101 protein-coding genes, 1 tRNA gene and 1 other RNA gene (1 of these 103 cut by a window edge) are annotated in these 115,343 nt (G+C 57.5%); 63 read left to right on the top strand and 40 right to left on the bottom strand.

Translation table 11 applies throughout. From position 1 onward, the window contains the following. Positions 1-122: 122 nt before the first annotated feature. Complete coding sequence (locus RAL88_RS14735; protein WP_306264565.1) at positions 123-1,679, bottom strand: tetratricopeptide repeat-containing sulfotransferase family protein; 1,557 nt, start codon at positions 1,677-1,679, stop codon at positions 123-125. 448 nt (positions 1,680-2,127) lie between these two features. Here RAL88_RS14735 and RAL88_RS14730 point away from each other — a divergent pair, with 448 nt between their 5' ends. Continuing rightward, the gene (locus RAL88_RS14730; protein ID WP_306264564.1) at positions 2,128-4,023 is read left to right on the top strand and encodes an outer membrane protein; all 1,896 of its coding nucleotides are present in this window, start codon (positions 2,128-2,130) and stop codon (positions 4,021-4,023) included. Positions 4,024-4,219: 196 nt separating this feature from the next. Here RAL88_RS14730 and RAL88_RS14725 read toward each other — a convergent pair whose 3' ends face one another. After that, positions 4,220-6,082, bottom strand: a complete 1,863-nt coding sequence (locus RAL88_RS14725) for a heavy metal translocating P-type ATPase (RefSeq protein WP_306264563.1) — start codon at positions 6,080-6,082, stop codon at positions 4,220-4,222. A gap of 771 nt (positions 6,083-6,853) precedes the next feature. Between RAL88_RS14725 and RAL88_RS14720 the strand changes: the two genes are divergently transcribed. After that, complete coding sequence (locus RAL88_RS14720) at positions 6,854-8,419, top strand: reverse transcriptase domain-containing protein (RefSeq protein ID WP_306264561.1); 1,566 nt, start codon at positions 6,854-6,856, stop codon at positions 8,417-8,419. A gap of 411 nt (positions 8,420-8,830) precedes the next feature. Further along, positions 8,831-9,328 (top strand): hypothetical protein, encoded by a 498-nt coding sequence (locus RAL88_RS14715; RefSeq protein ID WP_306264559.1) that lies wholly within the window; start codon positions 8,831-8,833, stop codon positions 9,326-9,328. A gap of 67 nt (positions 9,329-9,395) precedes the next feature. Here the strand turns inward: RAL88_RS14715 and RAL88_RS14710 are convergent. The 4 genes from RAL88_RS14710 to RAL88_RS14695 all read right to left on the bottom strand — a co-directional run bounded on the left by RAL88_RS14710 (position 9,396) and on the right by RAL88_RS14695 (position 12,135). Further along, positions 9,396-9,472, bottom strand: a tRNA-Arg gene (locus RAL88_RS14710). Between the two features lie 105 nt (positions 9,473-9,577). Further along, positions 9,578-11,053 (bottom strand): HAMP domain-containing sensor histidine kinase, encoded by a 1,476-nt coding sequence (locus RAL88_RS14705; RefSeq protein WP_306264558.1) that lies wholly within the window; start codon positions 11,051-11,053, stop codon positions 9,578-9,580. A gap of 78 nt (positions 11,054-11,131) precedes the next feature. Then, a complete protein-coding gene (locus RAL88_RS14700; protein WP_306264557.1) occupies positions 11,132-11,290 on the bottom strand; it encodes a hypothetical protein in 159 nt (52 codons plus the stop codon). A gap of 83 nt (positions 11,291-11,373) precedes the next feature. Beyond that, complete coding sequence (locus tag RAL88_RS14695; protein ID WP_306264556.1) at positions 11,374-12,135, bottom strand: cytochrome c family protein; 762 nt, start codon at positions 12,133-12,135, stop codon at positions 11,374-11,376. A 192-nt stretch (positions 12,136-12,327) separates the two neighbouring features. Here RAL88_RS14695 and RAL88_RS14690 point away from each other — a divergent pair, with 192 nt between their 5' ends. Beyond that, the gene (locus tag RAL88_RS14690; RefSeq protein WP_306264555.1) at positions 12,328-13,062 is read left to right on the top strand and encodes a 3-deoxy-manno-octulosonate cytidylyltransferase; all 735 of its coding nucleotides are present in this window, start codon (positions 12,328-12,330) and stop codon (positions 13,060-13,062) included. Between the two features lie 9 nt (positions 13,063-13,071). Next, entirely contained in the window at positions 13,072-14,001 is a 930-nt protein-coding gene (locus RAL88_RS14685; RefSeq protein WP_306264554.1) for a prephenate dehydratase, read from the top strand. Here the strand turns inward: RAL88_RS14685 and nudC are convergent. Next, on the bottom strand, positions 13,983-14,951 hold the full coding sequence (gene nudC / locus RAL88_RS14680; protein ID WP_306264553.1) for an NAD(+) diphosphatase: 969 nt from the start codon (positions 14,949-14,951) through the stop codon (positions 13,983-13,985). The two genes, RAL88_RS14685 and nudC, sit on opposite strands and share 19 nt — an antisense overlap. Beyond that, positions 14,929-15,348, bottom strand: coding sequence for an HIT domain-containing protein (locus tag RAL88_RS14675; protein WP_306264552.1), 420 nt, complete (start codon positions 15,346-15,348; stop codon positions 14,929-14,931). The genes nudC and RAL88_RS14675 overlap by 23 nt, the downstream gene beginning before the upstream one ends. Positions 15,349-15,608: 260 nt before the next feature. Here RAL88_RS14675 and dapD point away from each other — a divergent pair, with 260 nt between their 5' ends. Beyond that, a complete protein-coding gene (gene dapD / locus RAL88_RS14670; protein ID WP_306264551.1) occupies positions 15,609-16,457 on the top strand; it encodes a 2,3,4,5-tetrahydropyridine-2,6-dicarboxylate N-succinyltransferase in 849 nt (282 codons plus the stop codon). A gap of 79 nt (positions 16,458-16,536) precedes the next feature. Here the strand turns inward: dapD and RAL88_RS14665 are convergent, their stop codons facing one another. Together RAL88_RS14665 and RAL88_RS14660 are read right to left on the bottom strand one after the other, a co-directional pair. Then, positions 16,537-17,568, bottom strand: coding sequence for an aspartate-semialdehyde dehydrogenase (locus RAL88_RS14665; protein WP_306264550.1), 1,032 nt, complete (start codon positions 17,566-17,568; stop codon positions 16,537-16,539). 102 nt (positions 17,569-17,670) lie between these two features. Further along, positions 17,671-18,129 carry a hypothetical protein gene (locus RAL88_RS14660; protein WP_306264548.1) on the bottom strand — a complete coding sequence of 153 codons (459 nt, stop codon included), beginning with the start codon at positions 18,127-18,129 and terminating at the stop codon, positions 17,671-17,673. Here RAL88_RS14660 and RAL88_RS14655 point away from each other — a divergent pair, their 5' ends adjacent. The 9 genes from RAL88_RS14655 to coaA all read left to right on the top strand — a co-directional run bounded on the left by RAL88_RS14655 (position 18,130) and on the right by coaA (position 25,820). Further along, the gene (locus tag RAL88_RS14655; RefSeq protein ID WP_306264547.1) at positions 18,130-18,885 is read left to right on the top strand and encodes a hypothetical protein; all 756 of its coding nucleotides are present in this window, start codon (positions 18,130-18,132) and stop codon (positions 18,883-18,885) included. Positions 18,886-19,081: 196 nt separating this feature from the next. Then, the gene (locus RAL88_RS14650) at positions 19,082-21,004 is read left to right on the top strand and encodes an ABC transporter ATP-binding protein (protein WP_306264545.1); all 1,923 of its coding nucleotides are present in this window, start codon (positions 19,082-19,084) and stop codon (positions 21,002-21,004) included. Positions 21,005-21,123: 119 nt separating this feature from the next. Continuing rightward, the gene (gene hisB, locus RAL88_RS14645; protein WP_306264543.1) at positions 21,124-21,717 is read left to right on the top strand and encodes an imidazoleglycerol-phosphate dehydratase HisB; all 594 of its coding nucleotides are present in this window, start codon (positions 21,124-21,126) and stop codon (positions 21,715-21,717) included. A gap of 11 nt (positions 21,718-21,728) precedes the next feature. Continuing rightward, positions 21,729-22,205: a DUF2628 domain-containing protein gene (locus RAL88_RS14640; protein WP_306264541.1), complete on the top strand. Its 477-nt coding sequence runs from the start codon at positions 21,729-21,731 to the stop codon at positions 22,203-22,205. Between the two features lie 11 nt (positions 22,206-22,216). Then, the gene (gene hisH, locus RAL88_RS14635) at positions 22,217-22,909 is read left to right on the top strand and encodes an imidazole glycerol phosphate synthase subunit HisH (RefSeq protein WP_306264539.1); all 693 of its coding nucleotides are present in this window, start codon (positions 22,217-22,219) and stop codon (positions 22,907-22,909) included. Between the two features lie 47 nt (positions 22,910-22,956). Next, positions 22,957-23,694 (top strand): 1-(5-phosphoribosyl)-5-[(5-phosphoribosylamino)methylideneamino]imidazole-4-carboxamide isomerase, encoded by a 738-nt coding sequence (hisA, locus tag RAL88_RS14630; protein ID WP_306269709.1) that lies wholly within the window; start codon positions 22,957-22,959, stop codon positions 23,692-23,694. Continuing rightward, positions 23,688-24,461: an imidazole glycerol phosphate synthase subunit HisF gene (hisF, locus tag RAL88_RS14625; RefSeq protein ID WP_306264537.1), complete on the top strand. Its 774-nt coding sequence runs from the start codon at positions 23,688-23,690 to the stop codon at positions 24,459-24,461. The genes hisA and hisF overlap by 7 nt, the downstream gene beginning before the upstream one ends. 13 nt (positions 24,462-24,474) lie before the next feature. Beyond that, positions 24,475-24,801 (top strand): phosphoribosyl-ATP diphosphatase, encoded by a 327-nt coding sequence (locus RAL88_RS14620; RefSeq protein WP_306264535.1) that lies wholly within the window; start codon positions 24,475-24,477, stop codon positions 24,799-24,801. A gap of 11 nt (positions 24,802-24,812) precedes the next feature. Then, positions 24,813-25,820, top strand: a complete 1,008-nt coding sequence (gene coaA / locus RAL88_RS14615) for a type I pantothenate kinase (RefSeq protein WP_306264533.1) — start codon at positions 24,813-24,815, stop codon at positions 25,818-25,820. A gap of 38 nt (positions 25,821-25,858) precedes the next feature. Here the strand turns inward: coaA and RAL88_RS14610 are convergent, their stop codons facing one another. Continuing rightward, positions 25,859-26,857 (bottom strand): D-glycerate dehydrogenase, encoded by a 999-nt coding sequence (locus RAL88_RS14610; protein WP_306264531.1) that lies wholly within the window; start codon positions 26,855-26,857, stop codon positions 25,859-25,861. A gap of 245 nt (positions 26,858-27,102) precedes the next feature. Between RAL88_RS14610 and RAL88_RS14605 the strand changes: the two genes are divergently transcribed. After that, positions 27,103-27,780: an SH3 domain-containing protein gene (locus RAL88_RS14605; protein ID WP_306264529.1), complete on the top strand. Its 678-nt coding sequence runs from the start codon at positions 27,103-27,105 to the stop codon at positions 27,778-27,780. A gap of 46 nt (positions 27,781-27,826) precedes the next feature. Here the strand turns inward: RAL88_RS14605 and RAL88_RS14600 are convergent, their stop codons facing one another. Then, positions 27,827-28,252: a helix-turn-helix domain-containing protein gene (locus RAL88_RS14600; protein WP_306264527.1), complete on the bottom strand. Its 426-nt coding sequence runs from the start codon at positions 28,250-28,252 to the stop codon at positions 27,827-27,829. Positions 28,253-28,323: 71 nt separating this feature from the next. On the opposite strand from RAL88_RS14600, the gene RAL88_RS14595 reads away from it, so the two are divergent. Genes RAL88_RS14595 through RAL88_RS14575 form a run of 5 tightly spaced genes read left to right on the top strand, consistent with a single transcriptional unit; the run spans position 28,324 to position 32,289 of the window. Then, positions 28,324-28,731: a mercuric transporter MerT family protein gene (locus RAL88_RS14595; RefSeq protein ID WP_306264525.1), complete on the top strand. Its 408-nt coding sequence runs from the start codon at positions 28,324-28,326 to the stop codon at positions 28,729-28,731. Positions 28,732-28,746: 15 nt separating this feature from the next. Continuing rightward, positions 28,747-29,052 (top strand): hypothetical protein, encoded by a 306-nt coding sequence (locus tag RAL88_RS14590; RefSeq protein ID WP_306264523.1) that lies wholly within the window; start codon positions 28,747-28,749, stop codon positions 29,050-29,052. Positions 29,053-29,074: 22 nt separating this feature from the next. Then, positions 29,075-29,464: a mercury resistance system transport protein MerF gene (gene merF / locus RAL88_RS14585; RefSeq protein WP_306264521.1), complete on the top strand. Its 390-nt coding sequence runs from the start codon at positions 29,075-29,077 to the stop codon at positions 29,462-29,464. Positions 29,465-29,488: 24 nt separating this feature from the next. Further along, positions 29,489-30,916, top strand: a complete 1,428-nt coding sequence (gene merA, locus RAL88_RS14580) for a mercury(II) reductase (RefSeq protein ID WP_306264519.1) — start codon at positions 29,489-29,491, stop codon at positions 30,914-30,916. Positions 30,917-30,924: 8 nt separating this feature from the next. Beyond that, positions 30,925-32,289: an NAD(P)/FAD-dependent oxidoreductase gene (locus RAL88_RS14575; protein ID WP_306264517.1), complete on the top strand. Its 1,365-nt coding sequence runs from the start codon at positions 30,925-30,927 to the stop codon at positions 32,287-32,289. 18 nt (positions 32,290-32,307) lie between these two features. Here the strand turns inward: RAL88_RS14575 and moeB are convergent, their stop codons facing one another. Together moeB and mutS are read right to left on the bottom strand one after the other, a co-directional pair. Then, the gene (gene moeB, locus RAL88_RS14570; RefSeq protein ID WP_306264515.1) at positions 32,308-33,066 is read right to left on the bottom strand and encodes a molybdopterin-synthase adenylyltransferase MoeB; all 759 of its coding nucleotides are present in this window, start codon (positions 33,064-33,066) and stop codon (positions 32,308-32,310) included. Next, positions 33,063-35,804 carry a DNA mismatch repair protein MutS gene (gene mutS / locus RAL88_RS14565; RefSeq protein WP_371932101.1) on the bottom strand — a complete coding sequence of 914 codons (2,742 nt, stop codon included), beginning with the start codon at positions 35,802-35,804 and terminating at the stop codon, positions 33,063-33,065. The genes moeB and mutS overlap by 4 nt, the downstream gene beginning before the upstream one ends. Positions 35,805-36,172: 368 nt before the next feature. Here mutS and RAL88_RS14560 point away from each other — a divergent pair, with 368 nt between their 5' ends. From RAL88_RS14560 to RAL88_RS14520, 9 genes are all read left to right on the top strand, one after another. Then, positions 36,173-36,352, top strand: coding sequence for a hypothetical protein (locus tag RAL88_RS14560; RefSeq protein ID WP_306264513.1), 180 nt, complete (start codon positions 36,173-36,175; stop codon positions 36,350-36,352). A 27-nt stretch (positions 36,353-36,379) separates the two neighbouring features. After that, positions 36,380-36,934, top strand: coding sequence for a hypothetical protein (locus tag RAL88_RS14555; RefSeq protein WP_306264512.1), 555 nt, complete (start codon positions 36,380-36,382; stop codon positions 36,932-36,934). A gap of 16 nt (positions 36,935-36,950) precedes the next feature. Then, entirely contained in the window at positions 36,951-38,681 is a 1,731-nt protein-coding gene (locus RAL88_RS14550; RefSeq protein WP_306264511.1) for a cbb3-type cytochrome c oxidase subunit I, read from the top strand. Between the two features lie 20 nt (positions 38,682-38,701). After that, entirely contained in the window at positions 38,702-39,598 is an 897-nt protein-coding gene (gene cyoE / locus RAL88_RS14545; RefSeq protein ID WP_306264510.1) for a heme o synthase, read from the top strand. Then, a complete protein-coding gene (locus RAL88_RS14540) occupies positions 39,586-40,440 on the top strand; it encodes an SCO family protein (RefSeq protein WP_306264509.1) in 855 nt (284 codons plus the stop codon). Before cyoE ends, RAL88_RS14540 begins: the two co-directional genes overlap by 13 nt. Before the next feature lie 4 nt (positions 40,441-40,444). Then, positions 40,445-42,031: a cytochrome b N-terminal domain-containing protein gene (locus RAL88_RS14535; protein WP_306264507.1), complete on the top strand. Its 1,587-nt coding sequence runs from the start codon at positions 40,445-40,447 to the stop codon at positions 42,029-42,031. After that, on the top strand, positions 42,028-42,531 hold the full coding sequence (locus RAL88_RS14530) for a hypothetical protein (RefSeq protein WP_306264505.1): 504 nt from the start codon (positions 42,028-42,030) through the stop codon (positions 42,529-42,531). Before RAL88_RS14535 ends, RAL88_RS14530 begins: the two co-directional genes overlap by 4 nt. Positions 42,532-42,549: 18 nt before the next feature. After that, positions 42,550-42,957, top strand: coding sequence for a bacteriohemerythrin (locus tag RAL88_RS14525; RefSeq protein ID WP_306264503.1), 408 nt, complete (start codon positions 42,550-42,552; stop codon positions 42,955-42,957). Between the two features lie 278 nt (positions 42,958-43,235). Continuing rightward, positions 43,236-45,518 carry an NADP-dependent malic enzyme gene (locus RAL88_RS14520; RefSeq protein ID WP_306264501.1) on the top strand — a complete coding sequence of 761 codons (2,283 nt, stop codon included), beginning with the start codon at positions 43,236-43,238 and terminating at the stop codon, positions 45,516-45,518. 257 nt (positions 45,519-45,775) lie between these two features. Here RAL88_RS14520 and RAL88_RS14515 read toward each other — a convergent pair whose 3' ends face one another. The 3 genes from RAL88_RS14515 to RAL88_RS14505 form a co-directional block, all read right to left on the bottom strand. Then, the gene (locus tag RAL88_RS14515) at positions 45,776-46,771 is read right to left on the bottom strand and encodes an Hsp33 family molecular chaperone (RefSeq protein WP_306264499.1); all 996 of its coding nucleotides are present in this window, start codon (positions 46,769-46,771) and stop codon (positions 45,776-45,778) included. 64 nt (positions 46,772-46,835) lie between these two features. After that, on the bottom strand, positions 46,836-47,756 hold the full coding sequence (gene argF, locus RAL88_RS14510; protein ID WP_306264497.1) for an ornithine carbamoyltransferase: 921 nt from the start codon (positions 47,754-47,756) through the stop codon (positions 46,836-46,838). A gap of 37 nt (positions 47,757-47,793) precedes the next feature. Continuing rightward, a complete protein-coding gene (locus RAL88_RS14505; protein ID WP_306264495.1) occupies positions 47,794-49,002 on the bottom strand; it encodes an aspartate aminotransferase family protein in 1,209 nt (402 codons plus the stop codon). Positions 49,003-49,431: 429 nt separating this feature from the next. Between RAL88_RS14505 and RAL88_RS14500 the strand changes: the two genes are divergently transcribed. Then, positions 49,432-49,956 carry a GcrA family cell cycle regulator gene (locus tag RAL88_RS14500; RefSeq protein WP_306264493.1) on the top strand — a complete coding sequence of 175 codons (525 nt, stop codon included), beginning with the start codon at positions 49,432-49,434 and terminating at the stop codon, positions 49,954-49,956. Here RAL88_RS14500 and addA read toward each other — a convergent pair whose 3' ends face one another. The 11 genes from addA to RAL88_RS14445 all read right to left on the bottom strand — a co-directional run bounded on the left by addA (position 49,957) and on the right by RAL88_RS14445 (position 67,515). Beyond that, positions 49,957-53,484 (bottom strand): double-strand break repair helicase AddA, encoded by a 3,528-nt coding sequence (addA, locus tag RAL88_RS14495; RefSeq protein WP_306264491.1) that lies wholly within the window; start codon positions 53,482-53,484, stop codon positions 49,957-49,959. Beyond that, a complete protein-coding gene (gene addB / locus RAL88_RS14490) occupies positions 53,481-56,702 on the bottom strand; it encodes a double-strand break repair protein AddB (protein ID WP_306264489.1) in 3,222 nt (1,073 codons plus the stop codon). Before addB ends, addA begins: the two co-directional genes overlap by 4 nt. An 8-nt stretch (positions 56,703-56,710) precedes the next feature. Beyond that, positions 56,711-57,502 (bottom strand): nucleotidyltransferase family protein, encoded by a 792-nt coding sequence (locus tag RAL88_RS14485; RefSeq protein ID WP_306264487.1) that lies wholly within the window; start codon positions 57,500-57,502, stop codon positions 56,711-56,713. Between the two features lie 63 nt (positions 57,503-57,565). Beyond that, complete coding sequence (gene tsaE / locus RAL88_RS14480; RefSeq protein ID WP_306264485.1) at positions 57,566-59,083, bottom strand: tRNA (adenosine(37)-N6)-threonylcarbamoyltransferase complex ATPase subunit type 1 TsaE; 1,518 nt, start codon at positions 59,081-59,083, stop codon at positions 57,566-57,568. Between the two features lie 11 nt (positions 59,084-59,094). Further along, a complete protein-coding gene (locus tag RAL88_RS14475; protein ID WP_306264483.1) occupies positions 59,095-61,557 on the bottom strand; it encodes a PAS-domain containing protein in 2,463 nt (820 codons plus the stop codon). A 395-nt stretch (positions 61,558-61,952) separates the two neighbouring features. Continuing rightward, entirely contained in the window at positions 61,953-63,344 is a 1,392-nt protein-coding gene (gene ahcY, locus RAL88_RS14470; RefSeq protein WP_306264482.1) for an adenosylhomocysteinase, read from the bottom strand. Between the two features lie 129 nt (positions 63,345-63,473). Next, positions 63,474-63,752 carry an HPr family phosphocarrier protein gene (locus tag RAL88_RS14465; RefSeq protein WP_306264481.1) on the bottom strand — a complete coding sequence of 93 codons (279 nt, stop codon included), beginning with the start codon at positions 63,750-63,752 and terminating at the stop codon, positions 63,474-63,476. Between the two features lie 26 nt (positions 63,753-63,778). Continuing rightward, positions 63,779-64,198: a PTS sugar transporter subunit IIA gene (locus tag RAL88_RS14460; protein ID WP_306264480.1), complete on the bottom strand. Its 420-nt coding sequence runs from the start codon at positions 64,196-64,198 to the stop codon at positions 63,779-63,781. Positions 64,199-64,266: 68 nt separating this feature from the next. Then, a complete protein-coding gene (locus RAL88_RS14455) occupies positions 64,267-64,749 on the bottom strand; it encodes an HPr kinase/phosphorylase (RefSeq protein WP_306264478.1) in 483 nt (160 codons plus the stop codon). A gap of 35 nt (positions 64,750-64,784) precedes the next feature. After that, the gene (locus tag RAL88_RS14450; RefSeq protein WP_371932184.1) at positions 64,785-66,614 is read right to left on the bottom strand and encodes a stimulus-sensing domain-containing protein; all 1,830 of its coding nucleotides are present in this window, start codon (positions 66,612-66,614) and stop codon (positions 64,785-64,787) included. 202 nt (positions 66,615-66,816) lie between these two features. After that, positions 66,817-67,515, bottom strand: a complete 699-nt coding sequence (locus RAL88_RS14445) for a response regulator transcription factor (protein ID WP_306264474.1) — start codon at positions 67,513-67,515, stop codon at positions 66,817-66,819. A gap of 380 nt (positions 67,516-67,895) precedes the next feature. Between RAL88_RS14445 and RAL88_RS14440 the strand changes: the two genes are divergently transcribed. Both RAL88_RS14440 and RAL88_RS14435 read left to right on the top strand, forming a co-directional pair. Next, the gene (locus tag RAL88_RS14440) at positions 67,896-69,512 is read left to right on the top strand and encodes a phosphoenolpyruvate carboxykinase (RefSeq protein ID WP_306264472.1); all 1,617 of its coding nucleotides are present in this window, start codon (positions 67,896-67,898) and stop codon (positions 69,510-69,512) included. A gap of 25 nt (positions 69,513-69,537) precedes the next feature. After that, entirely contained in the window at positions 69,538-71,085 is a 1,548-nt protein-coding gene (locus RAL88_RS14435; protein ID WP_306264470.1) for a gamma-glutamyltransferase, read from the top strand. Positions 71,086-71,141: 56 nt separating this feature from the next. Here the strand turns inward: RAL88_RS14435 and recR are convergent, their stop codons facing one another. The 8 genes from recR to argB all read right to left on the bottom strand — a co-directional run bounded on the left by recR (position 71,142) and on the right by argB (position 78,476). Next, positions 71,142-71,735, bottom strand: a complete 594-nt coding sequence (gene recR, locus RAL88_RS14430) for a recombination mediator RecR (protein WP_306264469.1) — start codon at positions 71,733-71,735, stop codon at positions 71,142-71,144. A 12-nt stretch (positions 71,736-71,747) separates the two neighbouring features. Further along, positions 71,748-72,071, bottom strand: a complete 324-nt coding sequence (locus RAL88_RS14425) for a YbaB/EbfC family nucleoid-associated protein (protein ID WP_306264467.1) — start codon at positions 72,069-72,071, stop codon at positions 71,748-71,750. 3 nt (positions 72,072-72,074) lie between these two features. Continuing rightward, entirely contained in the window at positions 72,075-73,901 is a 1,827-nt protein-coding gene (locus RAL88_RS14420; protein WP_306264465.1) for a DNA polymerase III subunit gamma/tau, read from the bottom strand. Between the two features lie 72 nt (positions 73,902-73,973). Continuing rightward, an RNA gene (gene ffs / locus RAL88_RS14415) (signal recognition particle sRNA small type) lies at positions 73,974-74,073 on the bottom strand. Between the two features lie 53 nt (positions 74,074-74,126). Further along, positions 74,127-74,552, bottom strand: coding sequence for a DUF2852 domain-containing protein (locus tag RAL88_RS14410; RefSeq protein WP_306264463.1), 426 nt, complete (start codon positions 74,550-74,552; stop codon positions 74,127-74,129). Positions 74,553-74,794: 242 nt separating this feature from the next. Continuing rightward, on the bottom strand, positions 74,795-76,690 hold the full coding sequence (locus tag RAL88_RS14405; protein WP_306264462.1) for an HWE histidine kinase domain-containing protein: 1,896 nt from the start codon (positions 76,688-76,690) through the stop codon (positions 74,795-74,797). Positions 76,691-76,744: 54 nt separating this feature from the next. After that, on the bottom strand, positions 76,745-77,473 hold the full coding sequence (locus RAL88_RS14400) for a pyrimidine 5'-nucleotidase (RefSeq protein WP_306264460.1): 729 nt from the start codon (positions 77,471-77,473) through the stop codon (positions 76,745-76,747). 97 nt (positions 77,474-77,570) lie between these two features. Further along, entirely contained in the window at positions 77,571-78,476 is a 906-nt protein-coding gene (gene argB / locus RAL88_RS14395; RefSeq protein WP_306264458.1) for an acetylglutamate kinase, read from the bottom strand. Positions 78,477-78,700: 224 nt separating this feature from the next. Here argB and RAL88_RS14390 point away from each other — a divergent pair, with 224 nt between their 5' ends. From RAL88_RS14390 to RAL88_RS14370, 5 genes are all read left to right on the top strand, one after another. Beyond that, a complete protein-coding gene (locus RAL88_RS14390) occupies positions 78,701-78,982 on the top strand; it encodes a hypothetical protein (protein WP_306264456.1) in 282 nt (93 codons plus the stop codon). Then, a complete protein-coding gene (locus RAL88_RS14385) occupies positions 78,982-79,953 on the top strand; it encodes an adenosine deaminase (RefSeq protein ID WP_306264454.1) in 972 nt (323 codons plus the stop codon). The genes RAL88_RS14390 and RAL88_RS14385 overlap by 1 nt, the downstream gene beginning before the upstream one ends. A 138-nt stretch (positions 79,954-80,091) precedes the next feature. Then, positions 80,092-80,724, top strand: coding sequence for a uracil phosphoribosyltransferase (gene upp / locus RAL88_RS14380; protein ID WP_306269705.1), 633 nt, complete (start codon positions 80,092-80,094; stop codon positions 80,722-80,724). Positions 80,725-80,730: 6 nt separating this feature from the next. Then, positions 80,731-81,489 carry an SDR family NAD(P)-dependent oxidoreductase gene (locus RAL88_RS14375; protein WP_306264452.1) on the top strand — a complete coding sequence of 253 codons (759 nt, stop codon included), beginning with the start codon at positions 80,731-80,733 and terminating at the stop codon, positions 81,487-81,489. A 144-nt stretch (positions 81,490-81,633) separates the two neighbouring features. After that, positions 81,634-82,647 carry an aldose epimerase family protein gene (locus RAL88_RS14370; protein ID WP_306264450.1) on the top strand — a complete coding sequence of 338 codons (1,014 nt, stop codon included), beginning with the start codon at positions 81,634-81,636 and terminating at the stop codon, positions 82,645-82,647. A gap of 32 nt (positions 82,648-82,679) precedes the next feature. Here the strand turns inward: RAL88_RS14370 and RAL88_RS14365 are convergent, their stop codons facing one another. Both RAL88_RS14365 and RAL88_RS14360 read right to left on the bottom strand, forming a co-directional pair. Beyond that, complete coding sequence (locus RAL88_RS14365; protein WP_306264448.1) at positions 82,680-85,028, bottom strand: non-lysosomal glucosylceramidase; 2,349 nt, start codon at positions 85,026-85,028, stop codon at positions 82,680-82,682. Continuing rightward, positions 85,025-85,936: a DMT family transporter gene (locus tag RAL88_RS14360; protein ID WP_306264446.1), complete on the bottom strand. Its 912-nt coding sequence runs from the start codon at positions 85,934-85,936 to the stop codon at positions 85,025-85,027. The genes RAL88_RS14365 and RAL88_RS14360 overlap by 4 nt, the downstream gene beginning before the upstream one ends. Positions 85,937-86,076: 140 nt before the next feature. Here RAL88_RS14360 and RAL88_RS14355 point away from each other — a divergent pair, with 140 nt between their 5' ends. The 3 genes from RAL88_RS14355 (at position 86,077) to dctP (ending at position 89,138) form a co-directional block, all read left to right on the top strand. Continuing rightward, complete coding sequence (locus RAL88_RS14355) at positions 86,077-86,628, top strand: TRAP transporter small permease (protein ID WP_306264444.1); 552 nt, start codon at positions 86,077-86,079, stop codon at positions 86,626-86,628. 5 nt (positions 86,629-86,633) lie between these two features. Further along, a complete protein-coding gene (locus RAL88_RS14350; RefSeq protein ID WP_306264442.1) occupies positions 86,634-87,971 on the top strand; it encodes a TRAP transporter large permease in 1,338 nt (445 codons plus the stop codon). A 78-nt stretch (positions 87,972-88,049) separates the two neighbouring features. Further along, on the top strand, positions 88,050-89,138 hold the full coding sequence (gene dctP, locus RAL88_RS14345; protein WP_306264440.1) for a TRAP transporter substrate-binding protein DctP: 1,089 nt from the start codon (positions 88,050-88,052) through the stop codon (positions 89,136-89,138). A gap of 109 nt (positions 89,139-89,247) precedes the next feature. Here dctP and RAL88_RS14340 read toward each other — a convergent pair whose 3' ends face one another. Continuing rightward, on the bottom strand, positions 89,248-89,766 hold the full coding sequence (locus tag RAL88_RS14340) for a tetratricopeptide repeat protein (RefSeq protein WP_306264439.1): 519 nt from the start codon (positions 89,764-89,766) through the stop codon (positions 89,248-89,250). Between the two features lie 250 nt (positions 89,767-90,016). Between RAL88_RS14340 and RAL88_RS14335 the strand changes: the two genes are divergently transcribed. The 5 genes from RAL88_RS14335 (at position 90,017) to RAL88_RS14315 (ending at position 96,716) form a co-directional block, all read left to right on the top strand. After that, complete coding sequence (locus RAL88_RS14335) at positions 90,017-90,943, top strand: PfkB family carbohydrate kinase (RefSeq protein WP_306264437.1); 927 nt, start codon at positions 90,017-90,019, stop codon at positions 90,941-90,943. Further along, positions 90,940-91,995, top strand: coding sequence for a tagatose 1,6-diphosphate aldolase (locus RAL88_RS14330; RefSeq protein ID WP_306264436.1), 1,056 nt, complete (start codon positions 90,940-90,942; stop codon positions 91,993-91,995). Before RAL88_RS14335 ends, RAL88_RS14330 begins: the two co-directional genes overlap by 4 nt. 11 nt (positions 91,996-92,006) lie before the next feature. Then, positions 92,007-93,392 carry an L-fucose/L-arabinose isomerase family protein gene (locus RAL88_RS14325; RefSeq protein ID WP_306264434.1) on the top strand — a complete coding sequence of 462 codons (1,386 nt, stop codon included), beginning with the start codon at positions 92,007-92,009 and terminating at the stop codon, positions 93,390-93,392. An 11-nt stretch (positions 93,393-93,403) separates the two neighbouring features. Beyond that, entirely contained in the window at positions 93,404-95,509 is a 2,106-nt protein-coding gene (locus RAL88_RS14320; protein WP_306264432.1) for a TIM-barrel domain-containing protein, read from the top strand. A 190-nt stretch (positions 95,510-95,699) separates the two neighbouring features. Then, positions 95,700-96,716, top strand: a complete 1,017-nt coding sequence (locus RAL88_RS14315) for a PhnD/SsuA/transferrin family substrate-binding protein (RefSeq protein WP_306264430.1) — start codon at positions 95,700-95,702, stop codon at positions 96,714-96,716. A gap of 40 nt (positions 96,717-96,756) precedes the next feature. Here the strand turns inward: RAL88_RS14315 and RAL88_RS14310 are convergent, their stop codons facing one another. Continuing rightward, positions 96,757-98,553 (bottom strand): hypothetical protein, encoded by a 1,797-nt coding sequence (locus tag RAL88_RS14310; RefSeq protein ID WP_306264428.1) that lies wholly within the window; start codon positions 98,551-98,553, stop codon positions 96,757-96,759. Positions 98,554-98,716: 163 nt separating this feature from the next. Between RAL88_RS14310 and RAL88_RS14305 the strand changes: the two genes are divergently transcribed. The 17 genes from RAL88_RS14305 to miaB all read left to right on the top strand — a co-directional run. Next, positions 98,717-100,156, top strand: coding sequence for a M17 family metallopeptidase (locus RAL88_RS14305; RefSeq protein ID WP_306264426.1), 1,440 nt, complete (start codon positions 98,717-98,719; stop codon positions 100,154-100,156). A 51-nt stretch (positions 100,157-100,207) separates the two neighbouring features. Beyond that, positions 100,208-100,558: a MarR family transcriptional regulator gene (locus RAL88_RS14300; protein ID WP_306264425.1), complete on the top strand. Its 351-nt coding sequence runs from the start codon at positions 100,208-100,210 to the stop codon at positions 100,556-100,558. Continuing rightward, the gene (locus RAL88_RS14295) at positions 100,555-101,442 is read left to right on the top strand and encodes an NlpC/P60 family protein (protein WP_306264423.1); all 888 of its coding nucleotides are present in this window, start codon (positions 100,555-100,557) and stop codon (positions 101,440-101,442) included. Before RAL88_RS14300 ends, RAL88_RS14295 begins: the two co-directional genes overlap by 4 nt. Before the next feature lie 85 nt (positions 101,443-101,527). Beyond that, positions 101,528-102,085, top strand: a complete 558-nt coding sequence (hslV, locus tag RAL88_RS14290) for an ATP-dependent protease subunit HslV (RefSeq protein ID WP_306264421.1) — start codon at positions 101,528-101,530, stop codon at positions 102,083-102,085. Between the two features lie 11 nt (positions 102,086-102,096). Next, entirely contained in the window at positions 102,097-103,257 is a 1,161-nt protein-coding gene (locus RAL88_RS14285) for a hypothetical protein (RefSeq protein WP_306264419.1), read from the top strand. Between the two features lie 11 nt (positions 103,258-103,268). Continuing rightward, on the top strand, positions 103,269-103,793 hold the full coding sequence (locus RAL88_RS14280; RefSeq protein ID WP_306264417.1) for a GNAT family N-acetyltransferase: 525 nt from the start codon (positions 103,269-103,271) through the stop codon (positions 103,791-103,793). Continuing rightward, entirely contained in the window at positions 103,790-105,097 is a 1,308-nt protein-coding gene (gene hslU / locus RAL88_RS14275; RefSeq protein ID WP_306264415.1) for an ATP-dependent protease ATPase subunit HslU, read from the top strand. Before RAL88_RS14280 ends, hslU begins: the two co-directional genes overlap by 4 nt. Positions 105,098-105,214: 117 nt before the next feature. Further along, entirely contained in the window at positions 105,215-108,073 is a 2,859-nt protein-coding gene (locus RAL88_RS14270; protein ID WP_306264413.1) for a [protein-PII] uridylyltransferase, read from the top strand. Continuing rightward, complete coding sequence (murJ, locus tag RAL88_RS14265) at positions 108,070-109,647, top strand: murein biosynthesis integral membrane protein MurJ (RefSeq protein ID WP_306264411.1); 1,578 nt, start codon at positions 108,070-108,072, stop codon at positions 109,645-109,647. The genes RAL88_RS14270 and murJ overlap by 4 nt, the downstream gene beginning before the upstream one ends. 67 nt (positions 109,648-109,714) lie before the next feature. Further along, positions 109,715-110,773 (top strand): tryptophan--tRNA ligase, encoded by a 1,059-nt coding sequence (gene trpS, locus RAL88_RS14260; RefSeq protein ID WP_306264409.1) that lies wholly within the window; start codon positions 109,715-109,717, stop codon positions 110,771-110,773. Positions 110,774-110,816: 43 nt separating this feature from the next. Further along, entirely contained in the window at positions 110,817-111,311 is a 495-nt protein-coding gene (locus RAL88_RS14255) for a universal stress protein (RefSeq protein WP_306264407.1), read from the top strand. A 179-nt stretch (positions 111,312-111,490) separates the two neighbouring features. Beyond that, a complete protein-coding gene (locus RAL88_RS14250; RefSeq protein ID WP_306264405.1) occupies positions 111,491-112,054 on the top strand; it encodes a NifU family protein in 564 nt (187 codons plus the stop codon). Between the two features lie 141 nt (positions 112,055-112,195). Continuing rightward, positions 112,196-112,924 (top strand): tRNA (adenosine(37)-N6)-threonylcarbamoyltransferase complex dimerization subunit type 1 TsaB, encoded by a 729-nt coding sequence (gene tsaB / locus RAL88_RS14245; RefSeq protein ID WP_306264403.1) that lies wholly within the window; start codon positions 112,196-112,198, stop codon positions 112,922-112,924. Further along, positions 112,921-113,436 (top strand): N-acetyltransferase, encoded by a 516-nt coding sequence (locus RAL88_RS14240; RefSeq protein WP_306264401.1) that lies wholly within the window; start codon positions 112,921-112,923, stop codon positions 113,434-113,436. The genes tsaB and RAL88_RS14240 overlap by 4 nt, the downstream gene beginning before the upstream one ends. Before the next feature lie 51 nt (positions 113,437-113,487). Continuing rightward, complete coding sequence (locus RAL88_RS14235; protein ID WP_306269704.1) at positions 113,488-113,934, top strand: Fur family transcriptional regulator; 447 nt, start codon at positions 113,488-113,490, stop codon at positions 113,932-113,934. Between the two features lie 9 nt (positions 113,935-113,943). After that, a complete protein-coding gene (locus RAL88_RS14230; protein ID WP_306264399.1) occupies positions 113,944-114,765 on the top strand; it encodes a 1-acyl-sn-glycerol-3-phosphate acyltransferase in 822 nt (273 codons plus the stop codon). Between the two features lie 115 nt (positions 114,766-114,880). Continuing rightward, positions 114,881-115,343: the 5' end (the start) of a tRNA (N6-isopentenyl adenosine(37)-C2)-methylthiotransferase MiaB gene (gene miaB, locus RAL88_RS14225; protein ID WP_306264398.1), read on the top strand. 965 nt of this gene lie beyond the right edge of the window; only the first 463 of its 1,428 coding nucleotides appear in the window; the start codon lies at positions 114,881-114,883; its stop codon lies off the right edge, out of view.

Genomic DNA, 115,343 nt, shown 5'->3' with positions numbered 1-115,343 from the left:
TTATAGGGCGCGGCGGCGATAACGGCTCTTCACGAGTGGAGTGCGCCGCTGCTGCGGGCTTCGTCCGGGAGGCCTGCGGAAACGGCACCAGCGCGGTGCCGTTTCCGCACTCGTTCAATGTCTCAGAGTGAAGCGATCATGTCCTTGTAAGGCTTGGCGCAGCCGCGATCATCTCCCACCGCCGGAACGGCTCCTTCGGGCATTGCAATGCCGCACAAATCAGCGGCAACTTTCAGCGCACGCGCCGGATCAGTGACCATATCTTCATAGTGAACGATGCGGGCATGATCCGGGTTCTTCTCGACCATCAGATCCATCATCTCGTGGTACCAGTCGATGTGTTCGCGGACCATATCCATGTCATAGGCATAGCTGTTGTCGCTCTGGTAATGGCGCATGAAAATGCGCAGCGCGACATCTTCCGGATCGCGCTTGATAAACAGGAATTTTGTCTTGGGAAAAACGATCGACATCAGCGCGGCGTCACTCATCCGCGAGGGATGGGTGTTAGTGAAAACTTTGGCGCCGCCGGCGCGGTGGTGCAGTTCTTCAAGATAGATTGTTCGGCATTGCGGATAAAGCTGTGGCGGCAGCACTTCAAAATAGCGGTTGGTGAGCAGGCCCGCACCCTGAAAGGTCTGGCGTATTGCGGTATCGACAAAGCGATTTTCATAGCCGCGTTTGACGCCATCCAGGCTGGCAACCAGAGCTTCCATTGAGGTCTTCCCGGAACGGGACGGACCGAGGATAAACAAAGTGGTGGGGGTATTGTCACCGGCTGCATCACCGGCTGTATCGCTGGCCGGTTTTACCGGGTTTGCCCGCAGCAGATCGAGGGTCCTGTTCTGGCGTTCGCGAATGCGTTCGGCCTGCTCTTTGACAGTTTTGAGTACTGCTTTATTGGCCGGAACCATGGCGTCCCAGGCTTCCTGATAGCGCTCATCCTTGTCCAACGCGGCGGCGCGTATGAAGGCAATCATGGTCGGGTCGGAATCCGATTGATCCGGCCCCTTCAAATAGGCGTCCATTTCATCCAGCAGATCAACATGAAGCAGTGGCGCTGGCAGGGCAGCGAGAGCAGAAAGCGGTTCAAAGCGTTTGTAGCCGCCGCTGAGCAATTTCTCGAAAACGGCAACCGCCTCTTCGTTTTCTCCCAGCGAAGAACAGGCCCAGGCATAGCCGGCAGAAGCGGGAACCAGATCCGGCTGGAGGGCCCGGGCTTCGGCAAACACCAGTTTGGCCTGCTCATATTCCATTTCAGCGCGATAAATCTCGCCCAGCGTGACCAGGACATTGACGTCCTTCGGATCAATCGCTCTGGCCTGCTCCAGCGTATAGGCCGCGGTTTCGGGCGCATCGAGTTCCAGATAGACGCCGCTCAGCGCTGTCAGGGTGGCTATGCTGCGGGGGTTCTGCATCGCCGCGCGCACCAGACAATTGAGCGCCTGCTCATAATTCGACATGCCGGCATAGATCAGGCCAAGCGTGTGCAGCGCTGCCATATAATTGGGGTGTTCCTTGAGTAGCGCCAAGCAGGTTTTCTGCGCCTGCTGGAACTTGCCGGCCTGGCGCAGCCGTTCCGACTGTTCCAGTCTGATGAAAGCATCCTGAAGCGGATTGACCGGTGTGATTTTCTCATTACCCGGCAGTGTTGCGGTTTTGAATTGTTTTTTGGACACCCGAGGCCTCGGCAGTTGAGCAACACTTCCCTGCCCGGCCCGCAGACCGGGCTGAAGGCTGGCCAGATGCTGCTGGTTGCGGTTTCGCCGACAAACTATTCGCAGCGCCGCTGACAAGTCAATTCTCCTGCCGCTTTCGAGCTGCAGTCCGGCTCTGAACGATGCTGTGGACTGTTGCACCATAGATGTTGCGATGGGGATCGCCGCCCGAATTCTGTCACATTTTCGCCACAGTTCCCGAAAAAGTACACGCCGGATGCCATTTTGCACGCTGAAATTCGCCTGCAGGTTTACACGCCGCGAAAACCTGCCCCTAATCAGATGATTCCACTCGCGCGATTCCCGCGGCGTGGTGCTTTGTATGTGACCATCAAGCCTTGTGTTTGACCATCAAGAGAGCCCGTCGGGATCAGCAGGAAGACATATTGATTTTTAAAGGGGCTTTAAATTGAGAATTCATAGAAAACTGATGTGCAGTGTGGCACCTGCAGCGCTACTGCTGGTTGCTTCAATGGTTGTGGCGGAAGCTGCTGATCCGATCAGCATTCCGGTTGCCGCCGGCACGCCGTTCACCGGCTTTTATATCGGCGCTCATACCGGGTATGGCAGTGCGGATTACGAAGGCTCCTGGGAAGATGACGGCGATCCCTATAACGGCATGAAAAATCGTGGTGCCTTGTTCGGCATGCAGGCGGGTTACAATTGGGAAGTCATGCAGAACGTGCTTCTGGGTATTGAAGGCGACATCACTGTTGCGCCCTGGAATGCGGCCTATTCAGAAGATTCTACAAACTCGGTCTTCGGACATCTGTCGGGAATGGCCTCGCTGCGCGCGCGGCTTGGCTATGTGCTTGACGAAACTCTGATCTACGCCACGGGCGGTGTTGCCTTTGCCAGTTCCAATGCTGGAGCCGGCGCAACAATCCAGCACAACCGTAGAGCCGAGATCGTCACTGGGGCGGTTGTCGGTGCCGGTGTTGAATGGCTGCTGTCACCTTCTGTCGCATTGCGGGCGGAAGGCCTGTATTACTGGTTCGACCAGAAGGACAGCGCCCCCGGCGAAAGCGGCTTTGGTGGCATTCAGGACACCTGGGTGGCGCGGGTCGGAGCCAGCTGGTATTTCAACGGCTCGCGTCCAGTTGACGATATGTATGGCGCGCTGGCAGGAAACGCCTTTTCCGGTTTCTATGTTGGTGGACACACCGGCTATGGCAGTGCCGACTATAAAGGTGATCCCGATGACAGCGGCACCGAATTCACTGTCAAGAATGAAGGCTTTCTGGTTGGCGCCCAGGCCGGTTACAACTGGAAAACGGCTTCAAATCTGGTGCTCGGCATTGAAGGCGACATCACTGTCGCGCCATGGAATGTCTCCATGCCAAATAGCGCCGGCAGTTCGTCATTTGTTGGTGGGCATCTGAGTGGCATCGCTTCACTGCGGGCACGTCTTGGCTATCAGATTGACCGGACACTGATCTATGCAACCGGCGGTGTCGCCTTTGCCAGCTCCAACGCCTCGGGCGGGATCACGATGGAGTATAACAGGAAAGCCGAAATCGTGACTGGTGCCGTGGCCGGTGCCGGACTTGAGTGGATGGTGTCGGACAAGGTCAGCCTGCGGGCGGAAGGTCTGTATTACTGGTTTGACCAGAAACAGGGCGGAAATCAAGGCTCTGGCTATGGCGGTATTCAGGACACCTGGCTGGCGCGTGTCGGAGCGAGTTATTACTTCAATCCAGGCTCCAGCGATGACGCAGAACCATTTGATGCAGATTTCAGCGGTGCCTATGTCGGCGGTTTCACCGGCTATGGCGGAGCCCTTTACGACGGTACATCTGACCTCAGCGGAGATTCATCGGACGAGGGATCTGGTCAGTTCGCCGGGTTCCTGATCGGCGGTCATGCCGGGTACAACTGGCAGGTTGCTGATATGGTGATTGCCGGGGTTGAAGCCGATGTCGGTGTGAACCCATGGGTTGGCGGTATTACCACCTCGGATGTCTCCGATCTGGTATCCGGACAATTGTCAGGTATTGCATCCCTGCGCGGACGCCTGGGAATGACACTGGACCGCAGCCTGATCTATGCAACGGGCGGTATTGCCTTTGCCAGTTCAACTGGTTCCGGCGGCTCGATTATTCAGATCAACAAAAAAGCCGAAATAATTGCCGGGCCGGTTGCAGGACTTGGAATTGAGTGGATGGCAACTGAAAAGGTCAGTCTGCGTGCCGAAGGTATGCATTACTGGTTCGACCAGCAGCAAGGTGGCAATGGTGCAACCGGTGAAGCCGGAATTCAGAATACATGGGCGGCACGAGTAGGTGCAAGCTGGCACTTCAACTAAGTCCCGTAGCGACGTCTTATAAAGCCCCGGTTATGCCGGGGCTTTTTTTTGCCCTGTTTTCACGCTGCCTTAGAGCGCTTCCTAACATCAAGGACCTGATGCTCCAACTATAGCGGGTTTTCTGCAGCTCTCTTCCAGAGCATATGGATTTCGGAGCGCATGAGACCACTCATGTCGTATATCCACTCAATTGACGTTATGCGGCCCGCAAAGCCATGGGATCACGGGGTGTAATGCGCAGAGCGCGCAGCGCATTGAGGATGACGGCGACGTCGATCACCTCCTGAAGCAGCGCTCCTTCAACTGGCGTCAGGTATCCGAAAGCCGCCGCGATCATGCCGGCCACAGATAATCCGATCCCGGCGACAACGCTTTCGACAGCTATGCGCCGCGAGCGGCGGGCGATCTCGATTCCCGGTCCGAGCCGGTCAATCCGGTCGACCAGAAGCACTACGTCCGCCGCTTCCGCAGAAGCCGCCGCACCGCGGGCACCCATGGCCACGCCGACATCCGCCGCCGCCAGTGCCGGCGCGTCGTTGACGCCATCCCCGACCATCATCACGGGGCCGTTGTTCCGCTCAGCCAGGACAAGACTGACTTTCTGATCCGGCGTCAGCCCGGCATGAAGCCCGTCAAGGCCAAGGCCTTTTGTGACGCGCTCGGCAACTTCGGCCCGATCGCCGGTTGCAAGCAGGATGCGCGCAATCCCTTCGCGGCGCAGCCCGGCAAGCATCGCGCCTGCCCCTTTTCGTAACGGATCGGCCATCACAAGATGCCCTGCCATAACACCGTCCAGCGCCACTGCGACAAGGACGGAGCCCTGCATGAGAGCCAACGGGCCGCCCGAAATTCTGCCAACACGTTGCGCCACGAATGTGTCGCCGCCGACAATGACCATGTGGCCCTCTACCCTTCCGGTCACACCCTCGCCCGCAATTTCTGTAACCTGCGAAGGCACAGGCAGCACAAGATCGCGCTGCTTCGCAGCGGCGACGATAGCCTGCGCGACCGGATGTTTTGACGCCTGATCGAGGCTTGCTGCGAGCCGCAGAATGTCGTCCTCGTCCCTGCCGCCATATGTGTCGATCGAAACAATTTGCGGGCGCCCGTCGGTGAGGGTTCCGGTCTTGTCGAGGATCAGTGTTCGAATGCGCGCCATCGCCTCAAGAGGAGCCGCCCCCTTGATCAGGACGCCGAAATGCGCGGCGCGCGACAGGCCGGCAACAAGCGCCACCGGCACGGCCAGAATCAGCGGGCAAGGCGTTGCAACCACCAACACGGCGACGGCGCGGATCGGGTCGCCCGTGAACCACCATGCCGCAAAGGCGATGGTAACAGTGAGCGCCAGAAATCCCAGCGACCAGCGATCCGCCAGCCGCGCCATTGGCGCCTTGGAGCGCTGTGCTTCCTCCACCAGACGCACAATCCCGGCATAGGTGCTGTCTTGCGCAAGGTGCGTCGCGGACAGATCGAAAGGTGCGCCCGCATTGGTGGAGCCACTCATCGCCGTTGCCCCTTGCGACAGGCGGGTGGGCAGGGATTCACCAGTGAGGGCGGAAGTATCGAGGAAAGCTGCCTGTGACACGACGAACCCATCCACCGGGACGACATCGCCCTGACGGATCAGCAGCAGGTCTCCCGGTTTGATCGCATCAAGCGGCACATCTTCGAGGCTGCCGTTTTTGTGCCGCGTCGCGGCGCGCGGAACGCGTGACAGCAGAGCGTGCATCTCACGTCGCGCGCGGCCCTCGGCGAAACTTTCAAGAAAGGTTCCCCCGGAATACATCACGGCCACAACAGCCGCTGCCAGCGTTTCGTCAAATAACAGAGCTGCCGTCATCGACAGGGCAGCGACGATGTCGAGCCCGACCTCGCCTCGCCACAGGCTGTGCAGAATATCCAGCAGCAGAGCTAAAAGAACAGGGAGCACCCCGACGAACCAGGCAATGGTGGCCAGACTGGAATTGCCGGCGAAGTAAAATGCAATTCCCGCCAGAAGCCCCGTCAGGGCAAACAGCAGGAGTGCAGTCTTGACCCGCCCGGTGCCTGTGTATTCCATACGGCTCAATCCCTCCGGGCCGAGGCGATTGCCGCTGGTTCATTCGCAACACAACCCTCAAATTCCAGCACCCGGTACGCCCGCATCATCCTCGCGCACCAGAAAACAGGCGTCAAGCCGGGGACGCTGCCAGAGTGGCGCAGTTGCACGTGCATCGGGAATCATGGGCGCAGTTGCCGGTGGTGAAGTGTGACTTGGGTCACCGATTCCGGGTCGGACATTTGGGGAAATGGTGCACCGGCGGGGATGATGGTGGGAACATGTTTGTGGTAGTGATTTCATTCTGAATATTGCGACGGGTTAACAATATTCCCGCCACGAGGAGAATTCTGCGGTTTTTGCGATCGGTGAAATTTGAAATGCGTTAGGCTTATTCTATAAGCATGTCAGTCTTCACATATTGGCGGTTGAAGAATGGCGGATCAAATCAACTCTGTCGGATTTTGATATAGTAAACAAGAAGCAGGCCTGCCTTACAGATACCTAGTTGTAGCTTTTGACCGGAAATAGCTGAAATTCATCTAAACCGCGTTAGGTCCTATGCCTTCACAGTTCTAAGTTGACTCTCGCAAACAAATTTGCCTTTTAATAGATGATGGCGTGGAGCCTAGGTGGGGCGCGACCTACCCGGCCCTTATGGGGTTGAAGACGTCCTTTTTGGGAAACTGATTTGGCGACAGTGGGTCGAAAGACTTACTGGATGGTATCGGGGACCTTGAGTCGCCGTATCCCCTTACTCTATGCGCCCCACCGATTTTTGAATGAGATATTATGCGCAATGAATTACGACAAGAAATCAAACGCTTGAGCAAAAAGGCCTTTCAAAAAGAACGAACCAAGGCTGAGAAAGAAGCGAAATACCGCGAAAAGTTCAAGCGCCGCACGGGAGTTGAAGCTGCGCTTCCTTCCAATAAATCTCGAACGTTTTTGCATCGGCACTTTGATCCGCGACATTGCAAACGAAATGCAAATGTTATTGCTACAGCAATTTGGCACAAAGTCCTTCGCTACGAATACGATCCTGAGCCCGCGCTTAGATTTCTAATACCTAAGCCAGATGGGTCAAATCGGGAAATTACCGCGTTTGGAATTCCTGATGCAGCACTAGCAAACGTAATTTTCCGAAGAACATTAAACAGAAATAAGAAGCGACTCTCACCACACTCGTATGCCTATCATCCTGACAAGAACGTGTTTGATGCGATTTTGGCGCTAAGAGACTTCGATAAAGATGGTAAGCTATTTGCTGTTCAAATTGACTTTGAAAGGTACTTTGACAACATACCAGCAAATTACTTGAAAAAGAAAATTGCCGATCGCTCCACGGTTAGCCTTACACCTCATGAGCGACATATCTTTGAAGCATTCCTTCATCACCGCTTGGGTGATGCAGAGGCACACAGGACTTCGATGTTTAAACGCAAGGTCAAGGGAACGCCTCAAGGTTCTTCAGCATCTTTGGTACTGGCCAACCTTGCAAATCATGATCTTGACCGAAAACTATCTGTCGAGGCTGGCAAGTTTGTCAGATTTGCGGATGACGTGGTTGCAATCTGCGGAAGTTATGAAGACGCACAGCGGCTTGAGCGATGTTTCGACCGCCACTGCTCTGAAAGCGGTCTAATCGTCAATCGAAAAAAGTCGCCGGGGATTTCTGTAATTTCAGACTACCAGCATGAAATTCGCACAATAAACGACTTCACTTATTTGGGCTACGGATTCAAAGACGCTGGGCTTACGCTACCAGAAAAGACCAAGAAAAAACTTGAACAAAAGGTTTCTCGGCTGGCCAATATCTATTTGATAAATTCCCTGAAACACGGATTTGATCGGAGCAGAGCCAATAGGCGGCACGGCTACGATTGGGATTTGTTAGGGCTGATCTATGAGCTTCGCAGGGGGTTTTATGGTGGGCTTAAAGAACAAGATATTCAGGAATTTTTATACCATGGCGGGCGGCTCAAGAAAATGCGCGGTCTTATGGGCTTTTACTGTCTGATCGAAGACCCATCTGTTCTTAAGGCGCTCGACGGCTGGACAGTAAACATGGTGCGGCGGGCTTCTGTGGCACGCAGGCGAATTTTACGAGACAGGTATCGACGCAATTGCCCAACACCATCAAACCAACAACTAATTCTAGGAAACTGGATTGCGCCATCTGCTTGGCGTGAAGAAGATAGTGCAGATAGTGCCGTAGAGGTAGTTTTTCCTAGTTTAGTTCGCGGCTGGCGCGCAGCGAGAAAGCACTTTTTTACGTTTGGTCTCGAAGGTGTTCAAGCGCCGGGCTACGATTCCTCATTCGACATATCAATTCTCTTTGACGCTTTTGACTATTAATTTTGTTGAGAAAACCTAGAATCGCAACTCCATATTTGAAGGCTGCAATTGCGAGGGTCAGATCCTTGAAGTAAACTTCTCATTGTCATCAGGACGTCAGGTGCAAACATTGAACTAGGTAATCATTTGGCGCGGCAAGCCTAATTCTATCAGTGCTACGTTTCTGGTAGGGGTGACACAGCGTTGGATTGGGTTGATATAAATCCGCCTAGCACGCTCCAGATGCTCTCAAGCAGAGGTGGCCAAACAATCAGGAAATTACACTGAACGTTGCCAAGACCAGCGTCAACATCGCCGGTCGATCCGGCGAGCAGAATGCCGTTTATGAGCATCCCAAACATTGAGTGAACCAGCAGGCTGTAAAAAATCATGTCTTGCCCTATCGGTGTAATTATCTCCAAACACTTATTCATGTCTGTCAAACATTTTCCCGTCATTTTGGTCCCTGATGGCGACGATGCCGCACTCTCTAAAATGATACGGCAATTCCATCATTGGACCGCGCTTGATTTTCTTCGCACGGATGGTCCCAAAGCCACAGGTACTGGTGTCAGTCGTGTCTACGATGAGGATGAGTTTTACAAAGCCGTTATTCTGGAAGAGCTGGTTCGCTTGGGCGTTCCGGCTGTATTTCTAGAAGATATAGGCTTTGGTGATTGGCTTGAGACCAACAAGGATCTTGAGCACTGGCAGATAGTCAAGGAAGGTGCGCGAGACGTCTATCTCAATGTCGCTTCTAACGCAGATGAGGGCACTATCCTCAATATGTCCGATGATCCCAGACGGCTATTGTCCCTTCTTGGCTTTGTTGACACTAACGAGGAAGTTAAAAGCAACCCACACTCCGAGCGCTATTCCTCAATGATTGTCGTCAATGTCACAACCTTGTTTGATCGGGTGCCCGAATGATGGCTGCAGCCAGCCTGAAGGACCAATCAAAGATGGTACCTATCTCTCCGGGTCGGACATGGGGAAATGGTGCACCGGGAAGGATTCGAACCCTCGGCCCCCAGATTCGTAGTCTGGTGCTCTATCCAGCTGAGCTACCGGTGCCAATGCCTGGCCCCGTTGGGGTGGCAAGGTGGGTATCCCTAATGCGATGGCGGGCAGAATGCAAGCAGTAATTCCCGACAAGACTCAGGGTGTGGAAACGGGCATTCAGGCGCCGTGGCCGGTGTCGGATTTGACCACCCGCAACGTTGCCTGAGTAGCGGTTTCCGCAGCAATTGGATCGCGTATGTCGCGTCTCACCGGCAGGCGCACGGTGAAGCTTGCGCCCTGGCCTGTTTGATCCAGCGTGAGGCTGCCATCATGGGCGCGCACCAGTTCCGCGGCAATGGCCAGGCCAAGACCGGTGCCGCCGGGGCCAGAGGAGGACTGAAAGGCTTTGAACAGGGTGGCGCGCAATTCGTCCGGCACGCCCGGGCCGGTGTCGGATACAGTTATGCAATCACTGCGATCTTCGCTCCAGGCCCTGATGGTGAGACAATTGACAACACTGTCGGCCATTTCCGTGCCGTTGGTCTTCATTGCCTCCAGCGCGTTGCGCGACAGGTTCAGCAGAACGCGGAACAATTGATCCGGGTCAGCGTCGACCGTGAAGTCACGGCCGACATGACTTTCAAACCGGACCGCCTGTTCGCTGTCGAGGCCCAGCGCGTCGGACACTTCCAGCACCAGGGTCTGCAATTGCACAACCCGGATTGCTGGCGGCGCTTCGCGGGCACGGCCGTAGGACAGGGTCGACTGGCAGTAGTCTATGGCGCGGTCAAGGGCGCGCACAAGCTTGGGCGTAAAGCGCTGCACCACCGGATCGTCAATCGCCTGCAGGCGGTCGGAAAACAGCACTGCGGAGGCGAGGATATTGCGCAGATCATGATTGATCTTCGAGACCGCCAGACCGAGATCCGCCAATGTGCGTTTTTCCCCCAGCATGGTCTGAAGTTCGGTCTGCATTTCGGCCAGTTGATTCTGGGCAATGCCGATCTCATCGCCACGCCGGCTTTTGGCAATTACCCGCGCCGGATCTTCCGGATCTTCCGAAAAATGCACCATATTCCGAGTGACCCGCCGGAACGGGCGGACAAACAGGGCACGCAGCGACAGGAACACCAGGGATGCGGTGATAATGGAAATCACCAGCGATAATTGAAGTATATTGATGGAATGAGCCAGCATGGCTGCATGCAGCTTGTCTTCTTTCAGGACAATTTCGATTTCAACCGGTTTCCCGTCCGGGCCTGTCAGCCCCTTCGCCTGCCCGACCACTCTCGTGGTGCGGCTGTTGCCGAAGAGCAGCGATTGCATCGCCTCCATGATTGCATTTACAGGCTCAAGAATCGCAGTGTTGAATTCCGATGTGACCATCGCCGGCATATCCGACATGGCAATCAACCGGCGGCTGCCCTCGTTCTGAATTGCGATGGTCTGGATACCCAGCTCCTCCAGAATATCCTGGGCTGTGCTGTCCGACAGCATATCGAAATTGCCCGACCCCTCGGACACTCGCAGGGCAATGGATGCCCGCTCCAGGCGATCAATCAGCCAGGTGTTGCGGAAATAGGCCAGAGACGGAACATAGATGAACACCTCACTGATCATGACAAACACGATGGTCAGCAACAACAGCTTCATTGACAATCCGCCCACCGAATGCCGGCGCGGAGGTGGCTCTTGGTCAGCAGGAAGTTTTTGTTGAAGGCGAGTGTTCATTCAAATGATCCAACGCACATCCGGGCCGTTCAATTCCAGACAATGCAGCACGCATTGCCTGGCCAGCACGGCAGGGTTCTGCTGCTTTATCGGCCCGTTGGTAAAAATTTGCAAATAAACCAAGAGTGAACGCACTGTGAGCGGTTCAGAGCGTGCCACCCAAGAATCCGCGGCTCCATTGCGACAAAAAACCCTCCGGGCGGCGCCGGAAGGTCTCAGAGCGTTTCATGAAAAACAAACAATCAGTTGGCGGTCGTCCCACTGTTCTGGTCCAATGCCGGTGCTGCCGGTTCGACCGGGTCAGCTGCCGGCGCTTCATCCGCCGGTGTTTCCACGATCGGGGCGTCTGGCGACAGGCGTTCCTCCGGGACGGCATTGACGGCAGGCTCGCCTTCCGGCTCTTCAGGTGTGGCGGCTTCGCTGTCCATGATTTCTGCCGGCATGTCTGCAGCGGCCGGCTCGGCCTCGGGCAAGACTGCCGGAGAATCAGACAGCGACCGCAGATAGGCGATCATATCGGCCCGGTCTTCAGCTTTTTTCAAACCGGCAAAGCCCATCGCCGTGCCATCGATATATTTTTTTGGTGCCAGCAGAAAGCCGTTCAGATTTTCGTAATTCCAGACATTGTCAGCTGCAAAGGCCTGCATCGCAGAAGAATATTTGAAGCCATCATGTGAAGCCGGTGTGGCATTGACAATGTTCCACAGATTCGGGCCTACCTTGTTGGCACCACCTTGTTCAAAGGTATGGCAGGCCGCACATTTTTTCGAAATAGACTGCCCACCCTCGACCGTGGCGCTGGCCAGCAACACTGTAATCGGCTCTTCAGCCGGGGCTTGCGCCGTCTCAACAGTGGCGTCCGCTTCAGGGACATCGACCACATATCCGGGTGTCTCAAGCTCACCGCTTTCAAAAATGAAGTCTGCTACGATTCCCAGTCCCATCGCCAGGAGCAGAGTGCCGAGAATAGCACCTGCAATCTTGTTAAACTCAAAGGAATTCATTCGCTTATCTTTCCTGCAATCCGGTGTTGCGCCGTGTCGCCAGTGGCGATACGCCATCTGGGATATGTTCGCAAACTAAAAACTTTCCTATGCGCATGCAACACGTATAAGCATAGTTCTTTGTGGCGATATGCCCTGAATTCAGCCTGTTTTGCAAAAAAACAGAAATTTTACAGTAACAGAGAACTCTTTATGGCTTGCGCAGCGCCATTAGTGCTTATTCCATCCAGACTGGCCGCGACCAGACTGCCGAACAAACCGCTGGCCGATATTTCCGGCGAACCGATGATTGTCCATGTCTGGCGCCGGGCCATGGAGGCCGGCATTGGGGATGTGGTTGTGGCGACCGATTCTGATCTGGTCGCAAATGCCATTTCAGGCGCAGGCGGACGCGCGGTGCTGACGCGCGCCGACCATCCGTCTGGTTCGGACCGGATTTTCGAGGCGCTGCAACTGTGTGACCCGGAGCAGAGCTATCAGAGTGTTGTCAATCTGCAGGGCGATCTGCCGACTCTCGACCCGGCCTCGATTCATGCCTGTCTGGAGCCGCTGGAGGATGAGCAGGTGGATATCGCTACCCTTGGAGTGATCATCAGCGACGAGGCGGAAAAAACCAATCCCAGCGTGGTCAAGATCATCGGCAGTCCGGTGTCGGAAAGCCGCCTGCGCGGATTGTATTTCACCCGTGCAACAGCACCCTATGGCGAGGGTCCGCTGTATCATCATATCGGGATTTATGCCTATCGGCGGACGGCTCTGGAGCGGTTTGTATCACTGCCGCCCTCCACTCTTGAAAAGCGTGAAAAGCTGGAACAATTACGCGCCATTGAAGCCGGGATGCGGATTGACGCCAGGATTGTCGACACCGTTCCACTTGGCGTCGACACACCACATGATCTGGAACTTGCACGCCAAGCATTATATTGAGGATACAGCATGACTGCGGAAACTGCCGCCCGTCTGGCCAAGACAATTCATCCCACCAAAGTGGTGTTTCAGGGCGAACCTGGAGCCAACTCCCATATCGCCTGCAGCGAGGTCTTTCCGCAAGCCGAAGCGGTTGCCACGGCCACATTCGAGGATTGTTTCGCCGCCATGGAAGGCGGGGAAGCTGATCTGGGGATCATTCCGATTGAAAATTCAGTGGCCGGGCGGGTCGCCGATATTCATCATCTGCTGCCAACTTCGTCGCTTAGCATCATCGGCGAGTATTTCCTGCCGATCCACCACCAGCTTCTCGGGCTGACGGGATCTTCGATCCAGTCCATCGGTTCGGTACAAAGTCATATCATGGCCCTTGGCCAGTGCCGCAAAATGATTCGCAGGCTGGGTCTGAAACCGGTCATCGGAGCGGACACAGCCGGTTCGGCGCGCCAGATTGCGGAACGCGGCGACCCGTCCATCGCTGCAATTGCCTCTGGTCTGGCGGCCGAGATTTACGGCCTGCAGATTCTGGAAACCAATGTCGAGGATGAAGACCACAACACCACGCGCTTTATCATTCTGGCGCGCGAGGCGCTGAAGGCGGAGGCCGGCAACGGGCCGGTGATGACCAGTTTTGTGTTTCGTGTGCGCAACGTCCCGGCCGCGCTCTACAAGGCGATGGGCGGGTTTGCCACCAATGGCGTCAATATGACGAAACTGGAATCCTACCAGTTGGAAGGCACTTTCTTCGCCTCGCAGTTCTATGCAGAGATTGAAGGGCATCCCGATGATCCCAGTGTTACGCTCGCGCTCGAAGAACTGGGATTTTTCTGCGCCGAGTTGAAAATTCTCGGTGTCTATCCGGCGAGTCCGTTCCGGGCCAACATAACAGAGCCGGAAATCAACCGTGCGCTGCGTCCGGCTCAGCCGGACAAATCGTAATATGCTCTGATCAACTGATGGGCGATGGCCATGGGCGGCGGCGTTTTCAACTCGCCGCTGCCGGTGAGCATGGCACCGACTTCTTCCCGGCTGAACCAGCGGCAATCTTCCAGTTCAGCGGCGTCCATTGTGATGGCCGTGCTTTCCGCTTTGGCAAAACAGCCGATCATCAAGGTGTGGGGGAAAGGCCAGGGCTGGGTGGAATGGTAGCGCACCGCCGATATCTCGATGGCAGCCTCTTCCATGACTTCACGGCGCACGGCATTTTCAAGTGTTTCACCCGGTTCGATAAAGCCCGCCAGGCAGGAATACATGCCCGGTTGAAACCGGGGCTGGCGGCCCAGCAGACAGTTGCTGCCATCAACTACCAGCATGATCGAGACAGGATCGAGCCTTGGAAAATGCTCGCGCTCGCAAGCCGGGCATTGGCGCCGGTAACCGGCCTGGGTTTTTTCGCACGCCTGACCGCAATGCGCACAAAAGCGGTTGTTGGCGTGCCAGCTTAACAGCGACCAGCCATGGGCAATTGATGCCACATCTTCGGCGGCGACACTGCCAGTAATGACCAGGGATCGCATATCCAGCGTAGTATATGGTGCCGGCAAATCGTCTGAAGAGACAATCGTCGCGGCGAGATAAGGCACGCCGTCCCTGTCGCCAAGATAAATCCCGGCAGCCGCATCATAATTCAGCTTTGCGGTTTGCTGCAGGGTAAAGGCGGCAACAGCGCCGCTCGCATCGGTTCTGAGAACTGGATCACCATTGTGGAACAGATGGATGAGCGCGTGCGGGTTACGCCAGGCGCGCGCCAGATCTTCAGCACCAAGATGCTCGCTGTTGCGGACCAGGCGGTTGGCAGAAAAGGCATTCCCTGCCGAAGCCTCGGGGAAAGCCGTGCCATCGAACAATGCATTCACGTAACGGGCCTCAAAATCTTGATCTGATATCATTGACAATCGCCCTGGCGGCGATGGCGTCATAAGCTTCAGCAGTTCCGCTGCCCCATACCGGGCCTGGCCAGGCGGCATCGGCTGCATAACGCCCGATAATGTGCACATGCAATTGCCGGACCATATTGCCAAGCGCACCGATGTTGAGTTTTTCACAACTGGTCAACTGGCGCAGGATTCGGGAGGCTGTGTCAACATCATGCCACAAGGTGTCGCGCTGTGCGGCATCCAGATCCACGATCTCGGTTGCGCCCGAAATGGCAGGCACCAGAATCAGCCAGGGAAAACGACTGTCATTCATCAACAGGACCTCGCACAGGGTGAGCCGGGCGATAAAATGAGTATCGGCTTCAAGACGCGGATCGAGCGCAAAATCGGCGGGAGGATGTGGGTTCATATGCAACGCCTAATCCGGTTTTCCGCCCATTGCAAGATCAACGTCCGGAAGCCTTTTCTGCCGATAAGGTATCTCATGTGCGACTTTGTATTTTGCCGGTCATGTCGATTTTGCGCAGGGACTGTCATGGCCACAAGCGGTGTGTGACGCGTTGGGCGGGGGTGCGGACCCGTCCGCAAGACCCGACATTGATAAAAAGTCATCCAGCGCCTATTGTCCGCCAGATTTTTCCGGCCACCCCCTATTTCTTTGGAGACAGAATGACAGACCTTGCTGCCCTGGAAACCACTATCGAAGCCGCATTTGATGCCCGCGATTCGATAAACACCCGCACCAAAGGCGAAATTCGCGACGCTGTGGAAAAATCGCTGAACCTGCTGGACAGGGGCGAAGTCCGTGTCGCGCAGCGCCAGGCTGACGGCGCATGGACCGTCAATCAATGGCTGAAGAAAGCGGTGCTGCTGTCGTTCCGGCTGAACGCCATGGAAATCATCAAAGGCGGCCCGGGCGAATCGGTCTGGTGGGACAAGGTGCCTTCGAAATTCGATGGCTGGGGAAGCCTGGAATTTGAACGGGCCGGATTTCGTGCTGTACCGAATTGCACCGTGCGCCGCTCGGCCTATATTGCTCCCGGCGTGGTGCTGATGCCCTCCTTTGTCAATCTGGGGGCCTATGTCGATGAAGGCACCATGGTTGATGGTTGGGCGACCGTCGGCTCCTGTGCGCAGATCGGCAAAAATGTCCATCTATCCGGCGGTGTCGGCATTGGTGGCGTGCTGGAGCCGCTTCAGGCCGGACCGACCATCATCGAAGACAATTGCTTCATCGGCGCGCGTTCGGAAGTGGTGGAGGGCTGCATCGTGCGCGAGGGTGCGGTTCTGGGGATGGGGGTCTATATCGGCAAATCCACCAAGATCGTCGACCGGGCCACTGGCGAAATCCATATGGGGGAAGTGCCGGCCTATTCTGTCGTAGTGGCCGGTGCCCTGCCCGGCAAACCGATACCGGGGCAGAACTGGGGCCCGAGCCTGTATTGCGCAGTGATTGTCAAGAAAGTCGATGCACAGACCCGGTCGAAGACCTCGATCAACGAGCTGCTGCGCGACTGAGCTGCGCTGAAAACAAAACTGCCCTGACACGACGCTGTCGTATCAGGGCAGGCTATCCAGCCAGTTTCGGGCCGGGTTATCAGGCTGCTGACTGGGCTTTCAGCAATCCGCGATTGACCAGCAATTCAGCGATCTGAACCGCATTGAGCGCCGCGCCCTTGCGCAGATTGTCGGAAACAACCCAGATGTTCAGACCGTTTTCTACGGTGCTGTCCTCGCGAATGCGGGAGATGAATGTCGCATCCTCGCCAGCGCATTCATAAGGTGTGACGTAGCCGCCATCTTCCCGCTTGTCGACGACCAGACAGCCCGGTGCTTCACGCAGAATTTCGCGGGCCTCATCGGCGGTGATCTCGTTTTCAAATTCGATATTGACCGCTTCGGCATGGCCGACAAACACCGGCACGCGAACAGCCGTGGCGGTCAGCTTGATGGATTTGTCGAGGATTTTCTTGGTCTCTGCGACCATCTTCCATTCTTCCTTGGTGGAGCCATCGTCGAGAAACACATCGATATGCGGGATGACATTGAAGGCAATGCGCTTGGTGAATTTGTTGGTCTCCAGCGGATCGGACACAAAGACGGCGCGCGTCTGGGTGAACAACTCGTCAGCGCCTTCTTTGCCGGCCCCGGAAACCGACTGGTAGGTGGACACAACGACACGCTTGATGCGGGCCTTGTCATGCAAAGGTTTCAGCGCCACCACAAGTTGCGCGGTGGAGCAATTGGGATTGGCAATGATGTTCTTTTTGGTAAAGCCGGTTATGGCGTCCGGATTAACCTCGGGCACGATCAGGGGCACATCGGGATCATATCGCCAGGCCGATGAATTATCGATCACGACGCAGCCCTTCGCCGCGATTTTCGGTGCCAGCGTTTTTGAGATTTCGCCCCCGGCTGACATGATGGCAATGTCAGTTCCGGCAAAATCGTAATTGTCCAGCGCCTTCACGCGCAACGTCTTGTCGCCGAACGACACTTCCGTTCCCTGGCTGCGGCGTGACGCCAGGGCGATCACCTCGTCAGCGGGAAATCCGCGTTCCTGCAAGATGGACAGAACCTCGCGACCGACATTGCCTGTGGCCCCGACTACGGCAACTTTGTAACCCATTGAAATATCCTTTCATCACTCTCCCGCCTGCTGGACCCGACACGCAGCCGGGCTTTTCTCCCTCATAATACCGGCGAGAGAGAATGCGGCATATAAGGGAAATCAGGTGGTTTTGCAGGTTTTGGTGGTGGTTCCGGCCGTCAGCATGATTTCTGTCGCGCCATCAGGATGCGCAGACAACTTCAATTCCCACACTGGTTTCAAACCGTTTGACATTCGGACCCTGTGACAGGTGACGTTACAAGAATTGCCGGTTCTATGAGGGCAAATCACAAAAGAGTCAATGCGGTGCGATTTTGCCATATTGCAATCATACTTGACTGTCATCAGGCTTGCTAACAGACCCTGCCAGGAGATTCGGGAAGCTCGCCAGTCTCCGCTTTGAAAGTTCGCCGTTTGATGTTCGCCCCTTTGATCATAATTGCAGCCGCGCTGGCCCTTGCGCCAGTTGCCAGCCAGTCCGCTTTTGCAGATGATATTGGTCCTTCGGAGAACCCATTTGAGAGCGCAATCGGCGCGGCCGCCATCCTTGATTTGCCAAGCGGTGAAACGCGAATTCATATGGGTCCTGATTCCCGCGCCCAAATTGCTCTCGATGAAGACATGTCTCTGGTTCTGATGCGCAGCGGCAACCACATTGAGGCGAGCGTGCAGGTGCGCAATTCCCCATCTGTCGCGCCGCTGTTCGATCTGGTTGTGGCGACCCTGCCCCATCAGACGCTGGAAGCCCGCCTGAGCGATGTCAATTTCGATGGCATTCGAGATTTACTGGTGGAAACTCAGGTTGGATATGGCGGCGTTAATGTATTCTTTGACCTTTATCTGGGAACCCCGACCGGCTTTGAACCTGACACTGCCGAACAGGGCCTGTCCAACCCTGAAATTGATCAAGGCCGCAAACAGATCTCGACGATGATGCGCAGCGGGCCGACCTGGTACCGCGATATCTATCTGATTTCGAATTGGCGGCCCTACCGCTTCATGACCACCACTGCAGCAGGTCGCGGCATCTCCTATGCCCGGTTTCTCAGCGATGACGGCCAGCTCCAGCAGGAGATGATCACCGACGCCGTACAGGAAGATCCGCGCGACTGGCAGCCAGTGCAACTGATCCTGCCAGGAGGGGCCCCCTATCCACTGCGCGGTGAACCTGATGATGCCAGCGCAACGACCGGCGCGCTGCCTGATGGCAGTACAATTCTTCTGCGCCGCTTCAGCGAAGATCGCAGGTTTGCTCTGGTTGAACACGCGAACAACCGGATGACCGGCTGGCTGAAAACCGATTGGCTGCCGATGCCAGACGGCGTGCGTTTCTAGATCGGTCTTGAGTACGCTGCCTGTTTGGTGGCCCGACCGCCGCGAAGTCTGGATTACCGCAGGCGCTCCAGCGATATCGATTTGACGCAACGTGTCGCTTTTCGGTGACAGGTCCTTTCCGGCTTTTTTGATAATCTGACAGGCTGTACTGCAACTGAAGGTAGCGATAGCGCTGAAACTGTTTGGAAAATTGAAAATGCTTGCCGCACTTTACGACTGGTTTGAAAGACGGGTTGAACCCTTTCCCGCTGCCGATCCCAGGCACCCGCCAGATACACTGATGGCCTTCCTGTGGCACTATGCAAAACCCGTGCGTGCGCCTCTTCTGCTGATGTCACTGGTGACCGCCATGATCGCCATCATGGAAGTTCTGATGTTCGGCTTTCTCGGCTCGCTGGTAGACCGGCTGAATGCCAGCAACCCGGAGACCTTCTGGGCGGATAATGGCATGCCGCTGAGCCTGATGGCGGTGATGATCCTGGTTTTGTTGCCGCTGACGGTTTTCGTCGGCGCGATGCTTATTCACCAGACATTGCTGGGAAATTTCCCGATGATCATCCGCTGGCAGGCGCATCGCTATCTGCTTGGCCAGTCGATGAGTTTCTTTCAGGATGAGTTTGCCGGACGGATTGCCACCAAAGTCATGCAGACCTCTCTGGCGGTGCGCGAAGCGGTGATGAAAGTTCTCGACGTTCTGGTGTTTGTCAGCGTCTATTTCAGCGGCGCGATTGTGCTTGTCGCGCTGGCGGACTGGCGTCTGGCGCTGCCGTTACTGGTTTGGCTTGCCGGCTATGTCCTGTTGATGCGCCGCTTCATTCCTCGGCTGCGCCGGATTTCAGAGCGTCAGGCCGATGCCCGCTCTTTGATGACCGGCCAGGTGGTCGACAGCTACACCAATATTCTGACGGTCAAACTATTTTCGCAGCGCACCCGCGAGCAGGATTATGCCCGCCAGGGCATGAATGGCTTTCTGCAGACCGTGCACCAGCAAATGCGCCAGGTTACGGGTCTGCAATCGCTGCTGTATCTGATGAATTGCCTGTTGATTTTCTCGGTCAGCGCAACTGCAATCGGATTGTGGCTCGGTGCGGATATTTCAACGGGCGCGATCGCGGTTGCCATCGGGCTGGCATTGCGGCTCAACGGCATGTCACAGTGGATCATGTGGGAATTGTCCGCCCTGTTTGAAAATATCGGCACGGTGGAAGACGGCATCACCACTCTTGCCACTGACCGGGATATTCACGACGCGCCTTCGGCCCCTTCTTTGCCGCCGGTGGCCGGAGCGGTCTGCTTTGATCATGTCGGTTTTCACTATGGCAAGTTCGGCCCTGCCGGCAGCAATCCTGATAAGGCTGATGGACCGAATGAGAACCGTCGCTGGACCAAGGGCATTTTGCACGACATCACTTTGAGCATTGCACCAGGCGAGAAAATCGGTCTGGTCGGACGTTCCGGTGCCGGCAAGTCGACCCTCGTCAATCTGCTGCTGCGGCTTTACGATGTGGAAAGCGGCCGCATCACCATTGACGGGCATGATATTGCAAAGGTCACCCAGAACTCGCTGCGCGGCCAGATTTCCATGGTGACACAGGACACCTCGCTACTGCACCGCTCGGTGCGCGACAATATTCTCTATGGCCGGCCCGATGCCAGCGAGGCGGATATGATCCGCGCCGCGCGTCAGGCCGAGGCAATGGAGTTCATCGCCGAATTGACCGACCCCAGAGGCCGCCATGGCTTTGATGCCCATGTCGGCGAGCGCGGGGTGAAACTATCCGGCGGCCAGCGCCAGCGCGTCGCCATAGCGCGGGTGCTTTTGAAAGATGCACCGATCCTGATTCTCGACGAGGCAACCTCGGCGCTGGATTCAGAAGTTGAGGCGGCGATCCAGGAGCAATTGTTCAATCTGATGAAAGACAAGACGGTGATTGCCATTGCCCACCGCCTGTCAACGATTGCCACCATGGATCGTCTGGTGGTGATGGATGACGGGCATATCGTCGAGACCGGACCGCATGAGGAACTGATTGCCAAGGGCGGGCTTTATGCCAGCCTGTGGCAGCGCCAGTCCGGCGGCTTTCTGGGTGGCATCGATCAGGAAGAGGCCGCTGAATAAACTGACAGGCCACCGTGCTTTCGCATGGGCGCAGCCAAGCCAATGCAAATGCTGGTATTTGAACACTTTGCCTGATAAAAGGCCCACGCATTGGCTGAAGAGACAAAAGAGTTCGTCCCATGAGTATCCGCGCTGCCAACCGCTCGAGAACAACCACTGAAACGGAGATCAATGTCTCCGTGACGGTGGATGGCTCGGGGCATTATGATGTTGAAACCGGCATCGGGTTTTTTGACCATATGCTGGAGCAGCTGGCACGGCACAGCGGCATGGACCTGAAAGTGCGGGCCAAGGGCGATCTGCATATTGATGACCATCACACGGTCGAGGATGTGGGAATTGCGCTTGGCATGGCGCTGAATGAGGCACTGGCCGACCGCGCCGGCATCAACCGCTACGGCTCGGCCGAGCTGCCCATGGATGAAGCCCTGTCACGGGCAGCGATAGACGTTTCCGGCCGACCATTTCTGGTCTGGAGGCTGGCGTTCAACGCTGCCAAGATCGGCAGTTTTGATACTGAACTGGTGCGCGAGTTTTTTCAGGCATTTGCCATGAACGGCCGGCTGACGCTGCATGTCGAGGGTGTTTACGGTGACAATAATCATCATATTGCGGAAAGCGCCTTCAAGGCGGTGGCGCGCGCTCTGCGCGTGGCAATTGCCCTGGACAGCCGTGAAAGCGGCAAGATCCCGTCGACCAAAGGCACACTTTAACGAGGTTCCGCATGAGATCCTTTACCGTCCACCTTCCGCCGCTGGTCTCTGAAGAAGAGCGTCTGGCACAAGCCGTCTTTGTCAGAGACGGATTTCACGCCGTCGCCCTGCTTGCACCGCCCCTGTGGCTGCTGTGGTACCGGCAATGGCTGGGGCTGGCGCTGTATATTGTGGCCATGCTTGTTCTGGATTTCAGCGCAGAATATGTCTCTGTCTGGGCCATTCTGATCGTCAATCTGCTGTTCGGTATCGGACTGGCGCTGGAAGCCAGCACGCTGCGGCGCTGGCGGCTGGACGCTCGCGGCTGGCAGATGGCGGCAGCCCTGTCGGCGCATGATCTTGAAGATGCGGAGTTGCGGTTTTTCAGCGGCCTCGCCCAGGGCAATCGCAGGCCGGTCCAACCTGTCCCAGCCATATTGCAAAACGGCCTTTCCTCGACCCGGCCATCAACTGGTGCGGCAACACCGTCGATCATCGGATATCAGTGATGAAGCGGTCGATGCGTGTTGCTATACTGGATTACGGCTCGGGCAATCTGCGATCCGCCGAAAAATCCTTTCAGCGGGCCGCGCGCGAGCGCGATCTTGAGGCGGAGATTGCGGTCACCAATGATCCCGATTATGTCGCGCGGGCCGACAGGATCGTGCTGCCTGGTGTCGGGGCCTTTGCCGACTGCCGGGCAGGATTGTTTGCCATTGACGGGCTGGTGGAAGCATTGCGGCACAGCGTGGAACAGCGTGCCGTTCCGTTTTTCGGCATCTGTGTCGGCATGCAATTGATGGCGAGAAGCGGGCTGGAAAAGAAAATCTCCAGCGGTCTTGGCTGGATTCCGGGCGACGTTGTTGCGATAACGCCTTCAGATCCCGCCCTGAAAATTCCGCAGATGGGCTGGAATACGCTGACGCCGCTGCGCCCGCACCCTGTCTGTGACGGTATTGCACTGGGGCCGGGAGGTCTGAATGCCTATTTCGTGCATTCCTACCAGCTTGTGCCGGACAATCCCGACCATGTTGTAGCGATCACCGACCATGGCGGTCCGGTGACGGCAATGGTGGCGCGGGACAATCTGGTCGGCACCCAGTTTCATCCGGAAAAAAGCCAGATGCTCGGTCTGTCTCTGATCGGTAATTTTCTGACATGGTGGCCGGAAAGAACCCGGGCGCAGATCGATGCCGTGGCGGCGAATGCCTGACCTGACTGTAATTAAGACATGACTGTAATTAAAAAGACAAAATGACCATGATCCTGTTTCCCGCAATCGATTTGAAGGATGGCCAGTGCGTGCGCCTGAAACTGGGTGATATGGAGCAGGCCACAGTGTTCAATGACAGCCCGGCAGCGCAGGCCAAAGCCTTTGAAGATCAGGGCTTTGAATGGCTGCATGTGGTTGATCTGAATGGTGCCTTCGCCGGAGAAAGCCGCAATGGCGCGGCGGTCGATGCGATATTGGCGGCAACGCGAAATCCGGTCCAGCTGGGCGGTGGTATCCGCACGCTGGACCATATTGAAGCCTGGCTGGACAAGGGCCTCGCCCGCGTCATTCTCGGCACTGTCGCTGTGCGTGATCCCGGCCTTGTGCGCCGCGCCTGTGCCGAATTTCCCGGCAGGATCGCGGTCGGCATTGATGCCCGCTCCGGGCATGTGGCGGTTGAAGGCTGGGCCGAAACGTCTGATCTGACAGTGCTCGACATGGCAAAACGCTTTGAAGATGCCGGGGTCGCCGCCATCATCTATACCGATATTGACCGCGATGGCGTGTTGAGCGGCATCAACTGGGACAGCACGCTGGAGCTGGCAAATCATGTTGATATTCCGGTGATCGCATCCGGCGGCCTGGCCTCCATGGACGATATCCACAGAATGACCCTGCCGGACGCGCAAATTCTGGCAGGTGCGATTTCCGGACGGGCGCTTTATGATGGCCGGATTGACCCTGCGCAGGCCCTGGCCGTTCTGAAGAAAGCCGCACCATGCTGAAAGTCCGTGTCATTCCCTGTCTCGACGTCAAGGAAGGGCGTGTCGTCAAAGGCGTCAATTTCGTCGATCTGATCGATGCCGGCGATCCGGTTCAGGCCGCAATTGCCTATGATGCCGCCGGAGCCGATGAGTTGTGTTTTCTCGACATTACCGCCAGCCATGAAGATCGCGGCATTCTGCTGGAGGTGGTGCGGGAAACCGCCGAACACTGTTTCATGCCACTGACAGTGGGCGGCGGTGTGCGGGAAATTGCCGATATCCGCAATCTGCTGCTGGCCGGCGCCGATAAGGTGTCGATCAACACGGCTGCGGTCAGGCGACCGGAATTTGTCCGCGAAGCGGCCGATAAATTCGGCAATCAGTGCATTGTCGTGGCGATTGACGCGAAACGCGTTTCGGCAGCCGATGAGCCGGAGCGGTTTGAGATATTCACCCATGGCGGGCGTGAAGCGACCGGCATTGATGCGGTGGCGTTTGCCCGCCAGGTGGTGGCACTGGGGGCCGGTGAGATATTGCTGACCAGCATGGATCGGGACGGAACCAAAATCGGTTATAATCTGCCGCTGACCAGGGCTATTGCCGATGCGGTGCCGGTGCCGGTCATTGCATCGGGTGGTGTCGGCAATCTCGATCATCTTGTCGAAGGCGTCAAACAGGGCCATGCCAGTGCGGTTCTGGCCGCCTCGATTTTTCATTTCGGTACCTATACTGTGGCCGAAGCCAAGGCCCATATGGCCAGGGCCGGTCTGGCCATGCGGCTTATCTGAAAACGGATCTGTTATGAGCAATTTTTCGCTGAGTGATCTGCAAACCATCATAGAAGAACGCAGCACTGCGGGCGTAGAGGCCTCCTATACGGCGCGGCTGCTCGACAAGGGCGTGCTGAAATGTGCCGAGAAATTTGGCGAAGAGGCTGTTGAACTGGCTCTGGCAGCAGTGGCACAGGAGCAGGCGGATGTGGCCAATGAAGCGGCAGATGTGCTGTATCATCTGATGGTGGTGCTGCGCGCACGCGGTGTGGAACTGGCGCAAATCATGGCTATTCTGGAGCAACGCACCGCTCAATCCGGTCTTGCGGAGAAAGCGGGGCGCAGTGCACCCGAATAAGGGAACCCGATATGACCCCGGCTGAGGCAGCAACACAGATCGGACTAATCGCCAGCAAAGCCGCTGACACGGCGCCGCAGGAAGGTTCCCTGTCGCCCTACCGGATCTATGATGTTGAGCACTGGGCGAAGCTGCGGGCCGATACGCCGATGACGCTGTCGATCAATGAAATCCGCAGAATGCAGGGCCTCAATGACCCGATTTCGGTCGAGGAAGTGGAACTCGTCTATCTGCCGCTGGCGCGATTGTTGTTTCACTACGTCAAGGCAACACAGACTCTGTTTCAGGCAACGGCACAGTTTCTCGATCTGAAAGACAGCAAGGTGCCGTTCATCATCGGGCTGGCCGGGTCGGTCTCGGCCGGCAAATCCACAACGGCACGGGTGCTGCAGGCCCTGCTGGCGCGCTGGCCATCAATGCCAAAGGTCGATCTGATTACCACGGATGGTTTTCTCTACCCCAATGCGGTGTTGCAGGCAGAAGGCCTGATGGAGCGCAAGGGTTTTCCGGAAAGCTATGATGTCGGGGCGCTGCTGCGCTTTCTGACCGACATCAAGGCGGGCCGCAAATCGACCACCGCACCGCTCTATTCACACCTGATCTATGATGTGGTTCCCAATGAAACCATAACGATTTCCAACCCGGATATCCTGATTCTGGAAGGGCTGAATGTGTTGCAGGTTCGTGATCTGCCGCCGGGCGGAGACAGCGTGCCATTCGTGTCGGACTTTTTCGACTTTTCGATTTACCTGGATGCCGATGAAGCCTTTGTCCAGCAATGGTATCGCGAGCGTTTCCTGCGGCTCCGCGAAACCGCGTTCCGCGACCCGAAAAGTTTTTTCAGAACATTTGCCGAATTGTCCGAACAGGACGCGCTGGCCAAGGCCGATGATATCTGGGCGCGCATCAACCGGCCTAACCTTCTGGAAAATATCCTGCCGACGCGGCAGCGCGCCGATCTGATCCTGCGCAAAGGTGCCGATCACAGAATTGACCAGGTCGCATTGCGCCGGCTTTAGACTTTTTCCGCCCGGCCCGGCCACACCATGCTGGCCGGTCAGACCATGCTGGGAAGAATCCGGTCCGGAACTGCATGGCCGTCGAGCAGGGATCTGATGTTGACGATCACCTTGTCACCCATATCGATGCGGCCCTCGATCGTCGCCGATCCCATATGCGGCAAAAGCACAACCTTGTTGGCACGGGCAAGCTTCAGCAATTTGGGATTGACGGCCGGTTCATGCTCGAACACATCCAGACCGGCGCCAGCGAGTTTCTTGTCTTCCAGCATGGTGATGAGGGCGTTCTCGTCGATGATTTCGCCGCGCGCCGTGTTGACCACATAGGCTTCCGGCCGCATCAAATGCAGCCTTCTGGCTGACAGCAGGTGATAGGTTCCGGGCGTGTGCGGGCAATTGACGGAAATGATATCCATGCGCGCCAGCATCTGGTCGAGACTGTCCCAATAGGTTGCCTCCAGACCTTCTTCAATGTCAGAGGGCAGCGGCCGGCGGTTGTGATAGTGAATGGCAAGTCCGAACGCTCTTGCACGGCGGGCCACGGCCTGACCGATCCGGCCCATGCCGACAATGCCCAGACGCTTGCCTGAAATGCGGCGGCCCGTCATCCACGTCGGAGACCAGCCCGACCAGGGCTCTCCGCCCGGCAATATGGCCGCCCCTTCGGCGAGCCGGCGCGGTACGGCCAGAATCAGCGCCATCGTCATATCGGCCGTATCTTCGGTCAGCACATTGGGCGTATTCGTCACCACAATGCCCTTGTCATGGGCAACGCCGACATCGATATTGTCGACGCCATTGCCAAAATTGGCGATGATCTTCAATTGCGGGCCGGCCTGGTTGAGCACGGCAGCGTCGATTCGATCGGTCACAGTGGGAACCAGCACTTCCGCCGTTTTCACTGCCTCCACCAGTTCTGCCTGAGTCATGGCATGATCGTCCAGATTAAGGCGGGCATTGAACAGCTCGCGCATGCGGGTTTCGACCTGTTCAGGCAGTTTCCGGGTGACAATAACCAGAGTTTTCGATCTCGACATATCGCGCTTGCCCATTGTTGTTGAGAGCTCTTTAACCATATCGGTTCAAAACTTGTATATGAGTTGAACAGGCAATGCCCAACCCGGATCTACAGCCGTTCCTGCAGACACTATCAGATAGGACTGCAAACACAATTTGAATGGCTTGGTATAATGTGTCAGGAGAGCGAATGCCAAGCCTCCTGTGACACGGAAGGCAAGTTTGAAATTGAGATGCGCGAATTGAGCTTATGGATGCGCAGAAAATGAGTTTGAAAGTGATGCAATTGCGCCAGACGCTGCATAAGCAGTTTCGGCAGAAAATTCTCGGAGGATTTCAGCAAGCGCTGCCCGGATGCCTGCCCAAATGGCTACCAAGGTGCCTGCTACGCGGTGTGTGGCTAATTGCTGCTCTGCTGGCGCTGAGCGCTGCGGGATTTGTGCAGCAGCCGGCCTTTGCCCAGTCCATTGGTGAGCGCGGAATTCGCGTCGGACCTTCGGGCCTTGCCCTGCCCCGCTTTGTCAGCCTCAAATCCAATCAGGTGAATGTCCGGGTCGGACCCGGCCGGGAATATGATATTGCCTGGATTTTCGTCAAGGGCGGGCTTCCGGTGGAGGTGTTTCAGGAATCCGATAATTGGCGCCGCATCCGTGATGCTTCCGGAAATTCCGGCTGGGTGTTTCACAGTCTTTTATCGGGACGCAGAACCGCGCTGGTCACGCCATGGGCCAGCGCCGCCGAACCCCTGCCGCTCTACCGCGAACGCAGCCCGGGCGCAAAGTTGAATGCCCGGCTGGAAACCGGCGTGCTGCTGAGCATTGATGAGTGCGACGGCGTATGGTGCCGCGCAGATCTGCGGGACAGCAGCAATCAGAGCTTTCGCGGCTATGTGCAGCAGAACAAATTGTGGGGCGTCTACCCCAATGAGGAATTTGAGGATTAGAGCACGGCTATGAATCCCGGTCACTGACCGGCATTATGCCGCTTCGTCATGCAGCTTCGTCATTCAGGGCATCAATCACCGCGCATTTTGGAATATCCCTGCCGCTGCATTGTGCGACCGTTTCGGAAAGTACGCTCTCGATACGCTGAAGATCAGCGATCTTCTGGTGGATCGCGGTCAAATGCGACAGCGCGACATCCTGAACCTCGGCACAGGTCTGGATGCCGCCGTCGACCAAAGCAAGAAGGCCGCGCACTTCGTTCAGCGAGAAGCCCAGATCCCGCGCCCGAATGACGAATTTCAACCGCTGAACATGCCCGGCATCATAGCTTCGGTAATTCTTCGCCGTTCGCGGCGGCTCGGGCATGACACCAATGGTTTCATAGTATCGGATCGTTTCCAGATTGCAGCCGGTTTTCCGCGCCAGATCAGAGCGCCTCAAATGCTTCACAACAGTGTTACCATTCTTCACAGAAAAATCCTTGACCCTGTACTTACTACAGACACTAATTTGTCTTCCAGGTTAAGGCAAGGATGATTTGAATGAGCGAATTGACGACCGGTAACAGCCTGACAGAATTGACCGACAACCCTGAAACCGACCGAAAAGGGTGGACGGCTACCGGCTTCAGCGGTCTTGGTGCTTTGGCCATGACATCATGCTGCATCCTGCCTCTGGTTCTGGTCAGCTTTGGTGTCGGCGGCGTCTGGATCGCTCAGTTGACGGCACTTTATGCCTATAAGTGGTACACATTCGCCATCAGCGTGGCGTTTCTGTCTTACGGGTTCTGGAAGGCCTACCGGCCGGTTGAGGCGCTGGACTGCCAGGATGGCAGTTGCGCAAAACCATTAAACCGGACGCTGATGCGCGCGATTTTGTGGTCTGCCGCGTTCATTGTCGCTGTCGCAATGATCTTTCCCTACCTCACCCCCTACATTTTGAGTTATTAGAGAGGACTTCCGAAAATGAAATATTTTTACGCAACAGTCCTGGGCTGTTTTCTGACCACCGGTGCGGCCTGGGCCGCCGAGCAGCAGACCCGTATCGAAGTCAGCGAGTTATTCTGCCCGTCCTGCCCCTACATCGCTGCGGACGCGGTCAAGTCCATTGAAAGCGTCAAAATCGTCGAGGCGGATTTTGATCAGGCAGCAGAAAAAATCGTGTTTCTGATTACCTATGATGATGCCGTGACCACGCCGGATGCAATTGCCGAAGCATCCATGCAATTTGGCTACCCAGGCCGCGTTCTGCTGCCGGCATCCGGTTCGTAGCGCGACAGATCAAGGACCCACAATGAATGACAGAACTCTCCTGCGCAGCGGCCTGACCGGCGCTGTCATTGCTGCAATTTGCTGTTTCACGCCACTTCTGGTGCTGCTGGTGGCAGGGGCCGGACTGTCAGCCCTTGTCGGATGGCTCGACTATGTGCTGTTCCCGTTGCTGTTTGCCTCACTCGGCGTGGTTGCACAAGCGCTGTGGCTGCAAACTGGCAAGCCGGGGCGCAGTCCGAAAACCCTGATTATCGTGGCTGTTGTGGTGTTGTCGGCACTGCTGTTCTGGCTTGAATTTCGCTTTGCCTTGCGCCTCTCGGTCGCGGCGGCGCTGGCAGTGGTGGTTTATGCGCTCTGGCTGCGGCGGTCGCGGGCAACCGCAGCCGCACAGGTCACTTCCAAACATATTTGATGAAATGCATTGAAAGGCACAGACATGAATGACGCCAGCGGAACGCCGAAAATCAGCCTTTACGATCTGATCGTGGTCGGCGCGGGATCGGCCGGGTTTTCGGCCTCGATCACGGCCGCCGATGCAGGCAAGCGCGTGGCTCTGATTGGTCACGGCACCATTGGCGGCACCTGCGTCAACGTTGGATGTGTGCCGTCCAAGGCGATGATCCGGGCCGGTGAGGCTATCCATGCCGCACATGCGGCATCGCGCTTTCCCGGTGTGAGCGGTCAGGCAAAGCTCCATGACTGGGCGGCGCTTGTTGCTGCCAAGGATGAGCTGGTGCAAACTCTGCGGCAAAAGAAATATGCCGATCTGCTGCCGTCTTACGAGCTTGTCGACTACTTCGACGAGGGCGCCGCACAACTGGTTGAAGGCGGTGTTAAAATCGGCAGTCGTGTCATCAAGGCGCCGAAGATCATCATTGCAACGGGCGGGCGTCCCACCCTGCCGCCGATCAAGGGCATCGAACAGGTGCCCACGCTGGACAGCACCAGTCTGCTTGAGTTGAAGGAAAAGCCCAGGAGCCTGATCTTTATTGGCGGCGGTTATATCGGCGCGGAACTTGCCCAAATGATGCGCCGGATGGGCGTCGAAGTGACTGTAGTGTGCCGCTCACGGCTCCTGCCCGGCGCTGAACCCGAAGTTTCAGATGCGCTGACTGAGATATTTCGCGCTGAAGGCATCGAGATACATTGCGGCGTCAGCTATGACGTAGTCAGTGAGGATGCCGATGGCATCACGCTCCGCGTCAAAAAGGACGGCAAACCTTTGGAATTGAACGCTGAAAAGCTGGTGGTGACCGCTGGCCGGCGCGCCAATACTGATGGTATGGGCCTGGAAGAGATGGGCATTGAACTGGATCAGCGCGGCGCCATCATCATTGATGATGACATGCAGACGTCGCGGCCAGGTGTCTATGCCGCCGGTGATGTGACCGATCGCGATCAGTTCGTCTACATGGCTGCTTACGGGGCCAAGCTGGCATCGCGCAACGCTGTGTTGGGCGAAACCAATCGCTATGACAATGCTACTATGCCCTGGGTGGTGTTTACCGACTCGCAAGTGGCCGGGGTCGGATTGTCCGAGGCTGAAGCGCGAGCCGCGGGCCATGAAGTGAAAACTTCGGTACTGACATTGGACAATGTGCCACGGGCGCTCGCCGCACGCGACACGCGCGGGCTGATCAAACTGGTGGCCGACGCCAAATCTGATCTGCTGCTCGGCGGCCAGATTATCGCACCCGAAGGCTCTGACACCATTCAGACGCTGGCGATGGCCCTGTCATTCGGTATGACGACCAAGGCACTTGGCCAGACCATCATGCCTTATCTGACCACCGTCGAAGGGTTGAAACTGGCAGCGCAAACCTTTGATATGGACGTCGCCAAACTGAGCTGCTGCGCCGGATAGGAAAATGTATGACATCGTCAAATAAAGAAAAAACCTATGATCTGATTGTGATCGGCGCTGGAACCGGCGGAAACGGTGTCGCCCGGATGGCGGCAGCCGAAGGTTGGAATGTAGCCAGCGTGGACTGTCTGCCTTATGGCGGCACCTGTGCTCTGCGGGGCTGCGATCCCAAGAAGATGCTGGTTGCTGTCACCGAAGCTGTCGATTGGGCCGATAACATGGATGGCAAGGGATTTGAGGCACAGCCGGCGGTCAACTGGCCCGACATGATCGCTTTCAAGCGCACATTCACCGATGCCATGCCGCCGCGCATCGAGGCAGGGCTGAGCAAGGCTGGCGTTACAACCCTGCATGGCGAGGCGCGATTTACTGGCCCGGACAGCATTGAGCTGAATGGAGAAACCCTGCGGGCCAAGCATTTTCACATCGCCACCGGCGCGCGTCCCATGACGCTGAAGATTCCCGGCGAAGAGCTCCTGATCACAAGTACGGACTTTCTGAACCTTCCAGACCGGCCGGAGCGGATAGCCTTTGTCGGTGGCGGTTTTATCGCCATGGAGTTTGCGCATATCGCGGCAAGGGCCGGTGCCAGTGAGGTTACGGTGCTGGAAATGATGAAGCGCCCGCTGGGTAATTTTGATCCGGATCTGGTGGGCCTTCTGGTCGAGGCGACCAACGAGATGGGGATCAGCTTGCGGACAGAGGCCAGGGTGCTAAAGGTCGAGCGGTCTGGGGAAGCCTTCCTGGTCACATTCGAAACAACTGCCGGGACGGAGCAGGTGAGTTGTGATCTCGTGGTGCACGGCACAGGCCGCGTGCCGAATATCGACCATTTGAACCTGGCTGCAGCAGGTGTGGAATTCGGCCGGCGCGGTATCAAGGTCAGCGACTATATGCGAACCACCAATTCGAATATTTTCGCGGCCGGTGACTGTGCCGATAGCGGCCCTAACCTGACGCCGGTCTCGGCGAATGAGGGACGCATAGCCGGTAAAAATCTGCTCGCGGGCAAGGACACAAGGGCGGTGGTTTATCCGCCAATCCCGAGTGTCGTGTTCACCTTGCCGCAACTGGCTACGGTCGGCTTATCGGAAGCTGATGCCACCGAAAAGGGGCTGGCTTTCGATGTCCATTTCGAAAAGACCGCTGATTGGTATTCATCGATGCGGGTCGGCGCCAAACGAACGGCATTCAAAGTTCTGGTGGAACAGAAAACCGGCCTGATTCTGGGCGCGCATCTGATCGGCCCCGGCGCGGAAGAACAGATCAATCTGTTCGCCATGGCAATGGGTGCGGGGCTGACAGCCAACAAGATCAAGGCCATGATCTTTGCCTATCCAAGCTTTGCATCAGACATTGGCTCGATGGTTTAGGCGGCTGGATGTGACGCTTCAGTCGCTGCGGGCGTATTTCACCGGATAAAACAGCATCGAGCTGGCATCAAACAACAGGTGGCGGCCGACCAGCAGCTGTCCGGTGCCGGTGATTGCCTTGATCACTTCCAGCGCCTGCAGTGAGCCGATGACGCCAGTGAGCGCGCCCATGATGCCGGCTTCCTCGCAGGTCAGCACGGTGCGCTCGTCAGGGGGTTCGGGAAACAGGTCGCGGTAGCGCGGATTGGGGGTGCCGTCCTTGCCGGCGAGGAAGGGCTGCAGGGTTGTGATCGAACCGTCAAAGCGGTTGACCGCGCCGGTCACCAGGGTTTTTTGCAACTGCTCGCAGGTGTCGGCCACCAGAAAGCGGGTGGCGAAATTATCGCTGCCATCGACAACCACATCACAATCGGCAATCAGCTCTGCGGCATTGCTTTGATCAAGCCGCGTATTGTGGCATTCCAGCACCGGATGCGGGTTGATCGCCGTCAACAGCGCGGCCGCGCTCTCCACCTTGGCGATGCCGACATTTGCGGTGGTGTGGATAATCTGGCGCTGCAGGTTTGACAGGCTGACATGATCATCATCGACCAGGCCGAGATGACCGATGCCGGCAGCCGCCAGATACATCAACACCGGCGCGCCAAGGCCGCCTGCCCCGACCACCAGAACCCGTGCCGCCTTCAGCTTCTGCTGCCCCGGACCGCCGATGTCCGGCAGCACCAGATGGCGGGCATAGCGCTCCAGTTCGGCTGGGGATAATGGCGCGGACGTCACTGGCTCTGCCTCAGCTTTTTCAACTGATACAGCGCCTCAAGCGCCTCACGCGGCGTCAGATCATCCGGATCAGCAGCGTCAAGGGCGGTCAGCGCCTGCTCATCGCGCGCCGCCATGGCTTTGGACGGCCAGTGCTGCGGCGAGACGGAAAACAGCGGCAGATCATCGATAAGTGTGGTTTTGGAGCGCTCGCGCTCCTGTGCTTCAAGCTGCTGCAGCACATCGCGTGCCCGGGCCAGCGCGGCCTCCGGCAGGCCGGCCAGTTTTGCCACCTGAATGCCATAGGAACTGGTGGCAGCGCCGGGAACGATTTCATGCAGAAACACCACATTGCCCTGCCATTCCTTGACGCGCACCGTGGCATTGGACAGCCGCTCCAGGGTCTGCGCCAGTGCGGTCAGCTCATGATAATGGGTGGCAAACAGCGCCCGCGAGCCGTTGATGGCGTGAAGATGTTCGACCGCCGACCAGGCAATCGCCAACCCGTCATAGGTCGCCGTACCACGGCCGATCTCATCGAGAATAACCAGTGCGCGCGGCCCGGCCTGATTGAGAATCGCTGCGGTTTCCACCATTTCGACCATAAAGGTCGAGCGCCCGCGCGCCAGATCATCAGAGGCACCGACGCGGCTGTAAAGCGCATCGACAATACCGATATGGGCCTTGGCCGCCGGCACATAACTGCCGATCTGAGCGAGAATGGCAATCAGCGCGTTCTGCCGCAAAAAGGTGGATTTGCCCGCCATATTGGGACCGGTGAGCAGCCAGATCTGGCCGGCGGATTGGCCGGTCAGATCACAATCATTGGCTACAAATACACTGCCATCCCGGCGCAGCGCCTGTTCCACAACCGGATGACGCCCGCCTTCAATGGCAAAGGCCAGACTTTCATCGACCTCCGGGCGGCAGTAATTCTGCGTATCGGCCAGAATTGCCAATGCGCAGATAACATCCAAATCCGCAAGATGCTGCGACAGGATCTGGATCGGCGCGGCGGCGGCGCTGACCTCGCTCAAAAAGTCTTCAAACAGTTTAAGTTCAAGCTGCAAAGCCGCATCCGCCGCTCCGGCAATGCGGCTTTGCAGCGCACTCAATTCGGTGGTGGTAAAGCGCATGGCATTCGCCATGGTCTGACGGTGAATAAAGCGCTGGTCGCCATCCTGCTGCAATGCACAGGCATTTTGCGCGGTCACTTCAATGAAATAGCCAAGCACATTATTGTGCCGGATTTTGAGGGATTTGACACCGGTTTCAGCGGCATACTGGCTTTGCAGACCGGCAATGATCTTGCGGCTTTGATCGCGCAGGCCGCGATGTTCATCCAGCTCTGCAGCAAAGCCGCTGCGGACAAACCCGCCATCGCGCTTTAGCAGCGGCAGGTCTTCTGCAAGGGCACCGGTCAATTGTGCCGCAAGGGCCGCAAGTTCGCCGGTCCCGGCGGCCTTCAGCGCCTGATGGATGGTTTCGATCAGGCCATCGCCACCTTGCAACCCGACGGACAGGGCCTGGGCCCCGGTCAACCCGTCGCGAATGGCTGCCAGATCTCTCGGACCACCGCGCTGCAGCATCAGGCGCGACAGGGCGCGGGCCATATCCGGCAGACGTTTCAGCTGTTTGCGCAAATCCGACAGGGCTGCGGGGTTTTTCAGCGCCCAGGCCAGCGCATCCTGCCGCGCCTGGATGGTGGCGACAATGGTTGAGGGTGATGCGAGGCGCATTGCCAGCAGCCGTGCTCCGGCTCCGGTGACGGTGCGGTCAATGGCATCAAACACACTGCCCGCACGTTTCCCGGACAGGGTCTGCATCAGTTCCAGATTGGCCCGCGTTGCCGCGTCAATCGACATGCCGCTGCTTGCCGATTCCCGCACCGGCACCAGCAAAGGCGGACGGGCGCCGATCTGGGTCTTTTCGACATAAGACAGAATCGCTGCGGCGGCGGACAATTCGACCCGTTCAAAGCTGCCATGGCCGTCCAGGGTCTGCAGGTCAAAGAACCGGCAAAGCCGGCTTTCCGCGGTGGCGCCGTCGAAAAACACCTTTGGCACCGGGCTGCGGGTCGTGGCAGAGCCGTCCAGCAGTGCGGTGATCTCGGGATCATCAAGCAGCGCATCCGACAGAATCAGTTCCCGTGGCTCAATCCGCGCCAGAGCCGCCGCGACCTGTATGGACTCCAGCGGGCGGACAAAAAAAGCGCCGGTGGACAAATCAATCCATGCCAGAGCAAAGCCGGACGCGCTGGATCTGGAGCGCGCCAGTGCCGCCAGAAAACTGTTCTGGCCGGCATCCAGCAAACGCTCTTCAGTGATGGTTCCCGGGGTGACAAGACGCACCACACCGCGTCTGACAACCGATTTCGTGCCGCGTTTCCTGGCTTCCGCCGGATCTTCCATCTGTTCGCACACGGCCACTTTATGGCCCTGCGCAATCAGTTTCTGCAGATAGTCATCAGCGGCGTGAACCGGCACGCCGCACATCGGAATGTCTTCGCCAAGATGCTTGCCGCGTTTGGTCAATGTGATTCCGAGCGCCCGGCTTGCGACTTCCGCATCGTCGAAGAACATTTCGTAGAAATCGCCCATGCGATAAAACAGCAGAGAGCCCGGATTGGCCGCCTTGATTTCGATGAACTGCGCCATCATTGGCGTCAGTTTGGGCTCAGGCTCCGTTTCCGGCGCAGCTTTTGCCGCAGAGCCTGTATCTGCCGGGCGGTCATCTATGGTGGAATCGTCAGTGCGCATCGCTACTCTCTAGCAGACTGTCGGATTTGTTCATATCTTTGAAGCGTTTTGCGAGGCGTGTGTGTATGTTTTGGCAAAGGCGATTTCCATAATCATGACCGTTCGCAGCGACAATCGAAATGACAGAAATTTGTCTTTGATCTGGATCATATCGCGACAATTCTTTTTTAAATAGCTTTTCAGCAATTGGCCCCGTGTACCGGATTTCCGGCTGCGGCGATGGCAAAAATGCTTTGCCCGCCTGCTGGCAAACCCGTCGGATTTCCCTCCACAGGACCGATAACAGCAGATCGATTCGCCCCTGGCATGCGCACATCTCGCATAAGGGATATTTGATCTGGTGCGTGTCACTGAGGAAGGGGAACCAGATGGAAAATACCGACGATACCGCACAAGGCGCGCCACCGCTGCCGGAAGAGCGGATTCCGGTTATGCAGCGCGTTCTGGACAATCCTTTCCTGCTTTTGTTCATCGGCGTCACCATGCCGACCGTACTCTACATTATCTGGGGCGTGATGGAGATTGCCTCCGTTCCCATCGGCAACTGATCCCAAACAAATCCGAAAGGTCGCAGCATGGCCATCGATCCTCCAAGCAACCGCCTCTGGTGGAATGAACCGATCCACGGCATTGAACTGACATGGATCATCATTGCCTTCCTCTGGGGCCTGTTCATGTTCTTCTTCATGATCGCCTGGCATTTCATCGGCAATCAGAACCTGTCCACGGAAACCTATCGCGTGCGTCCCGAAAGATTCGTTGAAAAGGTCGAGGCCTTTGCTGAGGAATATCAGCTTATCGATGCAGCCGGAGAGCCGGTGGAAATCGCCGGCGTTCCGGTAGTCAGTCCGCCAGCCGGGGGCGACGTCTACTTGCTGGCGCGGTTGTGGGAATGGTGGCCGGCGCTGGAATTGAAAAAGGGACAGAGCTACCGGTTCCATCTGTCCTCGGCCGACTGGCAGCATGGCTTTTCGCTCCAGCCCGTCAACATCAATATCTCGGTACATCCGGGCTATGAACACATCCTGACGCTGACCCCGACCGAGACTGGCGAGTACGGCGTTATATGCAATGAATATTGCGGCATCGGCCATCATACGATGACCGGTATCATCCGCGTTGTCGAATGAGCGGGAGACCAGGCACATGACCACTATTGATCAAGGTATAATCGGAGTAACCAGTACCCCGGTGCGCTATCGTACCTGCCCGTTCACCGGCCGCCGCATCGAACGCAGCGCCGAATTGCTGATCCGCGCCAATGCCGTTGCGGCGGTCGTGTTTCTCGCAATCGGCGGGTTTTTCGGCCTGATGGTCGCGTTGACGCGCTGGCCGGCGGTGCAGTTGTTACCGGCGGACTGGTTCTATCTGGTGCTGACCGGCCACGGTGCCAACGTGTTGCTGTTCTGGATCATCTTCTTCGAAATCGCGGTGCTTTATTTCGCCTCGGCGGTGCTTCTGGGCGCACGCCTGGCAACGCCGCGATGGGCCTGGCTGGGGTTCGCGCTGATGCTGGTGGGCGCGGTGATGGCCAACTATGCCGTGCTGAATGGCGATTCGACGGTGATGTTCACTTCCTATCCGCCGATGATGGCCGAGCACTGGTTCTACCTGTCGCTGATCGTCTTCGCGGTCGGCGCGCTGATTGCGGTCTTCGTGTTCTTCGGCACACTGGTGGTGGCCAAAGCCGAGCGGACCTATGACGGATCGGTGCCTTTGGTGACGTTCGGCGCCATTACGGCGGCGATCATCGCGGTGTTCACGCTGGCGTCGGGTGCGATCATCCTGATACCGACCTGGCTGTGGTCGCTGGGGTTGATCTCGGGTATCGATACGCTGATGTACAAGCTGGTGTGGTGGGGCATGGGCCATTCATCGCAGCAGATCAACGTCGCGGCACATATCTCGATCTGGTACGCGATCGCGGCGATGGTCGTCGGGGCCAAACCGCTATCCGAGAAAGTCAGCCGCTTTGCCTTCCTGATGTATATCCTGTTTTTGCAACTCGCGTCGGCTCACCATCTGCTGGCCGAGCCTGGAATGAGCTCGTCCTGGAAGATCATCAACACCAGCTACATGATGTATCTGGCGGTTATGGCCTCGATGATCCACGGCCTGACCGTTCCCGGAGCGGTCGAGGCGGCGCAGCGCCGCAATGGCTATACCCGCGGCATGTTCGAATGGCTGACCAAGGCGCCCTGGGGCAATCCGGCATTTTCGGGGATGTTCATGAGCCTCGTCATGTTCGGCTTCATCGGCGGCATTACCGGCGTAATTCTGGGCACCGAACAGCTCAACGTACTGATGCACAATACGATCTACGTGCCGGGCCATTTCCACGGCACTGTGGTCGCGGGCACGACGCTGGCCTTCATGGCGATGACCTATATCCTCGTGCCGATGATGTTCCAGCGCGACATTATCTGGCCGACGCTGGCGAAATGGCAACCCTATCTTTTCGGCATCGGTGCCGGCGGCATTTCGCTCTTCATGATGGGTGCAGGCACGCTGGGAGTTCCGCGCAGGCATTGGGACATCTCGCTGGTGGATGCAGCAATGCCGTACGAATTCGCGCCGGGTGCCTATCTTATGATGGGTCTCAACGGCATGGCTGCAATCCTTGCGGCGATCGGCGGGCTGCTCTTCGTGGTGCTCATCGTCGCCTCGGTCCTGGCCGGACCGCGTCTGGATCAGCCGGGAGCCAAGCTGGTCTTTCCGCTGCATGATGGCGGTGCCCAGGCGGTGTCGGAATATGGCAGCGAGCGCAGTCTCAAACTGCCCGGCACCATCATGCTGGTGACGATCTTCTTTGCGGTCTTCGTGCTCTACTACTTCGTCAACTGGAAGTACCTGTCGGCGCTGTGGCTATTCAACTGATGCGCAAGGGAGTGCCCGCCATGCTTAATGCCCTGTCCATGACCGTCTCGATCCTCAAGCTCAGGATCGGCAGCTTCATCGCCCTGGCGGCCCTTGTCGGGGTGATGACCAGCGATGGTGAACTGGGCATGGTGAAGGCACTGGTCTTCGCGCTGGCCGTGCTGGGTGCGTCCGGCGCGGCTGGTGGTTTCAACCAGTATTACGAACGCGACAGCGACCGCATGATGGCGCGAACCCGGAACCGGCCCTTCGCCAGCGGTGTACTGAAGGCCGGTGCCATCTGGCCGGTGACACTGTTGGCGCTGCTGGGCGTATCGCTTCTGATGGCCTGGTCGGTCGGCGGCACCCTGGCCACGTTTCTGGTGTTTCTGGGAGCCCTGACATATGGCGTTGTCTATACCGTCTGGCTCAAGACCCGCACCGTCTGGAACATAGTGATCGGCGGCGCTGCGGGCAGTTTCGCGGTTCTGGCCGGAGCTGCGGCGGCGGCGCCGCAGTTCGGCCCGGTCATCGGCCCGGTACCGATCCTGTTGGCCGCGGTGCTGTTCCTGTGGACCCCGCCGCATTTCTGGAGCCTTGCAGTGGCACGCGGCGAGGATTACCGCCGCGCCAAGATCCCGATGCTGCCGGTCGTGACCGGACCCGAAATCTGGGGGCCGGCGATCTTCAGCCATGTTGTTTTCCTGGTCGTGCTGTCATTGGTGCCGCTGTGGTTCGGCATGGGCTGGATTTATGGCGTCTTCGCCGCCCTGGGAGGACTGCCCTTTCTTTTCGCCGCCTGGCGGCTGCTGCGCGGGCCAACCCCCAGCGCAGCGATGCGGACCTTTCGCGCCTCGCTCGTCCAGTTTGCTTTGCTCGCGGCAGGCGTGATTCTGGACGAGGCTCCTCTGGACGAGGTTCTGGGATGGGCGCTCTGATCCGCAGCCTGTGCATCCTCTGGATGGCGGCGCTGAGCTATGGCGCGCAGGCGCAGACGGTTGACCAGCCTCCGGAAGCACTGGACGCCGAACAGGTTTACAGGATCAGCCAGGACGCCATCGGACGGCAAGTCGGCAACCATGTTCTGCGCGACCAGCGAGGCGCGCCGCTGTCACTGGCCGATTTGCGCGGACGCCCGCTGGTAATTTCGCTGATCTACACCAGTTGCAGTTCGATCTGCCCGGTCACGACCGATCATCTGGTCAATGCCGTCAAGGATGCCCGCAAGGTGCTGGGCGAGAAAAGCTTCGGGGTGCTGAGCTTCGGCTTCGACGCCAGCGGGGACAAGCCGGCGCAGCTTCGCGCTTTCGCGATTTCGCACGGGCTGCGCCAGCTCGACGACTGGCGTGTCGCCAGCGCCGATGCCGAAACCACCGAAGCGCTGGTGAAGGATCTGGGCTTCAGCTGGCGGGCGGCTGCAGGCAGTTTTGATCATCCCAGCCAGACGACCATCCTGGACGCCAACGGCAAGGTTTACCGCCAGCTCTACGGAGAGACTTTTCCGCTGCCGGTGTTCATGGAGCCACTCAAGGATCTCATCCTTGGCAAGACGTTGCGCTCGGCCGCGCCAGCTGATCTGTGGAACAGGCTCACATTTCTGTGCACCGTCTACAATCCACTGACCCGCGCCTATCGCTTCGATTACGGCATCTTCTTTGGCATCTTCTTCGGTGCCGTGTCGCTGCTGCTGACGGCGCTCGTTATTCTGCGGCTCTGGCTTGAACGGCGGCGCGCCGGGCGGTATCGTGCTGCACCGGCACACCAAGAGCAGACGAGATGATGCCATGATTGGGGTTCGCACGATTCTGCGGCGCGGGTTTGATCGGGTCGAACGTCCTCTCGATACGCTATTCGGGCCGGACTGGAACCCGCTCGCCAATCTGGGTTCGCTTGGCTGGTTCCTGTTCTGGATCGTCGCCGTCACCGGCATCTATCTGTTCATCTTCTTCGATACCGGTGTGGTCGAGGCCTATCAGTCCGTAGAATGGCTCTCCAACGACCACTGGTTTCACGCCGGGCTGGCGCGCAGTCTGCACCGCTATGCGTCGGATCTTATGGTCGTCGTGATGCTGATACATCTGGTGCGCGAATGGTCCTTCGACCGCTATCGTGGGCGGCGCTGGTTCTCCTGGATCACCGGCGTACCGGTCATGTGGTTCGTCTACATGTCGGGCATCACCGGCTACTGGCTGGTCTGGGACAAGCTGGCGCAATATGTTGCGCTGACGACGACGGAACTGCTGGACGCATTGCCGTTTTTCGCCGAACCGATTGCGCGGAACTTCCTGACGCCCGACAGCCTGTCGGGGCGCTTCTTCACGCTGATGGTGTTCCTCCACATCGCCATTCCGCTGCTGCTGTTGCTGATGATGTGGATCCACGTCCAGCGCATCACCTCGGCGCGGACGAATCCGCCGCGCGGCCTCGGCGCCATCACGCTGACGGCGCTGATAGCGGTCGCGTTCGCGATGCCGGCGTCTTCGCAGGGCCCGGCAAATCTGGCAACCTTCCCCTCAGAAATCGGACTCGACTGGTTCATCCTCGGACTCTACCCGGTGATCGATCTTGCGCCGCCGGGCGTGGTCTGGACCGGAACGCTGCTTGTTTCGCTGCTCATGATAGGGCTGCCCTGGTTGCCGCCGCGCAAGGAAGCCGAGGCGGCACAGGTTTTCCTGGACTTCTGCAACGGCTGCACTCGCTGCGAGGCCGATTGCCCCTACAATGCCATTACCATGGTTCCGCGCACTGACGGCGCCGCCTTTCTGCTGCAGGCGGAGGTCGATGCGGACCGCTGCGTCGCCTGCGGCATCTGCATGGGATCGTGCCCCTCCTCGACGCCGTTCCGCCGCAGTGGCCCGCTGATTACCGGTATCGACCTTCCCGGTCGCCCGCTTGAGGAGTTGCGCGCCGAGGTAATCGCTGCAGGATCGGAGCTGACGGGACCGGGCCGGACGATGACCATCGCCTGTGCCCACGGTGCGGCAAGTGTTCCTGAAAAAGGTCGTGTGATCCTGCCTTGCGTGGCGATGGCACCACCGTCGCTGTTCGACTTCATCCTCAGCCGCGATCTGGCCGACGGCGTCTGCATCGCGGGCTGTGCTGAACGCGACTGCTTCAACCGGCTCGGCGGCAAGTGGACCGAAGAACGCATCGCCCGTACCCGTGATCCGTTCCTGCGCGCCCGCGTTCCGTCCGAGCGATTGCTGACGGTCTGGGCGGGGCCAACTGAAAACGCACGTCTGGAGGCGGAAACCCGTAGCTTCGCCGAAAGACTCGCGGCGATGGGACCGATCGCCAACCAGCGTCCGCTCGACCCCGACGATGTGAAAGCGGCCGACCAGATCGTGGCGAGTGCGGGCAAAAAGCGATGAAAGCGCGTTTGCATCATCTGGCGATGGGCGGCGGCGTCACGCTGCTGCTGTTCGCCGGGGTCGCCTGGCTGTCCGCCGCGCCGACCTGGCGCAGCGTGCCCGAAGGCTCGGCACTGGTGCGGCTGAGCTTCACCCACAGCGGCGACAGCAGCGCCAGATGCCGCGACAGAACGCCTGAAGAACTGGCGAAGCTGCCGCCCAACATGCGCCAGACCCAGATTTGCGAGCGCCGTCGCCCTGCGATATACGTTGAGCTGGAGGTCGATGGTGCCCCTGTCTATGCTGCAGAAAGCCCGCCTTCAGGCTTGGCGGGCAGCGGGCCATCACGCATCTATGAACGCCTGATCTTGCCTGCAGGATCGCATTCCCTGACGGTACGAATGCGGGACAACCCCCAAACCAACGGGTTCGACTACGAGGTCGCGCGACAGGTTGACCTTAAGCCGCAGCAGAGTTTCGTGATCGACTTTCGCAACGATGTCGGATTCGTCTTCAAGTAACGATGAAAGGAGCCGGACATGGCACCAATCGAATGGAAACCCGAATACAGTGTCGGAAACCCGGCAATCGATAGCGAACACCAGGAGCTGATCGATCTGGTCAACCAGACCACAGCGGCAATCCTTGACCGGCGTCCGGATGCGGACGTTGAGCGCGGGTTTGGCGATCTGCTGCGCGGGATCTCGGCGCATTTCGCCTTGGAAGAGCAGCAGATGCAGGCCCACGGTTACGACCAGCGCGCCGAGCACAAGGCCGATCACGAGCGCCTCATGGACGAATTGCGCGACATCATGGAGGAGAACGCACCGTCACCCGATCAAACCGCCGATCGATTGGCGACAACTCTGGAAGCTTGGTTCGCCAACCACTTCCATGTCCATGATTCACGCTTGCACCACCGTCTGGGACCGCATCCGCATCCCTGATTGTCAACTGCGAACCGGCAATTATCATGGCCGTCTTGTAAGGGGATAGGTCGTTTTGCAAAAGCGACCTGAATCCGGGAATCATTGTTCAGGCGGCAGATATGACCTTGCCAGAACGCGGGGGTGTCTCGATTGAATCACCCAACGCTCCAGCAAATTATTGCGTCCATGACACGCAGGATTGTGGGCTGTGCAAAAGCACACCTTGTGGAGATCGTTGCGGCTCGCTAGGTTGTCTGACCAAGGTAAAAATCATAAAAATTAAAACAGGAAACGCCATGCCCGCTACGGACAAGTCCGGTAAACGCAACATCCCGCTGACCGACCAGGAAGCCCTGCAGTTCCATCAGCAGGGCCGCCCCGGAAAACTGGAAATCGTCGCCACCAAACCAATGGCGACACAACGCGATCTGTCGCTGGCCTATTCGCCTGGTGTGGCGGTGCCGGTGCAAGCTATCGCTGACGATCCATCGCGCGCCTACGACTACACCACGCGGGGCAATATGGTTGCGGTGATCTCCAATGGCACGGCCATTCTGGGTATGGGCAATCTGGGTGCGCTGGCCTCCAAACCGGTGATGGAGGGCAAGGCCGTGCTGTTCAAACGGTTTGCCGATGTGGACAGTATCGATCTGGAAATCGACACCGAGGATGTCGATGAATTTATCAATGCGGTGCGCTTTCTGGGGCCCTCTTTTGGCGGCATCAATCTGGAGGACATCAAGGCCCCGGACTGTTTCATCATCGAACAGCGCCTGCGGGAATTGATGGATATTCCGGTGTTTCATGATGATCAGCACGGCACTGCGATCATTTCCGCGGCCGGGCTGATCAATGCGCTGCATCTGACCGGGCGCGATTTGAAAACCACGAAGCTGATCTGCAACGGTGCCGGCTCTGCCGGGATCGCCTGTATCGAGTTGATCAAATCGATGGGCATGCCGCACGAGAATATCATTCTGTGCGACACCAAGGGGCCGATCTATCAGGGCCGCCAGGAGGGAATGAACCAGTGGAAATCGGCACATGCCGTGCCCACCAAGGCGCGCAGCCTGCTGGAAGCCATGGAAGGAGCCGACGTGTTCTTTGGCCTGTCCGCCAAGGGCGCACTGACCGCTGATATGGTTCGCGCCATGGCTGACCAGCCGATCATTTTCGCGATGGCCAATCCTGATCCGGAAATGACCCCGGAAGAGATTATGGAAATTCGCGATGATGCCATTATTGCGACCGGCCGTTCGGACTATCCCAACCAGGTCAACAATGTGCTTGGATTTCCCTATATTTTCCGCGGCGCACTGGATGTGCGCGCCTCGACTATCAATGATGACATGAAAATTGCGGCGGCCCGCGCTATCGCCGCGCTGGCCCGCGCTGATGTGCCTGACGAAGTTGCCGCCGCCTATCGCGGTCACCGGCCAAAATTCGGCACTGACTACATCATTCCGGTGCCGTTCGATCCAAGACTGATTTCGGCGGTGCCGATGGCGGTTGCGAAAGCCGCCATGGAATCGGGTGCCGCCGGCAAGCCGATTGTCGATATGGATGCCTATCAGGCTGAATTGTCGGCCCGGCGCGATCCGACCGCCAACGCGCTTCAGCGCATCATTGCAAAAGTCAAACGCAACCCCAAGCGGGTGGTGTTTGCCGAGGGCGAAGAAGAGCAGGTGATCCGCGCTGCGGTGAGCTTCGTTGCGCAGGGGTTGGGCACTGCAATTCTGATCGGGCGGGAGGACGAAATCCACGACACGGCAAAATCTGTCGGCGTGGAACTGGGCGGCCAGATTGAAGTGATCAGTGCCAGAAGCTCCAACCGCAACAAGGATTACGCCGATTTTCTGTATGCCCGCATGCAGCGCAAAGGTTATCTTTACCGCGATTGCGTGCGATTGATGAACACCGACCGGAATTATTTCGGCAGCGCCATGGTGGCGCTGGGTGATGCGGATTGCATGGTCACCGGCATCACGCGGAATTACTCCACAGTGCTGGAGGATGTCCGCCTGATGATCGACCCCAAACCGGGGCACCGGGTCATCGGCATGTCGCTGGCAATCTGCCGCGGCCGTACTGTACTGGTCGCAGACACCGCCGTTCATGATATGCCGAATGCAATTGAGCTTGCAGACATTGCCGAAGAGGCCGCCGGTGTGGCGCGCCGTCTGGGCTATGAGCCGAAAGTTGCGATGCTGGCCTATTCCACCTTCGGCCATCCCCAGGGCGAACGCTCCGAGCGGGTGCAGGAAGCGGTGAAGATCCTCGACAAGCGACGTGTTGATTTCGAATATGATGGCGAAATGGCCGCCGATGTCGCCCTCAACGCGGATGTCATGAGCTCCTATCCGTTCTGCCGCCTGACAGGACCGGCCAATGTGCTGGTGATGCCGGCTTTCCACTCCGCCTCCATCTCGACCAAGATGCTGCAGGAACTGGGCGGCTCAACGGTGATCGGCCCGCTGCTGGTCGGGTTCGACAAATCGGTGCAGATCATGCCGATGGGATCGCGCGACAGCGATATCGTCAACATGGCCGCCATCGCCGCCTATGGCATTTCAGGCTAACTGTTTAGTCCCGGCTTTTTTGAACGGTGTGCTGGCGGGGGCCGGGGCGGAATGATGCGGGGCGAGGGATAAGCCAAAACCGCCCAAACCCGTCGTCCCGAAACATTAATGGGCTTGTCCCGGGGATCCAGACCTGACTAAACTTTCCGCCTTCCTCACCACCGCAAATCATATGCTGGGTCCCCGGGACAAGCCCGAGGACGACGATAGTGGAGAGGTCGGTGCGGAATGGCGCGGTGAAAGAAAACCCGCCGGTGTCAGGACTGTTTCAGCAGCCGGTTCGGATCAAAGTCATATTTGCGGGCGCAGAATTCGCATGTGACTTCGATCTGGCCGCTTTGCGCAATGCTTTCAACCAGTTCCTCGCGGCTGAGCTGACCCAGAACGCCGCCGACCTTGGCGGCATTGCAGGAACATTTGTCCTGCACACTCATAGCATCATAGACGCGAACGCCGCGTTCATGAAACAGGCGGAACAGCAGTCGTTCTGCCGACAGGTCAGGATCGGCCAGTTCGTTTTCCTGCAATGTGTCGATGAGAGCCTGAGCTTCTACCCAGGAATCATCGTCTTCCGGCTGGGAAGCGTGGTAATCCTCATCCGCGATGCCGCCAGCCGGCAGATCTTTCTGCACCAGCCGGTCGGAGGCATGAGGCAGAAACTGGATCATCACGCCGCTGGCCTGCCAGGCGTGGGTCGCCTCGCCGGTTTCAGTGCGGGTGATTAATTCGGAAACGGCAAGACGAATCCGTGTCGGGATCTGCTCGGAGCGGATGAAATAATCATGGGCGGCGTCTTCCAGAGACCCGCCATTCAATTCCACATAACCCTGATAGCGGTTCATATACTGACCCTGATCAATGGTCAGAGCCAGGGTTCCGCTGCCCAGCAATGCGCCAGCGTCGGCGTCTTCCAGCTCGGCGACGCGGTCGGCGTCAAAACTGGCGGTCGCCCGATAATCGCCGGGGGCACGCATATCAACCACCAGCAGCGAAACCGGACCATCGGTCTGGGCCTGCAGGATCAGCCGGCCTTCGAGTTTTATCGACGCTGCCAGCATCACGGTCAGAGCCGCCGCCTGACCCAGCAGCCTGGCAACCGGTTTTGGATAATCATGACGGGCAAGAATGCTGTTGATGCTGTGGTTCAGATGCACGACGCGGCCGCGCACATCCAGCGCATCTACCGAAAACGGCAGCACTTCATCCTGTCCCGGCGCCTTGGCAAGAACGTCCATCATTGTCTGATCTGTCATCGCAGACCTTTCCAGGCTAACAGCCAAATGTGCAAACCAGCTATTTAGGCACTGGCCAGAGGTTTTAAAGTGCGTCCAGTGCCCAGACAAGAATTCCCTTATGAGCATGAAGCCGGTTTTCAGCCTGGTCAAACACCACAGATTGAGGGCCGTCCATGACAGAATCCGTCACTTCCTCATTGCGGTGTGCCGGCAGGCAGTGCAGGAAAATGGCGTTCTCACCGGCGCGGCTCATAAGGCGGTCATTGACCTGATAGGGCATCAGCAAATTGTGACGGCGCTCGGCATCATCATCACCCATCGACACAAATGTGTCGGTCATCACAACATCAGCTCCGACAACTGCTTCTTCCGGGTCCGTGGTGACGACAAGATCGGCGCCCTTGGTCCGGGCATCTTCAATCAGGGCATTGTCGAGTGATAATTCGGTCGGGCAGGCCATGCGCAGCTGAAACGGAAACTTGGTCGCCGCTTCAATCCAGCTGGCAAGCATATTGTTGCCGTCGCCGGAATAGGCGATGATCTTGCCATTGAGCCTGCCGCGATGTTCTTCAATCGTCTGAATATCGGCCATGATCTGGGTCGGATGTGCGCGTTGTGTCAGTCCGTTGATGATCGGGATCGTGGCATATTCCGCCAGTTCCGATACATCGGCATGGCTCAGCATCCGGATCATGATGGCATCGACGAAACGCGACATGACGCGGGCCGTGTCGGCAATGCTTTCACCGCGGCCGATCTGCATTTCATTGCCGCTGAGCATGATGGTTTCACCGCCAAGCTCGCGCATGCCGACATCAAAGGAAACGCGCGTGCGGGTTGAAGGCTGCTCAAACACCAGAGCCAGAACCTTGCCGGCAAGGGGTTTTTCCGGTGCGACGCGGCGGATGGATTTAAGCCGCACCGCCTCATCCAGCATAGCACGCAATGTCTGCGGCGAGTGGTCTGCAATTTGCAGGAAATGTCTTGGCTGCGTGGGGTCCATCGCGCGACCTCGTTGGTTTCGTTTCTGTTATGTAGTGTCAGGGCGCAGTGCTCAATTCACTGAACGCTGCATCCATGCGCTGAAGTGCCAGATCTGTATCTTCCCGGCTGACTGTCAGAGGCGGCAGCAGACGCACGACATTATTGCCCGCACCAACGGTGAGAAGATGATGCCTGCGCGCCGCCTCGACAAACGGTGCGACGCCATCCGGGAAGGCCGTTTTCTTGAGTTGAATGCCAAGCATCAATCCGACACCACGAATGCCTTCAATACAGTCGGCGTGCGTGTCGGCAAGTTCTGCCAGCTTCTGCTTCATGTGCAGTCCCTTCTGCTGAACCTCTTCAAGAAAGCTAGGGGCCAGAATAATGTCGAGAACCGCATTGCCAACCGCCATGCCCAGCGGATTGCCGCCAAAGGTCGAGCCATGGGTACCGGCCGTCATGCCTGCAGCCGCCGATGCGGTAGCCAGACAGGCTCCGATCGGAAAGCCGGCACCGATGCCCTTGGCAATTGCCATGATATCCGGCTCGATGCCGGCCCACTCGTGGGCAAACAATTTTCCGGTGCGGCCAACTCCTGTCTGAACCTCGTCGAAGATCAGCATCAGACCCTGCTCATCGCACAGCTCGCGCAGGCCGCGCAGACACTGATGCGGCACCGGCCGCAAACCGCCTTCGCCCTGAATCGGCTCGATCAGAATGGCGGCGGTTTCATCGCTTACGGCGGCTTTCATGGCCTCATGATCGGCAAAAGCGACCTGATCAAACCCGGCGGCTTTGGGGCCGAAACCTTCGAGATATTTTTCCTGGCCGCCTGCCGCCAGCGTGGCCAGGGTGCGGCCGTGAAAGGCACCTTCAAAGGTCAGAATACGATAACGCTGAGGGGCGCCATTGACAAATTGGTAGCGCCGGGCGGTTTTGATGGCACATTCCAGTGCCTCGGCACCGGAATTGCCAAAGAAAACCTTGTCGGCAAATGTCACCTCCGCAAGCCTCTGCGCCAGCCGTTCCTGTCCGGGAATGTGATACAGATTGGACAGGTGCCAGAGCTTGTCGGCCTGATCTTTCAAAGCCGAAACGACATGAGGGTGTCCGTGACCAACCGACGAAACGGCGATCCCACCGGCAAAATCAAGATATTCCTCATTATCAGAGGTGTATAATCGCGCGCCCTCGCCACGGTCAAAACTGAGGTCAGACCGCGCATAAGTGCTGAAAAGCGCGGAATTTTGCGCCTGCGATGCCATAATTCTGTCTCCGTCAATCCCTATTGGAAATTCTTCCAATAAAAAATGCCGCCCTTCCGACCCTGTCGGTTGGCGGCGTTGCACGCGAATGTGCATTTACATACAGCGTAAAGGTCTGAATTCAAAGACCCTTTATCAGGGGCGATGTAATGGTTTCAAAATACAGCGGTTTGATGGCCCGCTTCTGTGGCAAAAAAAACGGGGAAAACCAATTTTGTTGCGCTCCGACTCTTGTCACGGAGTCACCGCATATTGTAGTTTAGATTTAGTTAAGTACGACATCTCGTGTCGCGTTTTCCATAACCCCTATATGCGGTGTTTACGCGTTTAAAACATATCTGGTTTTGAACGGGGGATTTGGATTCCGAGCCTTTCGAGCATTGCAGCTCGAACCCGGCCATCGGCGTGCACAAAAATTGGGAGACAAGAATGTCCTGGACCGATGAACGCGTTGCCCTGTTGAGCAAATTATGGGCTGACGGCCTGAGCGCCAGTCAGATTGCTACTCAACTGGGTGGTGTGACACGCAATGCTGTGATTGGAAAAGTTCACCGGCTTGGCCTGTCAGGGCGCGCGAAATCTCCCGGCACGTCCGCCCGGCCCCGCAAGCCAAGAGCAAATGCAGCGGCCAAATCGGCCAGTCATGCGGACGCTACCTCCTCAGCACCGCGGCGGCCCCAGACCATGGGTGCAACGGCTCTCAAATTTGAGGCGGAGATTGAAGCGCAAGCCGCCATCGCCCCGCAACCCAAAGACGATGTGGTGGTTCCGATTTCGAAACGCGCCAGTATCCTGACCATTAACGAGCAGACCTGCAAATGGCCGATCGGCGATCCGGGTGGGAATGATTTTCACTTCTGCGGCCATGATTCAAAGGAAGGTGCGCCCTATTGCACCTATCATTGCAAGGTTGCCTATCAACCAGCCAGCGACCGCCGCCGCCGGGCGTCCTGATCAACCTATTGTTTTTATTTCCGACTTGTCCAGAATGACCGCTTCAGTCGCGTCCAGCAGTTTCGGCTGCAGCATGTCCAGCCGGGCGGTCGTCACCCACAGGATTGCGGCCTCAATGCGCATATCGGGGAAGCTGCGCCGCAACAGGGCGCGGTAGGCCGCCAACTGGTTGATATAGGCCGCCGGCATATCTGCGACGCTCCGGGGAACCCGGGCATTGGTCTTGAAATCAACGATCAGCATTCCATCATCGGTGCGGCACAGACGATCAATCTTTCCGCTGACCGAATAGCGTCCCTGTGCCGACAGGAGTTGACCGGCAACGGCGACTTCCGCCCGTGCGTCCGGTCCGAATATGAAGGAAAACCGGGGTGTGGCCAGAATGTTCAGGACGCAGTGCGCGATTTCATCCGCCATGCCAGCTGGCGAAGCAGACGGCAGAGCCTGGGCCAGATAGCTCAGTGCTGCAGCTTTTCGGGCATCAGCCGGCAATGCCGGCAGATGCTGCAACAGCGTATGAACCGCCTGTCCGCGCTGCAAGGCAAATGAACTGTCGCTGGATCCAAGGGCTCCGAAACGCTCTTCCCAGGATATCTCCTCTGCCCGCTCGCGCTCGGCGTCAAGCCGTGAGGGAGACAGCGCTCTGACCACCGCCGGTCCGGCCTGCGGCGCTGTGCTGATCCAGGCCGGCAAAGGCGCGGTGGCAGCGGGCATTGCGACACGATCCGGGCTTTGCAGTGCGGTTTGCTGCGCGCTGACGCGCCACAGCAGATGTTCCATCGCGCCATCCATCGGCTCGACTTCGGTCATGCCGGGTTTCAATGCCGTCTCCACCAGCCGGTACCAGTTATCCTGGGACATGGCCTGTTTGCCTTGCTTGCCGCAAATGATCAGACGGTCCCCGGCACGGGTCATGCCGACATAAAGCAAGCGCCGGTATTCCGCCATTGCATCCAGATCGCTTCTCTCCAGCAGAAGGCGCTGCAGATCGGTCCGGTCTTTGGTCGCTGCTGCGCCCCAGAACAAAACCGGCTCGCCCTCAGCGCCCTGCGGCCAGTGAACGAAGATTTTCGGCCGGTGAATGTTCGCGCGCGGCTGACTGCCATCATCAACCAGATAGACTATCGGCGCTTCCAGGCCTTTGGCGCCGTGAACCGTCATCACCCGCACCTCGTCGCGGGCCGCGTCCATCTGGCGTTTGATGTCGCCGCTCTTATGGCCAATCCAGTGGATAAAGCCCTGCAGGCCGGCCCCTTCACGACCGGCGGCCACAGTGGTTTCATAGCTCAGTGCCTGGGCGAGAAACTCATCGATCAAATCCTCAGCCTCGCCGCCGAGCCGCGTCAGCAGCTTCCTGCGACCGCCATCGACGGCGAGAATGCGGGCAAAAAAACGGTATGGCGTCTCGAAATCCACCCTGCTCAACCATTGCAATATCTGTTCATGGGCAGCTTGGCAGCAGGGCATTGCCGACTGGCGAAGCGCCTCCAGCACGGTGCCGGATCGGCCAGCCGCAAGGGCAATCAGATCATCATCAGTGAAGTCGAAGAACGGACTTTTCAACAGTGTGGCGACAGTCAGATCGTCCTGCGGCAGCAGCATCGCATTGCCCAAACACAGAAGGTCTTTGACGGCAATATGGTCGGTCAGGGCAAGCCGGTCCATACCAGCCGCCGGCAGGCCCGCGTTCTTCAAGGCCTTATTGATGAGACCCATGATCTGACTGCGCTTCTTCAGAAGGATCAGAAAATCACCGGGCCGCAGCCCGTCATTGCGCACAGAAGCCGCAATATCGGCTGCAATCCGGCCAGCCAACTGATCCAGCGCGCCGGGGGGCCGGTCCACCGGCAGTCGCCAGTCTTCGGTGATCTCCTGCGTGGTTTCGCCGATAAGTGGCCACAAGCGGACCTCACCTGCCGCAGTGCTCCGATAGGCCTGATGTGCGTCCACCCCCATGCGGCTGACGCTGGCTGCCATCTCGGCCGGTGCAAAAACTTTGTCGACTGCAGTGAGAACATCATTGGTGGAGCGGAATGACAGATTCAAGGTGATGTTCTGCCACGGCAATTGGGCATCCCTTGCCTGCCGCTCAAAGCGTCGTCGCTGGGTATCGAAAGCATCCGGGGCGGCACCCTGAAACGAATAGATCGACTGTTTTTCATCTCCCACGGCAAACAGTGTTCGCGGACCATCGCCGGCAGATCGAATAGCGCTTCCCGGGTCCTGAAAGAACGCATCGCTGAGAGCTTCAACAACCCGCCATTGCGCCGGACTTGTGTCCTGGGCCTCGTCCACCAGAATATGCGAAAGACCGCGATCCAGCTTGTACTGCACCCACATGGCAGCGTCCGAGCGCGACAAAAGCCGCTCGGTCTTGGTGATCAGATCGTTATAATCGAGCAGGCCGCGCCGGTTCTTGAGATGAAGATAAACCTCGATAATGGCCCCGGCGAGAGAGAACAGCGCGGCAGTATCCGCGCAGGTTTTCAAGGCGTTGAGCCGGTTGCGAACCTCAGTGAGACCAACCTGCAAAACCGCTATCACATCTTCATAAATGTCAGGATATTCCAGCTGCACGCTCTGGGTGACAAAGCGGCCTTCGCCGCGCGGTTCATGGGCTTTGGTGCAAAAGACCGCCAGCCAGGCTTCGATTTCAGCTTCCGCGCCATCTGCCTGCAAAGCCGCTACGGCGCGTGTGGCGACATCGATATCCGATTTTTTGGCGCTGCCTTGCGCGGCCTGCAACAGATCGTTCATCTGATCCCGGCTGAAGCCACCGACAACGCCTTGTCGCAACTCGCCGGCCAGACTTTGAAGCGTGTCTTGCGCCGACAATCCCAGATTTTCTCGCAAACGCTGCTGGTGATCTGCAACACCGTTGCTGCGGCTGGCAATATAGCGAATGAACAGATCGCGCTTGCGCAGCAATTCATTGATTGCCCCGTCTATGGTTTCATCATCGCTGGCATCAATCAGGCATATCAGAGCCTCTGCCAGAGGACTTCCGGGTTCATCGATAGCGCGCTGCAGCACCGTGTTTTTGGCGCTGCCCAGCAATTCGCTCTGCATCTCGTCATCGGCCACTTCGAAATGACCCGGCACATTGGCTTCAAGAGGGAATTGCTGCAATAAACGCTCGCAGAATGCATGAATGGTCTGGACTTTCAGGCCACCCGGCGTTTCCAGGGCGCGGGCAAATAACTGCCGGGCAGAATTGAGGGTGCGGGGGCGGATGCGCTGTTCACCGAGATCCTCCAGAACCTGTTTCAGATCCGCATCATCAAGCACCGTCCAGCGCGCCAGTTCAGCAAAGACGCGATTGGCCATCTCGCTGGCAGCAGCCTTGGTAAAGGTCAGGCACAATATGCAGGCAGGATCATTGCCAGCCAGAAGCAGGCGAATAACGCGCCGCGACAGGACATAGGTCTTGCCCGATCCTGCATTGGCACTGACCCAGGCAGACAGACCGGGGTCCGAAGCCAGGCGCTGGCGCTGGCGGGTATCTTCCGGGATCGGCAGAGAACTCATTCCTCAGCCTCCTCGCCCTGGCCCATTGCGCGCCATTCGGCGACCCTTGCAAGGTGGTCATAGGCACCTTCATAACGCATGGTCTGAGGCTGAGCCTGAGACAGATAACCGGTCTCCGCGTCGGCAAAATGGGCGATCAGCTCTCGCAGCCTCGCCAGAGTGCCCGCCGCCAGATCCGTCACCTCGCTCTCTCCGTCACTGACCGGAGTATAGGCACCGGGAATGCGATTGCCGGACAGCCGGACATAGGCCAGTGTCTGTGACGGCACGGCCGGGATACCGGCGAACCCTCCGGCCGCGACGATAGCAGCTTCCAGCGGAAGCTGCGGCGCCAGATAGGTCTCGACCTGGGACTTTGTCGGCACCTGCCCGGTCTTGTAATCGATGATTTCGACGAGACCGTTGTTGAGAAGGTCAATCCGGTCAGCGCGGCCCGTCAGCAGAAACTCCGGCACGCCGAGTTCCAGCGAGCCGCTGAGTTCGGTGAGGCGCTGCCTGACCGCGCCGGAGCGCTGTGCTTCAAAGCCGAGAAACCAGTCGGAAATGCGCTGGAACCGGGTGTGCCAGCGGGCATAAAGCTCGGGATAGGCCCTGATTGACTGGAAATGTGTCTGCGCGATCTGTTTCAGTTCTGCCGCGGCCGCAGGCGTGTCGAAATCCGTCTGCCGGGCTTCGAGGAATTCTTGCAGAATATCGTGCAGCAAACTGCCGCGGCTGGCGAAATCCGGGGCTTCACCAATGTGGTCAAACGGCAGCAGCTTCAGCACATGGCGGGCGTAAATTGCATATGGGTCACGGATCAGGGTTTCAATTTCGGTGACCGAGAGTCTTTTCGGGCGCAAGTCCGGAGCCGGTTTTGGCGAGGGGCGCGGCACCGGTATTCCGGTGGCATCGGCTGGTGCATCAAGCCTGCGGGCGAGAGCGAGCAGCCGATGGCCGCGTAAGGCAAGTGCATCATGGCCGGTTTCGCCTATCATGGCCGCCAGACGCTGCAGCCAGCGCGAAGCCTGTGTCGGCGCGCCGTCCTGCAGCAGCGAGCGCGTCAGCACCACATTCGGTTTTGACGCCAGTTGAACGAAATCATGGGCTGACAGGCCGATGGCCTGTTCCGGCGGGTTGAGCCCCAGTTGCATACGCATCTGGCGCGACAGCCAGGGGTCAGTTTTGCCGTCTGCCGGCCAGGTGTTTTCATTGAGGCCGCCCAGAACCAGATGATCAGCATGCAGCAAGCGGGCTTCAAGTGTGCCCAAAATCTGGACTCTGCTGTCTGTCTCCTGCACGGCGTGCTGCCGGCGGACCGGGCGGGCACCGAGGAGCGCCTGAAGCAGATCGGGATAGTCCGAAGCGCGGATATCGAGTTGGCGGGCATCAGGCCCCAGATCGCGCAGTTCGGTCATCGCTGCAATCAGCGCCGTACCGTCTTCGGAATTAGCGAATAAAGCTGCAGTATCTTCGCCGGCCAGCACATTTTGCAGCGCGTGCAGATGAGCGTTGACCAGTTCGCCCAGTGGATAGTGCGCCTGAGGGTCGGCAAACCAGGTTTCAAATCCGTGCAGCGCGTTTTGTGTGACTTCGGCAATCCGTGTTGCCTCGTCCCATTCATCGGTGTTCATACTTTTCTGCGAGGCATTCAGACGAAGCTTCGGATCGGCACGCATCCGCTGGCGAATGGTGGCAATTGCTACCGACAGGTTTTCGCTGCCTGCGGCAAGCGCCGGTCCGCGCAAAACCGCGCGCTCCAGAGCGCGAACTCCCTCACGTATGGTGACACGTGGCAGGCCGAGACCACAGAGGGGATGTTTCAGCATGGCAAGGATTGTTATCGCTGTGCCGCCGGATGCTGCCTCGATCACCAGCCGTGCCAGAGTTCCGGCGGGTGTTGCAAATAGCGGCTGGCCGGCGGAATCGTCCGCACTGATGCCAAAGCGCTCCAGTTCCACCGAAACGCGGCGCGCCAGCGACCGGTCCGGAGTGACCAGAGCCGCCGTTTTCAAATTGTCTGTCTCCAGCGCTTCGCGGATTGAAAGGGCTATTGAAACTGCTTCCTCCTGCGAATTGCGGGCGTTTATCAGGGTTACATTGGCAAATGCTTCCCGCCGCTCCTGCGGTGAAAAGCCGCTGACAATTCGAGGCCACTGGTCAGTCACCGCTGCCGGGCGCAACGCCTCGTTGATCAGCCGGAACGTGGTGTCATATCCGGCTCCGGCTTTCGGCTGGATTTCCCGAATGTCGGCGCGGGTAACGCCCAGTTGGCGCATGGTCTGCTTGAGAGCAGCCTGCGGATGGCCAAGGGCGGCCGGGTCAACCGTCTCGCCCTCCCCGGTCTGCATTGCGATTGCCGCCCAGGCGTTGTCTTCCAGCGCCAGATCAACACCTGGCAGCACGACGCAGCCATTCGGCAAGCCCGCAATCGCCTTCAGCAATCTGGCGGTTGCAGGAACAGAACCGGTGGAGCCGGCCGCGATCGTCGGCCCGGTAGTGGCAGCATGTTCGATCAGAGCCTTCGCCTTCATGTCGATCAAACGGTTGCGGCGCGCCATGGCATCAATCCGGCCAAGACCGGCAAGATGCTGTGGCCATGCCCTGGTGACGATCTCCAGGAAAGACAGGCTGAGCTGCCAGTAGCGGGCAAAATCATCCGGCACAAGAGTCTTCAGGGTAGTCCAGTCAATCTTCTGATTTTCAGCTTCGTCGAGCAGCCCGGCGAGATCCGAAGCCAGTCGGGCGGCATCTGCCGGGTTGGCGGGGATGATAACCGCCTCATAAGGCTCCATATTCGCCACCTGTTTGACCAGCGCCCGGCTCCACGACCAGACCATTTCGGTCAGGGCGACATGGCGCTCCAGCTCCGCCATGGAAGGCGGCAGATCCGACAGGGTGGTCAACGGATCGATCGCGCTTTCCTGGAGGATCAGATCCGCCTCATCGGTATCACCTATGGCACGGATCTGAGGCAGCAACGCTGCCGCTTCCCCCCGGCTGCGCCGGGCAATTGCGGAGACGATCACATCTTCTGCGGCGCGCACTGCGCGGCGCGTCGGCAGGAATAAAGTCAGATCGGCAAGATAGAATGGATTGTCCGCAAGTGTCTGCGCATTGAGCACAAAGCCGGGCAGCAGATCGCCATCAAACAGTGCTTCGATCAGCGTATCGAGAAAAGCATGTTGCGGGGCAATGGTGGCAACACGCGAAAAGGAGCGGGCCGACTGTCTGTCCACGGCGTCAATCACGCGGCACTTTCGCCGATTGCAAATTCCGCATCGCGTACCGCCTCCGGCGTTCCGACATGCAGCCACGTGCCGTCCATGCGCACTCCATGCAACCGGCCCTGTTCGATCAGTTGATCAAACAGCAAATTCAGCGAGAACGCGCCCTGCGGCGCATTGTCAAAGACGCGCGGATGAATAATCGCCGCCCCGGCATAGACATAGGGTGCGATGCGTTTTTCCGGGCGGCGCTTCAAAGCACCTTCCGGCCCGAACAGAAAATCGCCCGGACCCTCATAACCCACAGCGCCGACGGTCGGAGACAACAGCAACAGAATATCCATAATATCGCCGTTCCAGCTTTCGCTGAGCCAGGCAAGATTGGGCCGCGCCCCTTCAATCCAGAAACTGTCGCCATTGAGCAGATAGAACGGGTCGGTGCCCAGCAAGGGCAGCGCTTTCCTGATGCCGCCGCCAGTGTCGAGCAGCGCATCGGTTTCGTCCGAGATTGCAAGATCAAGCCCGCGATAACGCACGGCATGCTCGCGGATCTGGTCGGGAAGATAATGGGTGTTGAGAACCACCTGTGTCAGGCCCGCTGCCTTGAGCCGGTCAAGACCATAATCCACAATCGGCTTGCCGCAGACCTCGATCAGCGGTTTCGGTGTAACCGCAGTCAGCGGACGCATGCGTTTGCCCAGCCCCGCAGTCAGAACCATGGCCGTTTGAGGGCGTATACGGTCCATGCTGCCAGCCTGTCTTGCTTTGGTATGGGCCAGTGAAACGACGGTTCTCGCCTTTTTCTTGTTCATAGGTCTGTTGATCCAAATTTGCCGTTCAGTCTGCCACGATCAGTCAAGTGCTTCAATAATGCATCATTTGCCGGACGGAGTGCCAAGGCACAGCTCGTACCAGCGCCGCAATGCCACCAGCGCAGAATTGTCCAGCAATTGGCGCAAATAATTCTGATTGCGAGGCATATGAGCAAGATATGACAGTTTTGCGTCACGCATTGCCAGACGGGCAAAAATACCCAGTATTTTCATGGTACGCTGGGCAGCCAGAATAGTCAGGTGCCGATCCAGATCAGAGGGGATCAGCGCGGTGGTGCGCACGTTCTGATAGCGGGCCAGCATGTCCTGTCTGAAACCGGGGTCGATGTCAATTCGGGCATCATAGACCAAGGATGCCAGATCATAGAGCTGCGGTCCCCACAATGCGTCCTGAAAATCCAGCAGTCCGACAGTTTGCAGCGGGTTGGCGCGTTGCAGCCACATCAGATTGGGCGAATGGACATCGCGCAGGATGATGCCGGTTTCGGCTTCGGCAAGCTCCTCGAACAATCCGGACCACACCGCCATGAAGTCCTGATGATGCGCTGTGCTCAGGGAGCCCTGCTGATGCGGCACAAACCAGTCGGCAAACAGTGCCACTTCAGTGAGAAAAGCAGTTCGATCGAAAGCCGGTATCAGGTAAGGCTCCGAAACACCCTCGACCGACTGCGACAGATCCGCTGCCCGGTCATGCAGCGCGGCCAGAACATCGACCGCCGCCAAATAGCGCGCTCTGATCGGTTGGCCTTTGCTGTCAATTATTCCCTGCTTGCCAAAATCCTCAAGCAGCAGAAAACCGGATGTGTGGTCGGCCGCGAATATGGCCGGTGCGCTGAATCCCAGCTTCAACAGCGCTGTGTCAATCGCTGCGAATGGTGGCGTGTCAGCCGCCCTGTGCACCAGTTCGGCATAGGTTTTGCCATTTGCGATGATTTCGCCCGGCGGAGTTTCCGGTGCATTCATCAGAACGGCAGCCGCTTTTCCGGGCGCGAATATCCGCTCATAGGAACGGTGCGATGCATCGCCCTGAATATGGCTGCGGCGCGCCTCGACATAATTTGAGGTTTCAAGAAATTTACGGGCCGCAAACGTTCTGGCAAAGCGGTCTTTTTGCTCGGGTTGCAGCGAAAAGCGCAGATATCTCTGCTCGCCCTGCAGAATTTCAATCGACAGCAGCATGTGATGGTGCGGCAGGGTATCGGCTGCCCGAGAGGGCCATTCCACCAGCGTCAGTGCGAGTTCCTGAGCGTCGAAAAAGCCGATTTCGTCAAGATCTTCGGGATCGGCAAGCCGGTACAGATCAAAATGCCTGACCGGAATGGTCAGATCGTAGGGCTGCAGCAGTGAAAAAGTCGGGCTGGGAACCTCAAGATCATCATCCCCGGCCAGGCTGCGGATCAGCGCCCGGCAGAACGCGGTCTTGCCGGCTCCAAGATCGCCTTCCAGGGCGATCATGTCGCCGGGTAGAATGGCAGCTGCGATATCCTGGGCAAAGCGGACCATCGCCGCTTCGTCGGAGAGATGTGCAGCAAACAGCTGGATGGGTTTTGGGACCGCCATTCGACAGCCGCTTACTCGGCAGCCTGAGTGACTGGTTCCGGCACAACCGGAAACCGGCACGTCACAATGGTGCCCTTGCCTTCTTCAGATTCCAAATGGACCTTGCCGCGATGCAGTTCCATGAATTTTTCCACGATGGAAAGTCCAAGGCCGACATTGCGGCGTCCGTCGGAAGGCGCCGTGCTTTCGAAAGGCTCAAAAGCGGTCGACAGATATTTGCCGGGAATTCCGGGGCCATGATCGACTATTGTGAAGACGATCTCGTCATCTTCCCGGCGACAGCGAAGACGCACCTCGGTGCCAGGATCGGAAAACCGGATGGCATTGCTGAGCACATTGAACAGCACCTGGCGCACCCGTTTGGGATCACCAATGAAACTGTCGGCTTTTTTGTCCAAATCGGTTTTCAGTTGAATCTGCATGTCGTTGATGCGGTCCTGCGAAGCTTCGATAACAGCGGAAACCGTCTCCGCGACATTCACATCACCCAGTTCCAGTTCGACAATTCCGGCCTCCACTGTGGCCAGATCCAGAACATCATTGATAATTGCCATCAATGACGATGAAGATGTCAGAATATGATCGACATAGTCACCCTGCTTGTTGTTGAGCGATCCGATCTTGGGTTCTGCCAGCAATTGGGCAAAGCCGATAATATTGGTCAGAGGCGCGCGCAGGGCATAGGAGACATGTTTGATAAATGTGGATTTGATAGCATCTGCCGCTTCGAGCGCCTGGTTGCGGTCAATCAACGCCTGCTTCACCTGAGCGGAATCCGTGACATCGACAAAGGTGAGCATCGACAGGCCATCGGGTAGCGGAATCTGGGCATAATCGACAACCTTGTCAGGCGCACAGACGATCTGTCCGGCAGTGCCATTGCGCCGGTCTTCCACGCCGGTGATCTCATTGGCGATGATGCGCCAGTCTTCGGTGACGTTGTGCGCCCAGTCCTGCGATTGCAGAAAGGCGGCGTCAACGATTTCGCTGATGTGGCGCCCGGGTTCAACCGCCTCTTCGCTCAACTGCCAGATGGCTGAAAATGCCGGATTTGACAATTGCAACCGGCCATCGGACGCGAACACGGCGACACCTTCCGACAAATGATCGAGGGTCTCGCCCTGCACCTGCGATACACGCTTGAGCCTGCTGCGCAAATCCAGCTCTTCGGTGACATTTTCAAATATCTGGGTGATGCCGCCCTGGGGATGCGGCGTTGTCATGACCCGCAGTGAGCGACCGTCCGGCAGATGCCACCAGTCATGGACCGGCTCCATGGATTTATAATGTTCCAGAAATGATTTGCGCCAGGACCCAAAGTCGGATTGCTCCTGCAACAGACGCCGGCTGCGCAACTGATCGAGAATTTCGCTTTCCAGCGGCGATGCTTCGAGGAAGGTGGCTTCAAAATCCCACAGATTCTGATAGGCGCTGTTGAAAAACTGCAGCCGCTGATCCGTGCCGAACACGGCAACCGGAGTTGCCAACTGATTGAGCGTTCTGGCATGAAATTTCAGCACACGGCTGAGATTGGTTTCCGCTTCCACCACAGCCGTCACATCGCTGGCAATGCCTGCCGAGCCGCGATTGGCGCGCACATCCACCACTTCAAGAGCGCGGCGCTGTCCAGCCATGGTCGCGCTCATCCGTCCGCTGATAACGCTCTCGCTTTGCTGTGCCTTGATGATTTCCGCGCGTTCATCGCTGTCGAGCAATTCAAGATCCTGCGCGACCGCGGATTCAGGGTCAGGAGCATCCACCGCCTCTGCATAGGCGTGATTGACCCAGATCAGCCGGCCAACATCATCACGCATCCAGACCGGCATCGTTATAGCCTGCAGCAAACCACGCAGCACCGCCGTGTCCCGTGCCATCAGCTTGTGATGCGCTTTCAGTTCGGCCAGTTCCACGGAGTGATCACTCAGGGTGCGAAACCGCAACATCGGTTCATAACCCGCAATGCGTCCGACAATATCGATCATGCCACCGGTCAGCGTATGGGCAGCCAGGCTGAAAGCCTTGCCGTTCTGCATCAGATCGCTCACCGCTTCGCTCAGATCAGTGGCAGCTTCCGGTTCAAGCCAGTCGTCAAACTGCAGCAAACTGATGCTGTCAGTCGCCAGGGTTTCCTCCAGAACACTGTCACCAAGCGATAAGGCACCGAACATTTTCGAACCGATGATGGTGCCAACCGGCCCGCGCTGCAATGTTACGGTGAGTTGTTCATCGGCATGCAGCAGGCGCTCGGCACAATCGGCTTCGCGGCGCGCTTCGGCAAGGGCATTTTCGAGGTGTCGTTTTTCCTGCCTATGGCGATGCCGGCCTTTGATCACCTGCAGGCTGCTGATAGCGGCGGCGGCCAGGCCCGCGGCAGCGGTAACCAGCAGCAGAACCGTTTGCGGCCGCCCGCCAACCCACGCGTCAACTGCAGTCGCTTGCGCGAATACCGCAGTTGATGTGGCAAGAGCTAACATCGAACTCGCCAGAAAAATCGTGTTTCGCCCCCGCAATAAACGGTGACCGGGAATCCTGAATGATTTGCGGCTGTACGTTTCTACAGCCCGCACAAAGCGGTGCATAACTAATCCTCAAGAACCGAACTCAATGCGCCAGACCGACGCCGAATTTTCGGCGGCTTTGGCAATTCCAACGCTTCGCCTATCGCCGAGAGCGATCCGGTTGCTGAGGACTCAACGGAAGCGAGCGCTTCCGGCAGCGTTATCCGCCACAAGGATCCGCATCAACCACTGCGAATCACTCGAAATTACCTGCTTCGCGAATCGGGGGGAAGCGCTAGAGGACATAAAAAAGGGGGTAGTGAATCACTTTTTCCACAACCCCCTACATATAGTATATGGTTAACTTTGTATTAATACCTGTAGTGGTCAGGCTTGTAGGGACCATCTGCCGGAACATTGATATAGGCGGACTGTTCGTCTGTAAGCCGGGTCAATTTGACGCCAAGCTTGGCCAGATGCAGTGCAGCGACCTTCTCATCAAGGTGTTTGGGCAGCACATAGACTTCATTTTTGTACTGGTCGCCGCGGTTCCACAATTCCATCTGTGCCAGCACCTGATTGGTGAAGCTTGCCGACATCACAAAACTCGGATGGCCGGTGGCGCAGCCCAGATTTACCAGCCGCCCTTCAGCCAGCACGATGATGCGCTTGCCGTCCGGAAATTCAACCTCGTCAACCTGCGGCTTGACATTGTGCCACTTGAAATTTCTCAACGCGCCGATCTGAATCTCGCTGTCGAAATGACCGATATTGGAAACGATGGCGCGATCCTTCATGTTCCGCATATGATCAACGGTGATAACATCCTTGTTGCCAGTGGTGGTGACAAAGATATCGCCCTTTGAGGCAACGTCATCCAGAATATCGACTTCGAATCCTTCCATGGCGGCCTGAAGTGCGCAGATCGGATCAATCTCGGTGACAATGACACGGGCGCCGGACGAACGCAGCGATTCTGCGGAGCCTTTGCCAACATCGCCATAGCCGCAGACAACAGCCACTTTGCCGGCCATCATCACGTCGGTGGCGCGGCGCAAGCCATCAACCAGGCTCTCGCGGCAGCCATACAAATTATCGAATTTGGATTTGGTGACACTGTCATTGACGTTGATTGCCGGAAATGGCAACTCGCCGCGCTTCTGCATCTGGTAGAGGCGATGCACGCCGGTGGTGGTTTCCTCAGATACGCCCTGAAGATTGGCCCGAACCTTTGAGAACCAGCCGGGTGTTTCGGCAATGCGCTTGCGGATCACGGCGTAAAGCGCTTGTTCCTCTTCATTTTCCGGCTTGTCGAGAACCGAGATATCCTGCTCCGCCCTTGCACCAAGCAGGATCAGCAGGGTGGCATCACCGCCATCATCAAGAATGAGATTGGCGGTTTCGCCATCGCCCCAGTCGAAAATGCGGTCGGCATAATCCCAGTATTCTTCCAGGGTTTCTCCCTTGACCGCGAACACCGGTATACCGGCCTCGGCAATCGCGGCTGCGGCATGGTCCTGGGTGGAGAAAATATTGCAGGACGCCCAGCGCACATCCGCGCCCAGCGCAACCAGGGTTTCAATCAGAACAGCGGTCTGGATCGTCATATGCAAAGAGCCGGCAATGCGCGCGCCTTTCAGCGGCTGCTTGGCGCCGAATTCTTCGCGCAGAGCCATCAGGCCCGGCATCTCGGTTTCAGCAATTGCAATTTCCTTGCGGCCCCAATCCGCCAGCGAAAGGTCTTTGACAAGATAGTCAGCCATAAAACAGCCCTTGAAATGAAATGAATGTGGAAAATGCTGTTCTTGAACAGCCAATTTGCCGTTCTGCTATCACGCGGCATGACTGATGGCAACTTAAATATAAAGATTTCTTTATACCTTTATGAGACTCTAATCTTCGCCGAAACGGCCTCTGATCAGAGCTTCCAGAGCGTTCAGCACGACGGCTGAATCCGGGCCTGTCGCTGACAATTCGACAACGCTGCCGGGCGCGGCACCGAGCATCATCAGGCCCATGATGGACGTACCGCCAACGGTCTGGCCGCCTTTGGAGACCAGAACTTTGGCGTCGAATGCGGCTGCGCATTTTACAAATTTGGCGGATGCACGGGCGTGGAGGCCTTTTGCATTGAGAATTGTAACCGTCCGCGCCGCCCCATCAATGGTCATGTCTGCCGCCATTTCATCGGGGTGGTTCAGGACCGGGCCTTGGGAGACGCGGCTCCCAGCAGGGCACTGGCGACGTTGATATATTTCCGGCCCGCATCCTGCGCCTGAAGTGCGGCGTCCACGACACTGAGGTCCCGGCGCACACTGACCAGTTTCACCAGCATGGGCAGATTGACACCGGCAATCACCTCGATCTTACCGGGCTCCATCGCTGAAATTGCCAGATTTGAAGGCGTACCGCCGAACATGTCTGTCAGAACGATGACACCTGAGCCGCTCTCCACAGAGCCAATGGCCCCGACAATGTCATCGCGCCTGGTTTCCATATTGTCATCCGGACCGATGGATATTGTGGCCATCGCCTCCTGAACCCCGACAACATGTTCAAGAGCAGAGCGAAATTCTTCCGCAAGTTTGCCGTGGGTGACGAGCACCAATCCAATCATAGAACAATCCAGACTCAACACAGATGGTCGGTATCTTGGGCATTGGCGGTGCGATGGCAAGGCCCAAATTAACGTTTTCGACGGTTTTCCTGTGTGGCGAGCACAGGTTTTCGATTCAAGGTTGCAAATATTGCTGAAACGCCGTGACACGGCTGCTCTGGCAGTATCAGTTTTGCAAGCGCAATCCCGTGATGCTCCCAGACCAGCATATGCGGCTCCGGCATTCGTTCCATTTCGCCAACCGGTGTCAATTGCACAACAAGATCAAGTGGCGCGGAATCCAGAGTTTCGTGGGTTTCTATACCCATGCCAAAACGCTCGATCTTGCCGCGCAGGGCCAGCGGCGCGGACGCCACCAGAAGCCCCTGCCTGGCCTGCAGAACCACCCGGTCATCGGCCACCAGACTACCGGGCGCGGCAGCGTCGGCCATCAGCGCCAGTGCCAGTTGGGATTTGCCGCTGCCGGACCGCCCGATGATCAGCACACCGGCATTGCGCCAGACAACACAACTGCCGTGGATCGTGGGCACCACACCGGTCTGATCTGACATGGCGGGATCAGGCATCATAACGGGCCATGAAGATATCAACCTTTGGCCAGCGGCAATCGCAGAATAAAGCGCGCTCCCGCCGGCACCTCCTTGTCGGCACCGTACCAATTCTTTGCTTCGATGGTTCCGCGAAGGGCCTCGACAATCTGTTTACTGATCGAAAGCCCGAGCCCGGAATTCTGGCCGAAATCCTCGCGGTTGGGGCGGTCGGTGTAAAACCGTTCAAAAATCCGTGTTTCCACATCCGGACGAATGCCGGGGCCGTCATCCTCGATGGCGATGACAACCTCGTCTTCATCGCGGCGCGCGGTGATGCGCACACTGCCATTTGGACCGGTGAAAGAACAGGCATTGTCGAGGAGGTTGTTGATGACCTGTCCCAGACGGCCATCATTGCCCATCACAAACAGCTTGTCCTTCAGGCGCGGATCAATCTTCAGCGATATCTTCGCCGAATCCGCCGATGCAGTTTCCCGGGCCACATCCACTACCGTGGTGAGAAGCTGCCACAAATCTACCGGCTCAGAGGATTGGCGGGCAAGTTCAGCGTCCAGCCGGGACGCATCGGAAATATCGCTGATCAGCCGGTCAAGACGCCTGATATCATGCAAAATGACGCTGAGCAGCCGGTCGCGCTGTTCCTTGTTTTTGGCAAGCGGCAGGGTTTCCACCGCGCTGCGCAAAGATGTCAGCGGATTTTTCAATTCGTGGGAAACATCGGCGGCAAAGCTCTCAATCGCCGCCATCCGGGTAAACAGCGCATCCGTCATGTCGCGCAGCGCCTGGGAGAGGTGGCCGATTTCATCCCGTCGCTCGGTAAAATCCGGGATTTCACCACGGGTTTTGACGCCGCGCCGCACCCTGTCAGCAGCCGCCGCCAGACGGCGCATTGGCCCGGCGATGGTGCTGGCCAGCAGGATCGACAGCAAAATCGTGACCGTTGCGGCGACGAGGAAAACCCGCAAGATCGCAAGCCGCTCAGCCTGGACAATGGCATCGATATCGCCGCCCTGTGTCGATAACAGCAATGAGCCGAGAACGGCACGGAAGCGTTGGATCGGCACCGCAACCGCGACTGTCAATTCGCCCTGCTGGGTAACACGCACTTCACTGGCGGGCGTCCCGGACAAAGCCTTGACGACTTCCGGATAATCGCGCCCGTTGCCGCCATCAACTTCGGTGTAAAGCGGCAATTCACCCCGGCGCAGCCATAATTTCGCCTGTTGCCACATGTTTTCATACCAGGCTGGCGTGGTTTCCACTGGCGGCAGATCAAAGCGCAGAATCTGACCGGACGCATAGAGCGCCCGGCTGTCGAGAATGAGGGTTCCGTCCTGATCGTAAATCCGCGCCCGTGTCCGGGTCGGCGAAATCAACCGCCGCAGCACCGGTGCGACACGCTCCGGGTTGATGGGAAATTCCAGCGCATCTTCCTGATCTTCGAAAGTGGCGATGCTTTCTCCGCTGCGCAATTCAAGCAAGCGGTCCGGATCGATCGTGATGGTGTTGGTCTGGACGCTGGCGGAGGCGGCAATCGCGCCGGAAATAATTTCGCCCTGGGTCAGAAGACTTTCGATTCGCGCATCAATCAGACCAGCGCGAAACTGGTTGAGAAACAGAATGCCGGACAACAGTACCAGCAGGGCCGCCAGGTTGAGAAAGACGATCCGCCGGGTCAGAGATGAAAACACCTGAATGCTGATCGCCGACCATACGCGGCGCGGCGTCAGCCTCAGAATGCGCGCGCGACGGCTGGAACCCTGTCGGGCCTTGGCCGCATCGCTGTGTGCTGCTGTTGCCGTTGCGGCAACTTCATCATCATCTTCGCGGAAATCCTCCGCTTTTGTGGCGTCTGAAGCCGACATGATGGTTAGAGCACGTTTCATGACTATCGGATCATTTGACCGGGTTTGCGCGTCTGCCGACGCGGCACGCTCCACGCCGTGGTCTTCATGACCACAAGGGGAGTGTAACGACGTCCGGCGGGCGTGCAAGCCCGGTGCTTGGCCAAATGCCTAGCGTGGCCTTCGGTGGTTCGATAGTCATGAAACGGCTCTAACTGCAATCCTATCCTTCGCGAAAGCGGTAACCGACACCATACAGCGTTTCGATCATATCGAAATCGTCATCTGTCGCTTTGAACTTCTTGCGCAGACGTTTGATATGACTGTCAATGGTGCGGTCATCGACATAGACTTGGTCGTCATAGGCTGCATCCATCAGTGCATTGCGGCTCTTCACCACGCCGGGGCGCTGAGCTAACGCAAACAGAATGAGAAATTCGGTGACGGTCAGAACAACATTGCGGCTGTTCCAGGTGCAGGTGTGGCGTTCCTGATCCATCGACAGGGCACCGCGCTCAAGCGCCTTGGTATCCGGCTCCTTGACCACCGTGCCATCACGCGGTGCAACGCGCCGCATCACCGCTTTGACGCGCTCTACCAGCAGGCGCTGGGAAAACGGCTTGTGAATAAAGTCATCCGCACCCATTTTCAGGCCGAACAACTCGTCAATTTCATCATCTTTCGATGTCAGGAAAATCACCGGCATATCGCTGCTCTGGCGGAGCCGGCGGAGCAATTCCATGCCGTCCATGCGCGGCATTTTGATATCCAGAATGGCCATATCCGGCGGATTGTCCATCAGACCATCCAGCGCTGACGCGCCATCTGTGTAGGTCTGGACCCGGTAACCTTCTGATTCCAGCGCCATCGCGACAGAAGTCAGAATATTACGGTCATCATCAACAAGTGCAATTGTCGGCATAAGGTCTGCTCCAACGGCATTTCACGAAACATTTAGCGCTTTCGCCGCAAAATTGCGCGCAAATTATGGCTGCCATGATGATTGTCCGGCAAATAGGCAAGGGGATACCCCTGTATGACCGGCGCCGGTCACGCACTTTTGGCAACTTGCGGCTCCGCTCATCTCATTGAACCCCGCGCCATTGGGCCGGGTCAGCGAGCCATACGGACACTGTTCTGAGCACTTGCGGTCAGGCGGAATGTCTGGCGGAATGTCTGGCGGAATACTGCCTGGAGCAGGCTTTGCTTGCAGTCATTGGAACCGGGTCAAATGACTCGACTTTCAAAAAATGTGCTCTACGGTGCGGCGAAATTTTCCTGTGTCGCAAAGGCTCATTGCCCATGTTCATGCCGCCTGCACATCCCAGTTTTGGCAACGCAGATGCAGTCCTGTCGGCCTGCTGCAGCCAACGCAGCAATCTGATTGCGCCTGAACTTTATGAACACGCCCTGACACGGGGTGAAGGCGGGATGACTGCGGGCGGTGCGCTGGCGGTTGATACCGGAACGCATACCGGACGCTCGGCCAAAGACAAAGCCGTGGTGCGCGACACGACCACCGAAGACACAATCTGGTGGGACAATAACGGTGCCTTGTCGGAGGCCAATTTTGACCTTCTGCTGGACGACTTCCTTGCCCATGCCGGTGGCGGGGAATTATATTGCCAGGATCTGTATGGCGGCGCTGACCCGCACTTGCGCCTGCCAACCCGCGTGTTCACGGAATATGCCTGGCATTCACTGTTCATCCGCAACCTTCTGATTCGGCCGAAGCATGACGATCTTGCCGGCTTCAAGCCCGGTCTGCTGGTTATCGACCTGCCGTCTTTCAAAGCCGATCCGGCGCGCCACGGCACCCGCTCTGAAACCATTATCGCGTGTAATTTCGACCGCCGCATCGTGCTTGTCGGTGGCACTTCCTATGCCGGAGAAATGAAGAAATCTGTCTTCACATTCCTCAATTATCTGCTTCCCGAACAAGGCGTCATGCCGATGCATTGCTCTGCCAATGTCAATGATTCCGGGGAATCGGCGCTGTTTTTCGGCCTCTCGGGCACCGGAAAAACCACGCTTTCAGCCGACCCGGTGCGCACGCTTATCGGCGATGACGAGCATGGCTGGGGACCGGATGGAATCTTCAATTTTGAGGGCGGTTGCTACGCCAAGACGATAAAACTGTCGCGCGAAGCGGAACCGGAAATCTACGCCACAACTCAGCGCTTCGGCACCATTCTGGAAAATATGGTGATCGATCCGGTGACACGGCAGCCGGATTTCGACGATAGCTCCAAAACCGAGAATACGCGGTGTGCCTATCCGATCCATTTCATTTCAAATTCCAGCGCCACAGGACGCGCCGGGCAGCCCAAAAACATAATCATGCTGACCTGTGATGCGTTCGGTGTGCTGCCGCCAATCGCGCAATTGACACCGGCGCAGGCAATGTATCATTTCCTGTCCGGCTATACCGCAAAGGTGGCCGGGACGGAAAAGGGCGTGACGGAACCGTCAGCCACCTTTTCCACCTGCTTCGGCGCGCCATTCATGCCACGCCATCCTTCTGAATACGGCAATCTGCTGCGCCGGCTGATCGCCGAGCATGATGTCAATTGCTGGCTGGTCAATACGGGCTGGACCGGTGGCCCCTATGGCGAGGGCCGCCGCATGCCGATCAAGGCGACACGGATGCTGCTTGCCGCGGCGCTGGACGGTGCATTGGAGAATGCAAGTTTCTACACTGACCGTGCGTTCGGCTTTTCGGTGCCACGTGAGGTGCCCCGTGTCGAGCCGCATCTGCTGCATCCGCGCAAGACCTGGGCCAACCCTGCCGCCTATGATGCCCAGGCGGCGAAACTGGTGGGCATGTTTGAAAAAAACTTCGAGATTTTTCTGCCTCATGTGGATAGTGAGGTGCGCTCGGCCGCGCCGCGGGCCAGCGGCCCGTTCGCCAACAGATAATATTACACGCTGAGACCCAGAACAGATGTCATCCCTTCACAAGGCGCGAGACCTGCAGGCCGGAGCTGTCGCCGCCGGCCATCGCGTAACTGCCGATGCGGCAGCACGGATTCTCAATCAGGGCGGCAATGCGTTTCAGGCCGCCCTGGCCGCGCTGATTGCCGCCTGCCTGGCAGAACCTGTATTTGCCAGCCCGGGCGGCGGCGGCTTCATGACCGCACGGCACCGCAACGGCACCACCGACGTTCTGGATTTTTTTGCTGATCTGCCCGGCCTCAAGCAGAAAGATGCCGATATTGTCGAAATCGAGGCCGATTTCGGGAGCGTGCGGCAGAGTTTTCACATTGGCGCCGGCACCAGCGCAGTGCCGGGCATGGAAGCCGGATTGGCAGCACTCGCAGTACTCGGTGCCAAGGGTAACGGAATTACTCTGCAAACGCTGATCAGCACAGCCCTGGCCAGCGCCGAGGGCCTGACGATCAGCCCGCTGCAGGCACGTCTGTTTGAGATCGTCTCGCCAATATTGACAGCGTCAGCGGCGGCGAGGGCTCTGTTTGCCCCCAAAGGCGCGTTGCTGGCGAGCGGCGATCCATTTGACAACAAAGACCTGACAGCGCTGTTTCAGCAGATCGCCAGCCGCGGAGACGGATTGCTTGAGGGGATTTCCTGCCCGCAGGCAATGCTGGAACAACAGAGCGGACAGGGCGGCCATATCAGGGCGGCTGATTTTTCCGATTACGCAGAGCTGACGCGCAAGCCGGCGCAGTGGCAGAACACCACAGACCGGGTGTTCAGCAACGCATTGCCCGCCATGGGGGGCGTGCTGGCGCTGGCCATGCTGAGCGCGGGCGACAAAGACCGGTCTGATCTGTCGTCCGGTCTTGCCGGCAGAGCCGAGGCGATTGCTGCAGTGGATGACTTCTGGCGACGGGCGCGTAACGGCAGCGAAGTGGCAGAGGCGTTTCATGTCAGCGCCAGCGAGCCGGAGGAGAGCAGCGGCCACGACAGCTTCAACGGCACCACTCATATCAGCATTATCGACCGGCTTGGCAACGCGGTTGCCGTGACTGTCAGCAATGGCGAAGGCAACGGCGAAATTGTCCCTGGAACCGGATTCATGCTGAACAATATGCTCGGCGAAGAAGATGTGAACCCGGCCGGCGCGGCCGGCTGGCAGCCGCGTCCGCAAGGCAGGCGACGGTTGTCCTCGATGATGGCACCAACTATTGCAGAGGGTGCCGATGGCACACTTCTGGCTTTGGGGTCGGGCGGCTCGAACCGGATCCGCACTGCATTATATCAGGTGCTCGCCAACCGGCTGATGACCGGCATGAATATTCGCGAGGCGATCTACCGGCCCCGCATTCATGGGGAGCGCGGCAAACTCGATATCGAGGATTACGGCAATCAACCGGAAGCCAAAGCCCTGGAGGGAATTTTCCCGGCGACGGAGTTCTGGCAGGAGCAGAGCCTCTATTTCGGCGGTGTGCACGCCGTCGAACGCAACCGGCGCGGACGATTTGAAGGTGCCGGCGACCCGCGCCGCGAGGGCGTGTTTGTGGTGGTGGATTAGAGCGTTTCACACCCGCCAGCCGTCTCTCCCCGGGTTCTGTTCCGGGAAACGGCGGATCAGAATTTGGTGCGGCTGCGCATCGCGGCGCTAAGGGTGCCCTCGTCGAGATAATCCAGCTCGCCCCCAACCGGAACGCCATGGGCAAGCCGGGTGATGGAAATGTCGAGCCCTTCCAGCTGATCAGTGATGTAATGAGCGGTGGTGACACCATCGACCGTGGCGTTGACCGCCAGAATGATCTCGATGACCTGCGGCTCTCCGGCGCGTTCCACCAGGCGGGAAATGAACAGGTCCTCGGGGCCGATTCCGTCCAGCGGCGAGAGAGTTCCGCCAAGCACATGATAGCGCCCGCGTGTTGCCGCAGCGCGTTCCAGCGCCCACAGATCGGCAACATCCTCGACCACCACCAGCACCGTATCATCGCGGCGCGGATCGGTGCAGATAGTGCAGGGATTGCAGGTATCGACATTGCCGCAGGAGCTGCACAGCTGGACTTTTTCAACGGCCGCGGCCATCGCCTGTGCCAGCGGCATCAATAGTTCGTCTTTCTTCTTGATAAGATGCAGCGCAGCGCGGCGGGCCGAACGCGGGCCAAGGCCCGGCAGGCGTGCCAGCAACTGAATCAGACGTTCAATTTCAGTACCGATCATTGGACGGGCCGGCTAGAACGGCAGCTTCATGCCTTCAGGCAGGTTGAGTCCTCCAGTGACGTCCTTCATTTTCTCGGCAATGACGGATTCCGATCTGGATTTGGCATCATTATGCGCTGCCATGATCAGGTCTTCCAGCATCTCAGGCTCCTGCGGATCGATCAGTGAGGGATCAATCGAGATGGCCTTGATCTGGCCCTGCCCGGACAGTTTGACACGGACCAGTCCGGCCCCGGCTGTGCCTTCAATTTCCAGTTCGGCGATTTCGGCCTGCGCATCCTGCATCTTCTGCTGCAGTTCCTGCGCCTGTTTCATCATGCCCATGATGTTTTTCATGATCTAGTCCTGTTCGTTGCTATCTTTGTGATTGATATCGCGGTCTATGACCTCGACAATGCGTGCGCCGGGAAAGACCTCCAGCGCGGCTGCGACCAGCGGATGGCTTCTGACTTCAGCCAGTTTTTTCGCCTGCTCGGCCTCCGCCTGTTGCTGCAGTGTGGCGGCACCTTCCGCCTGCACCACGGAAACCATCCAGCGGCGGCCGGTCCACTCGGAGAGTTTCTTGCCAAGATCACCGGTGATGCCTGCAGGGGCTCCCGAAATGATCGCAACCTCAATCCGGCCGATTTCAAAGCGCACCGGGCGCATATAGCGTTCAACGGCAAATTTGAGCGGCAGATCGCGCTTTTCGGAAGCCAGCGCCGCAATGTCAGCCAGAGACTGAGGCTGCGGCAATTCATCCCGGAGCAGTTCAGGTGCCGGTTGTTGCATTGGTTCGGAGCTTGCGCTTGCCGGCTCAGCTTCGTGCCGGGGCGCTGCTGCCACTGCGCGCAAATGCGCCCCACCGGAAGTCGTCACCGGCATGGTGCGCGATGCCTGGAGACTGGCTGCGCCTTTCGAAGCGCCTGGCGAAGCGCCTTGCGAAGCGCCTGAGCCTGCCGCTGCTGCTGCACCTTGGCCGGATGAAGTACCGGCCTGACCCTTGAGTTGCTTCAGCGCCTCATCAGGGCTCGGCAGATCGGCAGCATAGGCAAGTCTCACCAATACCATATCAGCTGCCGCCAACGGTTTGGGCGCCTGCGCCACTTCCTGCAGGCCGCGCAGCAGAATCTGCCAGGTGGAGGACAGCACACGCATGGACAAACGGGCGGATAATTCAGCGCCGCGCTCCTTCTCGCGCGGCGACAATGCGCCCTGATCGGCGACATCGGGTGCCGCCTTGAGCCGGGTCAGAAGATGACAGAACTCGGCCATGTCCGACAGCACCGCCATTGGATCGGCACCGGAATTATACTGCTCGTTGAATTCGGCCAGCGCTTCGGCAATTTTCCCTGACATCACCAGTTCAAACAGATCGATGATGCGGGCACGGTCGGCAAGGCCGAGCATGTCGCGCAGATCCTCTTCACCGATCTCACCGCTGCCCTTCACTGCGCCATGGGCGATGGCTTGATCCATCAGCGACAGGGCATCGCGGGCCGACCCTTCGCTGGCGCGGGCCAGCAGCCGCAAAGCATCCTCGGCGATCGATACATCTTCCTGTCCGGCAATATTTTTCAGATAGGAAATCATCGTGTCCGCATCGATGCGGCGCAGATCAAAGCGCTGGCACCGTGACAGAACGGTCACCGGCACCTTGCGAATTTCGGTTGTGGCGAAGATGAATTTGACGTGAGCGGGCGGCTCTTCCAGTGTCTTCAACAGACCGTTGAAGGCCGCCGTCGACAGCATGTGAACCTCATCGATGATATAGACCTTGTAGCGGGCGCTGGCCGGCTTATAGCGCGACGCCTCGATGATTTCGCGAATATCATTGATGGAAGTGTGCGAGGCCGCATCCATCTCGATCACATCGACATGGCGGCTTTCAATAATCGGCGTACAGTGGACGCCAAGCTCGGGCATGTCGATGGTCGGTGCATGAATCGCATCTCTGCCCTCTGCGGCGGGAACCTCATAATTCAGCGCCCGCGCCAGAATACGGGCGGTGGTAGTTTTGCCGACACCGCGAACCCCGGTCAGCATATAGGCCTGGGCAATGCGCCCGAGTTTGAAAGCGTTGGTCAGGGTCTGGACCATCGGGGCCTGACCGATCAGGTCCTCGAAGGTGGCAGGGCGGTATTTTCTGGCAAGGACGCGATAGGCTGTGTTTTCCTGATCGCTCATGTCGGGTTGCCAATAATCCGCTTTTTAAATTCCGCCGAATCTCCGGGCGGATCTCCGGGCGATGGGCTGAAAAGTGGGAGGCTGAACGAAGACCCGAACCGGAATCTCGTTAGGGCTGCTTCCTTCCGGATCTGACCCGGTTGGCGAGTGGTCCGTCCTACGCCAACCTCCCATCTTTCATATCGTCTGAAATGCTGCAGATTGCAAGGTGCCGTTTACAGCAATTTATTCAGAAGCTTCCCGGCCCGACATGAACTTGTCGAACTCTTTCTGGTCCTTGGCGCGGCGCAGATTATGGATGAACTCGTCGAATTCGGAGCGCATTTCATCAATCTTGCGGCGTTCTTCTTCAAGCCGGGCCAGTTCAGCAGTGCGATATTCGTCAAAGGCAACATTGCCAGTGGAAAAGGCCCGGTAATGCGGACGCCGGCCGCGGTTGAATTTATCGCCGAATTTGTCCATGCGGTCACGAATATTTGCAAGATTCCCAGTCATTCTGTCACCCCATACGATGTATGCCAGCATGGCAAGGCCCACAGGCCAGAACAGGACAAAGCCCAAAATCATGCCGATTGTGTTGAACGGAGTCCAGCGGCGGCTTCGGCACCCCGATGAACCATTTCTCTGGTCTGCTGTTGTTGTATGTATCATCTTCATCCTCTCGTCGTGTTGATGAGTTTCAGGTGGGGAGTTTTACCCCCCATTCAAGATGATTTGATCCGATTTTTCAGCTTTTTAGGAAAAATCCGGGTCCATTTTTGTATTGCAAGATATTGTATTCACTATCTTATTTTTGCGTTTTCAAAAAAATGATGTTTTTGACCGATTTTCAACCCGAAAAAGGGCGTGGCCACAATTCAGCATGTAAAAAGTGGTTCAACAGTGGTTGCCGCCTATCGATCCAGGCGGCCGGAGAGCTCAAATCTGATGCCGTTTTCCTGGAAAATCAGCTCTGATCTACCGGAGAAATATGCACCTGCAGCTCTCTGAAGAATGGTCGATCCAAAACCCTGACTGTCAGGTTTGTCCACGGGTGGGCCGTGTTGCTCGACCCAGGAAAACTCAAATAATCCATCTATGCTTTCCCAATTAATCAGGATTTGACCATCTTCGTTGGACAATGCGCCATATTTGGCAGCATTTGTCGCCAACTCATGAAGTGCAAGCGACAGCCCGAGCACTTGCTGGGAATTGAGCGCAATGGAGGTGCCCGTCACAATAATTCGACCGGGCTGTGGAAGATGGGGGGCAAGCGTTGCCTCTACCACTGACAGAATGTCGGCTTCTTTTTCTCTCGCGCGAGTCAGAACATCCTGAGCGCCTCCGAGCGCTTGAAATCTTGCGATAATCGCTTCACGCTCCGCCTTCAACCCAGGAATTTTACGCAGGCTTTGCTTCACGATGATCTGTCCGATCGTCAAAACATTCTTGATGCGATGAGCCAGTTCTTCTGAGAGCATATTGCGCTCTGATTCGTGCCTGACCCGATCCATGGCCGCGAATGTTCGGTCGAACATGGCACCCAGAAACGTAATCTCTGCTTCTGTCCAGTCTCGCGGTTTGGCGTCATGCACGAACAGGACCGCCTTCAATTTTCCGTTTTCCATCAGTGGCAGGTTGATCAGTGCACAAATTCCAAGACCCTCCACGCCCGATGGGTCGTCAACGCGGGGATCCGACCTTACATTGCCAATAATCACTTTCTTACCATCGTGCAAAACAGACCCAGTGCCGCCCAAATCACTGTATTTCCCTCCAGCAAGACTTGCACTGCCCTGCTCGCTCCAGTCGGCCTTGATCTCGATAGTATCACTGTCATCTGCAAAGACACCGTGACCCGCACGCGTCGCGTAAAGGGTCTTGCCGATAACACGCGATGCCAGTTGGGCGATTTCGACGGCGTCGTTCAAATTGCGAACCTCGTCAGCGAATTCCAAACGTGCTTCCTGCATTCTCAGATGCTCTTGCTGGTCCGAAATATCGACAACGATTCCGGTCAGGTGTTTCCGTTGGCCATCCTCATCATGTTGCAGCGTGCCTTGCGAGTGCAGCCATGTGGGCCGCGGGCCGTGTGCCACCACTCGATAAGTCACGTCCAGGTCAATGCTATCCCTGGCCGTCGCATCAAACGCCTGTTTCGCATCGGCTTGATCTTCCGGCAAGATTCCGTCGATAAAAGCCTGAACAGGCGTGCCATGTGCAGCGCTTTCCACCTTAATCGAATGCAGCAGGGCGCAAGTTTGATCCGAGACGATGAGGTTGCTTTCCAGATCATAATCGAAGACTCCGACCGTTCCGGAGCGACGCATCGCAAGGCTGGCTCTGTCCTGCAGGCGCGTTATCCGAAGGTTCGCCTCTCTTTCGGCGGTACGATCCCTGAAGATTTTTACAAATCCGTCAATCACGTCCGGGTTCTGGATTGCGTTGCCGTCGGCGTCCGTCTCCTTCAGCAGCGGCATCATGAGACCGCTTCCCCAAAACCGCACGCCATCCTTGCGGACGTGCCAGCGAACATCCTCCGCCCTGCCCTTCTCGATCGCAAGACGCATCTCGGTCTCAGGCCTATTCTGGTCGGTATCTGCATCAGTAAAAAAGATATCAGCGGACATCCCGATGGCCTCATCTTCGTTCCAGCCAAGGATGCGCTCAGCGCCCTCATTCCAGCTCGTGATGACTCCTTTGGCGTCCAATGTCACAACAGCATGATCGACAATTGATCTCAGGATCAGTTTGTTCAGCGATGCAATTTGAGCGCTGTTGTATTCCGCATATGATTTATCAACTGCCATGAGTTTTTCCATACAGTGTGTTAACAATCATGCGTCGTGCATCGAGACTCTCCATCAGCGAATGACGGCGAGAATTTCCTGGAGAAATTCGGTCAGATCATCAGTGACAAAATCTACCGGATCGCCGTCCTGTTTTTCAAACTCCCACTCCTCGTGGAACATTTCGCGGGTGCCGCGCGGGACCAGCAGCGTTGTCACCATGCCCTCGTTTTTGGGAACGCGCAGATTTTTCGGCAAATCTTCGAACATTGCAGCCCGCGAGGGATCAACGCCCATCATATTGAAGAATTTCTCATAGGGCACCGGGCTGGGTTTGGGTTCCAGATCGGCGGCAACAATATCGAAAATGTCTTCAAAATGTTCTGAAATGCCAAGCCGGTCGGCAACCGCTTCGGCATGTTTACGCGAGCCATTGGTGTAAATCAGTTTGCGGCCCGGCAGCGCCTTGATGGCCTGGCCGAGTTCGGGATTGGGCTCGATCGGTGTATGGTCGATATCATGGACGAATTCGAGAAATTCGTCGGTGTCGATCTCCTGTTCCAGCATCAGGCCGCGCAAGGTGGTGCCGTGGCGGTGATAGAAATCCTTCTGGATCACCCGCGCCTCATCAAGCCCCAGATTCATCAGACGTGCCACATAGGTGGTCATGCGCTTGTCAATCTGAGCGAACAGGTTGGAGTGCTGCGGATACAGAGTATTGTCGAGATCAAATACCCATTCACTCACATGGTCAAAGGCTGTCAGGTCTTCCGCATCGTGCGGTTCGATTTTTTCAACGGTCATTGTGTCTCAATTTGTTAGGGATTTGTTAAGGATTTGTTAGGGCCTGGGCTGAAGCGGAAGCTTGTACCGGCTTCCAATTGAATTCAGGCTTTTTGAATCAGCCAGGCACGATAAGCGTACCGGCGCCGTGTTCGGTAAAAAGTTCCAGCAGGACTGCGTGTTTGGTCTTGCCATTCAGAATGACCACACCGGACACGCCCTGTTTCAGCGCATCAATGCAGGTTTCGACTTTCGGGATCATGCCCCCGGAAATCGTGCCATTGGCAATCAGCGCGTTGGCTTCAGACACGGTCAGTTGCTTGATAAGTTTCCCGTTGGTGTCCAGAACGCCCGGTACATCGGTGAGAAACAGCAGACGGCGGGCGGACAGCGCTCCGGCAATCGCGCCTGCACAGGTATCGGCGTTTACATTATAGGTTTCGCCATTTTCGCCAGGCGCAACCGGGGCAATCACCGGAATCAGCTTGCTCTGCGCCAGCATCTGCAACACCGTAACGTCGATCCGCACCGGTTCACCGACAAATCCAAGATCGACCAACCGCTCGATATTGCTGTCCGGGTCCATCATGGTGCGCGTCAGTTTGCGGGCGGTCAGCAGATTGCCATCCTTGCCACAAAGGCCGATGGCGCGGCCGCCTTCACCGTTGATCGAGGCGACAATATCCTTGTTGATCGAACCGGCCAGAACCATTTCCACCACTTCAACCGTGGCCTCGTCGGTGACCCGCAGGCCATCTTCGAACTTGCTTTCAATTCCTAGGCGCTGAAGCATCTGGCCGATTTGCGGACCGCCGCCATGGACCACCACCGGCAGCACACCGGCCTGATGCAACAGCGTGATGTCGCGGGCAAACGCACGCGACAAATCACTGTCGCCCATGGCGTGGCCGCCATATTTAACGACAACAGTCTGGCCATCATAGCGTTGCATATAGGGCAGTGCCATGGAGAGCAGATGCGCCTGGGAGATGGGAGAGGAAAGAAGTATTTCGCTGTCGGTCATGGATCGGGATCGGGGCCTGGGTAGGAGGTTGGGGCTCAGAGTGGAACAGCAGAGACTGTCTGCACAGCTATAAGAGCTTTTGCGGTTTCGTGCCAGAGGACTTTATGGCAGGCAGGCTGCGCTGATATTTCACCCGCTAATGGGGAAAACAGTTTGGCGTCAGAAGCGTTCCATGAATACTCTGCGAAAACAATGGTCGTTCCCACCAGCCGGAGTTGCAAGCCATGCCAGCCGATCTGCCCGTCGCCAGACGTTTTGCAAGTACAGAAGATGGCAGGCCGAGCGCGGATATGCTGTCGTTTTATCAGGAAAACGGTTTTCTGATACTGCAGAATTTTGCCAATGACGCCGCCTGCGATGATCTGACCATGGCGCAGCTTGAAGCCGGAGCACCGCAGGGGCCGCGCGAGGCCTATGCGCTGTACGTGGTTGACCGAACCGCAAGCCGGGCGGACGACAACTGGCTGAAACGCGCTGCCAACATGCCTGCGCGCGGATTTGCATGATGGTGCTGAAAGCGGAGCTGCACTGCCATATTGAGGGCGCGGCGTCGCCTGCACTTGTGCGCCGCAAGGCGCGGCAGAACGGGCGCTCGACAGACGGGCTCATCGACGCCGATGGCAATTACATCTGGCATGATTTCAGCAGTTTTCTCAATGCCTATGACCGGGCGGCAGCGATGTTTGTCAGTGAGCAGGATTATTGCGATCTGGCCTATGACTATTTTTCCGGCGCCGCGGCGCTCGGCATGATCTATGGCGAGGTCTTCATCTCCGCCGATCATGCCGAAAAGGCCGGGCTGAGCTATGGCGCCTATGTCGATGCGCTTGGCGAGGGTATCCAGCGTGCCCGCAGTGAAACCGGTGTCGAGGGGCGGATGATCGCCACCTGCGTGCGGCATTTCGGGCCGCAACGGGCCGAACCGGTTGCCCGGCTGCTGCACAGTCATCCACATCCTCTGGTGACCGGGTTCGGCATGGCGGGCGATGAGCGCATGCACCACCCATCAGATTTTGTGACCGCATTTCGCACTGCCGAAGATGCCGGCCTGCAGATCACTGCCCATGCCGGTGAATTCGGCGGCCCGGACAGCATTCGCGCTGTGCTTGATGAACTGGGTGTCAAGCGGATCGGCCATGGCGTGCGCGCAATCGAGGATGAAGCCCTGTTGGCGCGGCTGCGCGAGGAGGACATTGTGCTTGAGTTGTGTCCCGGCTCCAATGTGGCGCTCGGGCTGTATGACAATTGGCAGGTGCATCCGTTTCCGATGCTGAAAAATGCCGGACTGCGCCTGACGCTCAATTCAGATGATCCGCCATTCTTTCAAACCACTATCGGCCATGAATATGACCAGGCCGCCGCTGCGTTCGGCCTGTCCGGCGTTGATCAGCTGGCAATTACACATCAGGCGATCGAAGCCGCCTTTGTCGATGATGCGACCCGGCAGCGGCTTTTGCAGCGTCTGTTTGCCGATTAGCGGTGTAAAACCGCGTTGATTCCAGCCACTGCGGCGAATTCGGCTGCAGCAAGGCTTTTGTGGGAAGCTGCGCGCTGCTAAGAAAATACAGGAAATGCGCACTCAGGACAGTTTCACATGGTCACCGACGCCAATAATATGCCAGCTCCGTTTACGATCATCGATCATCCGTTGATTCAGCACAAGCTGACGATCATGCGTGACAAGCAGACCTCAACCGCCAGCTTCCGGCGTCTGCTGCGTGAAATCTCGCTTCTGCTGTGCTATGAAGTGACGCGCGATCTGACGCTGACGACAAAGCGGATAGAAACCCCGATGCAGAAGATGGACGCGCCAACTCTTGAAGGCAAGAAGCTGGTATTTGCCTCCATCCTGCGCGCCGGGAACGGCCTGCTGGAAGGTATGCTGGATCTGGTTCCGGCGGCGCGTGTCGCCCATATCGGGCTTTACCGCGATCACGATACGCTGGAGCCTGTCGAGTATTATTTCAAGGCACCGGAAAAACTGGAAGACCGGCTTGTGATCGTCGTCGACCCGATGCTGGCAACATCCAATTCGGCGACCGCTGCAATTGAAAAACTGAAAGAGCGTGGGGCAAAGCAGATCCGCTTTCTGTGTCTTCTGGCCGCTCCGGAAGGCGTCAAGAAATTTCGCGCGAGCCAGCCCGATGTGCCGATTTATACAGCGGCTCTTGACGAATGCCTGAACGAGAAGGGCTATATCATGCCCGGACTTGGCGACGCGGGCGACCGCATGTATGGGACCAAATAGCAGATGATGTCAGCACGTTTTCCAGACCTTGAAGGCAAGGTCGTTCTGATAACCGGTGGTGGCAGCGGCATTGGTGCGCATCTGGTGCGTGGCTTCGCCGAACAGGGCGCAGCCGTGGCATTCTTCGATATTGCCGATGAACCGAGCCGCGCGCTGGAACAGGAGCTGAAGCAGGCCGGTCATCAAGTCGCGTATCAGCACTGTGATCTGACCGATATTCCGGCAGTTCAGGCCGCCATCGTCCAGGTGCGGGAGACTTTTGGCCCGATTGGCGTTCTCATCAACAATGCTGCGCATGATGAGCGCCATGATTTTCAGGACGTAACGCCGGAGTATTGGGACCAGCGTTTTGCGGTCAATCTGAAACACCAGTTTTTCTGTGCCCAGGCGGTTCACGACGACATGAAGCAACTGGGTGGCGGCTCGATCATCAATATGGGTTCCACGTCCTGGATCATCGGTATGGGAACGATGCCGTGTTACACCACTGCCAAATCCGCAGTGGAGGGACTGACACGGTCTCTAGCGCGGGCGCTCGGCCCAGACAATATCCGCGTCAACACCGTCCTGCCGGGCTGGATCATCACCAAACGACAGGAAGAATTGTGGCTCGACGCAGCTGGCGAGAAAAAGATTTTGGACAACCAGTGTCTGCAGCGCCAACTGAAGCCGGATGATCTGCTTGGTCCGATCCTGTTTCTGGCGTCCGACGCTGCAGCGGCCTGTACCAATCAGAGATTCATCGTCGATGGCGGTTGGGTCTGATTGAGCGGCAAAGCGGATGCAGATCACGAACAGGGCCGCTTCTGCGCCACTACAGCGGGAAGACTGACCCGTTTCCTCGCGTGAGTATCTGCGCTAACACGGAAGACAGACAGTCAGGCATTGATTCGATTGAAGGTTGGGTTCATGAATTTCAAGCGACCATTCGGCAAGTTGGAAGATCGCACCGAGATCAACGAAGTGGAAATCGGTGCCGGTGCTTTGCGGGCAAAAGTTCTGACCTGGGGCACGGTGTTGCGGGACCTGCGGCTCGACGGATTTGACCACCCGCTGGTGCTCGGTTTCGATCGTCTTGAGGATTACACCCAGCACTCACCCTATTTCGGTGCCACTGTGGGGCGCTATGCCAACCGCATCGGCTATGGCCGGTTTGAACTGGACGGGCGCACACATCAATTGAGCCAGAACACCGAGCCGCACCATCTGCATGGCGGTCATGCAAGTTTTGGCAAACGGCTGTGGACGGTCGGGGCGATTGCGCCGGATTCCATTCGTCTGACCCTGGTGTCGCCAGATGGCGAGGATGGCTATCCGGGCCGGGTGATGGTCAGTTGCACCTACAAGATTGTGCCGCCGGCCTCGCTGCATATCATCTATGAAGCCACCACCAACGCACCGACACTGATGAATTTGGCACATCATTCCTATTTCAATCTCGACGGCTCCCCGGATATTCTGGACCATACGCTGCAGATTGAAGCGGATGCCTATACGCCGGTGTCCCCGGACATGATCCCGAGCGGCGCGGTGCTTCCGGTCAAGAACACGTTGTTTGATTTCCGCGAAGCGCGCCCTGTGCGCACTTTGCATGACGGACGGCGGATTGCGTTTGACACCAATTACGTGCTGGCGCTGGCGTCGCGACCCAACCCGGTTTCGGCGGCGCGGCTGAGCAGCCCCAGAAACGGCCTGTCGATGGATGTGCTGACCACCGAACCCGGGCTTCAGTTTTATGATGGCTACAAGGTCAACGTACCGGTGCCGGGTCTGGATGGCCGCACTTACGGCGTCAGCGCCGGACTTTGCCTGGAGCCGCAGCGCTGGCCGGACAGCCCCAATCACCGCCACTTTACCGACGCCACTTTGCGGCCCGGCGAGAACTATTTCCAGGAAACGATCTACCGCTTCAACATGTCCTGACGTTCGCCTGTTACTGGCCTGTTACTGGCCTTTTACTGGCAACCCGGTTTCCACGGTGCGCCATACCAGACCGCCAGCGGACGCATATTCATGCTGGCACGAAATTTCAGCCCGTTATCCATATCCGACACATCATAGGCCGCCGGGGTGCGGGCAAACATGCCGCGCTGATAAAGATTGCGATACAGCGACTTGCGGATTTCACCGGCCTGCCTTGTCAGGCCCCAGGCCTCCAGCTGCGCGGCAAAGCTGAAATTAAATCCGACAATGGATTCTGATGTCTGGAAGGCGATATGACTGTCATCGCGCACCGCCTGCACGGCGGTTGGCGACATGTTGGCAAGGGTGATGACACCTTCGCCCTGCCCGGCCTTTTGAAAGTTTTCACGATACAGGGTTTTCAGCGCCAGAATGGCGTGTTCATCGGCAACCACCTCACCAAACCCATAGCGCCGCGCCAGAAATGCGCCGAATAATTGCTCAGTCAGCAGACAATCCGAAAACGGTCCGTCCCGGTCCAGCCGATAATAAGTTCCGGTCCACAAATGGGTCTGAAACGCCTCACGGGCGGCCAGCGCCTGCTCGCGGTAAGCTCTGGCAGCAGCGGTGTCGCCAAGTTCTCTGGCTGCCTTGGCCATGGCGAACAGCGCCGCAATCCACAATCCGCCGCAATAGGCGCCCGGTCCCTTCATCGGGATATTGTCGAAGGTCTGATCGGGAAAGCCGTCATTTTCAATCAGGCCGTCGCCGTCACGGTCAAATGTGTTGAGATGGGCGCAGGCCATGCGAGCGACTTCCCATTGCCGTTCAAGCCAGTCCTTGCCAAAAAACCCCGCATCGCGGACGAGGCCGATCAGGAACTGGGCATTAAGATCTTTCCACTGTGTGGAATCCTGCCAGGCATAGCCATTATTAACAAACCAGGGGTCCTCATCGGGAGCGCCCTGATCATGCGGCAGAGCGCCGGCCCGTTTCAGCGGAAAACAGTTGCCGGATCGCATATGGCGGCGCAGCCGGCTGTCATGCTGCGGCACACTGCGAACATAATCCTGCATCACCAGACGCGCTGCCTCGGGCCAGAATCGAAGCACGGGTTCTGAAGCGTAAATCCACAAATCCAGGGTGTTGTAATAAGGATAATCCGGGCATTCGATGAGGCCGAAATGACCTTCATCCGGGACGGCCTCCGCCTCCGTTGCGGCGGTGAAGGCTGTCTGGCCGTCAACCAGAAAATACAATTCATTCAGCATCATGCCACTAAAAGCCGGATCGTCTCCCAGTTCTGCCAGCACGGTTGTGTGCCAGTCATCAATCCGGCGCGACCAGCCCTGGCCATGAGACAGTGCATGTTCGCTCAAGGCCAGCGCGCTGCTGCCTTTGGTGCCCCAGACTTCCGTGTATTTTCTGGCGTGGCGGCGTCCGGCACCGAACCGGATGACGGGCAGGTCCCAGCTGAGTGCAAAGCTGATGGTGCGGCTCTCGCCGGGTGCAAGTTCGCATTTCGCCGCCAGCGCACCCGCCGGGCGGTTGGATTCGGTCTCGAGAAATCCGGCATCGGCGATCCAGTCCTCGGAGTTTTGCACAGTTCCGGTGCGGGAAAAATTCGGCCACCAGTCACGGCCATCGGAATTTGCATCAAAGCTGGCGCGGCCGGTGAGCGTCAGGCCCGGCGCTCTGGCGACTGAAATCGCCATCTGGCCTTCACCCATATCGCATTGCGGGCCGGTTCTCAGCCGGTCGAAGACAATGGCGAGCGCAGTCTCACTGTAATCAAGGCTGTTGAAACAGCCGCCATGACGGCGATAGGGCCGGTCCTTGTCTCGAAACGCACCGATCAGATTGGGAAAGTGGAACATCAGGGCAACGCTGACCGCAACATCGGAAATGTTGGAAAGATGCCAGTTGAACACCGCAACCGGCAATGTGCTGGCTGCCATATCTTCCGGCAGCATGGGTGAAAAACTCTCGCAACTCAGCCGGACCGGACCGGAACAGCCAGCAAAATCGTGCCAGGCTTTTGGAAACAACGCTGAATATACGTTTTCGCCATCGTCCTTTTCCTGGGTATCGCGCCACGATGCTGTGGTAAATGACCCGTCTCCGGGATCGGGTTGTAACAGACAGGCGGCGGGCTTGTGCCCGGCCTGGTGGTGCCACACTGCAAATCCGGCAGCGACATCATGGTGATACAAAACCTGTTGCGGATTGAGGGTCCAGCGGCTGAACCGCCCGGATTTGGAAAAGTTGATGCCTCCGGTGCCCAATCCGCCAAGCGGCAGGCCGACATCGGATGAACCGCCGGTCTGCGCGGCAATTTTGCGCCTCGGTTCCGCAATAGTGGTGTCCATGGCTGTGGTGAAAGCAGCACGGGGTGCGGTCATCGTGATCTCCTGTGCAACAGAGCGTGAATATGCGGAAGCGTGACACCACCGATAATGATCGCCATGCCGATCCAGTCAAGCGGGCGCGGCTTCGCATCGAGAATGACGATGGCCGCCAGCGTGCCAAAGGCCGGGTTCAGCGCCACATAGATTGAGACCCAGGCAACTGGCAGATGGCGCAGCGCGTAATTGAACAGAGCATAGTTCAGGACGGTCATGACCAGCACGAGATAGGCCATCGCGATGCCCTGCAGCGGCAATGTCAGAGGCAGCAGGGTGAGCGTTCCGGTTGCCAGCGAGAGACCAATTATGGCAATCAGCGCGCCGGAGACCTGCAACGTTGCAACCTGAAACCACGGGATTGCGCCCCGGTTCATGCGCCGTCCGACAATCTGGCTGAAGCTTGCACACAGCACCGCCAGCAGCACCAGCGCGTTGCCGGTCAGGTTGCCGGCCCCGACCGCTTCCCGGCTGAGACTGAGAACAATCAGCCCGGCAAAGCCGATCGCCGCACCCAGACCCAGGCTCCAGTGGGCTCTTTCACCCAGCAAGAGAAATCCGAGGGCCGGCACCAGCAGCGGCAACAGGCCCCACATCACCGCCAGCGACACGCCATCGGTCCGGGCACCGCCATAAATCGTAAAAATCATCACCAGACCGGGCGCCATGCCACCCCACAGTAGAATGAAGGCGAAGCGCCGGCTGACTGACCGATGGAACTGTCGGACGAGGCAGATGAGCCACATCACTGCGCTTGCGCCGAGGAATTGCCAGAGCAGAATGGTGGGAGCGGCAAATTCCCGGACCAGAGATTTCTGCACCATAAAGCCGACGGATATAATGATCACCGATACCAGCTGAGCGAGATGCGCCAGCAGAATTGAGCGGTTGGTGACAGATGTCTGCATATCCAATTCCGGTCGATTTTGTCCTGAGTCTTGTAAAAGACATAAGACCTGCTAGGCTTGCGAAAGAAAAGAAATAAATTGACCGAACCCGCAGCTTCGTTTTGCATGTCCGTATGAATTGGGCGATGTAGGGGATCATCATGGCCGCGCTGGCAGGTATCATAACACTGTTAAGCCGTATCAATGACGGTTTGTTCTGGCTTGGCAGACAGCTGTCCTGGATGGCCATTGGGGTGATGGTCCTGATTATTCTCGCCCAGGTATTTGCCCGCTACGTGCTGAATGATGCTCTGCCATGGTCGGAGGAACTGGCCCGGGTGCTGATGCTGTGGCTGACCGGGTTGATGGCACCATCGGCCTATCGCTGGGGTGCATTCGTCTCGATAGACATGGTGCGCGATTTGCTGCCGCGCTGGCCGAGGGCCATCCTGACCCTGAGTCTGTTTGGCATTTCCCTGCTCGTTCTGATTGTCATGGTGCAGTTCGGATTGAAACACATCACCAGCGGCTGGTTGTTTGGCTCCGCAACTCTGAAAATCAAGCTGGCCTGGGTCTATATGGCGCTTCCGGTCGGGTTTGCGCTGATGATATTTGCCTGTGTTGAACTGATCCTGAAAGAATTGCACGAGCTGCTCGACCCAAGTGTGGATTACAAGACAGGCGATCCTTCGCCGGAACTCGTGGCGGAGTAGACCCTATGCTTGTCTGGTTCCTGCCGCTGTTCCTGCTGCTATTGATGATCAGTCTGCCGGTGTTTTTCGGCCTGCTTTTCGCGCCCGGATTCCTGCTCTGGCTGAGCGGCCAGGAGCGCGACCTGGCGCTGCTCTACCGCAACGTCTTCAACGGCATCGATTCGTTTCCGCTGATGGCGATTCCATTCTTCATGCTGGCCGGAGAAATGATGAACCGGGGCGGCATAACGACGCGTCTGGTGGAGTTCAGCCAGTCGATGATGGGTCATTTCCGCGGCGGTCTGGCCCATGTCAATATTCTGTCTTCAATGCTCTTTGCCGGCTTGTCCGGCTCTGCCGTTGCCGACACTTCGGCACTTGGCTCGATGCTCATTCCGGCGATGGAAAAGCAGGGCTACACACGGCGTTTTGCGGCGGCCATCACGGCAGCCTCCTCGGTCATCGGTCCGATCATTCCGCCCTCCGGTATCATGATTATCTATGCCTATGTGATGGGGGAATCCGTGGCCGCGCTGTTTCTTGCAGGCATCGTTCCCGGCATTCTGGTCGGCATCGGCCTGATGGTCGTCACCGGCATGATGGCGCAGCGTTATAATTATCCGGTTGCGCGGGAGCGCGCGACCTGGCGTGAACGCGGCGATGCGCTGGTGAAGGCATTCTTTCCGCTTCTGACACCTGTCATTATTCTGGGCGGCATTCTCGGCGGCATCATGACCCCGACTGAAGCTTCGGCTGTTGCCGCCGCCTATGCCTTCATTGTCGGCATGTTCATTTTGAAAACCATCGGACTCAGGGATCTGCCATCCATTCTGCAAAAATCCGCGCTCACCTCATCTGTTGTCCTGCTTCTGGTCGGCGCGGCAATGGCCTTCAAGACCGTTGTCAGCCTGTCGCGGGCGCCGGAGGCGCTTGCCGATTTTATCCTGACCCTGTCAAGCGATCCGTTGATGCTGCTGTTCCTCATCAACATCCTGCTGTTCATCGTCGGCATGTTTCTTGATGCCGGTCCCGCGATCATCATTCTTGGCCCAATTCTGGGCCCGGTTTTCGTCAGTATGGGCATTGATCCGGTTCATTTCGCCATTATCATGAGCGTCAATCTGACCGTTGGCCTGGCGACGCCGCCCATGGGACTGGTGCTGTTTGTCGCCTCGAGTGTCTCGGGCGAGAAAGTGGAGGCCATTTCGAAGGCAATTCTGCCGTTCCTGGCCGTCGAAGTGGTGGTGATTTTTCTGATCACCTATTTCCCGATAATTTCCATGGGCATGCCATGGCTCACCGGTTTCGTATCACCGGATTCCGATCTGCTCGGACCGGTACTGCGACTGCTTATTGGAGGCTGATACAGAAAAGCAGACGCTTGACACTTGCCTGTCACATCATAGCGAATAGACTGAGATCAATAATCAAGGGAGGACTTCATGAAACTTAAATCCTTACTGTCAACCTTCGCGGCGCTCGCCGTTGGAGCAGCGTTTACGGGCGGCGGAATGATATCCGACGTGCAGGCGGCCTCGCATGTTGAAAAAATCACCCTGCGCGCGACCGCCAATTCAAATGAAAATGACGAGGATTATGACGGCCTTGTCGTGTTCAAGAACTATGTGGAAAACGCTTCAAACGGCGCGATTGCCGTCGATCTGTTCATCGGCACGCAATTATGCTCGAAGGGTGCGGAATGTCTGCAGGGTATTTCTGACGGATCGATCGATATCTATATTTCCACATCAGGCGGTGCTGCCGGCATCTTCCCTTATGTGCAGGTGCTCGATCTGCCTTATCTGCTGCGCGATGACCGCATTGCAGAGGAGGTTCTGCAAGGTGATTTTGTCCGCACCCTGCGGGCGCAGATGCTGGAAGATTCCGGCGGTACAATCCGCCTGATGACGGTCGGCAATACCGGTGGCTGGCGCAACTTTGCCAATACCAAGCGTCCGATCAAGACGCCTGCAGACATGAAGGGCCTGAAAATCCGTACCGTGGTGGCTGATCTGCCGCAGGAACTGGTCAAAGCACTGGGTGCCAGCCCGACACCGATTCCCTGGCCGGAACTGTTCACTTCGTTCCAGACCGGCGTGGTGGAAGGCTCCAAGAACGGTATTACTGACATTATGGGGATGAAATTCCCCGATGCCGGACTGCAATATGTAACGCTTGACGGCCATGCTTACATGGGCGCCCTGTGGTACATGAATAATGACCGGTTCATGAGTTTTGATGAAAATCTGCGCCGCGTCATTGTTGACGGGTTTGCGGCCTTGCAACAGGCCACATTTGCCTCGCCAAAACGCAAATCCATCGAGGCCTATGAGGAATTTGTCGCCGGTGGCGGCAATCTGTATGTGCCAACGCCGGAAGAAAAGGCCATGTTCCGCGACGCGGCAGCACCGGTATTTGACTGGTTCAAGGCCAATATCCGCGAAGGCGAAACCATCTATCAGGCCCTGGTCGACGCGGCAGCAGAGGCCGAAGCCAAAATTGACGGTGCCGCGATGATGGATACCAAATAGGCTATCCGGCATTAATACGGACCCAGGTGTCCGAACCAGATCAGGCCGTTTTGACCCTGTGTCAAAGCGGCCTTTTGGTTTTCAGCCTCCCGCCATGAGGTAGCTGCCTTCAATCTTCTGGATACAGGTGGTCCTTATAGTCTGAAATCAGGATCTCTGCTTTCGCAATCTGCTCAGGTGTCATTTTCTTGACCACCTCATTCATCGAAATGGCCGCGTCAGGATCACCGCCAATGGCCGACAGAACATACCAGGTATAGGCCCGCACCAGATCCGGTGCCGGAATGCCGCGTCCAACCTCGTAATACCAGCCAATGCCGGATTGCGCGCCGGGATGGCCCTTCAGCGAGGCGCGCAGATACCAGTCGAATGCGCGCTCATCGTCGCGGTTAACGCCAAGCCCCATCGCATACATGACCCCGATCAGTTCTTCCGCATCGGCATTTCCGCCCTGCGCCAGCGGCAGGAATATCTGCCGGGCTTCCTCAAACCGGCTTGCTTTCATGGCTGTCAGTCCGTCGAAAAAATCCTCGCCGGACGCGCTTTGCGACCAGATCGCGGCCAGCAACAGAAGCAAGGCAGAGGCTGTTGTGGCGCCACGGTAACGTGCAAAGTTGGGTTTAAGCATCGGTCTGTCCTTCGATAGCTCTCCCCACAATAGGAATCCGGAAGCGAAACGCAATGCCCACGGATGATCACGTCAGGTGCGACAGGCGTTTCGACGCGAAAGCCGTTCCCCGGATAAAGAGAGTCTTGTAAAAGACATAAGACTTCAATAGAGTTCTGGTCAGGCGCACAGCTTGTGGCGACCTCGCAGGCCTGAGATTGAAGCCTGAAATACCGGACTTACAAGTCGGAGCAAACTTCGGGAGTGGCGCATGGCCACGGTCATCACACTTGGCGTCGCCGTACAGGATTTCGTCTTTTCAGTCGACGAGATACCCAGCGAACCGCGCAAATACCGCGCCAGGGATTTCGCCGTCACCGGCGGGGGCTGTGCTGCCACCGCAGCCGTCGCTGTGGCCCGGCTCGGCGGTAACAGCCATCTGATCTCCCGCCTCGGCAATGATTTTACGGCGGACATCATCATCCGCGATCTTGAAACCGATCACGTCAATTGCGCCGGAGTCAGACGCTTTGATGGTCTGAAATCCCCCCTGTCGGCGATCATGGTGGACCAGACGGGCGAGCGCATGATCATGGGCTATCGAGACAATTCCATTCCCACAGACCCTGGCTTTGTAGCGGATTATTTTACTCGCGAAGCCGATGCTGTTGTTGCCGACAGCCGCTGGGCGGAAGGTGCGGTGCGGCTGTTTGAACTGGCGGCGGAAAAGGGCATTCCTGCGGTTCTGGATGGAGAGATGCCGTTTGGCAGTCCTGAACGGGCAGCAGTAATTCTGTCGAGCCATCCGGTTTTCTCCGCACAGGGCCTGCACGATTATGCCGGCGAGGACAATCTGCTGACGGGGTTACTCAGCGCCAGCGCAAGGCGCGAGGGGCGCTGGACGGCCGTCACTGATGGACCCAACGGTGTCTATGTCGCCCGCGATGGAGTGCTGCGTCATTTGCCCGGATTTGCGATAGATGTGGTAGACACACTGGGTGCCGGAGATGTCTGGCATGGCGCTTTCGCGCTGGCGCTGGCGGAGGGCCAGAGTGATGAGCAGGCGCTGGTTTTTGCTTCCGGCGCGGCCGCTTTGAAATGCACCCGGTTTGGCGGCCGCACAGGCACGCCTCGCCGTGCAGAGCTAAATCGTTTTCTTGAAAATCAAACACTCCAGATGGAGCCGATCTCCTTATGACAAATTCACTTTCTCCCGGAAAATTATGGAGCCTGCGCAGGATGGCTGACGGCGCCGGCCGGTTCAAAATGCTTGCGGTCGATCAGCGCCCGCCGATCAAGAATCCGATTGCCAAAATTCGCGGCACTGCAGAGGCGCCATATGAGGATGTGACGCGGTTCAAGCTGATGCTGCTGGAGGAGCTGCAATCCAGTGCCACGGCAATGCTGCTGGATCCGCATTATGCCCTGCCCAAGGGGCTGCGGATGGCCGATCCGGCCAGGGGGCTGATCGTGACCCTGGAGGATTCGCTGTTTGAAGAAACCGAAAACGGCCGCATATCGTCGGAAATAGACGATTGGAGCGTCGAGAAAATCAAACGCGTTGGCGGCGATGCGGTCAAAGTGCTTGCCTGGTATCGCCCGGATGCATCTGCGGCGGCCTGTCAGGCGCAAAAGGATTTCACCAAACGCATTGGTGACGCCTGTGCCAGATATGACATTCCGTTCCTGTTTGAACTGCTGGTCTATCCGCTGGCCCATGACGCGCATCAGACCAAGGATTATGTCGAGATGCAGGGCAAGGATTCAGCCCATGTGCTGGGCAGTGTCGCGGAATTTGCCCATCCCGATTACGGCATTGATGTCTTCAAGCTTGAAAGCCCTGTCAGCGCCGCTGTCGCCGCCGGAAACGGGTCGATGGGATCGGATGCGATCCAGGCCCTTTTTGATGAAATGGGGCGCTTGTCGGCACGGCCCTGGGTGATGCTGTCGGCGGGCGCTGACAAGGCCGCATTCAGCAGTATTCTTGAGTATGCCTATAAGGCCGGAGCTTCGGGCTATCTCGCCGGGCGGGCGATCTGGCTGGATGCCTTTGGGGCATTTCCCGACTGGGATGCAATACGTGCCGGTCTGCAAGCTGATGCAGTGCCCTATATGCGCTCGATCAACGCATTGACAGACGCGAACGCACTTCCCTGGTTCAATCACCAGCGCTACAACGGAACAAGCAGTCCCGATGTTGTTGTTGAAGACGCGGATGCGCATTTCCGAAACACTTACGCCGGGTTTTAAGAGGAGATGATATGTCCAGCATTGGTGTACTGGCACTTGGCCGGCCGACCTTCGATGTAGCGTTTGCTGAAGAGCTGCTGGGACAAGCCAGGCAGGCGCTGCTGAAAAGCGGCCATGACATCATTGGCGGCGAGACACTGCTGCTTGATGCTGATGCGACACTGGCAGCGCTGGAAGCCTTGAAGACGCAGCATCTCGACCTTGTGCTGATCCTTCAGGTTACCTTTACCGATGCCAGTATGACGATCAGAATTGCCGATCAGCTGGCTGCTCCGCTGGCCCTGTGGGCTTTTCCCGAACCCCGTCTTGGTGGCCGGCTGCGGCTGAATGCATTTTGCGGCCTCAACCTGGCCGCGCATGCGCTGGGGTTGAACGACACAGCGTTTTCCTATGCCTATAGCGCCCCGCAAGACACCGATGTGGTGACGCTGCTGGACGATTTTCTATCCGGCGACAGAGAAGCGACTCCGCGCTTTGGCGAAGATGCAAACGCGGATACCAGCGCGGTTGCTCCGGTGATCGAGCGGCTGAAAGGCAAACGTATTGGCCGCATCGGAGACCATCCGGACGGCTTTGCAACCTGCCGTTACAACTCCAAAACCATCGAAAAACTGACCGGCGTTACGGTCGATGAAATCGCCCTTGACGATCTGTTTGAAACTGCACGGGATATTCCGGCGCAGAGCATCGCCGCCAGCCGAAGCAAAGTTGCGGATTTGCGCGGTCTTGGCGAACTTGACCAGCCGCAACTGGAGCGCTCGCTGGCCTTGCACGGAGCCTTGCAGGCGCTGCAGCAAGGCAAGGATTACAGCGCTTTTGCCATCCGGTGCTGGCCGGAAACCTTTACCGAATATGGCGCAGCCGTTTGCGGCCCGGTGGGTATGATGGGTGAAGCCAGAATCCCATGCGCCTGCGAAGCGGATGTCTATGGCGCTCTGACCAATCTGCTGGTTCAGGAACTGACCGGCATGCCGCCCTTTCTCGTCGATCTGGTCGATCTGGATGAAGCCAGCGAAACCGGAGTGGTGTGGCATTGCGGACAGGCACCGGTTTCCATGTGCGAGCCTGAATTCCAGCCGAAAGCCGCCATTCATTCCAACCGAAAAATGCCACTTCTGTTTGAATTTCCGCTCAAACCGGGACGGGTGACGCTGGCCCGCATCAGCCAGGCGCGTGGCGCGCAAAGCCTGTTTCTGGCGACCGGCGAAATGCAGCAGGCCCCGCTGGCGTTTTCCGGAACCGCCGGCGTTCTCAGCTTTGATGCGGGGATCAAGTCCACTTTGAAAACCGTGATGGATGCCGGATTGGAACACCATACGACGCTGGCTTACGGCAACCATGCGGAAGCTTTGACGGCCGCAGCCAGTGTGCTTGGCCTTCCCGTTATCATGGCGTGAGAGAGATTGAGATGAGTGCCCTTGGAAAGACCGCCAACATCGACAATGCAGCGCCATTCGACATCCTGAATCCGAACTGGAGCGCCTGCCGCCAGACGGAAATTCTCGGTACTGCCAGTGTTGTCGCGCCAGGACAGCTGGTGTTTGAAACCACCGACGGCCCGTTTCGCGTGACAACGCTTGAAAATGGCGTGCGGCTTAATCTTGGACCGCATAACAGGCCGGTTTACGGCATACTGGATGGCGAACCGGAACCGGTCGCGGCGGAAATCTCCGGTGGCGAGGGGAAAACCACGATCAGTTGGGGATTTTTCACGCTGACCGTACGACACCAGCCGATGGCGATTGACTTTCGCAGATGGGACCGTCCGGTGCTGGAATCGGCCCGCGACGGGCATTTTGTACGCGAATTCCGCCTGCCGCCCTTTGCACGGGTCGATAAGGGATGGCTGGTCAATCTGGATCTGACCAGCCAGGACCCGGTTTACGGGCTTGGCGAGAAGTGGGGCCCGCTCGACAAGCGCGGTCAGCTTGTCCATTCGTTCACCCACGATGCGCTGGGTGTCAATTCCGAACGCTCTTACAAAAACTGCCCGTTTGCCTGGTCACCGGCGGGCTGGGGCATCTTTGTCCACACCCCCGCACCAGTATTGCATGCGATCGGGTTTTCGCAATGGTCACACCGCGCTTACGGACTGCTGGTAGAAGATGAGGCGATTGATTTGTTTCTCATTGCCGGCAAAACGCCCGAACAGATATTGGAGCGCTATACGCGTCTCACCGGCCGGCCTGTGATGCCGCCATTGTGGAGCCTTGGTGCGATCCTGTCGAAAGCCTATTATCAAACGCCAGCTGAGTTTCTGGAGGCTGCCCGCACGGTGCGCAGTTACGGGATGCCCTGCGATACCATCACGTTTGATGGCCGCGCCTGGCAGGATACCGATACACGGTTCCATTTCGATTTCGATCCGAAACGCTTTGAGGACCCGAAAAGCATTATCGATCAGGTCAAGGCGATGGGGTTTCATGTCTGCTGCTGGGAATACCCACTCGTCTCCGTCAACAGTCCGATCTATGACGAGTTGAGCGACAAGGGCTATTTTCTAACCGACCGGCGAAGCGGCCTGCCCTACCGCTATGAATGGGACATGGAGCCGTTCGGCAAGGTCCTGACGCCGCTACCGGATTCAAGCCTGATCGATTTTACCAACCCGGCGGCCTATGCTTGGTGGCGCGATGAACACAAGGCCCTGTTTGACCTTGGCGTCGACATGATCAAGAGCGATTTTGGCGAACAGGTCGAGCCGGACTGCCAGGCTTATAATGGCGATACCGGCAAACGGCTGCATAATGTCTATCCGCTGCTGTATAATCGCTGCGTTTTTGAAGCATCAGAGATGTATGCCAAAAACGGTGCCTGCCTGCTTGCCCGTGCCGGCTGGGCCGGTTCGCAGCGCTATCCGGCGCAGTGGGGCGGCGATCCGCAGGCAGATTGGGAGGGCCTCGCAGCCTCGCTGCGCGGCGGCCTGTCCTGGGCCAATTCGGGAGCTGCCTGCTACGCCACCGATATTGGCGGATTCTATGGCGATACACGGGATGCGGAACTGTTTGTGCGCTGGACCCAGGCGGCTGTGTTCTCATCCCATATGCGGTTTCACGGCATAGGCGACCGGGCTCCCTGGTCGTATGGCGAGCGCCCGGCAAATGCTGTGATGACGGCTTTGAAGCTGCGCTACAGATTGCTGCCCTATCTATGGAAAGCGCTGGAAACCGCCTGCGAAACGGGCCTGCCGGTGCAGCGCCCGATGGCGGTCGCATGTCCCCACGATCCCGCCTCATGGAGTTTTGATCTGCAATTCATGTTCGGGCCGGACATTCTGGTTTCACCGATCGTGCGTCCGCAAGGCATCGGCCGAACCTATCTGCCGGTCGGCAACTGGTGTCATCTGGTGACCAATGAAGCTATCACCGGAGGCACCGTCATCAACCACAATCTGGATCTGGAAGATATGGCCGTTTATGTGCGGCAAGGTGCGACCATCGCCTTTGGACCATCTGTGCAGCACACCGGCGAAATCGGTAATCTGCCTCTGATCGAGGAACAGCGCCAGTACTGATCCTGAAGGTCGCATGGCTGTGAACCGATTCGGATTTTGTGTGACACATTCCACAGATTGAGCCTTGTTTTGGCCAGGATATGTTTGCAAACGCTTCAACATCAGTCCATTTGTTGCACCCTGGATCGTTTCATGGATTCATTTGCGGGCGCAATATCCGAATTGAGTCCGGTCATTCGAGGAACCGATAATGAATCTGCCTGCTCTTGTTCAGCGTATCGGTGTTCAGCGTATTGCTCTCGCGTGCCTGTTTGTGATTGCAATGTCGGCCAGCGGATGGGCACAGCAAACACGGCCAATATCCACCTTGCGGATCGGGGTCGTCGTCGGAGACAATCCGAATTACACTTTACGGCGGATGGAACCCTTCCGCCTTTACCTGCAGGACCGGCTGCAGCGCCGCGTTACGATTGAAGGAACCCACAGCTTTCAAAACCTCATGGAAGTGCAGGCCAGCGGCCGGATCCATTATGCGATTTATTCCGCGTCCGCATATGCGCGAGCCTGGGCCAGTTGCCGCTGTGTGGAACCGCTTGCCGCACCCAAATCGATGAGCGGAGGATATGGCATCAAGTCGGTGTTGCTGGTCGACAGCACCACATCTTTTCAATCGCTTGAAGATCTTGATAATAAACGCGTGCTGTACACATCCCCTGCGACACTTGCCGGCCATCTGGTACCAGCCAGAGCGATGTCACTGCTGAGCGGAGGTGAACGGTTTGTGTTTGCCGATGCTGATGTGACCCGCGATGCGTCAGCCAGTCTGAAGGCTCTTAATTCGGGTACTGCAGATGGCGTTTTCGGCTGGGAAGGGGCGGAAGGTCCGGTCCGTGGAACGGTTGAAGCTGCGGAGCAAAGCGGTGTACTTGAGCCGGGTGCTACCCGCACAATCTGGCGCTCCGCACTGTTGCCTCATGGGCCGCATGCAGTCCTGAACGATCTTCCCGAAGACATCATCAATACGTTGCGAACAGCCCTGACGGATCTGGACAGGAACAATGTCACGCCAGTCTTGCGTGTGCAAAGCATTGGCAGTTCCAACACTGAACAGACGACTATCGAGACCACTTATACCGCGGCCGAAATTCTGGATTCAGTGGATGTCATTTATGGCGGCGGCTTTGTTGCGGTCAGCCATTATGACTATCTGCCGATCCTCAACGTGCTTGGCTGGGGTACGGAAAACGAAGTCCCTGCTTGGCCTTAACAGGGGACGCAACTGAGCCAAACCGGACCTTTTGGAAACCTTATCCGGTCTTGCGCAGAACAGCATCGATTTCTTCAGCTGGAACCGGCCGGGCACCGTTGCCGGCGGTTCTGAAGGCGGGCAATTGCAGGACGATCCTGACCGGCAGGGCGGCGGTATCGAAATAAACAAGCTGCCCGCCAGCTTCCTTGAGCGCCTTTTTCAAGGCGCCGAGATTATGCGTCCAGCTCATCATCTCACTCTGGCTCTCGGCACTTCGGGCATCCGGCACCGGCACCTGTTCGATGCAGAATTCAGCCATTCCTCCGCGCACCAGCTTGGAATTGATGCGGATTTGCGGCGCCAGTTCGCCGCTTTTTGAAAACACCGTATTATAGGCCTGTCTGAGCGCATTGCGCACTTTCTCCGGATTGCCGCTGACAGCCTCCAAGGCCGTATGCTCAAGATCCGAAGGAGCCTCGCCCATATCGACATTTTCTTCATACCACTCGAGAATAAGGCGTTCCACGCTGATGAAAACCGATGTTTCATCTGCGATATCAGCAGGATCAGAAGTGGGCTTACAGATGGTGTAAAAGGCGTCAAGTTGCCTCTGTAGCAGGATTTCGTGCCGCTTGGCCTTGCGATTAATGACCCTGAGCGCGCGCGCTTCCTGCTCTTTTGAGACCATCCGGGTGAAGAATGTGGTGGCATCTGCGAGTATGACCTGAATCGCTGCGCTTTTTCTGGCCTCAGAAGGTGCCATAGTGGTGACATCGATAAAGCAGATCTTGCTGTTGCCCTTGGCCGTATGCACCATCGCCTGCCCCTGATAGGCCCCATTCCCGCTCAGTTGAGCCAGTTCCAGCGGGCTGCCCTGATGATGCTCGGCAATTGTGGTGAACAGAAAATCGAGGTCTTTCAGTTGCGAAGAATTCTCCTTCTCGAAAAACAGTGCTGCCGCGTCATTGCCCTCGCTGAAGCGTCCATTGGCATTGAATTTCAAAATCGGCAGACCGGATTTCTGGAAGGCGTGACGGAGTGGCGCAAGCTCGCTTTCGCGGAGATAATGCATGTGAGCGATCAGGGCATCAAGCGCTTTTCCGGTATCGCCTATTGTATCTTTACGCTGCCATTTCAAACGGCAGGAATCGACATTCGTCCGCGCAGTCGCCGCTCGTGTTGCGGCGCGCTGAATGCGCCAGTGCGGTCCGAGAATGAAGGCAAGCACGAGGCCGGAGGCGAGTATTGCTATAACCGAAGCAGTTACCGCATAGCGGACAATTCGCTCTGGAAATGTGCGGTCCGCCGCCAGTTTTGAAAACACATGCCCCGGCCCGGGAATACGCAGGATCACGTCATAGGTGGCGCCGGTGTCGATTGTCGATAATGATACATCGACAATCTTTTCCTTTGCGGAATAGCGAGAGGAGTTTCCATCAATATAGACATTCTGCCAGGTCAGGTTGGGCAATTGGCCGAAACTTGCGAGCGTGTTACCAGTGGGACTGAGAACGATGCCTCCCAGAATAACGTCTTGCAGAATGAATAATTTGCCGAGATCGGCAGTCTGCGATGCGTCAAGAAAATCATGTCCGTCAACACCGGCCTGCCAGGCCAGCAGTATGCGCTCGATCGAGTTTTCAATCGAAGCGTTTGTGCGGCGCTCCCGGTCGGCGCGGTCCCAAACGTTCAACGCCAGAAAACTGGCAACGGAGACGACAATCCAAACCCGGAAGAACAGCCTTATTGCCGGGATCGATTGATGGAATCTGGCCGACATTGTGCCATTGCCTTCGGCACCCATAAGCACGCCAGCAGCAATGGATGAATCTTCGAACGAGGCGCCAGACGCCATATTTCACCAGGAATGTTGGTACGAGATCAGGTAAAACCTAGTGGTAAAGTGTTGATAAACCATTTCTCCGGAACGCCGGGTCCGGATGGCTGGAACTTTCGCACTTTGCGAATTGGGGGCCAGATGTTAGAGCCAACGAAATATCAGTCAAATGGACCAGTTGATGAGTGACACTTTCGCGTTTCAGAGTTTTGATCCCGGTTTTACCGATACTGCAGCTGCGAACCAGTGTGTGCCGATCTATCTGCTGTCGGCAGACAATATCACATTTGAAGATGATACTTATGAACTGACCAGCCTGCGTGCCAAGAACTGGATCAAGGCATCGAATTTCACGGCTTCAGGCGGAAATGTTCTTCTGGTTCCCGATGATGAGGGCCTGCTCGCCTGTGTCGTGCTCGGTCTTGGGGCGCCGACTGTTGCGGAGCAGGACCCTCTGGTTGTCGGAGCCTTGCCGCAGCAGCTTCCCGGCGGCGATTACAAATTAGCCTATGGCGAGGACGAGTCGCGTGACCGGCACCATGACGCCCTGGCCTGGGCTCTGGGAACATACCGCTTTGAACGCTACAAAAAGACACCTGCCGCACGGCCAAAGCTGCGGCTTGATGATGGCGTTGAAGAGCGGGACGAATTGGTTGCTGTGGCTCGCGCCACGGCTTTTGGACGCGATCTCATCACAACACCCGCCAATGATATGGGACCGCAGCAGATTGCTGAAGCCGCACAGGCTCTGGCGGCTGCCTATGACGTGCCGTGCCACATTATTACCGGCGCGGAATTGCTGACGGCGAATTTTCCCCTGGTGCATGCCGTGGGCCGGGCCAGTGATCAGGCGCCGCGCCTGATTGATGTTTCCTGGGGCGCAGACAGCGACCCCAAAGTCACCCTGGTGGGCAAGGGTGTGGCATTTGATACCGGTGGGCTTGATATCAAATCCGCATCCGGCATGATCCTGATGAAGAAGGATATGGGCGGTGCGGCCAACGTTCTGGCGCTGGCATCGGCGATTATGGCAAACGCATTGCCGGTGCGGTTGCGGGTGATCATTCCGGCAGTTGAAAACGCCATTTCCGGCTCGGCTTTCCGGCCGGGCGATATTCTGACCAGCCGGTCCGGACGCACGGTTGAAATCGGCAATACGGACGCGGAAGGCCGCTTGATCCTTGCCGACGCCCTGACGCTGGCCGATGAGGACCATCCTGACCTGATCATTGATATGGCAACGCTGACCGGCGCCGCCAGAGTTGCCCTTGGCACCGATATTCCGGGCCTGTTTTCAAACAATGATGAATTTGCTGCCGGGCTGCAGGCAACAGCTTTGCGGGAAGCCGATCCGCTGTGGCACATGCCGTTGTGGCAACCCTACCGGAATTTGCTCGACAGCAAGATTGCCGACATCAATCACATTTCTCCGGGGGGATATGGCGGTGCAATCACCGCTGCGCTGTTTCTATCCAGCTTTGTGTCAGCGCAAACGCGCTGGGCTCACATTGATCTGATGGCCTATAACCTTGCGGCAAAACCCGGCAAACCAATTGGCGGCGAAACCCAGGGCATGCGGGCGCTTTATCACCATCTGAAAGCGCTTTACGCAAAAGCCTAAAAAAGATACGGTTCCGAAACGAAGTCTTGTTTGTGGAATGTATGCGTATCCATGTCGGTCAATTTACGTCCTGCCCAAGCGCTCTATCTGTGGCATAAGGCCAATCTGGCAATGGTGCTGGATGACGAGCCTGACTTGTCCCAACGCCAGTGGACAGTTTTGCTGTCGATCTATCTTGAGTCGCCGCCGCATACGGTCCGTGGCCTGGCGAAAAAGCTGAGCGTTACGAAGCCTGTGATTACACGCGCGCTTGATACAATGGGCGGCTGGGGTCTGGTATCAAGACGCAGAGATCCCGATGACCGGCGCAATGTGGTTATCCAGCGCACGGTGGCCGGTTCGTTGTTTCTGGAACGTGTGGGCGATGTCATTGCCCGGCAGGCCCTGGAGGTTCCCAGATGAATTCCATTTCCAGCCTTGACCGCAGATTACATGCATACCGGGATGATCTGGCCGATGAACGGCTCAGGGACCGCGTCAGTGCCGCACAATATGTTGCCGGCAAAAACTGCGTCATCGTCACCGCAACGGCGCCAATTCACCGCAGCCCTGATCGCGGATCAACCATGGAAACCGAGGCGTTGATGGGCGAAGTCTTCAACGTGTTTGAAACCAGCGCAGGCTGGTGCTGGGGGCAATTGGCCAGCGACGATTATGTCGGTTACATGCCGGCAGAGGCGCTGCTGCCACAAGATCAGGCTGTGGTTTGCGACACTCAGATCACAGTGCAGCGAACCTTTGTCTACCCGAAAGCGGAATTGCGCGATCCGCCCTTGCTGGATCTGTCGATGGGCGCGCACCTCAGCGTCACCGGAACGGCCGAGACGCGCGGAACCGCCTACAAGCTGGTGCAAATGCCCGACGGGCGTCGCGGCGCTGTGATTGCAAGACATGCGGACAGGCTGGACAATCCGGCCGGTGACTGGGTAGCGCAGGCTGAGCTGTTTCTCCATGTGCCCTATCTGTGGGGCGGGCGTTCCAGTCTCGGCCTGGACTGTTCGGCACTTGTGCAGATCTCGCGGCAGAGCGCCGGCAAGACAGCACCACGGGATTCTGACATGCAGGGCAGGATGGGGCGGAAGCTTGATCTCACGCCGGATTTCGCAGGCCTGCAGCGCGGCGATCTGATTTTCTGGCCCGGACATGTCGCGATCATGCTGGATGAGAGCCGCATCATTCACTGCAACGGGCACCACATGGCAACAGAAATTGAACCGCTGGCGCAGGCAGAAGCGCGGATCGCTGCCCATTACGGCAAAATAAGCCACGCCATGCGCCCCGATTAGGACTGGCCGGCAGCAGCAGGTACCGAGTATTGCAGCCTGTAACGAAATGCCTACATAGGGCTTTCACATCTGGAGCGAATTTCTTATGACCGACACGCACGCAACGCCGGTCTGGCATGGCACGACCATTTTGACCGTTCGCAAGGGCGGCAAGGTCGTGATTGCCGGGGATGGTCAGGTCAGTCTCGGGCAGACAATTATCAAGCATAATGCCAAGAAAGTGCGCCCACTTGGCCGCGGCCAGGTGATTGCCGGCTTTGCCGGGGCAACAGCCGATGCATTCACCCTGTTTGAGCGCCTGGAAGCCAAGCTGGAGCAATATCCCGATCAACTGACACGGGCCTGTGTGGATCTGGCTAAGGACTGGCGCACAGACCGCTATTTGCGGCGTCTGGAAGCGATGATGCTGGTTGCCGACAAAACTGTTTCGCTGGTGCTGACAGGCACAGGCGATGTGCTGGAACCGCCCGGCGGCGTTATGGGCATCGGCTCGGGCGGCAATTACGCCCTGTCCGCCGCCAAGGCACTGATTGATCTGGATATGTCGGCGGAAGATATTGCCCGCAAATCCATGGCGATCGCCGCCGAAATCTGTGTCTATACCAACGACCAGGTGATCGTGGAAAGCCTCGACAGCGACTAATCCGGACCATAATGACTCACCAGATTGACCTTCGTGCGGCGGTGGACGCCGGTATCATCAGCCCCGATCAGGCTGCTGGTCTGGTTGCGTTCAGCAATCGTGCGCTGCTTAAAACCGTGGCGGATACCAGCCGGGCCACAGATGACCGCGAAACCTTTCGGCTGATCGGCGGGTTTAACGATATTTTCGTGACCATCGGGATCATTCTGCTGCTGGCCGGGGCCGCCTTCTCTCTGGATTCGGTTTTTGGCCGCTCGATGCAGCTGCAGTTTGCAATTATGGCGGGCCTCATATGGCTGCTGGCGGAATATATCAGCCGGATCAAGCGGATGAAGCTGCCGAGCACGGTGCTGGCTCTGGGATTTCTGTTTTGTATCAGCAGCCTGCTGCAAATCTGGCTGACACGCCGGTTTGATTTCGCTGAGCCGGACAACGCCCTGGCCGCTCTGGTGCTGCTGGATCAGGGGCAAATCGCCGGATTGATCAGTTTTTCCGTCATTCTGGTTGTTTCCGGGATCTATTTCTGGCGCTTTCGTGTGCCGGTGCAGGCCGCTATCATCGCCCTGGCTGCTACCGGTCTGGTGACAGTGGCGGCCAGCGAATTGTTTATGGATGAAGTGGCGCGAGGCCAGGTGCAGCTTTCAAATGTGGCCGATGTCGTGCTTCTGATCCAGCGCCTGCTGGTGCTGCCGCTGATTTGCGGGCTGGTGATATTTGCCACCGGCATCTATTTTGATTTCAAAGACAGAAACCGCCTCTCCACCCTGTCCGACGCCGCCTTCTGGCTGCATCTGATTTCCGCGCCGATGATTGTTCATCCGCTGTTTATTCTGTCCAGCGGTCAGGATGTCGGCTTTGGCGCGATTGAGCCGGGCGCTCTGGCAACGGCCGGTCTTGTCAGCCTGATGATCGTCATTGTCCTGATTTCGCTGGCGATTGACCGCCGCGCCCTGCTGATCCCGACACTGACCTATTTTGGCGCGCTTGGTATTTACCGGATTGTTGAAAATGCCTCCGACAATACCGGTATTCCGGCCTTTGCCCTGGTTTTGCTGGTGATCGGCGCGCTGATCATCATATTTGGCATGGGCTGGCAGCGAATTCGCGGGATCGTGATCGGCAGCATTCTGCCGGATCGCTGGCTGGCGGCCCTGCCCCCGATAAAAGCATGAGGCGCTGGTAATTGCCCGCTTGCGCACCACATATCGGGTTCGACGCTTTGACAGAGGCCGCGCTGCCGTTGTTGAAAGTCTGGCTGAAAGAACCGCATGTGCAGTTGTGGTGGGGTGATCCCGAGCGCGAAATCGAGTTGATGCGTCAGACAATTGGCAATGCTGCTGAACAGGGATTTGTTGTCACGGTGGACAGCAGGCCGGTGGGTTACATCCAGTGCTGGCGTCCTGCCATGTATAGCGATGAAGCGCCCTGGGCCGTAGAGCTGGAGCAGAAGGCCATCGCCATTGATATGTTTATCGGAGCAGCGCGGGACACCGGAAAAGGACTTGGCGTGCTCATCGTCCGTGGCTTTTGCGCCCGGTTGTTTGAAGAGGGCGCAGATTATCTTGTGATCGACCCTGATGCGGATAATAAGTTCGCTATCAGAGCCTACCAAAAAGCAGGGTTTGAACCCTTGCGCGACTATCGCACGCCAGACGGCGTGACACATATTATGGACCTAACAAAAATCCGTTTTCAGAGGACTGTATGAGCAATTTTTCTCCACGCGAGATCGTCTCGGAACTCGACCGCCATATTATTGGCCAGAAGGACGCCAAGCGCGCTGTCGCAGTGGCGTTGCGCAATCGTTGGCGCCGTATGCAACTGGAAGGGGTGATGCGCGAGGAAGTGCTGCCCAAAAACATTCTGATGATCGGGCCGACCGGCGTCGGCAAGACCGAGATCGCCCGGCGGCTGGCAAAACTGGCCAATGCGCCGTTTATCAAGATTGAAGCCACCAAATTCACCGAGGTCGGCTATGTGGGGCGCGATGTCGAGCAGATTATCCGGGATCTGATTGAGGTTGCAATTTCCCAGACGCGGGAAAAGAGCCGCAAAACCGTTGAAGCCAAAGCGCATCTGCAAGCCGAAGAACGGGTGCTGGATGCCCTGGTTGGCGATACCGCAAGTCCGAGCACGCGGGAATCCTTCCGCAAGAAATTGCGCGACGGCAGCATGGATGACAAGGAAATCGAGATCGATGTGCGCGATACCTCCAATCCGTTAGGCGGAATGGATATTCCCGGCATGCCCGGCGGCAGCGTCGGAGTGATGAATCTCAATGATCTGTTCGGCAAGGCAATGGGCGGGCGCACCAAGAAACGCCGCGTCAATGTGCGCGAAAGCTATGATTTGCTGTTGAGCGAAGAAGCCGACAAGATGCTGGATGAAGAGCAGGTTGTTGCTGATGCAATCACAATGGTGGAAAATGACGGCATCGTGTTTCTCGACGAAATCGACAAAATCTGTGCGCGCGCAGATCGCGGCGGCGCCGAGGTCTCGCGCGAAGGCGTGCAGCGTGATCTGCTGCCGCTGATCGAAGGCACAACGGTGGCCACCAAACACGGTCCGGTCAAGACCGATCATATTCTGTTTATTGCCTCCGGCGCGTTCCATGTCGCCAAACCGGCGGATCTGCTGCCTGAACTGCAAGGTCGCCTGCCGATCCGGGTTGAATTGCGGGCGCTGGAACAAGAAGATTTTGAACGCATTCTGACAGAACCCGAAGCCAGCCTGATCAAGCAGTACAAGGCGCTGTTGGCAACCGAGGACGTGACGCTGGAATTCACCGAGGATTCTATCACCGAGATTGCCCGTCTTGCCGTGCAGATCAATGCATCGGTGGAGAATATCGGCGCCAGACGGCTGCAGACCATTCTGGAAAAGCTGCTGGAAGAAATCAGTTTCACAGCAACGGATCGTGGTGGCGAAACCATCCAGATCGATGCTGAACTGGTGCGCACCAATGTGGCGGAACTGGCCAAGGATACGGATTTGAGCCGGTTTATTCTATAAATATCAGCAGCCGCTAGCATTTCAGCAGACCGGCTGTGACATTTTTCAGCTGCGTGCCGGTCTGTTGGAAGGGCTCGGTGCTTGACACACGGAGCCTTTCACCGGAAAAGCGAAATCATGGCCGCACTTGTAACGCAGACCCCGCTGATTGATCCGTACGCGCTTGCGCGGACTTTGAACGGCATTGTTGAAAATCACGACGGACGGGGCGATTCATCCGAGGTTCGCTCCGAGGCCCTCACGGCGCTGAAACAGGCTTACCAGAGCGGCTGCGAGCGGGCGGAAGCCCTGCTGCAGGATGACGGCAGCGGCACAGCCTGCGCCAGGCGCCTGTCGAACTTGCAGGACCAGTTGATGCACTGCATTCTGGATTTTGCCCTGTGCCATGTGTTTCCCAGCAGCAATCCGTCGATGGCCGAGAAACTGTCTGTGGTGGCGGTCGGCGGCTATGGCCGGGGCACTCTGGCCCCCGGCTCCGATATCGATCTGCTGTTTGTGCTGCCCTACAAACAGACGCCATGGGGCGAAAGCGTCGTGGAATATGTGCTCTATCTGTTGTGGGATATGGGCTTCAAGGTCGGCCATGCTACCCGTAACATTGATGAATGTGTGCGGCTTTCCAAAACCGATATGACAATCCGCACCTCCATTCTGGAAGCGCGTTATGTGTGCGGTAACCAGGCGCTGTTTGCTGAACTGACCGAACGCTTCAAGAAGGATGTGGTGCGCGGAACGGCCAGGGAATTCATTGTTGCCAAGCTGGAAGAACGCGACGATCGCCACAAACGCTCCGGCGCATCGCGATACCGGGTGGAACCGAATATCAAGGAAGGCAAGGGTGGCCTGCGCGATCTGCACACCCTGTTCTGGATTGCCAGATATTTCTACGGCATCGACCGGACCGATGAGCTGATCAAACTCGGCGTTCTGACCCGCAAGGAACACAATCTTTTCGTCAAATGCGAAGATTTTCTGTGGGCGGTGCGCTGCCATCTGCATTTTCTCACCGGACGTCCTGAAGAACGCCTGTCATTTGACGTTCAGACGGAAATGGCAAGACGGCTGGACTATCATGAACATGGCGGGCTCGCTGCTGTTGAGCGCTTCATGAAGCACTATTTCCTGATTGCCAAGGATGTCGGCGATCTGACACGCATCTTCTGCGCCCAACTGGAAGAATCCAATGCCAAGGATGCCCCGGGCCTGAACCGGCTGTTCCTCAATCTGACCGGACGGCGCAGACGCAAAATCCGCGGATCGAAGGACTTCGTTCTGGAAACCAAACGCATTACGGCGGCAGATGAAACCGTATTCCAGCGCGATCCGGTCAATCTGATACGGATGTTCTGGCTGGCCGACAAACACAATGTCGCGTTCCATCCCGATACGATTCAGCTGGTGCGCAGATCGCTCAAATTCATTACCAAGAAAGTGCGGGAAAATCCGGAGGCGAACCGGCTTTTTCTGGATATTCTGACCAGCCGGAACCAGCCGGAGACTGTCTTGCGGCGGATGAATGAAACCGGTGTTCTGGGCCGCTTCATCCCCGATTTTGGCCGTGTCGTGGCGATGATGCAGTTCAACATGTATCACCACTTTACGGTGGATGAGCATTTGTTGAGATCAATCGGCATTCTGTCGGAAATTGACCGCGGTGAACTGGAAGCGGAACACCCTCTGGCCAATAAGATTTTTTCGGAAATCAAGGATCGCGTGGTGCTGTATGTCGCCCTGTTCCTGCATGACATCGCCAAGGGACGGAATGAGGATCATTCCATCGCTGGCGCAAAAGTGGCGCGCAAACTGTGTCCGCGTTTCGGCCTGACAGCGGCGCAGACGGAGCTGGTCGCCTGGTTGATTGAGGAACATCTGACGATGTCCGCCATCGCGCAGTCGCGCGACCTGGCGGACCGCAAGACAATTCAGGATTTTGCCGGCTGCATGCAGACGTTCGAGCGGATGAAAATGCTGGTGATCCTGACAGTCTGCGACATCAAGGCAGTGGGTCCGGGAGTCTGGAACGGCTGGAAAGGCCAGTTGCTGCGCACGCTGTATTACGAGACCGAGCCGTTGCTGACCGGCGGCTTCACCCAGGTTGGACAGAGCGAACGCGTGCACCGCGCCATGGAACGGCTTGGCAGCACTTTGAGGGAAGAAAAACGCGGCGACGAAAAGGTCTGGAACCAGCGCCAGGTCAATGCCTATCAGAAACTGCATTATCCGGCTTACTGGCTGCGCGTCGACCCGGAAACCATGATCTACCATGCCCGGTTTATCAATGATGTGGAAACTTCCAAACGCAGTTTTGCAACCGGCGTTCACACCAAATCCTTTGAAGGTATTACCGAGATCACCGTCTACGCGCCGGATCATCCAAGGCTGCTGGCCTATGTGACCGGGGCCTGTGCGGTGGCCGGCGCCAATATTGTCGACGCGCAGATTTTCACCACGACCAATGGCAAGGCGCTGGATTCCATTTTCATCAATCGTGAATTCAACGATGATGCTGATGAGCTGCGCCGTGGCGCGCGAATCGGAGAACTGATTGAAGACGTGTTGAACGGGTCTTTGCATCTGCCCGCCGTGCTCGCCAGCAAGAGCCAGAAAACACGCCGTCAGAAAGCGTTTTCACTGGAACCGACGGTTACGATCGACAATACGGTCTCCAATCTGTTTTCAGTGGTTGAAGTCTCCGGTCTCGACCGGCTCGGACTGCTTTACGATCTGACCACCGCGATGGCAGACCTCAATTTGAATATTGCCTCGGCCCATATTGCGACCTTTGGCGAACGGGCACTGGACGGTTTCTACGTCACCGATCTGATCGGCGAAAAAATCACTAACCCGGGCAAACACAGAACCATCAAGAACCGGCTGTTGCGGGTATTCATGACCAAGCCGGGGACTGCCGGCCATGTGCCAACCAAAGCGAAACGCAACACTCCGCCGGCAACTCATGAAAGACCGTCGGCTTGAGGTTCTTCTCCAACTTTTTTACCGTCGGCTTTGCTACACTTCTCAGCCGGCTGCTAGGTTTTGTCCGCGATCTGCTGATGGCCGCCTTTGTCGGAACAGGGCCGGTCGCCGACGCATTTCTGGTGGCATTCCGGCTGCCCAACCTGTTTCGCAGATTGTTCGCCGAAGGGGCATTCAACGCTGCCTTTGTGCCGCTATTCGCCCGCTCTCTGGAAGACAGTGAAGCGGCAAATGAGCCCGACCGGGCAAGCCATTTCGCCAGCGAGGTTCTGGCAGTTTTCCTGTTTGCACTGTTGCTGCTGACGGCGTTGGCAGAGATTGCAACACCGCTGTTTGTGACTGTGCTGGCGCCGGGGTTTCTGGGCGATGCGGCGAAGTTCGATCTGGCTGTCTGGCTGACGCGGATCACTTTCCCCTATCTTTTGTGCATGTCCCTGATTGCGATGCTGAGCGGGATGCTGAACACATTCGGGCATTTTCGCGCCGCCGCTTATGGCCCGATTCTGCTGAACATCATTCTGATTTCGGCTCTGACTGTCATCGGGCTGCGCGGTTTTGGCGATACGCCGATCTCGGGCTACTGGCTGGCCTGGGGCGTGTTCACTGCCGGCTTTGTGCAATTGGGGGTGTTGTACTGGGCGTTCCGCAGAACCGGCTTCAAATTCCGACTGAAACGGCCGCGTCTGACCAAATCGGTGAAGCGCTTGCTGGCACTTGGCCTGCCGGGTGTGATTGCCGGCGGCGTGACCCAGGTCAATATCCTGGTGGGGACAATCATCGCCTCAACCCAGGCCAGTGCGGTTTCGTTTCTGTATTATGCCGACCGGCTGTATCAGTTTCCACTCGGGATTGTCGGGATCGCCATGGGCGTCGTGCTGCTGCCGGTGCTGTCTCGTCATATTCGCAGAGATGAGGCGCAAATTGCCAGCGACACCCAGAACCGGGCATTCGAACTGGCGCTGGCGCTGACCCTGCCTGCAGCAATGGCGCTGTTTCTGGTGCCTGATGATGTTATCCGGCTGATGTTCGAGCGCGGCAATTTCTCCCCCGCCGACACAAAGGCGACCGGAGCGGCACTTGCGGCCTTCGCCTGGGGATTACCCGCCTTCGTGCTGATCAAGGTTTTTTCACCAGGTTATTTCGCCCGCGAAGATACCAGGACACCGATGTATTTTGCCGGCATCGGGGTTGCGGTGAATGTCGGGGTTTCCCTGGCGCTGTTCCCACTGTTCCAGCATGTGGGAATTGCAATCGCCACGTCTGTGGCCGGCTGGGTCAATGCGCTGTGCCTGGGCATCGTGCTGTGGAAACGCGGGCATTTTATCTGGGATGAAAGCCTGCATCGGCGCGTTCCGCGTCTACTGCTGGCAACCGCCCTGACCGGCGTGTGGATTTACTATGGTGCCAACTGGCTGGAGCCGTTGCTGGTCAATGAGCTGTTTGTGCAGAAATTTCTCGGCATGGCCATTCTTGCAAGTGTCAGCCTGGCCCTGTTCGGGTTGCTTTGCCAGATCGCCGGAGTTCTCAATGTGCTGACGATTTTGCGCCGCATCCGCCGCCGGTCCAAAGGTTGAGTCTTGCCAGCCACGTCCGGCTTCGTCATAAGGGCGTGTCCTTCAATTCCTGTAACAAGAGTTATTCATGAATACGGCAGCTTCCGGTTTTGAACCTCGGGTGTTTTCCGGCATCCAGCCCAGCGGTAACGTGCATCTTGGCAATTATCTTGGTGCCATCAAGCGCTTTGTGGCCGTGCAGGACAGCTACAATTGCGTTTATTGTGTTGTCGACCTGCATGCGGTCACGGTCTGGCAGGATCCTGACGTGCTGCGGCAGAAAACCCGCGAAGTGACCGCTGCCTTTCTGGCTGCGGGCATCGATCCGGCGAAACATATCGTGTTCAATCAGAGCCAGGTCAAGGAACATGCCGAGCTGGCATGGTTGTTCAATTGCGTTGCCCGCATGGGCTGGCTCAGCCGCATGACGCAGTTCAAGGACAAGGCCGGCAAGAATCGCGAAAATGTATCCGTCGGCCTGTTCGCCTATCCCGATCTGATGGCAGCCGACATACTGGCCTATCGCGCAACTTTGGTCCCGGTTGGCGAAGATCAGAAGCAGCATCTGGAACTGGCGCGCGACATTGCGCAGAAATTCAATATGGATTTTGCTGAGCAAATCGACCGGCTCGGACTGGGGGTCGGTGCCGACAAGACGTTCTTTCCGCTGCCTGAGCCACTGATTACCGGTGCCGGTACGCGGGTGATGTCGTTGCGGGATGGCAGCAAGAAAATGTCGAGCTCCGACGCTTCCGATCTGTCACGGCTCAATCTGACCGATGATGCCGATGAACTGGCGAAAAAGGTGCGCAAGGCGAAGACCGATCCGGCGCCATTGCCGGACACTCTTGAGGAGTTGGCTGAGCGGCCGGAAGCGCGCAATCTGATCAATATTTATGCCGGGCTTGCCGACGAAACGCCGCAAAAGGTGCTGTCCGAATTCGCCGGTGCCGAGTTTTCAACCTTCAAGCCGGCTCTGGCTGATCTGGCGGTGCAGACGCTGTCACCGATCACCCAGGAAATGCGCCGCCTGATGGATGATACAGATCATGTCGATGCTGTGCTGCGCGACGGGGCAGAACGGGCGCGGGTGCTTGCGGCGCCTGTTCTGCGCGATGTCAAAGCCATATTCGGATTTGTGTCATGACAAATTACTTGCCGACAACAGCAGGCAATGGCAGCATCCGCCCATGATGAAGCAACGCAAAAGTAGAGAAGAAGGTCACCGCCGCAAGTTTCTGGTGGTGATTGACGACACGCCCGAGTGTCACCGCGCTCTGATTTATGCGGCCCGACGCGCAGAGCACACAGGCGGCGGTCTGGTGCTGCTCTATGTCATCTCCACCGGCGAGTTTCAGCACTGGATAGGCGTGGAGGACATTATGCGCGCCGAAGCCCGCGAAGAAGCGGAAGCCGTGCTGGCGCGGTATGAAAACGAGGTCAATTCGGTTTCAACCATTCGTCCGGAACTGGTGATTCTGGAAGGCCAGCGCGCACCCCAGATCATGGAACTGATCGAGGAAGACGAGGATATTGCCATTCTGGTTCTGGCCGCCGCCGCCGCCGGTTCGGAAGGCCCCGGCCCGCTGATTGCATCGCTTGCCAACAAGAGCGACGCCTTTCCGATTCCCGTTACCATTGTCCCCGGCGATCTGACCGATGAGGATATGGACGCGATTGTCTGAGCGGGAGCAGGTTTGCGACGGGTCCGGAATGACGGGACCTTGATATTGCGGAAAAGCGCCTCCCAGTCTAGAATAGTTCTAATTTAGACCTTTTACATCGCCAAATTTAGCCTATATCGGTGATTGACGATAAAACATATGCGGCGCAGATTGATGCCGTCTCCGGGGAGTTTGATTCCATGTTTATTCAGACAGAAGCCACACCCAACCCTGCCACGTTGAAATTCCTGCCGGGACAGACCGTTCTGGCACAGGAGACGCGCGATTACCGCAGCGTTTCGGAGGCCGAGGAATCCCCTCTGGCGCAGAAACTGTTTTCAGTTGAAGGCGTTGATGGCGTATTCTTTGGTCAGGAGTTCATTTCGGTTACCAAATCGGATGTCGAGTGGGCCCATATCAAACCCGCCATTCTGGGCGCGATCATGGAGCATTTCATGTCCGGCCAGCCGGTGCTCAACGACACCGGAGCACAGGTTGACGAGACCAGTGGCGAGTTTTTTGAAGAAAGTGATGCGGAAACGGTCAAAGTCATCAAGGAATTGCTCGAAACGCGGGTGCGCCCCGCTGTGGCCAATGATGGCGGCGACATTACTTTTCAGGGTTTCAAAGACGGTGTGGTGTTCCTGCATATGCGCGGAGCCTGCGCCGGTTGTCCGTCTTCGACGGCGACTTTGAAACACGGCATTGAAAACCTGCTGCGCCATTTCGTCCCTGATGTTCAGGAAGTGCGTCCCGTCATCTGATGATCTATCGCCGTGTTTCGACGTTTTCATGCCGGGCCGCAGGGTCCGGCATTTGTTTCAGAGCACGGTTCAGGACTGTGCTCCATGCAGCCAGGTAAGGCTTGGCAGCGCCGTAAAAGAATTTGAGATCGTATCTGTCTTATGATTCAGCTCAGCATTGATACCTGCAATTCCCTGTGTGCGGTCGCGCTCTCGCGATGGCAGAATGACAGGCTGCAGCTTCTGGCCCAGGACACTCGGGATCTGGGCCGGGGTCATGCCGAAGTGCTGATCGGTCAGATTGCCCGGCTGCTGGCCGATAGCGGCCTGCGCGCGGCTGATCTGCAACGTATCGCGGTGACGACGGGTCCGGGGTCCTTCACCGGCCAGCGGGTCGGATTGGCGGCAGCGCGTGTCCTCTCCGCCAGTCTGAACATTGAAGCTGTCGGTGTCGGTGTGCTTGATGCCCTGGTGCGGCAGGCGGCTGGAAAAAATCCGTCTGCGCGAACATTTTGCGCTATCTGCGATGCGCGGCGCGATGCTGCCTATGTCAAGGCGGTTGACCGGGATGGAGCGGTGCGCATTGAGGCCAGCCTGATCCAGATCAGCGATCTGACGGCGCGGATCGACGCCCTGCCGCACCCACTGTGCCTGATCGGCTCCGGCGTGTCATTGATAGAAGCCGCGACAGAGTTGGCACAATCGCCGGGCCGACAGTGCCTGGATACCGCCTTTCCCGACATTGCCACAATAGCCGAACTCGGCCACACCATGAACGCCGCAGACAACCCGGCCAGGCCGCTTTATCTGCGTGGCGCCGACGCAAAGCCGCAATCGGCAAAACATGTATTGCGTCCTGTCGCAACCGCTCATCACGAGGTGTCGCTGTGATCTCGTTCCTCAACCCTGCCCGCCTGATTACCCGGGAAATCCTGCTGCGCCCGCTTGACGTGGAGGATGCTACGGCAATTTCGGATATCCATGCCACCGGCTTTGATCCGGCCTGGGGAACGGAAGATATGATGGGGCTGCTGCGGCAGAGCAATGTTTTCGGTTTTCTCGCTTTTGAATCCGGGGCGCTGATCCGCAACCGGCCTGCCGGCTTTGTACTGCTGCGCCACGCCGCCGATGAGGCGGAAATCCTGACCATTGCCGTCAGCCCTCACGCCAGAGGGCGCGGTGTGGGACGCCTGTTGATGAATGAGGCGCTGCGCAAACTCTATGCAGATCGCATCAACAAGCTGATTCTGGAGGTCGATGAAAACAATCAATCGGCTTTGCATCTCTACCGGGATTTGGGTTTTGAGCAGGTCGGTGTGCGCAAGGGCTATTATACTCCTGCACAAAAACGTGAGGGCGTCTCCGGCGGCACAGCGCTTGTCATGGCCTGCAATGTTCGTTAATCGAAACTTGAAGCAACACATCTCTGGCGGATGGCTGCAATGGCACCCAGACTGATCGATGCCCACAAAACGTCCCTGCTTGAACAGCAATGCGGCGAAAAAGGCCTGCGCTTGACCGAACAGCGCCGTGTCATTGCGCGCGTGCTGGAACAGTCTGACGATCATCCCGATGTGGAAGAACTGCATGCCCGCACTGCGGCCATCGATGCAAATATTTCGGTCTCGACGGTGTATCGCACGATGCGGCTGTTTGAAGAACAGGGCATTATCGCGCGTCATGATTTCCGCGACGGCCGGTCACGCTATGAAACCGTGCCCGACGAACATCACGATCATCTGATCGATGTCAAAAACGGCCATGTCATCGAATTCCGCAATGAGCGGATTGAACAATTGCAGGAACTGATTGCCGAAGAACTGGGCTATCGGCTGGTTGATCACCGGCTTGAACTCTATGCCGTGCCGATGAAAAAGCCCAACCGCAGCGATCTGGAATAGGGCCCGGCATTGGCAAGCCTTTTTGCAGTCTTGCGGGTTCTGCTGCTGATCCTCTTCACGCTCCTGCTGCTGCCTTTCCACCTCTTGTTGCTGTTGTTTGCTCCCAAATCTGCGAACAAATCTGCCTGTCTGTGGCACATTGTATCGTCCTGGACGCTGGGTGTGCGCACAAAGGTTTCGGGCAGGCCGCAACCGGGTCCGGTGCTGTATCTGTGCAATCATGTGTCGTGGCTCGATATCATCATCCTGTCGCGGGCCGCGCCGCTGTCCTTCGTCGCAAAAGCCGACGTCGCAGCCTGGCCGGTGTTTTCCTGGCTGGCGAAATGGCAGCGCACGATTTTCGTCGAGCGTGAGCGGCGCAGCAAAACCGCTGTCGCGATTGACGCCATGGTCGAGCGGCTGGAAAGCCATGATGCGCTGGTGCTGTTTCCCGAAGGCACCAGCAGCGAGGGATGGGGCATCCTGCCCTTCAAAAGCGCCCTGATCGGCGCGGTGGTGGCGACTGCGGCGCGGCTTGAAGATCAGCATGATGTCGATCTCTTCGTTCAGCCGGTTGCACTGGCCTATACACACTTGAAGGGCATTGCGCTTGGCCGCATGGAAGCCGACCGCGCGGCCTGGATCGGCGATGTCGATCTGGTGCCGCATTTATGGTCGGTGATCACCACCGGCGGTCTGCAGGCACATATCGTGTTTGGCGATCCGGTCGAGGTGAACCCGGACACCAACCGCAAGATTCTGGCAAAGCAGATGGAAGCCGAAGTGCTGAAACAGCTGGAGCAGGCGCGCAAACCGGGCCGTCAGCACTCCAAGACAAATGGTTCACTGTAATCATGACACGATCTAACTCTATCCTTTGCCACCGGGACAAAACGCGTTAGAACGCCGGAAACAGTATCCAGAACAGAATTTTTGGCGCACAAGCGCTGAACCGCAGGACTTCAGCATGGTCGAGACCGGCACAAACCAGACAGAGATCAACCCGCACCCGGAAGCGGATGCGACGGCGCGCGGCAAGAAGGTTTTCATCAAAACCTATGGCTGCCAGATGAATGTCTATGATTCCACGCGGATGACCGATGCGCTCGCGCCGGAAGGCTATGCCGAGACGACAAAGCTGGAAGAAGCGGATCTGGTGATCCTCAACACCTGCCACATTCGTGAAAAGGCTGCGGAAAAAGTCTATTCGGAAATCGGCCGCATCCGCAAAATCCGCGATGCGCGCGGTGCCGATGCCAAAGTGATGAAAATCGGCGTGGCGGGCTGCGTGGCCCAGGCGGAGGGCGAAGAGATCATGCGCCGGGCGCCAGTGGTGGATCTGGTGTTCGGCCCGCAAAGCTATCACCGTCTGCCGGGCCTTTTGAAGCAGGTCGAGGCGGGGCATTCGGTGGTCGAAACCGAATTTCCCG

The sequence above is a fragment of the Pararhizobium sp. IMCC3301 genome, from assembly GCF_030758315.1.
Taxonomy (GTDB): domain Bacteria; phylum Pseudomonadota; class Alphaproteobacteria; order Rhizobiales.
This window is presented reverse-complemented; position numbering and strand designations above follow the sequence as displayed.

Coding starts and splice junctions, on each gene's coding strand:
- RAL88_RS14725 (WP_306264563.1), bottom strand. CDS start 6,082: ATGGAATACACAGGCACCGGGCGGGTCAAGACTGCACTCCTGCTGTTT.
- RAL88_RS14720 (WP_306264561.1), top strand. CDS start 6,854: ATGCGCAATGAATTACGACAAGAAATCAAACGCTTGAGCAAAAAGGCC.
- RAL88_RS14715 (WP_306264559.1), top strand. CDS start 8,831: ATGTCTGTCAAACATTTTCCCGTCATTTTGGTCCCTGATGGCGACGAT.
- RAL88_RS14705 (WP_306264558.1), bottom strand. CDS start 11,053: ATGAAGCTGTTGTTGCTGACCATCGTGTTTGTCATGATCAGTGAGGTG.
- RAL88_RS14695 (WP_306264556.1), bottom strand. CDS start 12,135: ATGAATTCCTTTGAGTTTAACAAGATTGCAGGTGCTATTCTCGGCACT.
- RAL88_RS14690 (WP_306264555.1), top strand. CDS start 12,328: ATGGCTTGCGCAGCGCCATTAGTGCTTATTCCATCCAGACTGGCCGCG.
- RAL88_RS14685 (WP_306264554.1), top strand. CDS start 13,072: ATGACTGCGGAAACTGCCGCCCGTCTGGCCAAGACAATTCATCCCACC.
- nudC (WP_306264553.1), bottom strand. CDS start 14,951: ATGATATCAGATCAAGATTTTGAGGCCCGTTACGTGAATGCATTGTTC.
- RAL88_RS14675 (WP_306264552.1), bottom strand. CDS start 15,348: ATGAACCCACATCCTCCCGCCGATTTTGCGCTCGATCCGCGTCTTGAA.
- dapD (WP_306264551.1), top strand. CDS start 15,609: ATGACAGACCTTGCTGCCCTGGAAACCACTATCGAAGCCGCATTTGAT.
- RAL88_RS14665 (WP_306264550.1), bottom strand. CDS start 17,568: ATGGGTTACAAAGTTGCCGTAGTCGGGGCCACAGGCAATGTCGGTCGC.
- RAL88_RS14660 (WP_306264548.1), bottom strand. CDS start 18,129: ATGAATTCGCGTTTCACCGCTTGGCAAATCAAGGATGGCGGCCGCGCC.
- RAL88_RS14655 (WP_306264547.1), top strand. CDS start 18,130: ATGGGTCCTGATTCCCGCGCCCAAATTGCTCTCGATGAAGACATGTCT.
- RAL88_RS14650 (WP_306264545.1), top strand. CDS start 19,082: ATGCTTGCCGCACTTTACGACTGGTTTGAAAGACGGGTTGAACCCTTT.
- hisB (WP_306264543.1), top strand. CDS start 21,124: ATGAGTATCCGCGCTGCCAACCGCTCGAGAACAACCACTGAAACGGAG.
- RAL88_RS14640 (WP_306264541.1), top strand. CDS start 21,729: ATGAGATCCTTTACCGTCCACCTTCCGCCGCTGGTCTCTGAAGAAGAG.
- hisH (WP_306264539.1), top strand. CDS start 22,217: ATGCGTGTTGCTATACTGGATTACGGCTCGGGCAATCTGCGATCCGCC.
- hisA (WP_306269709.1), top strand. CDS start 22,957: ATGATCCTGTTTCCCGCAATCGATTTGAAGGATGGCCAGTGCGTGCGC.
- hisF (WP_306264537.1), top strand. CDS start 23,688: ATGCTGAAAGTCCGTGTCATTCCCTGTCTCGACGTCAAGGAAGGGCGT.
- RAL88_RS14620 (WP_306264535.1), top strand. CDS start 24,475: ATGAGCAATTTTTCGCTGAGTGATCTGCAAACCATCATAGAAGAACGC.
- coaA (WP_306264533.1), top strand. CDS start 24,813: ATGACCCCGGCTGAGGCAGCAACACAGATCGGACTAATCGCCAGCAAA.
- RAL88_RS14610 (WP_306264531.1), bottom strand. CDS start 26,857: ATGTCGAGATCGAAAACTCTGGTTATTGTCACCCGGAAACTGCCTGAA.
- RAL88_RS14605 (WP_306264529.1), top strand. CDS start 27,103: ATGAGTTTGAAAGTGATGCAATTGCGCCAGACGCTGCATAAGCAGTTT.
- RAL88_RS14595 (WP_306264525.1), top strand. CDS start 28,324: ATGAGCGAATTGACGACCGGTAACAGCCTGACAGAATTGACCGACAAC.
- RAL88_RS14590 (WP_306264523.1), top strand. CDS start 28,747: ATGAAATATTTTTACGCAACAGTCCTGGGCTGTTTTCTGACCACCGGT.
- merF (WP_306264521.1), top strand. CDS start 29,075: ATGAATGACAGAACTCTCCTGCGCAGCGGCCTGACCGGCGCTGTCATT.
- merA (WP_306264519.1), top strand. CDS start 29,489: ATGAATGACGCCAGCGGAACGCCGAAAATCAGCCTTTACGATCTGATC.
- RAL88_RS14575 (WP_306264517.1), top strand. CDS start 30,925: ATGACATCGTCAAATAAAGAAAAAACCTATGATCTGATTGTGATCGGC.
- mutS (WP_371932101.1), bottom strand. CDS start 35,804: ATGCGCACTGACGATTCCACCATAGATGACCGCCCGGCAGATACAGGC.
- RAL88_RS14560 (WP_306264513.1), top strand. CDS start 36,173: ATGGAAAATACCGACGATACCGCACAAGGCGCGCCACCGCTGCCGGAA.
- RAL88_RS14555 (WP_306264512.1), top strand. CDS start 36,380: ATGGCCATCGATCCTCCAAGCAACCGCCTCTGGTGGAATGAACCGATC.
- RAL88_RS14550 (WP_306264511.1), top strand. CDS start 36,951: ATGACCACTATTGATCAAGGTATAATCGGAGTAACCAGTACCCCGGTG.
- cyoE (WP_306264510.1), top strand. CDS start 38,702: ATGCTTAATGCCCTGTCCATGACCGTCTCGATCCTCAAGCTCAGGATC.
- RAL88_RS14540 (WP_306264509.1), top strand. CDS start 39,586: ATGGGCGCTCTGATCCGCAGCCTGTGCATCCTCTGGATGGCGGCGCTG.
- RAL88_RS14535 (WP_306264507.1), top strand. CDS start 40,445: ATGATTGGGGTTCGCACGATTCTGCGGCGCGGGTTTGATCGGGTCGAA.
- RAL88_RS14530 (WP_306264505.1), top strand. CDS start 42,028: ATGAAAGCGCGTTTGCATCATCTGGCGATGGGCGGCGGCGTCACGCTG.
- RAL88_RS14525 (WP_306264503.1), top strand. CDS start 42,550: ATGGCACCAATCGAATGGAAACCCGAATACAGTGTCGGAAACCCGGCA.
- RAL88_RS14520 (WP_306264501.1), top strand. CDS start 43,236: ATGCCCGCTACGGACAAGTCCGGTAAACGCAACATCCCGCTGACCGAC.
- RAL88_RS14515 (WP_306264499.1), bottom strand. CDS start 46,771: ATGACAGATCAGACAATGATGGACGTTCTTGCCAAGGCGCCGGGACAG.
- argF (WP_306264497.1), bottom strand. CDS start 47,756: ATGGACCCCACGCAGCCAAGACATTTCCTGCAAATTGCAGACCACTCG.
- RAL88_RS14505 (WP_306264495.1), bottom strand. CDS start 49,002: ATGGCATCGCAGGCGCAAAATTCCGCGCTTTTCAGCACTTATGCGCGG.
- RAL88_RS14500 (WP_306264493.1), top strand. CDS start 49,432: ATGTCCTGGACCGATGAACGCGTTGCCCTGTTGAGCAAATTATGGGCT.
- addA (WP_306264491.1), bottom strand. CDS start 53,484: ATGAGTTCTCTGCCGATCCCGGAAGATACCCGCCAGCGCCAGCGCCTG.
- RAL88_RS14485 (WP_306264487.1), bottom strand. CDS start 57,502: ATGAACAAGAAAAAGGCGAGAACCGTCGTTTCACTGGCCCATACCAAA.
- tsaE (WP_306264485.1), bottom strand. CDS start 59,083: ATGGCGGTCCCAAAACCCATCCAGCTGTTTGCTGCACATCTCTCCGAC.
- RAL88_RS14475 (WP_306264483.1), bottom strand. CDS start 61,557: ATGTTAGCTCTTGCCACATCAACTGCGGTATTCGCGCAAGCGACTGCA.
- ahcY (WP_306264482.1), bottom strand. CDS start 63,344: ATGGCTGACTATCTTGTCAAAGACCTTTCGCTGGCGGATTGGGGCCGC.
- RAL88_RS14465 (WP_306264481.1), bottom strand. CDS start 63,752: ATGACCATTGATGGGGCGGCGCGGACGGTTACAATTCTCAATGCAAAA.
- RAL88_RS14460 (WP_306264480.1), bottom strand. CDS start 64,198: ATGATTGGATTGGTGCTCGTCACCCACGGCAAACTTGCGGAAGAATTT.
- RAL88_RS14455 (WP_306264478.1), bottom strand. CDS start 64,749: ATGTCAGATCAGACCGGTGTGGTGCCCACGATCCACGGCAGTTGTGTT.
- RAL88_RS14450 (WP_371932184.1), bottom strand. CDS start 66,614: ATGTCGGCTTCAGACGCCACAAAAGCGGAGGATTTCCGCGAAGATGAT.
- RAL88_RS14445 (WP_306264474.1), bottom strand. CDS start 67,515: ATGCCGACAATTGCACTTGTTGATGATGACCGTAATATTCTGACTTCT.
- RAL88_RS14440 (WP_306264472.1), top strand. CDS start 67,896: ATGTTCATGCCGCCTGCACATCCCAGTTTTGGCAACGCAGATGCAGTC.
- RAL88_RS14435 (WP_306264470.1), top strand. CDS start 69,538: ATGTCATCCCTTCACAAGGCGCGAGACCTGCAGGCCGGAGCTGTCGCC.
- recR (WP_306264469.1), bottom strand. CDS start 71,735: ATGATCGGTACTGAAATTGAACGTCTGATTCAGTTGCTGGCACGCCTG.
- RAL88_RS14425 (WP_306264467.1), bottom strand. CDS start 72,071: ATGAAAAACATCATGGGCATGATGAAACAGGCGCAGGAACTGCAGCAG.
- RAL88_RS14420 (WP_306264465.1), bottom strand. CDS start 73,901: ATGAGCGATCAGGAAAACACAGCCTATCGCGTCCTTGCCAGAAAATAC.
- RAL88_RS14410 (WP_306264463.1), bottom strand. CDS start 74,552: ATGATACATACAACAACAGCAGACCAGAGAAATGGTTCATCGGGGTGC.
- RAL88_RS14405 (WP_306264462.1), bottom strand. CDS start 76,690: ATGGCAGTTGATAAATCATATGCGGAATACAACAGCGCTCAAATTGCA.
- RAL88_RS14400 (WP_306264460.1), bottom strand. CDS start 77,473: ATGACCGTTGAAAAAATCGAACCGCACGATGCGGAAGACCTGACAGCC.
- argB (WP_306264458.1), bottom strand. CDS start 78,476: ATGACCGACAGCGAAATACTTCTTTCCTCTCCCATCTCCCAGGCGCAT.
- RAL88_RS14390 (WP_306264456.1), top strand. CDS start 78,701: ATGCCAGCCGATCTGCCCGTCGCCAGACGTTTTGCAAGTACAGAAGAT.
- RAL88_RS14385 (WP_306264454.1), top strand. CDS start 78,982: ATGGTGCTGAAAGCGGAGCTGCACTGCCATATTGAGGGCGCGGCGTCG.
- upp (WP_306269705.1), top strand. CDS start 80,092: ATGCCAGCTCCGTTTACGATCATCGATCATCCGTTGATTCAGCACAAG.
- RAL88_RS14375 (WP_306264452.1), top strand. CDS start 80,731: ATGTCAGCACGTTTTCCAGACCTTGAAGGCAAGGTCGTTCTGATAACC.
- RAL88_RS14370 (WP_306264450.1), top strand. CDS start 81,634: ATGAATTTCAAGCGACCATTCGGCAAGTTGGAAGATCGCACCGAGATC.
- RAL88_RS14365 (WP_306264448.1), bottom strand. CDS start 85,028: ATGACCGCACCCCGTGCTGCTTTCACCACAGCCATGGACACCACTATT.
- RAL88_RS14360 (WP_306264446.1), bottom strand. CDS start 85,936: ATGCAGACATCTGTCACCAACCGCTCAATTCTGCTGGCGCATCTCGCT.
- RAL88_RS14355 (WP_306264444.1), top strand. CDS start 86,077: ATGGCCGCGCTGGCAGGTATCATAACACTGTTAAGCCGTATCAATGAC.
- RAL88_RS14350 (WP_306264442.1), top strand. CDS start 86,634: ATGCTTGTCTGGTTCCTGCCGCTGTTCCTGCTGCTATTGATGATCAGT.
- dctP (WP_306264440.1), top strand. CDS start 88,050: ATGAAACTTAAATCCTTACTGTCAACCTTCGCGGCGCTCGCCGTTGGA.
- RAL88_RS14340 (WP_306264439.1), bottom strand. CDS start 89,766: ATGCTTAAACCCAACTTTGCACGTTACCGTGGCGCCACAACAGCCTCT.
- RAL88_RS14335 (WP_306264437.1), top strand. CDS start 90,017: ATGGCCACGGTCATCACACTTGGCGTCGCCGTACAGGATTTCGTCTTT.
- RAL88_RS14330 (WP_306264436.1), top strand. CDS start 90,940: ATGACAAATTCACTTTCTCCCGGAAAATTATGGAGCCTGCGCAGGATG.
- RAL88_RS14325 (WP_306264434.1), top strand. CDS start 92,007: ATGTCCAGCATTGGTGTACTGGCACTTGGCCGGCCGACCTTCGATGTA.
- RAL88_RS14320 (WP_306264432.1), top strand. CDS start 93,404: ATGAGTGCCCTTGGAAAGACCGCCAACATCGACAATGCAGCGCCATTC.
- RAL88_RS14315 (WP_306264430.1), top strand. CDS start 95,700: ATGAATCTGCCTGCTCTTGTTCAGCGTATCGGTGTTCAGCGTATTGCT.
- RAL88_RS14310 (WP_306264428.1), bottom strand. CDS start 98,553: ATGGCGTCTGGCGCCTCGTTCGAAGATTCATCCATTGCTGCTGGCGTG.
- RAL88_RS14305 (WP_306264426.1), top strand. CDS start 98,717: ATGAGTGACACTTTCGCGTTTCAGAGTTTTGATCCCGGTTTTACCGAT.
- RAL88_RS14300 (WP_306264425.1), top strand. CDS start 100,208: ATGTCGGTCAATTTACGTCCTGCCCAAGCGCTCTATCTGTGGCATAAG.
- RAL88_RS14295 (WP_306264423.1), top strand. CDS start 100,555: ATGAATTCCATTTCCAGCCTTGACCGCAGATTACATGCATACCGGGAT.
- hslV (WP_306264421.1), top strand. CDS start 101,528: ATGACCGACACGCACGCAACGCCGGTCTGGCATGGCACGACCATTTTG.
- RAL88_RS14285 (WP_306264419.1), top strand. CDS start 102,097: ATGACTCACCAGATTGACCTTCGTGCGGCGGTGGACGCCGGTATCATC.
- hslU (WP_306264415.1), top strand. CDS start 103,790: ATGAGCAATTTTTCTCCACGCGAGATCGTCTCGGAACTCGACCGCCAT.
- RAL88_RS14270 (WP_306264413.1), top strand. CDS start 105,215: ATGGCCGCACTTGTAACGCAGACCCCGCTGATTGATCCGTACGCGCTT.
- trpS (WP_306264409.1), top strand. CDS start 109,715: ATGAATACGGCAGCTTCCGGTTTTGAACCTCGGGTGTTTTCCGGCATC.
- RAL88_RS14255 (WP_306264407.1), top strand. CDS start 110,817: ATGATGAAGCAACGCAAAAGTAGAGAAGAAGGTCACCGCCGCAAGTTT.
- RAL88_RS14250 (WP_306264405.1), top strand. CDS start 111,491: ATGTTTATTCAGACAGAAGCCACACCCAACCCTGCCACGTTGAAATTC.
- tsaB (WP_306264403.1), top strand. CDS start 112,196: ATGATTCAGCTCAGCATTGATACCTGCAATTCCCTGTGTGCGGTCGCG.